The sequence below is a fragment of the Thiomicrorhabdus hydrogeniphila genome (genome assembly GCF_054656895.1).
The window spans coordinates 1268773-1384115 of the sequence record NZ_BAAHXL010000001.1 but is presented as its reverse complement, the minus strand read 5'-3'; the positions used below and the strand labels follow the sequence as shown (position 1 = coordinate 1384115).

General features: G+C 37.3%; 111 protein-coding genes, 2 tRNA genes and 1 pseudogene (2 of these 114 only partly in view). 39 read left to right on the top strand and 75 right to left on the bottom strand.

The features are described 5' to 3' along the window. Positions 1 to 265, top strand: the 3' portion of a protein-coding gene (locus ACYQ0E_RS06240; protein WP_460187381.1) for an EF-hand domain-containing protein. Its footprint begins 380 nt before the window's first position; 265 of the gene's 645 nt are visible here — the last part of the coding sequence; the start codon falls outside the window, past its left edge; it ends in the stop codon at positions 263 to 265. Positions 266 to 570: 305 nt separating this feature from the next. After that, entirely contained in the window at positions 571 to 1044 is a 474-nt protein-coding gene (locus ACYQ0E_RS06235; RefSeq protein WP_460187380.1) for a hypothetical protein, read from the top strand. 132 nt (positions 1045 to 1176) lie between these two features. On the opposite strand, the gene ACYQ0E_RS06230 is transcribed toward ACYQ0E_RS06235, so the two are convergent. Then, entirely contained in the window at positions 1177 to 2079 is a 903-nt protein-coding gene (locus ACYQ0E_RS06230) for a GGDEF domain-containing protein (RefSeq protein ID WP_460187379.1), read from the bottom strand. Positions 2080 to 2760: 681 nt separating this feature from the next. Between ACYQ0E_RS06230 and ACYQ0E_RS06225 the strand changes: the two genes are divergently transcribed. Next, positions 2761 to 3708 carry an IS110 family RNA-guided transposase gene (locus ACYQ0E_RS06225; protein ID WP_460187378.1) on the top strand — a complete coding sequence of 316 codons (948 nt, stop codon included), beginning with the start codon at positions 2761 to 2763 and terminating at the stop codon, positions 3706 to 3708. A 71-nt stretch (positions 3709 to 3779) separates the two neighbouring features. Here the strand turns inward: ACYQ0E_RS06225 and ACYQ0E_RS06220 are convergent, their stop codons facing one another. Further along, positions 3780 to 3902 carry a hypothetical protein gene (locus ACYQ0E_RS06220; RefSeq protein WP_460187377.1) on the bottom strand — a complete coding sequence of 41 codons (123 nt, stop codon included), beginning with the start codon at positions 3900 to 3902 and terminating at the stop codon, positions 3780 to 3782. Between the two features lie 258 nt (positions 3903 to 4160). Between ACYQ0E_RS06220 and doeB2 the strand changes: the two genes are divergently transcribed. From doeB2 to ACYQ0E_RS06200, 4 genes are all read left to right on the top strand, one after another. Further along, positions 4161 to 5318: a N(2)-acetyl-L-2,4-diaminobutanoate deacetylase DoeB2 gene (doeB2, locus tag ACYQ0E_RS06215; RefSeq protein ID WP_460187376.1), complete on the top strand. Its 1158-nt coding sequence runs from the start codon at positions 4161 to 4163 to the stop codon at positions 5316 to 5318. A gap of 75 nt (positions 5319 to 5393) precedes the next feature. Further along, a complete protein-coding gene (gene ectB / locus ACYQ0E_RS06210) occupies positions 5394 to 6650 on the top strand; it encodes a diaminobutyrate--2-oxoglutarate transaminase (RefSeq protein ID WP_460187375.1) in 1257 nt (418 codons plus the stop codon). Between the two features lie 11 nt (positions 6651 to 6661). Beyond that, a complete protein-coding gene (gene doeA / locus ACYQ0E_RS06205) occupies positions 6662 to 7930 on the top strand; it encodes an ectoine hydrolase (protein WP_460187374.1) in 1269 nt (422 codons plus the stop codon). Positions 7931 to 7938: 8 nt separating this feature from the next. After that, positions 7939 to 9321 carry an NAD-dependent succinate-semialdehyde dehydrogenase gene (locus ACYQ0E_RS06200; protein WP_460187373.1) on the top strand — a complete coding sequence of 461 codons (1383 nt, stop codon included), beginning with the start codon at positions 7939 to 7941 and terminating at the stop codon, positions 9319 to 9321. A 218-nt stretch (positions 9322 to 9539) separates the two neighbouring features. Here ACYQ0E_RS06200 and ACYQ0E_RS06195 read toward each other — a convergent pair whose 3' ends face one another. After that, positions 9540 to 10208, bottom strand: a complete 669-nt coding sequence (locus tag ACYQ0E_RS06195) for a rhodanese-like domain-containing protein (protein WP_460187372.1) — start codon at positions 10206 to 10208, stop codon at positions 9540 to 9542. A 305-nt stretch (positions 10209 to 10513) separates the two neighbouring features. Here ACYQ0E_RS06195 and ACYQ0E_RS06190 point away from each other — a divergent pair, with 305 nt between their 5' ends. Then, positions 10514 to 10714 carry a hypothetical protein gene (locus ACYQ0E_RS06190; RefSeq protein WP_460187371.1) on the top strand — a complete coding sequence of 67 codons (201 nt, stop codon included), beginning with the start codon at positions 10514 to 10516 and terminating at the stop codon, positions 10712 to 10714. 207 nt (positions 10715 to 10921) lie between these two features. Here ACYQ0E_RS06190 and ACYQ0E_RS06185 read toward each other — a convergent pair whose 3' ends face one another. The 8 genes from ACYQ0E_RS06185 to ACYQ0E_RS06150 form a co-directional block, all read right to left on the bottom strand. Next, positions 10922 to 11269, bottom strand: a complete 348-nt coding sequence (locus ACYQ0E_RS06185) for a hypothetical protein (protein WP_460187370.1) — start codon at positions 11267 to 11269, stop codon at positions 10922 to 10924. Between the two features lie 196 nt (positions 11270 to 11465). Next, the gene (locus tag ACYQ0E_RS06180; RefSeq protein WP_460187369.1) at positions 11466 to 12506 is read right to left on the bottom strand and encodes a DUF2955 domain-containing protein; all 1041 of its coding nucleotides are present in this window, start codon (positions 12504 to 12506) and stop codon (positions 11466 to 11468) included. 8 nt (positions 12507 to 12514) lie between these two features. Then, positions 12515 to 13573, bottom strand: a complete 1059-nt coding sequence (locus ACYQ0E_RS06175; RefSeq protein WP_460187368.1) for an HlyD family secretion protein — start codon at positions 13571 to 13573, stop codon at positions 12515 to 12517. A 17-nt stretch (positions 13574 to 13590) separates the two neighbouring features. Next, complete coding sequence (locus tag ACYQ0E_RS06170) at positions 13591 to 14076, bottom strand: MarR family transcriptional regulator (protein WP_460187367.1); 486 nt, start codon at positions 14074 to 14076, stop codon at positions 13591 to 13593. 729 nt (positions 14077 to 14805) lie between these two features. After that, a complete protein-coding gene (locus tag ACYQ0E_RS06165) occupies positions 14806 to 15486 on the bottom strand; it encodes a spermine/spermidine synthase domain-containing protein (protein WP_460187366.1) in 681 nt (226 codons plus the stop codon). 269 nt (positions 15487 to 15755) lie between these two features. Further along, positions 15756 to 15965: a DUF3820 family protein gene (locus tag ACYQ0E_RS06160; protein WP_460187365.1), complete on the bottom strand. Its 210-nt coding sequence runs from the start codon at positions 15963 to 15965 to the stop codon at positions 15756 to 15758. A gap of 285 nt (positions 15966 to 16250) precedes the next feature. Next, on the bottom strand, positions 16251 to 16523 hold the full coding sequence (locus ACYQ0E_RS06155; protein WP_460187364.1) for an addiction module antidote protein: 273 nt from the start codon (positions 16521 to 16523) through the stop codon (positions 16251 to 16253). Then, entirely contained in the window at positions 16510 to 16815 is a 306-nt protein-coding gene (locus ACYQ0E_RS06150) for a type II toxin-antitoxin system RelE/ParE family toxin (RefSeq protein WP_460187363.1), read from the bottom strand. Before ACYQ0E_RS06150 ends, ACYQ0E_RS06155 begins: the two co-directional genes overlap by 14 nt. A 267-nt stretch (positions 16816 to 17082) precedes the next feature. On the opposite strand from ACYQ0E_RS06150, the gene ACYQ0E_RS06145 reads away from it, so the two are divergent. The 4 genes from ACYQ0E_RS06145 (at position 17083) to ACYQ0E_RS06130 (ending at position 21375) form a co-directional block, all read left to right on the top strand. Further along, positions 17083 to 17409, top strand: coding sequence for a transposase (locus ACYQ0E_RS06145; RefSeq protein WP_460187362.1), 327 nt, complete (start codon positions 17083 to 17085; stop codon positions 17407 to 17409). Continuing rightward, positions 17385 to 18272 (top strand): IS3 family transposase, encoded by an 888-nt coding sequence (locus tag ACYQ0E_RS06140; RefSeq protein WP_460188703.1) that lies wholly within the window; start codon positions 17385 to 17387, stop codon positions 18270 to 18272. The genes ACYQ0E_RS06145 and ACYQ0E_RS06140 overlap by 25 nt, the downstream gene beginning before the upstream one ends. A 371-nt stretch (positions 18273 to 18643) precedes the next feature. After that, a complete protein-coding gene (locus ACYQ0E_RS06135) occupies positions 18644 to 19927 on the top strand; it encodes an IS4 family transposase (protein WP_460188702.1) in 1284 nt (427 codons plus the stop codon). Positions 19928 to 20091: 164 nt separating this feature from the next. Continuing rightward, on the top strand, positions 20092 to 21375 hold the full coding sequence (locus ACYQ0E_RS06130; protein ID WP_460188702.1) for an IS4 family transposase: 1284 nt from the start codon (positions 20092 to 20094) through the stop codon (positions 21373 to 21375). A 55-nt stretch (positions 21376 to 21430) separates the two neighbouring features. Here ACYQ0E_RS06130 and ACYQ0E_RS06125 read toward each other — a convergent pair whose 3' ends face one another. The 6 genes from ACYQ0E_RS06125 to ACYQ0E_RS06100 all read right to left on the bottom strand — a co-directional run bounded on the left by ACYQ0E_RS06125 (position 21431) and on the right by ACYQ0E_RS06100 (position 30600). Then, positions 21431 to 22129: a PP2C family protein-serine/threonine phosphatase gene (locus tag ACYQ0E_RS06125; RefSeq protein WP_460187361.1), complete on the bottom strand. Its 699-nt coding sequence runs from the start codon at positions 22127 to 22129 to the stop codon at positions 21431 to 21433. Beyond that, complete coding sequence (locus tag ACYQ0E_RS06120) at positions 22126 to 23466, bottom strand: serine/threonine-protein kinase (RefSeq protein WP_460187360.1); 1341 nt, start codon at positions 23464 to 23466, stop codon at positions 22126 to 22128. The genes ACYQ0E_RS06125 and ACYQ0E_RS06120 overlap by 4 nt, the downstream gene beginning before the upstream one ends. Before the next feature lie 204 nt (positions 23467 to 23670). Continuing rightward, the gene (gene lpdA / locus ACYQ0E_RS06115; RefSeq protein ID WP_460187359.1) at positions 23671 to 25452 is read right to left on the bottom strand and encodes a dihydrolipoyl dehydrogenase; all 1782 of its coding nucleotides are present in this window, start codon (positions 25450 to 25452) and stop codon (positions 23671 to 23673) included. A gap of 12 nt (positions 25453 to 25464) precedes the next feature. Further along, entirely contained in the window at positions 25465 to 26799 is a 1335-nt protein-coding gene (gene aceF, locus ACYQ0E_RS06110; RefSeq protein ID WP_460187358.1) for a dihydrolipoyllysine-residue acetyltransferase, read from the bottom strand. Positions 26800 to 26958: 159 nt separating this feature from the next. Next, entirely contained in the window at positions 26959 to 29619 is a 2661-nt protein-coding gene (aceE, locus tag ACYQ0E_RS06105; RefSeq protein ID WP_460187357.1) for a pyruvate dehydrogenase (acetyl-transferring), homodimeric type, read from the bottom strand. A 489-nt stretch (positions 29620 to 30108) separates the two neighbouring features. Then, positions 30109 to 30600, bottom strand: coding sequence for an RNA pyrophosphohydrolase (locus ACYQ0E_RS06100; protein WP_460187356.1), 492 nt, complete (start codon positions 30598 to 30600; stop codon positions 30109 to 30111). A 207-nt stretch (positions 30601 to 30807) separates the two neighbouring features. On the opposite strand from ACYQ0E_RS06100, the gene ACYQ0E_RS06095 reads away from it, so the two are divergent. After that, entirely contained in the window at positions 30808 to 31461 is a 654-nt protein-coding gene (locus tag ACYQ0E_RS06095; RefSeq protein WP_460187355.1) for a histidinol-phosphatase, read from the top strand. Positions 31462 to 31503: 42 nt separating this feature from the next. Here ACYQ0E_RS06095 and ACYQ0E_RS06090 read toward each other — a convergent pair whose 3' ends face one another. Continuing rightward, complete coding sequence (locus tag ACYQ0E_RS06090; protein ID WP_460186573.1) at positions 31504 to 32451, bottom strand: IS110 family RNA-guided transposase; 948 nt, start codon at positions 32449 to 32451, stop codon at positions 31504 to 31506. A 533-nt stretch (positions 32452 to 32984) separates the two neighbouring features. Between ACYQ0E_RS06090 and ACYQ0E_RS06085 the strand changes: the two genes are divergently transcribed. Continuing rightward, positions 32985 to 33506 carry a porin family protein gene (locus tag ACYQ0E_RS06085; RefSeq protein WP_460187354.1) on the top strand — a complete coding sequence of 174 codons (522 nt, stop codon included), beginning with the start codon at positions 32985 to 32987 and terminating at the stop codon, positions 33504 to 33506. Between the two features lie 285 nt (positions 33507 to 33791). Here the strand turns inward: ACYQ0E_RS06085 and ACYQ0E_RS06080 are convergent, their stop codons facing one another. The 5 genes from ACYQ0E_RS06080 to ACYQ0E_RS06060 form a co-directional block, all read right to left on the bottom strand. Next, entirely contained in the window at positions 33792 to 34763 is a 972-nt protein-coding gene (locus ACYQ0E_RS06080) for a molybdate ABC transporter substrate-binding protein (RefSeq protein WP_460187353.1), read from the bottom strand. A gap of 240 nt (positions 34764 to 35003) precedes the next feature. Next, a complete protein-coding gene (locus ACYQ0E_RS06075) occupies positions 35004 to 36920 on the bottom strand; it encodes a PhnD/SsuA/transferrin family substrate-binding protein (RefSeq protein ID WP_460187352.1) in 1917 nt (638 codons plus the stop codon). Between the two features lie 392 nt (positions 36921 to 37312). After that, positions 37313 to 39346, bottom strand: a complete 2034-nt coding sequence (locus tag ACYQ0E_RS06070) for a TonB-dependent receptor plug domain-containing protein (protein ID WP_460187351.1) — start codon at positions 39344 to 39346, stop codon at positions 37313 to 37315. A gap of 218 nt (positions 39347 to 39564) precedes the next feature. Then, on the bottom strand, positions 39565 to 39957 hold the full coding sequence (locus ACYQ0E_RS06065) for a hypothetical protein (protein WP_460187350.1): 393 nt from the start codon (positions 39955 to 39957) through the stop codon (positions 39565 to 39567). 296 nt (positions 39958 to 40253) lie between these two features. Next, positions 40254 to 40769: a flavodoxin gene (locus tag ACYQ0E_RS06060; protein WP_460187349.1), complete on the bottom strand. Its 516-nt coding sequence runs from the start codon at positions 40767 to 40769 to the stop codon at positions 40254 to 40256. An 866-nt stretch (positions 40770 to 41635) separates the two neighbouring features. Here ACYQ0E_RS06060 and ACYQ0E_RS06055 point away from each other — a divergent pair. Then, complete coding sequence (locus ACYQ0E_RS06055) at positions 41636 to 43648, top strand: cache domain-containing protein (protein WP_460187348.1); 2013 nt, start codon at positions 41636 to 41638, stop codon at positions 43646 to 43648. Between the two features lie 34 nt (positions 43649 to 43682). Here the strand turns inward: ACYQ0E_RS06055 and ampD are convergent, their stop codons facing one another. Next, positions 43683 to 44261 carry a 1,6-anhydro-N-acetylmuramyl-L-alanine amidase AmpD gene (gene ampD / locus ACYQ0E_RS06050; protein WP_460187347.1) on the bottom strand — a complete coding sequence of 193 codons (579 nt, stop codon included), beginning with the start codon at positions 44259 to 44261 and terminating at the stop codon, positions 43683 to 43685. 229 nt (positions 44262 to 44490) lie between these two features. Between ampD and nadC the strand changes: the two genes are divergently transcribed. Both nadC and ACYQ0E_RS06040 read left to right on the top strand, forming a co-directional pair. Beyond that, positions 44491 to 45339, top strand: a complete 849-nt coding sequence (nadC, locus tag ACYQ0E_RS06045) for a carboxylating nicotinate-nucleotide diphosphorylase (RefSeq protein WP_460187346.1) — start codon at positions 44491 to 44493, stop codon at positions 45337 to 45339. 95 nt (positions 45340 to 45434) lie between these two features. Further along, positions 45435 to 47426: a cation:proton antiporter gene (locus tag ACYQ0E_RS06040; RefSeq protein ID WP_460187345.1), complete on the top strand. Its 1992-nt coding sequence runs from the start codon at positions 45435 to 45437 to the stop codon at positions 47424 to 47426. A 20-nt stretch (positions 47427 to 47446) separates the two neighbouring features. Here the strand turns inward: ACYQ0E_RS06040 and pgeF are convergent, their stop codons facing one another. Together pgeF and rluD are read right to left on the bottom strand one after the other, a co-directional pair. After that, positions 47447 to 48220 carry a peptidoglycan editing factor PgeF gene (pgeF, locus tag ACYQ0E_RS06035; RefSeq protein WP_460187344.1) on the bottom strand — a complete coding sequence of 258 codons (774 nt, stop codon included), beginning with the start codon at positions 48218 to 48220 and terminating at the stop codon, positions 47447 to 47449. A gap of 85 nt (positions 48221 to 48305) precedes the next feature. Continuing rightward, positions 48306 to 49349 (bottom strand): 23S rRNA pseudouridine(1911/1915/1917) synthase RluD, encoded by a 1044-nt coding sequence (gene rluD, locus ACYQ0E_RS06030; protein ID WP_460187343.1) that lies wholly within the window; start codon positions 49347 to 49349, stop codon positions 48306 to 48308. Between the two features lie 149 nt (positions 49350 to 49498). Between rluD and ACYQ0E_RS06025 the strand changes: the two genes are divergently transcribed. Beyond that, positions 49499 to 50347: an outer membrane protein assembly factor BamD gene (locus ACYQ0E_RS06025; RefSeq protein ID WP_460187342.1), complete on the top strand. Its 849-nt coding sequence runs from the start codon at positions 49499 to 49501 to the stop codon at positions 50345 to 50347. Positions 50348 to 50574: 227 nt separating this feature from the next. Here ACYQ0E_RS06025 and ACYQ0E_RS06020 read toward each other — a convergent pair whose 3' ends face one another. The 3 genes from ACYQ0E_RS06020 to sucC all read right to left on the bottom strand — a co-directional run bounded on the left by ACYQ0E_RS06020 (position 50575) and on the right by sucC (position 54560). Further along, positions 50575 to 52203 carry an NAD+ synthase gene (locus ACYQ0E_RS06020; protein ID WP_460187341.1) on the bottom strand — a complete coding sequence of 543 codons (1629 nt, stop codon included), beginning with the start codon at positions 52201 to 52203 and terminating at the stop codon, positions 50575 to 50577. A gap of 306 nt (positions 52204 to 52509) precedes the next feature. After that, positions 52510 to 53391, bottom strand: a complete 882-nt coding sequence (sucD, locus tag ACYQ0E_RS06015) for a succinate--CoA ligase subunit alpha (protein ID WP_460187340.1) — start codon at positions 53389 to 53391, stop codon at positions 52510 to 52512. A gap of 5 nt (positions 53392 to 53396) precedes the next feature. Beyond that, positions 53397 to 54560, bottom strand: coding sequence for an ADP-forming succinate--CoA ligase subunit beta (sucC, locus tag ACYQ0E_RS06010; RefSeq protein ID WP_460187339.1), 1164 nt, complete (start codon positions 54558 to 54560; stop codon positions 53397 to 53399). 318 nt (positions 54561 to 54878) lie between these two features. Between sucC and ACYQ0E_RS06005 the strand changes: the two genes are divergently transcribed. Beyond that, on the top strand, positions 54879 to 55160 hold the full coding sequence (locus ACYQ0E_RS06005; RefSeq protein WP_460187338.1) for a PP0621 family protein: 282 nt from the start codon (positions 54879 to 54881) through the stop codon (positions 55158 to 55160). 67 nt (positions 55161 to 55227) lie between these two features. Here ACYQ0E_RS06005 and ACYQ0E_RS06000 read toward each other — a convergent pair whose 3' ends face one another. The 5 genes from ACYQ0E_RS06000 to ACYQ0E_RS05980 all read right to left on the bottom strand — a co-directional run bounded on the left by ACYQ0E_RS06000 (position 55228) and on the right by ACYQ0E_RS05980 (position 58688). Then, positions 55228 to 55683, bottom strand: a complete 456-nt coding sequence (locus tag ACYQ0E_RS06000) for an FKBP-type peptidyl-prolyl cis-trans isomerase (RefSeq protein WP_460187337.1) — start codon at positions 55681 to 55683, stop codon at positions 55228 to 55230. 56 nt (positions 55684 to 55739) lie between these two features. After that, positions 55740 to 56840: a GGDEF domain-containing protein gene (locus tag ACYQ0E_RS05995; RefSeq protein ID WP_460187336.1), complete on the bottom strand. Its 1101-nt coding sequence runs from the start codon at positions 56838 to 56840 to the stop codon at positions 55740 to 55742. A gap of 366 nt (positions 56841 to 57206) precedes the next feature. After that, positions 57207 to 57695: a hypothetical protein gene (locus ACYQ0E_RS05990; protein ID WP_460187335.1), complete on the bottom strand. Its 489-nt coding sequence runs from the start codon at positions 57693 to 57695 to the stop codon at positions 57207 to 57209. A gap of 166 nt (positions 57696 to 57861) precedes the next feature. Beyond that, positions 57862 to 58218, bottom strand: a complete 357-nt coding sequence (locus tag ACYQ0E_RS05985) for a hypothetical protein (protein ID WP_460187334.1) — start codon at positions 58216 to 58218, stop codon at positions 57862 to 57864. A 128-nt stretch (positions 58219 to 58346) separates the two neighbouring features. Continuing rightward, on the bottom strand, positions 58347 to 58688 hold the full coding sequence (locus ACYQ0E_RS05980; protein WP_460187333.1) for a hypothetical protein: 342 nt from the start codon (positions 58686 to 58688) through the stop codon (positions 58347 to 58349). A 196-nt stretch (positions 58689 to 58884) separates the two neighbouring features. Here ACYQ0E_RS05980 and ACYQ0E_RS05975 point away from each other — a divergent pair, with 196 nt between their 5' ends. The 3 genes from ACYQ0E_RS05975 (at position 58885) to ACYQ0E_RS05965 (ending at position 60998) form a co-directional block, all read left to right on the top strand. Next, entirely contained in the window at positions 58885 to 60291 is a 1407-nt protein-coding gene (locus ACYQ0E_RS05975; RefSeq protein WP_460187332.1) for a glycosyltransferase, read from the top strand. After that, complete coding sequence (locus tag ACYQ0E_RS05970; RefSeq protein WP_460187331.1) at positions 60288 to 60548, top strand: VF530 family protein; 261 nt, start codon at positions 60288 to 60290, stop codon at positions 60546 to 60548. Before ACYQ0E_RS05975 ends, ACYQ0E_RS05970 begins: the two co-directional genes overlap by 4 nt. A gap of 96 nt (positions 60549 to 60644) precedes the next feature. Next, complete coding sequence (locus tag ACYQ0E_RS05965) at positions 60645 to 60998, top strand: DUF6172 family protein (protein WP_460187330.1); 354 nt, start codon at positions 60645 to 60647, stop codon at positions 60996 to 60998. Between the two features lie 16 nt (positions 60999 to 61014). Here ACYQ0E_RS05965 and ACYQ0E_RS05960 read toward each other — a convergent pair whose 3' ends face one another. Further along, a complete protein-coding gene (locus ACYQ0E_RS05960; RefSeq protein ID WP_460187329.1) occupies positions 61015 to 61461 on the bottom strand; it encodes a hypothetical protein in 447 nt (148 codons plus the stop codon). A gap of 368 nt (positions 61462 to 61829) precedes the next feature. On the opposite strand from ACYQ0E_RS05960, the gene ACYQ0E_RS05955 reads away from it, so the two are divergent. The 3 genes from ACYQ0E_RS05955 (at position 61830) to ACYQ0E_RS05945 (ending at position 63462) form a co-directional block, all read left to right on the top strand. Continuing rightward, entirely contained in the window at positions 61830 to 62108 is a 279-nt protein-coding gene (locus tag ACYQ0E_RS05955) for a hypothetical protein (RefSeq protein ID WP_460187328.1), read from the top strand. Positions 62109 to 62146: 38 nt separating this feature from the next. After that, on the top strand, positions 62147 to 62563 hold the full coding sequence (locus tag ACYQ0E_RS05950; protein ID WP_460187327.1) for a DUF6515 family protein: 417 nt from the start codon (positions 62147 to 62149) through the stop codon (positions 62561 to 62563). Between the two features lie 593 nt (positions 62564 to 63156). Continuing rightward, positions 63157 to 63462: a peptidylprolyl isomerase gene (locus ACYQ0E_RS05945; RefSeq protein WP_460187326.1), complete on the top strand. Its 306-nt coding sequence runs from the start codon at positions 63157 to 63159 to the stop codon at positions 63460 to 63462. A 396-nt stretch (positions 63463 to 63858) separates the two neighbouring features. On the opposite strand, the gene rluF is transcribed toward ACYQ0E_RS05945, so the two are convergent. From rluF to hrpA, 3 genes are all read right to left on the bottom strand, one after another. Further along, the gene (rluF, locus tag ACYQ0E_RS05940) at positions 63859 to 64836 is read right to left on the bottom strand and encodes a 23S rRNA pseudouridine(2604) synthase RluF (RefSeq protein WP_460187325.1); all 978 of its coding nucleotides are present in this window, start codon (positions 64834 to 64836) and stop codon (positions 63859 to 63861) included. Positions 64837 to 65401: 565 nt separating this feature from the next. Continuing rightward, on the bottom strand, positions 65402 to 65992 hold the full coding sequence (locus ACYQ0E_RS05935; RefSeq protein WP_460187324.1) for a c-type cytochrome: 591 nt from the start codon (positions 65990 to 65992) through the stop codon (positions 65402 to 65404). Positions 65993 to 66185: 193 nt separating this feature from the next. After that, positions 66186 to 70229 (bottom strand): ATP-dependent RNA helicase HrpA, encoded by a 4044-nt coding sequence (gene hrpA / locus ACYQ0E_RS05930; RefSeq protein WP_460187323.1) that lies wholly within the window; start codon positions 70227 to 70229, stop codon positions 66186 to 66188. A 150-nt stretch (positions 70230 to 70379) separates the two neighbouring features. Here hrpA and ACYQ0E_RS05925 point away from each other — a divergent pair, with 150 nt between their 5' ends. After that, positions 70380 to 71072 carry an MBL fold metallo-hydrolase gene (locus ACYQ0E_RS05925; RefSeq protein ID WP_460187322.1) on the top strand — a complete coding sequence of 231 codons (693 nt, stop codon included), beginning with the start codon at positions 70380 to 70382 and terminating at the stop codon, positions 71070 to 71072. A gap of 460 nt (positions 71073 to 71532) precedes the next feature. Here ACYQ0E_RS05925 and ACYQ0E_RS05920 read toward each other — a convergent pair whose 3' ends face one another. Beyond that, positions 71533 to 71958: an FKBP-type peptidyl-prolyl cis-trans isomerase gene (locus tag ACYQ0E_RS05920; RefSeq protein WP_460187321.1), complete on the bottom strand. Its 426-nt coding sequence runs from the start codon at positions 71956 to 71958 to the stop codon at positions 71533 to 71535. Between the two features lie 87 nt (positions 71959 to 72045). Here ACYQ0E_RS05920 and dnaQ point away from each other — a divergent pair, with 87 nt between their 5' ends. Beyond that, positions 72046 to 72747 carry a DNA polymerase III subunit epsilon gene (gene dnaQ, locus ACYQ0E_RS05915; RefSeq protein WP_460187320.1) on the top strand — a complete coding sequence of 234 codons (702 nt, stop codon included), beginning with the start codon at positions 72046 to 72048 and terminating at the stop codon, positions 72745 to 72747. 78 nt (positions 72748 to 72825) lie between these two features. Here dnaQ and rnhA read toward each other — a convergent pair whose 3' ends face one another. Both rnhA and ACYQ0E_RS05905 read right to left on the bottom strand, forming a co-directional pair. After that, positions 72826 to 73290 carry a ribonuclease HI gene (gene rnhA, locus ACYQ0E_RS05910; RefSeq protein ID WP_460187319.1) on the bottom strand — a complete coding sequence of 155 codons (465 nt, stop codon included), beginning with the start codon at positions 73288 to 73290 and terminating at the stop codon, positions 72826 to 72828. A gap of 212 nt (positions 73291 to 73502) precedes the next feature. Beyond that, positions 73503 to 74300 (bottom strand): methyltransferase domain-containing protein, encoded by a 798-nt coding sequence (locus ACYQ0E_RS05905; protein ID WP_460187318.1) that lies wholly within the window; start codon positions 74298 to 74300, stop codon positions 73503 to 73505. A 75-nt stretch (positions 74301 to 74375) separates the two neighbouring features. On the opposite strand from ACYQ0E_RS05905, the gene gloB reads away from it, so the two are divergent. From gloB to ACYQ0E_RS05890, 3 genes are all read left to right on the top strand, one after another. After that, entirely contained in the window at positions 74376 to 75152 is a 777-nt protein-coding gene (gene gloB / locus ACYQ0E_RS05900; protein ID WP_460187317.1) for a hydroxyacylglutathione hydrolase, read from the top strand. 62 nt (positions 75153 to 75214) lie between these two features. Next, positions 75215 to 77140 (top strand): lytic transglycosylase, encoded by a 1926-nt coding sequence (locus tag ACYQ0E_RS05895; RefSeq protein WP_460187316.1) that lies wholly within the window; start codon positions 75215 to 75217, stop codon positions 77138 to 77140. A 255-nt stretch (positions 77141 to 77395) separates the two neighbouring features. Then, on the top strand, positions 77396 to 79483 hold the full coding sequence (locus ACYQ0E_RS05890) for a transglycosylase SLT domain-containing protein (RefSeq protein WP_460187315.1): 2088 nt from the start codon (positions 77396 to 77398) through the stop codon (positions 79481 to 79483). Positions 79484 to 79867: 384 nt separating this feature from the next. Here ACYQ0E_RS05890 and cysS read toward each other — a convergent pair whose 3' ends face one another. Continuing rightward, positions 79868 to 81247 (bottom strand): cysteine--tRNA ligase, encoded by a 1380-nt coding sequence (gene cysS / locus ACYQ0E_RS05885; RefSeq protein WP_460187314.1) that lies wholly within the window; start codon positions 81245 to 81247, stop codon positions 79868 to 79870. Between the two features lie 290 nt (positions 81248 to 81537). On the opposite strand from cysS, the gene ACYQ0E_RS05880 reads away from it, so the two are divergent. The 3 genes from ACYQ0E_RS05880 (at position 81538) to ACYQ0E_RS05870 (ending at position 83565) form a co-directional block, all read left to right on the top strand. Then, the gene (locus ACYQ0E_RS05880) at positions 81538 to 82152 is read left to right on the top strand and encodes a peptidylprolyl isomerase (RefSeq protein WP_460187313.1); all 615 of its coding nucleotides are present in this window, start codon (positions 81538 to 81540) and stop codon (positions 82150 to 82152) included. A 36-nt stretch (positions 82153 to 82188) separates the two neighbouring features. Next, a complete protein-coding gene (locus ACYQ0E_RS05875) occupies positions 82189 to 82692 on the top strand; it encodes a peptidylprolyl isomerase (protein ID WP_460187312.1) in 504 nt (167 codons plus the stop codon). Between the two features lie 111 nt (positions 82693 to 82803). Beyond that, positions 82804 to 83565, top strand: coding sequence for a UDP-2,3-diacylglucosamine diphosphatase (locus ACYQ0E_RS05870; protein WP_460187311.1), 762 nt, complete (start codon positions 82804 to 82806; stop codon positions 83563 to 83565). Positions 83566 to 83681: 116 nt separating this feature from the next. Here ACYQ0E_RS05870 and ACYQ0E_RS05865 read toward each other — a convergent pair whose 3' ends face one another. From ACYQ0E_RS05865 to ACYQ0E_RS05845, 5 genes are all read right to left on the bottom strand, one after another. Next, positions 83682 to 84026, bottom strand: coding sequence for a hypothetical protein (locus ACYQ0E_RS05865; protein ID WP_460187310.1), 345 nt, complete (start codon positions 84024 to 84026; stop codon positions 83682 to 83684). A gap of 97 nt (positions 84027 to 84123) precedes the next feature. After that, positions 84124 to 85386, bottom strand: a complete 1263-nt coding sequence (locus tag ACYQ0E_RS05860) for a dicarboxylate/amino acid:cation symporter (RefSeq protein ID WP_460187309.1) — start codon at positions 85384 to 85386, stop codon at positions 84124 to 84126. Positions 85387 to 85478: 92 nt separating this feature from the next. Beyond that, a complete protein-coding gene (locus ACYQ0E_RS05855; RefSeq protein WP_460187308.1) occupies positions 85479 to 85775 on the bottom strand; it encodes a rhodanese-like domain-containing protein in 297 nt (98 codons plus the stop codon). Positions 85776 to 85941: 166 nt separating this feature from the next. Then, positions 85942 to 86442, bottom strand: a complete 501-nt coding sequence (locus ACYQ0E_RS05850; protein ID WP_460187307.1) for a phosphatidylglycerophosphatase A family protein — start codon at positions 86440 to 86442, stop codon at positions 85942 to 85944. A 112-nt stretch (positions 86443 to 86554) separates the two neighbouring features. Further along, positions 86555 to 87766 carry an argininosuccinate synthase gene (locus ACYQ0E_RS05845; RefSeq protein WP_460187306.1) on the bottom strand — a complete coding sequence of 404 codons (1212 nt, stop codon included), beginning with the start codon at positions 87764 to 87766 and terminating at the stop codon, positions 86555 to 86557. 670 nt (positions 87767 to 88436) lie between these two features. On the opposite strand from ACYQ0E_RS05845, the gene asd reads away from it, so the two are divergent. From asd to ACYQ0E_RS05830, 3 genes are all read left to right on the top strand, one after another. Beyond that, positions 88437 to 89351: an archaetidylserine decarboxylase gene (asd, locus tag ACYQ0E_RS05840; protein WP_460187305.1), complete on the top strand. Its 915-nt coding sequence runs from the start codon at positions 88437 to 88439 to the stop codon at positions 89349 to 89351. 25 nt (positions 89352 to 89376) lie between these two features. Continuing rightward, positions 89377 to 89715, top strand: a complete 339-nt coding sequence (locus ACYQ0E_RS05835) for a P-II family nitrogen regulator (RefSeq protein WP_460187304.1) — start codon at positions 89377 to 89379, stop codon at positions 89713 to 89715. A 336-nt stretch (positions 89716 to 90051) separates the two neighbouring features. Then, entirely contained in the window at positions 90052 to 90261 is a 210-nt protein-coding gene (locus ACYQ0E_RS05830) for a cold-shock protein (RefSeq protein WP_040728401.1), read from the top strand. 200 nt (positions 90262 to 90461) lie between these two features. On the opposite strand, the gene ACYQ0E_RS05825 is transcribed toward ACYQ0E_RS05830, so the two are convergent. The 6 genes from ACYQ0E_RS05825 to ACYQ0E_RS05800 form a co-directional block, all read right to left on the bottom strand. Then, entirely contained in the window at positions 90462 to 91010 is a 549-nt protein-coding gene (locus ACYQ0E_RS05825) for a hypothetical protein (RefSeq protein ID WP_460187303.1), read from the bottom strand. A gap of 130 nt (positions 91011 to 91140) precedes the next feature. Next, a complete protein-coding gene (locus tag ACYQ0E_RS05820) occupies positions 91141 to 91911 on the bottom strand; it encodes a hypothetical protein (RefSeq protein ID WP_460187302.1) in 771 nt (256 codons plus the stop codon). 93 nt (positions 91912 to 92004) lie between these two features. Then, positions 92005 to 93462, bottom strand: a complete 1458-nt coding sequence (gene ntrC, locus ACYQ0E_RS05815) for a nitrogen regulation protein NR(I) (protein ID WP_460187301.1) — start codon at positions 93460 to 93462, stop codon at positions 92005 to 92007. Between the two features lie 2 nt (positions 93463 to 93464). Further along, positions 93465 to 94517, bottom strand: a complete 1053-nt coding sequence (gene glnL, locus ACYQ0E_RS05810) for a nitrogen regulation protein NR(II) (protein WP_460187300.1) — start codon at positions 94515 to 94517, stop codon at positions 93465 to 93467. A gap of 5 nt (positions 94518 to 94522) precedes the next feature. Beyond that, positions 94523 to 95191 carry a metal-dependent transcriptional regulator gene (locus ACYQ0E_RS05805; RefSeq protein WP_460187299.1) on the bottom strand — a complete coding sequence of 223 codons (669 nt, stop codon included), beginning with the start codon at positions 95189 to 95191 and terminating at the stop codon, positions 94523 to 94525. A 50-nt stretch (positions 95192 to 95241) separates the two neighbouring features. Beyond that, positions 95242 to 95493 (bottom strand): hypothetical protein, encoded by a 252-nt coding sequence (locus ACYQ0E_RS05800; protein ID WP_460187298.1) that lies wholly within the window; start codon positions 95491 to 95493, stop codon positions 95242 to 95244. A 143-nt stretch (positions 95494 to 95636) separates the two neighbouring features. Between ACYQ0E_RS05800 and ACYQ0E_RS05795 the strand changes: the two genes are divergently transcribed. Then, positions 95637 to 96404 carry a Rossmann-fold NAD(P)-binding domain-containing protein gene (locus tag ACYQ0E_RS05795; protein WP_460187297.1) on the top strand — a complete coding sequence of 256 codons (768 nt, stop codon included), beginning with the start codon at positions 95637 to 95639 and terminating at the stop codon, positions 96402 to 96404. Positions 96405 to 96450: 46 nt separating this feature from the next. Here ACYQ0E_RS05795 and ACYQ0E_RS05790 read toward each other — a convergent pair. From ACYQ0E_RS05790 to ACYQ0E_RS05715, 16 genes and pseudogenes are all read right to left on the bottom strand, one after another. Beyond that, positions 96451 to 97368 (bottom strand): annotated as a pseudogene (locus ACYQ0E_RS05790) (IS256 family transposase, variant Zn-binding type); the annotation flags it as partial. 253 nt (positions 97369 to 97621) lie between these two features. Beyond that, a tRNA-Lys gene (locus ACYQ0E_RS05785) sits at positions 97622 to 97697 on the bottom strand. A 67-nt stretch (positions 97698 to 97764) separates the two neighbouring features. Continuing rightward, a tRNA-Lys gene (locus tag ACYQ0E_RS05780) sits at positions 97765 to 97840 on the bottom strand. A gap of 101 nt (positions 97841 to 97941) precedes the next feature. Then, complete coding sequence (gene queC / locus ACYQ0E_RS05775; RefSeq protein ID WP_460187296.1) at positions 97942 to 98661, bottom strand: 7-cyano-7-deazaguanine synthase QueC; 720 nt, start codon at positions 98659 to 98661, stop codon at positions 97942 to 97944. A gap of 2 nt (positions 98662 to 98663) precedes the next feature. After that, positions 98664 to 99536 (bottom strand): tol-pal system protein YbgF, encoded by an 873-nt coding sequence (ybgF, locus tag ACYQ0E_RS05770; protein WP_460187295.1) that lies wholly within the window; start codon positions 99534 to 99536, stop codon positions 98664 to 98666. 9 nt (positions 99537 to 99545) lie between these two features. Continuing rightward, on the bottom strand, positions 99546 to 100118 hold the full coding sequence (pal, locus tag ACYQ0E_RS05765; protein WP_460187294.1) for a peptidoglycan-associated lipoprotein Pal: 573 nt from the start codon (positions 100116 to 100118) through the stop codon (positions 99546 to 99548). Positions 100119 to 100206: 88 nt separating this feature from the next. Beyond that, positions 100207 to 101580, bottom strand: a complete 1374-nt coding sequence (gene tolB, locus ACYQ0E_RS05760; protein ID WP_460187293.1) for a Tol-Pal system beta propeller repeat protein TolB — start codon at positions 101578 to 101580, stop codon at positions 100207 to 100209. A 192-nt stretch (positions 101581 to 101772) separates the two neighbouring features. Further along, complete coding sequence (gene tolA / locus ACYQ0E_RS05755) at positions 101773 to 102795, bottom strand: cell envelope integrity protein TolA (protein ID WP_460187292.1); 1023 nt, start codon at positions 102793 to 102795, stop codon at positions 101773 to 101775. Then, positions 102795 to 103256 carry an ExbD/TolR family protein gene (locus tag ACYQ0E_RS05750; protein ID WP_460187291.1) on the bottom strand — a complete coding sequence of 154 codons (462 nt, stop codon included), beginning with the start codon at positions 103254 to 103256 and terminating at the stop codon, positions 102795 to 102797. Before ACYQ0E_RS05750 ends, tolA begins: the two co-directional genes overlap by 1 nt. A gap of 48 nt (positions 103257 to 103304) precedes the next feature. Then, a complete protein-coding gene (tolQ, locus tag ACYQ0E_RS05745; RefSeq protein WP_460187290.1) occupies positions 103305 to 103991 on the bottom strand; it encodes a protein TolQ in 687 nt (228 codons plus the stop codon). Between the two features lie 103 nt (positions 103992 to 104094). Continuing rightward, positions 104095 to 105099, bottom strand: coding sequence for a Holliday junction branch migration DNA helicase RuvB (gene ruvB, locus ACYQ0E_RS05740; protein ID WP_460187289.1), 1005 nt, complete (start codon positions 105097 to 105099; stop codon positions 104095 to 104097). Beyond that, positions 105100 to 105732: a Holliday junction branch migration protein RuvA gene (gene ruvA, locus ACYQ0E_RS05735; RefSeq protein ID WP_460187288.1), complete on the bottom strand. Its 633-nt coding sequence runs from the start codon at positions 105730 to 105732 to the stop codon at positions 105100 to 105102. A 10-nt stretch (positions 105733 to 105742) separates the two neighbouring features. Then, the gene (gene ruvC, locus ACYQ0E_RS05730; RefSeq protein ID WP_460187287.1) at positions 105743 to 106261 is read right to left on the bottom strand and encodes a crossover junction endodeoxyribonuclease RuvC; all 519 of its coding nucleotides are present in this window, start codon (positions 106259 to 106261) and stop codon (positions 105743 to 105745) included. A gap of 114 nt (positions 106262 to 106375) precedes the next feature. Continuing rightward, positions 106376 to 107464, bottom strand: coding sequence for a quinolinate synthase NadA (gene nadA, locus ACYQ0E_RS05725; protein ID WP_460187286.1), 1089 nt, complete (start codon positions 107462 to 107464; stop codon positions 106376 to 106378). A gap of 31 nt (positions 107465 to 107495) precedes the next feature. Then, a complete protein-coding gene (gene aspS / locus ACYQ0E_RS05720) occupies positions 107496 to 109277 on the bottom strand; it encodes an aspartate--tRNA ligase (RefSeq protein ID WP_460187285.1) in 1782 nt (593 codons plus the stop codon). Between the two features lie 147 nt (positions 109278 to 109424). Continuing rightward, on the bottom strand, positions 109425 to 110120 hold the full coding sequence (locus tag ACYQ0E_RS05715) for a DUF502 domain-containing protein (RefSeq protein ID WP_460187284.1): 696 nt from the start codon (positions 110118 to 110120) through the stop codon (positions 109425 to 109427). Between the two features lie 342 nt (positions 110121 to 110462). Between ACYQ0E_RS05715 and ACYQ0E_RS05710 the strand changes: the two genes are divergently transcribed. After that, positions 110463 to 111248, top strand: coding sequence for a prepilin peptidase (locus tag ACYQ0E_RS05710; RefSeq protein ID WP_460187283.1), 786 nt, complete (start codon positions 110463 to 110465; stop codon positions 111246 to 111248). Positions 111249 to 111342: 94 nt separating this feature from the next. Here the strand turns inward: ACYQ0E_RS05710 and ACYQ0E_RS05705 are convergent, their stop codons facing one another. Further along, positions 111343 to 111633: a DUF3579 domain-containing protein gene (locus ACYQ0E_RS05705; RefSeq protein ID WP_460187282.1), complete on the bottom strand. Its 291-nt coding sequence runs from the start codon at positions 111631 to 111633 to the stop codon at positions 111343 to 111345. A 94-nt stretch (positions 111634 to 111727) separates the two neighbouring features. Then, positions 111728 to 111865, bottom strand: coding sequence for a hypothetical protein (locus ACYQ0E_RS05700; protein WP_460187281.1), 138 nt, complete (start codon positions 111863 to 111865; stop codon positions 111728 to 111730). 72 nt (positions 111866 to 111937) lie between these two features. Between ACYQ0E_RS05700 and ACYQ0E_RS05695 the strand changes: the two genes are divergently transcribed. Beyond that, positions 111938 to 113014, top strand: coding sequence for a 3-deoxy-7-phosphoheptulonate synthase (locus ACYQ0E_RS05695; RefSeq protein WP_460187280.1), 1077 nt, complete (start codon positions 111938 to 111940; stop codon positions 113012 to 113014). Positions 113015 to 113103: 89 nt separating this feature from the next. Here ACYQ0E_RS05695 and thiL read toward each other — a convergent pair whose 3' ends face one another. From thiL to ribBA, 4 genes are all read right to left on the bottom strand, one after another. After that, positions 113104 to 114141: a thiamine-phosphate kinase gene (thiL, locus tag ACYQ0E_RS05690; RefSeq protein ID WP_460187279.1), complete on the bottom strand. Its 1038-nt coding sequence runs from the start codon at positions 114139 to 114141 to the stop codon at positions 113104 to 113106. Positions 114142 to 114238: 97 nt separating this feature from the next. Continuing rightward, a complete protein-coding gene (gene nusB / locus ACYQ0E_RS05685) occupies positions 114239 to 114718 on the bottom strand; it encodes a transcription antitermination factor NusB (protein WP_460187278.1) in 480 nt (159 codons plus the stop codon). After that, a complete protein-coding gene (gene ribH / locus ACYQ0E_RS05680) occupies positions 114718 to 115179 on the bottom strand; it encodes a 6,7-dimethyl-8-ribityllumazine synthase (protein WP_460187277.1) in 462 nt (153 codons plus the stop codon). The genes nusB and ribH overlap by 1 nt, the downstream gene beginning before the upstream one ends. A gap of 104 nt (positions 115180 to 115283) precedes the next feature. After that, positions 115284 to 115343, bottom strand: partial view of a bifunctional 3,4-dihydroxy-2-butanone-4-phosphate synthase/GTP cyclohydrolase II gene (gene ribBA, locus ACYQ0E_RS05675; RefSeq protein ID WP_460187276.1) — the end only. It continues 1056 nt past the right edge of the window; 60 of the gene's 1116 nt are visible here — the last part of the coding sequence; its start codon lies off the right edge, out of view; its stop codon occupies positions 115284 to 115286.

Below are 115343 nucleotides of genomic sequence, written 5' to 3'. Positions count from 1 at the left end.
CCAAGACCGTGAAGTACGTCAGGATGAGCGTTTTAACAAAAAACCAGATCAACATCGACCAAACGATAGACCTAATCATAATCAACCAAATGATGACCAACACAGTAATAAAGATGCTGGTCCATTTAAAGATTTTGATAAAAACAACGATGGTAAGCTATCTAAAGAAGAAGTTCGTGGCCCGCTTGAAAATGACTTTGAACGTTTTGACAAAAATGGCGATGGCTATCTAACACAAGACGAAGTGCCACCACCACGCCGTTAATGTAAAACACTACGCCGTAAAATATTATAGATTTACGGCTTTTAATCCAAATGCTCTATTAACTTTTTTGCTTTTAAAAGAACAGGCAGAAAAACTCCATACTTTCTGCATATTCTTTTTTTAGAATGAAATTAAGAGACCTTTTCACGAGACAGGGGCACAAGAAAAACAAGATAGAATTCTTTAGCTTAAAGATAGAGAATTATAGCTGTTTTTATGTGTTCATGGTCTCGTGCAAAGGCCTCATTAAGGCAATAGAGATAAATACTTTTACTCTCCATGCCCACACACAAGGAGAAATACTCATGATTAGTTCAGTATCAAATACATCTATGATGGTTTCGTCTATTTCACAGAATCAAAATCAGAATTCGCAACAGATCTCATTAAATGATGAACAAAAGCAGCTGATAAGTGACACTCTAGCGGAATATGACACAGAAAACCTAAGTGAAACGGATGCACAATCTATTATTGCCGTTTTTCAAGATGCGGGAATTGAACCTGGAACAGCTTTAGAAGATGAAATGTCTATTGCAGGTTTTGATGCACAATCCATTGGTGAAATGGGCGGTCAAAGACCACCTCCACCTCCCGGTGGTGGGCCACAAAGCCAAGAAGATGGCTATAATGTAAGTGAAGATTCTTTAGAAGAACTTTATTCGCTTTTAGACAGTTACTATTCTGATACGGCAACAGATGCAGATCGTAATAGTTACATGAGTTCTATTGAAGAACTGCTTGGAACACAAAGCAGTATCTTTAGCGCTAAAGCTTAATAAATAGTATTTACCTACCAAAATCATTGAAAACTTAGGCCTTACTAAACAATCATTTTCAATGAATTAAATCACTTTACCAGGCCTGGTAAAGTGATTGTTTTGTTCAAAATTATCCAATAGCGATAATCATCATCTAATAATAATTTTATTTTTACCGTTTTTCTTAGCCTCATATAACGCACAATCTGCGCGTTTTAAGGTATCTACATGAGATTCATCTTTTGACGTAATGCAAGTTATTCCCATGCTCACGGTAATATTTACATTATCCGCGCAAAAGCGTTGCAAACCTTCTTTAAATAATTCTTTTAATCGTTCTATAAATTGAATACCGTATTCCAATTCAATACCGGGTAAAACAATAATAAATTCATCACCGCCAAAACGGCATGCTATATCGGTTTTTCTTAGCGCCGATTGACAAATATTGGCAACTTCTACAATAGCTTGGTCTCCAACATGATGACCAAATCCATCATTAATGAGTTTAAGATTATCTATATCGTACATAACAACCGTTGTTTCAGTTGAGTGTCTTGAAAAAGCTTCAAAATGTAACGACATATCCTGCTCTAATTTTCTTCGGTTAAACAGTCCTGTCAGTTGGTCGGTATCACTAAGTTTACGGAGCTTGATTTCTAAATCATGTCGTTTAGAAATATTGCTTGCTACCCATAAAACAATCTCTTCACCTTCAATAACAAAGTCTAGTGCTTGAATACGTCCCTCAAACCAAATTGGGTCTTGCGGTCCCAATTCTGTTAAACCTTTTACATCTTTATTGCTGAGTTCATATTCTTCAATCAATAATTTTTTAGATTGCAGTGCTTCAGTAATTTTTTCAAGAAACCAGGTTGCTTTTTCTTCTTCAATTAAATCCGAAATATACAACCCGACCAGATCACTTCCATCATGGTAATAACGCTCATCTTGCCCACCAAAAACCGCTATATACTTACCTGTTTTTGATAACAAAAAAGCAGGATCAGGTAACGCATTAAGCGTCATAGACATTTGTTCAAGGTTAACCATAAACGTTTTCTTTTAAATTCATATGAATTAACCTTTGTGTGAACAATGCATATTGATACGAACATCGATACGGACATCGTTATGTTTGCAATAAAGAACATTCTTAAAATAATAATAACACTATTTATTAAATAGCAATTATCAATTTATTTACACCTATCATTATCATTTTTTGTGTTTTATAAAAGCAATCAAGAAGCCTAATAAATAAACCACATTAAATAATCTATCTTAATTTAGTGCTTCACTGTTCAATATTATTCGCTTACCAATGATATAAAAGTAATCTACATTTACCTATATTTAACGACCTATATTTAACGACTTATAATTAAAAAACTAGACAATAAAAAACCCGCTTAACAACTGTGTTAAGCAAGTCTTTGCTATCTAAAAACCCAAGTTCTGAAAATTTACCAGGCCTTATATGTTGAAAGTGTTCTTCAGAAATGGAGAATTTACTAGGGACGCTTAGTAAAGGGATAGAGAGATCTTGTTACCAGGCCAAGGACACCGAAGTGATCCAGGTTATCAGATTAAGACCTTTATCCCCACACACTATAAACTGAACAGTATCTTAGGCAAACCGTCGTTTAGCCTGTATTCATAAGGTTAGTCTGCTCATAGTGTGATTTTACCAAGCAATAATTACCTTATCACAAAACATAAAGGTGGTAAATTATGACAACATATATTGGTGTTGATATAGGAAAAGAATACTTTGATGTCGCTATTGCTCAAACAAGCGATGTTAAACGCTTTTTAAATGATGAACTTGGCTATAAAGCCCTAATCCAATGGATGCCTAATCAAAATTGTGCCATTGTCATGGAAGCCACTGGCAAATACTCGCTTGGCTTAGCTTTGGTACTTTATGAACAAAAGATTTCGGTTAGTGTCGTTAACCCAACCCGAATCAAGCGATATGCACAATCGCAACTGAATCGAACCAAGACCGATAAAGAAGATGCCAAACTTATTGCTGACTTTGCCATGACACAACGCCCAAAGCCATGGCAACCACCGTCGCCAACACTGCGTAAACTGCAAGAATGGCACAGAGTACAATCTCTACTAATAAAACAAGAGATTCAACTTAAAAATCAAATGGGTAGCAGCCTAGAGTTAGAGATTCAAGAGTTTGAACAAGAACAGATTGCGCATTTGAGTCAACAACTTAAAAAAATTGAAACCAAAATAAAAAAGTGCTTACGCTCAGACGATGAATTGCTGAGCCAAGTTAAGCTACTCGAAACCATACCCGGTATTGCTGAAGCCACCGCCACTCGGTTGTTAGTTGGAATTCGTGATATAAAGTATTTTGACAAAGCCAAGCACATGGCCAGTTTTATGGGACTTGCTCCGTTAATTCGTCAGTCAGGTAGCTCATTGAATAGCTCAAAGATGTCCAAAATGGGCGATGCCGAACTCAGAAAGGCATTGTATATGCCAGCATTAAGTGCCATTCAGCATAACCCTGTCATTAAGCGTTTTTCAGAACGGTTAAAAGCCAACGGCGTAAAAGGAAAGAAAAGAGTGGTGGCAATAATGAGAAAACTTATTCATATTGTGTTTGCCGTATTAAAGCACGGCAAACCTTTTGATCCAGAATATAAGAACTGTGCTTGACATCTAATGTTGAACACAGTATCTGGTAGAACCTTTGGTCAAGCACGAAAAGCGAGAGTATTTTGGTAAAATTAGGGTTTAACGGTTGTTAACCCTAAAGCGTTCCAAGCTTGCATACCGCCTCTGTACCAATAAATTTTATCAGCAGGATAGATCACTACTGTTTTAATATTGGTTGGCGCTTTCCGCACCATGAGCCATTACAAAACACCTTAAATTTACACTCACAGTGAATAACTAAACAAATTTAAAAATCCCTCATAAATAAAAAAACGAAGCCCAGCAATCAACTTTTTAGCCTGTAATAAAAAGCATTTAAGCCACATTTTTTAATTCACTAATCTAAAGACGTGTTTTATTTTATTGACCAAAAAAAATGTAAAAGAATTTGTGCGAACCCTTTTTTAGTTGCTAGTATGAAATAAATTATTAACAAGTTTATGGAAGTAAATATGGATTGGCAAAAAGCGGTACAACAAGCAATTGAACTAAGACACTGGTTTCATAAACATCCAGAATTAACTTGGCAAGAAGAGAATACCGCAAAAAAAATTCGTGAATGTTTAGACAAATGGAATATTGCTTGGCGCCCTTGTGCAACATACGGAACAATTGCTGTTTTGGCAGCCGACAAACCTGGAGAGCATTTAGCATTTCGTGCTGATATGGATGCCCTGCCCATACAAGAGCAAACAGACTTAAGTTACTGCTCAACCGCTTCAGGCAAAATGCATGCCTGTGGCCACGATGGTCACATGGCTGCATTATTAGGCACTGCACTATGGTTAAAGCATAATGAATCCCAACTTAAAAACCCAATTACTTTGTTATTTCAGCCTGCTGAAGAAGGCGGACATGGCGCAAAAAAAATGATTGAAGATGGGGCTTTAGAAGGCATTGATATGATTTTTGGCTGGCACAACTGGCCAGCCATGGCACTAAGTACTGCAGCTTGCCCAAATGGCCCTGTTATGTCCAGCAATGGCAGTTTTAAAATAGAAGTGACAGGCATTGGTGGCCACGCTTCTCAACCTGAAGCCTGTCGCGATCCAGTCATTGCAGCGGCCGCAATTACACTTAACCTACAACAAATTGTTAGCCGTCGTCTACCGCCCCAAGCTGCGGCTGTTGTAAGTTTAACAAGCATTGTAGCTGAATCAAGTATTACCATTATTCCGCAAAAAGTTCAGATGTCTGGCGGTATTCGTCTATCCGATTCAAAATACCGCACACAAATTAATGAGCTTATTCAACAAATTGCTGAAGATACTGCAAAATCCTACGGAGTAACCGCTCAGGTTGAAGTTTTTTCACGTTATGACGCAACCGTTAACAATCCTGAAGCGGCAGAGCGTTATCGCAGTGTTTTAAAAACAACATTAGGCGATGATTTTAATCAAACCGAACTCATGATGCCTTTAATGGCTTCTGAAGACTTTAGTTATTACCTTAAAGAAGTGCCTGGTGCTTTTGCCCTTATTGGCATGAAAGAAGAAATTGATGGCCAAGATGAATTTTGCTACCCATGCCACAACCCTCATTACAAATTTAACGACCGTTTAATTGAAATGGTAATGCTAAATTTTTCAAAACTATCTGGAATTAAATAATTAGGCATAATTAATGCTTTATCTTAACTGAACGCACTATTTTAGTATTAAAATTCAGTATAAAGGGGAAGAAGCATGGATTGGTTTGCAAACTATGAATCAGATATCAGAGCCTACAGTCGTACTTATCCATCAGTATTTGTTAAGGGTGACAACGCTAAGCAAATAGATGAAAACGGCAAGGAATACATAGATTTCTATGCTGGTGCAGGAGTGCTTAATTTTGGACATAACAATCCAAAAATGACCGAAGCAATGGTTGATTACCTTCAGTCTGGTGGAGTAATACACACTTTAGACATGATGACACCACCTAAACGGGAATTTATTAAAGCTTTTGTAGAAACCATACTGAAACCTAGAAACATGGATTATAAACTACAATTCATGGGTCCAACAGGTACTAATGCCGTTGAAGCGGCACTCAAGCTGGCTCGTAAAGTCACAGGACGTGAAACCATCGTGTCTTTTACACAAGGCTTTCACGGCATGACCTTAGGTGCATTAGCTTGCACAGCCAATCAATATTTTAGAGACGCTGCTGGCGTCACTTTACAAAACGTATCACGCTGCCCATTTGAAACACATCAGGGTGGCGGTCTAGACACCTTAAACACCTTAAAAGCCATGTACCAAAACACCTCAAGCGGCGTGGAAGCTCCAGCCGCTTTTATTGTTGAAGTCATTCAAGCCGAAGGCGGTGTTAATGTCGCCTCTAAAGAATGGATGCAAGCTTTGCAAGCCTTAGCCAAAGAACTTGGTGCTTTACTCATTGTCGATGACATTCAAGCTGGTTGTGGTCGAACAGGACAATACTTTAGCTTTGATGACCTAGGCATTGAGCCTGACATTATTACTCTTGCTAAAGGCATTGGTGGCATGGGCACGCCAATGGCGATGAACCTAGTAAAACCCGAACACGATAAACACTGGAAACCAGGCGAACACACTGGAACCTTTCGCGGTCAAAACCTCTCTTTTGTCGCTGGACGAGAAGCTCTACGCTACTTTGAAGACGATACCTTTATGCAAGAAACTCAGCAAAAAGGTGAAATTATGCGCCAAGCCTTGCAAGAAATTGCTGATGACTATGCATATAAAGGGTTTAGCGTTAGAGGTAAAGGCATGATGCAAGCGCTTGATGTTGGTGATGGCAACTTATCTAAAGCCATTGCCAATGATTGCTTTGAACACGGCATGCTATTTGGCCCTTGCGGCATTGGTGGAGAAGTGATGAAACTGATTCCCCCCTTAACCATTCCTGACGAAGACTTACAAGCAGGACTAACCATCTTCAAACAAGCCATTGCACGCCAAATTAAAGCCGCATAAGGAGAATAACCATGAGAGAAAGAGATGATATGACATTCCCTTTTGTGGAATACCAACGCCGTATAAATGAATTACGTACTCGCATGACAGAACGCTTATTAGATGCGGTTATTATTTCAGATGCTGAAAATATTATGTATTTGACGGACTATCAAACAACAGGCTACTCATTTTTTCAGGCCTTAGTGGTGCCTTTAGAAGGTGAACCATTTATGGTTACCCGAAAACTAGAAGAGTCCAACGTTGTTCACCGTACCTGGGTTGAAGTCACTCGCCCCTACCCTGATACGGGTGATGCCATTCAAATGCTCGTCACTTCATTGGTCGAATTTGGTTTAGCAGGCGGCACTATTGGATATGAGCGTAACTCTTATTACTTTAATGCTTATCAGCAAGACGTGTTTAAAACATCCTTTATGCGAAGTCGTTTAATAGATTGTTTTGGAATCGTTGAACAAAGTCGTATCTGTAAATCAACCTATGAATTAGAAGCCATGCAAAAAGCAGCTTTTGCAACTAAAGCGGGTATGAAAGCAGGTATGGAAGCCGTTCAAGTTGGCGTAACTGAAAATGAAATTGGTGGTGCAATCAGTCAAGCCATGTTTGCCGCTGGTGGCGAGATACCAGCAGTTATGCCCTACGTAACCTCTGGACCTAGAACCATGATTGGACATGCCTCTTGGGAAGGTCGTGCCGTTAAAGCAAATGAACATGTTTTTATTGAAATTGCAGGCTGTTATCGTCGCTACCACACAGCGATGATGCGTACCGCTGTTTGTGGAGAATTGTCAGACAGTATGTATCAAGCACAAGAAGTGATGAAAAAAGCACTTAGCACCTTAAAAAACGAACTACGTCCTGGGGTTACCGTTTCAGATGTCGACCGTTTAGTGCGAAGTATTTTGCATGAAAATAAAGTCGGTGCCCGCTTAATCACTCGCTCTGGTTATTCAATTGGTATCGCCTTTCCGCCCTCTTGGGATGAAGGTTATATTCTGAGTTTAAATCAAGGCCAGTCCGACATACTAAAACCCGGAATGACGTTCCACATTATTCCCTGGTTATGGGGTATTGATGGTGATAAAACCTGCGGTATATCTGACACCTTCTATATTACTGAAGATGGTTGTGGTTCATTTTTTGATGATATTGAACAGGACTTTACCATTAAACCAAACGCCACCAATAGTGAACAAAGCAAAATTATTACCCCAATAAGCCACTCTAAAAGCAGCCCTAAAGACAGCCCTGATAAATCAAAAGCCAATAAAGCAAAATAGGAGTAGCGATGTTAGTAGCCACCAATCCTGCCACAGGAAAAGAAATCCATCGCTTTCCGTCATTAACTCAATCACAACTTACCTCTGTGATTGATCAATCGGTCAAAGCATTTAAAGATTGGAAAAAAACCGACTTTGCCACCCGTTCTAAACTGCTAAAACGGGTTGCCGAGCTAATGCGAGAAGACAAAGAAAACCTAGCTCAATTTATGACAATTGAGATGGGCAAACCCATTAATGAAGCCTATGCCGAAGTTGAAAAATCGGCTTGGTGTGCCGAACATTATGCTGAAAACGGTGAAGCGTATTTAGCTTCTGTTGATTTACCCTCAGATGCAAAACACAGCTATGTTCAACACTTACCATTAGGCACTATTTTAGGCATCTTACCTTGGAACGCACCTTTTTGGTTAGCATTTCGCTTTAGTGCCCCAGCAATTATGGCTGGCAACACCTGTTTAATGAAGCACGATGAACATGTACCTGCTTGCGCGACCGCTATTGCCGAACTATTTGATAAAGCGTCTACTGAACTTGGGTTACCTGCTGGTTTAATGCAAAACCTACCGATACAACGAGAACAAGTTGAATCCGTTATTAAACATGATGCCGTACAAGCGGTATCACTCACAGGTTCAAGTCGTGCAGGCTCACAAGTCGCCTCTCTCGCCGCTTCCCTAATCAAACCTGCTGTATTAGAGCTAGGCGGATCTGACCCAAGCATTGTATTTGAAGATGCAGATTTAGATAAGGCCGTTGAAGCCTTAGCGGTATCACGAATCATCAATGCTGGGCAATCATGTATTGCAGCAAAACGATTAATAGTAATGGAAGGTGTCTATGATACCTTTATTGAAAAACTTCACGCTCGTTTAGCGGTACTTAAAATGGGCGACCCTGCCAACCCCGAAACACAAATTGGCCCCATTGCACGTGACGACCTTCGCCAAGGACTTCACCGACAAGTACAAATGACGATAGAACAAGGTGGGCGCTGTTTACTAGGTGGTGTAATGCCTGAAGGTGATGGCTACTTTTACCCTGTTACGCTTTTGGTAGATGTGACCCCTGAAATGCAAGCCTCTTGTGAAGAAACTTTTGGTCCAATTGCCGTAGTTATGAAAGCAACGTCTGAGGCACATGCTTTAGAAATTGCCAATGACACCCCTTACGGTTTAGCAGCCTCCATTTGGACTGCAGATACCAACAAAGCATTAAAAATAGCTCCATTAATTGAAGCGGGGCAAGTCACAATTAATGGCATTGTCAAAACTGACCCTCGCCTACCAAGTGGCGGTATTAAACGCTCAGGATACGGACGAGAACTAGGGCCACACGGCATTATGGAGTTTGTTAACATTCAACAAATTTGGATAGGATCCAATCAATAAAAAATAATTAAATGCTTTTTCAATACGCTCTCAGTAACGCCAGTTTTTTTAACTAGAGAACGACCTCTTAAACCTAAAACAATACAAAATATCTTAATAAAATATCTTAATTTTATATAATAAAAAACCCATTTAACAAAACGTTAAATGGGTTTTTATTATGCAACTTAAACACGATTAACTTTAATAACGTTAAGTGTATAGTGAAACCTTTTTAATTATGGCTTAACCGTTGTTAACCCTAAAGCGTTCCAAGCTTGCATACCACCTCTGTACCAATAAATTTTATCAGCCGGATACCCCATGCTCACTAATGTTTTAATATTGGTTGGCGACTGCCCGCACCATGGGCCATTACAAAACATCACTAAATCTTTTGCATTAGAAAAATCCCAAATACCATCATCTACTTTTGCGCCAAAACGTTCGGTTAAAATAGTCTCTACAACCATTGGTTCAAAGTTAGATGCTTTGCGATATAGTTGCGTCCACGGAATATTAATCGCAGTTGGAATCGTACCTTTAGCCACCCAGTCTGGTGTACGTGAATCTATAATTAGTAGGTTTTTGTCACCATCTGATTTACGCTTAAGAAAATTAAGCATTTCTATTTCACCAATGGTATGTACGCCTGGTAATAGGTTTATGGGTTGTACACAAAAAGGTGGGCAATTTCTTGAGGTTAAAGCGTAGTCTGCAATAATGGTATTATCTGCATTTTGATTACGCTGAATCACAATAGGTTTGCCATTGTGCTTCACGGTGATCGAACCCATTTTATCTGTAATTTTTACCTTAAGATCCGATTTAGCCGTTTCTGCAGACCAAGCTTGCGTTGAAAAAAGCATGAAAATGGTAGTACACATTATTAATGTTTTATTAATCATTGTTCCTCCTTTATCTAGCTCAACTTTGGCTAATTTTACCCTTTAAATGTTAGCAAATAATGGCAAAGATATACATTAAGATTAAAGATTACAGTTTTCTCATAACTGCAATAATGACATTAAAAAACACGAGCGTGCTGTTTTAGGGTCTTTTATAAGGTAGAACGCTGTCTATTTATGTATTTTTTGAAATTTACCAGGCCTGGTAAAAACTCATGATAATTTATAGGAAAACGCAACTAAAACAGCTATAGTAGCAAGCATTAAAGAATACTTATCGCACATTAACTTCAAGAGCTAAAAGCATGTCACAATCCACTTATATGATTAAAAGAGCTGTTCGTAATGGAGGATTTTTTTCTTTTATTATTGCCACAATCGGTCTATATCAAGGAGAAACATTCATTAGCGCCGCAATGGTTTTGGTCTTTGCTTGGATTATTATAGGGGCGGGTCTTTGGCTCTCTTACCGTTTAACAGAATGGTTAACGAAACCCAAAAATTAACCCTATAACATTAAGCTTTAACGCTATAAGTTTGGTTTTAAAAGCCTAAGACATTAGATTAAGTAGATTAAATAGCTAAAGTAGCTAAGGTAGATAAAATAGCTAAAGTATTTACATTTAAATTACCAGGCCTGGTCAGGTTAGGATGCGCTAAAAAACTTAAATAGGTGCACCAATAATTCGATACAAACAACCAATTCTGATTGCTTAATCATCCTCATCAAGCAAACAAATGTCAGTTTGCCCATCTTTCTTTAAAATCGTAAGCCTAACTTTACACTGTTCAGGTTGTTCACAAACTGGCGTTGGGTCACCTGCACAACAATCCCCCGCTAGAATGCCGTTATAAAATACCAATACCGTTAAAATTAAAGCCTGCTGAGTTTCATCAGTATTAACGAGCATAAAGCTAATATCGCCATCGGCCACCCTATTGCTAACGGCTAAACCTTGTTGTAACGGAAATTGTGATTGATCTAATTGCTGTAATTCTTTTTGTAACACTTGCTTAAATTCAGGCGTTTGCCAATAAGCTAATACAGGTTTTAGATTCATAAGCTTTTCTCCAATTCGCCATCATTTATTCTAGCAATACTCATACTTTCAAATAACAAATACATCTATTTGCACCACCTTTTCTTATTAAAAAAACAAGTAAATACCAAAATTTACCAGGCCTGGTATGCCCAAAGAACAACATAGACTCGTACGCTTAGAGTAAACCCAATTTACAATATTTTTTATTTACGGTTTATGTTGCGGCTGCAGAATAGCTTGTTGATTTAAATTGATTAAGCACATAATGCATAACGTAAATGGCGATTAATGTGCCTATAATTGCCACGCTAATACTGCTAACACGATATAAAGAACTATAAACCAGATCATTTTGGGGTGTGAGATACATACCAAAAAGAACCGCTAAGGTAGTCATTGCACTAAAGCCAACACCTGACCCAGCGGCTTCTTTAACATGCCATTGGCCAAAAATTAAAGTGCCTAGCCATAAAAACATAACTACAAACAACAGTGTATCTGACCAATTTTGCAGTAAAAGTTGAACAATAAGTGCATAAGAAACACCAATCATTGACCCCATAGAGCGTTGTCTGGCGTAGGTTAAAGAGCCGTTCCAGTGCATCGGAAACAGCAGTAAAACGGTGGTTACTTGCGCTGAAAGCGAATCATATAAATCAAAAACTTGAAACGCTACAAAAGATAACGTTGCAACGCTGGCCCCCATAATGGATTCATGCCTCATTCGGTTTGCCTGTTTTTTAGGTGGTTTTTTTGGCGCATTTTCAGCTTTATCGGGAATCAACGTTATTAATACAAAAGCAATAAGAGTCGAAAAAATACTGGCAATAAAATTTGTAAATATCATGTCATTGATATCTGTATTTTGGTAGCTTGCAAAATGCAGCATAATACTTAAACTTACCGTGCCGGTTGCCCCAAATAAGAATAAACTGCCTTTAGACATGCTAATAAAGCGGTACAAAAATAGCACAAAAACAATAGGAATCATCATTCCTGGATGTGTGCCAAATAGCCCACCTAAAAGACTAACCTCTACCCCCGTTAAAGCGGAAGAAGAGAGTAATTGACGTGCCGCATGGCCATTCATTTTAGGAACAAGCCCCAATAATAAAATAGGAAAAATAGTAAAAAACACGCCATAATCCCAACCCAATATTTTGCATATTGCAAAACCTAAGGTTGCCCCAAATGCAACACGTATACTACGACGTAGCATATTATCGGTTAAGGGAATATTTTTAAGAATAATCACGTTAAAGCTCAATAAATATAATGCATAAGACTCATGGCTTTAATCTGTAATCTCGCCAAAAAGCCATATAAAACATTATTTGGCCTAATCTGTACCGTTGCTAAAGAACCAGTTGCTAACAAAGGCAGGGTTTTATCACTTAGCTTAAGATGCAATCTCATTCTTTGAGCATCACGAATCCAGCGATTTGACTTAATGGGTGTGGCTAAAATACCGTTTGCATTAAACTGCCCTTCGCTCACCCCTGCATCACGACTGGTAACGGTAGCGTTAAAAATTTCACCAGGATCTGAATCAAAGGTTACCCAAGCTTTTGTATGATTAGTCACTTTTTGAAGTGTTTTTTCACGAAAGTCGGCAATAACATCAACCCCATCAGAAACAAGTGCCAATGCAGGTTTATTGCGACTAACCATGCTGCCAGGCATTAACTGCAAATTGGTAACAACCCCATTTTGTTCTGCATGAACTTGAGTATAACTTAGGTTTAATTTGGCTTGCGCTATCTGGTTTTTGGCCTGGCGTAATTTAAGATTATTTTGGTCAACACGACCCCTACTGACTTTCAGTTTTAATAATTGGGCTTTAGAAGCCATAAGTTGCGCTTTAGCAGTGGTTACATCCGTATCGGCTTGTGTTCTTAATTGTAAAGAAACCCCTTTAATTTTATACAAAGCATCCAATCTTTTTGCGTCTCTTTGGGCTTGAATTAACGTGGCTTTATTTGCCTCTATTTGGGCGGTAACGGCTTTTATAGAAGCATCTAACTCGGCATTATTTTGAATGGCTTTTTGTAAAGCCAACTGTGATGTTTCTAAAGCTAATTGATAAGAAGATTGTTCAATACTAAATAAAATATCGCCCTTTTTTACGGCTTGATTATTATGAACAAACACCTTGTTTACCCGCCCACTAATTTGAGGGGCAACTTTAACCACATTACGAGTAGCCATGGCTTCAGTTGTCAGAGGTATTTTTAAATCAGAGAACACAAAATACCCTAAAATAACCAAAAACAAGAGCATAGAAAATTTTACAAGACGAGCAAATTGTTGATCTGGTGTCACTTTAAGCTTACCTCTTATTACATCTTAGATTCTGTAGATTCTGTAGATTCTAAATTCAATTTTTGCTGAACATTTTCTGCAATACGCTCAACAACCGAATCAAAAACCCCCATTTCTTCGGGCGTAATTCTCGACAAAAGCTCAGTTCTAGTCTGAATAATTCTGGCTTCCATCTGTTTTATAATGACCCTACCTTCTTGCGTTAAAACCACAATACGTACCCTTTTATCATTTGGGCTAGTATGTCGCTCAATTAAACCTTGTGCCTCTAATTTCCCTAAAGTTCTCATTAAAGAAGCAAGTTCAATTTCTAAGGCATCGGCAAGCATTTTCTGACTAACATCACCACCCATTCGCCACAGTTTCCACATTGCTGTCCAACGCGGATGCGTTAAACCTAAAGGCGACAATTCGTTATCAATAATGCTTCGCCACTGTCTATGAATGTGGCCAAGCTTTTCAACAACCGAAACATGATTAGACTGCTCTAGATACTTTTTCATAACAAGAATTCTTTTTGGTTAGCTTGCTAAGTATTTTAATTAGATTAGCAGGCTAAGTAAATACTAAAAAGTAATTAGTAATTAGTCATTAGCCATTAACAAAAATATGTAAGTAAACAAAGAATAATGACATAAAAATAAAAGACAAAATAGCAGCTTAAAAAAGCCGGGTATGTAAATTTCGTGATTGTTTTAGAGTTATAAATATAAATGATGAACTTTCGAGCAACGGCAATTTCCCCTTGGAATAAAAAGTGCAAGGTTCTTAGTGTAGTGAACGGTTAAGAAACGCTGCTGCTTCTTGTCTCTCCGCTACGCTCCAGCCAAGTTCTTCGTTTGAGCGTAGCGAGTTCAGCGTTTTCAGTTCACAAGCTTAGAACTTGCCTATTTATGGAGTGGGGTGCCTTTTTTCTGGTTACTCTTTTTGGGCAAGCAAAAAGAGTAACGGGAAGCCTATTATTGAAATGCAAGGCAAAGAAATTTTAATTAAAAGGCTTCTCAATTACTATATATCCTGATGAGTTATTAAGTTTTAGTTTTAAAGCTAACCATCACAAAATTTACATACCCAAAAAGCCAAATTAGACTCACAAAAAACCCGCTAAAAAGCGGGTTAATTGGTTTCATAGAGTTAAGGTGTACTTACAAACCTTAACTTAACAACAAGATTTACCAGGCCTGGTAAATCTTAAATTCATGGCGTTACAAGCACAGTATAACTAAGCAACGTTAAGGCTTTTTAGCAAGAAAAATGGTATGTCGGCTTCCTTTACCACCGGCTCTTGCTCTTACGGTTTTGTTAGACACTTTAAAACCTGCCTTTTTTAGTTGGGTAATAAACTGAAAATCTGGACATGCAGACCACACAGCAAGCATCCCTTTAGGGCGTAAGTTGTTATATAAGGCACTTAATCCTGCGGGAGAATAAAGCCAATTATTATCACTATTTGTAATGCCGTCTGGCCCATTATCAACATCCAATAAAATGGCGTCAAAATCTGGCTTCTCTTCTTTGATTAATTCAGCGATATCGCCTAATTGCACCTGGCTGCGTTCATCTTCTAATGGCTTACCTGCGCATTCACCTAATGGGCCACGGTTCCATTCAACCACCTCTGAAATAAGTTCTGCCACCGTTACCCTTGAACTCGCCGTCACACACGCCAACGCGGCAGCCAAGGTATAACCCATTCCCAAACCGCCTACTAAAACGTTTGCGCTCTCTTGGTTTTTAATATGCGCACAACCAAGCTTGGCCAACTCCTGTTCGGAGTTATAAACCCCGCTATTCATCAATACACCACGTGAACCAGAAAGCTTTATTGTAAATTCATTTTCACGCTGTAATAAAACCAACTCACCGCCGTTGTTGGGAATAATCGCTGTCGCGAGTTTATTTAATTGCGTCATAGTATCTCGTTGTGATTGTGTGTATTTTTACAAAAAAAAATATTAGAACAGAAAACAGGTAAAAAGTATTTACCAACATCAAATCAATACTGAAAAAACAGGAAATAAACATCATTAAAAAAGGTCTGTGTTAATACCCCTTTTCCATCAATAAAAAAACCCGTTAAATAACGGGTTCTTTGTTTCTAAAACACTAACCAGGCCTGGTAATTTTGGTTAATCAAATCAATCAAGTTTAACCGCATTAATTCCTTTATTAATTTAAACGCTTATTTTCTTAACGGATCAAGAAGGTACTTTAAACCATTGTGATCCAACTCCTGCATTAAAGCCAATAACTGCCCTAAATTACCCGGCGGAAAGCCCTTACTTGCAAACCAGTTAAGGTAATTTCCAGGTAAATCAGCAATAATTCTACCCTTGTATTTTCCAAAAGGCATTGTAACTTCAACGAGTTTTTTTAAGTTTTCTGGATTCATTATTAACTTTCGACTTGAACATTTATTAAGTATTTTAACCTTACGATTCAAAGAACATCTTACAGTAGCGCTTAAAGGCTGCAATCATAATCATTCAAATCACCCATTATTCTTAAATAAAAGGCGAGTAATCTCTATTTCTAAACCGTTTTACAATTTACGCTATTCTCACAAGGCATAGATTTTCACAGTAAATATCAGGCCTGGTAATTTTAAATAATCAAATCAATCAACTGTGCCTGTTAAGTAATTTTTTATGTGTTGTACTTTGGAATTCAATTTCCATCAAACTAACCTAAAGTTAAGGCCTAAAGCGTGAATGACTTTATAAACCGTTTCAAAACGAGGATGCTTACCTGCACCAAACGATTTATATAAACTTTGATAACCCAACCCCGCTTTTTCAGAGATTTCTTTCATACCTTTAGAACGGCTTACAACGGCCAAAGCATCTATAAAAAACTCAGGATCATTTTCATCTAATGCCGCTTGTAGATAATGCTTAACATCTTCTTCAGTTGCTAAATATTCAGACACATTCAATTCAGTTGTTTTCATTTATCCAGCCTTTTACTTTTTTAATGTCTTTTGATTGCGTTGGCTTGTTACCCGTTAGATAAAGCAAAACCAAATCATTAGCCTGCTGTTGATAATAAACACGCCAACCTTTACCTACATCAATACGCAACTCATACAAATTGCCTTCAATATTCTTAAAATCACCCCGATTACCCAACTGCAAACGGCGTAACCGAGTTAAGATTTTAACTTTTGCTTGAGCATCTTTAACTTGTTGAAAGCTATCATCAAAAGGACAAAACTCACCTAACCAAAATTTTATAATTTTCATTGTATCACTCTTTATCCAACTGGATAATTAAAAGTTACTAACGTAAAACCCTGTAATGACAAAACACCATTAAGCTAAGTATAAACACGTAAATAATAAAATTCTAACATAAAAAAACCGCTTAACAAAAATGCTAAACGGTTTATACAAATTACCAGGCCTGGTAACTTTTAATTCAGATTAAACTTCAATGAGTTATCCACAAAAAACGGCTTTGAGGTTCCCCCATAAAACTGGACACTAAATATTAACATTTAGGAGTCCAAAATGAGCAGAAAGTACACCGCCTTTACGAAAGAGTTTAAAATTGAAACCCTACGGCTGGCCAGTCTTCCTGATACGGTGATCGCACACCTTGCTAGAGATCTTGGTATTCGTCGAAACATGATCTATAAATGGAGACATCAATTGGAAACCAAAGAAGGTAAAGCATTCAAAAGAACCGCTCAAACTGAAGATACCGAACATCGGCAACTTACTGTTTCTGAACTTATTAAAGAGAATAACCGTTTACAAAAAGAACTTAAACTGTCAGAAATGGAGAATGAAATCTTAAAAAAGGCTCAGACATACTTCGAGGATCAAAGAGAGTAAAATTCAAGTTTATTGCTCAGCAACAGGTCAATTATCCTATTGCCTTTTTGTGTCAATGCATGAGTGTATCCAAAAGTGGATTTTATCATTGGAAAAATGCACCTGTTAGCCGTCGAAGTAAACGGAATAACTATCTCTTACAGAAGATTATTGAGGCCTATAAAGCTGGACGTGGTAACTATGGATCACCGAGAATATATAAAGAACTTAAAGCAAATAACATCATAATCAGCCTAAATAAAGTCGCTAGAATGATGAAAGAGAACGGCTTATTCGCTTTTACCTCTAACAAGCATAAGAGAGCCAAGATCGCTCGAAACACGAGAGGGTTTTCAGATAACATTTTAGATAGGCAATTTACTGCTCCGTTACCCAATCAAAAATGGGTAAGCGACACGACTTTCATTTACACTCGCCAAGGCTGGCTGTATCTTGCCGTCATTATTGATCTTTACTCTCGTAAAGTGAATGGTTGGGCTATGAGCAAGAATAATGATGCAAATCTGGTGGCAACAGCATTAAAGATGGCTGTTAAAATGAAGCCTCTGAAACAGAAGGTGCTTTTACATTCTGACCAAGGATCAACCTACCGAGCTGATGCTTACTTGTCATTGTTTAAAAGCAATAAGATCATACAAAGCATGAGTCGAAAAGGAGAATGCCACGACAATGCCGTGGCAGAAAGCTTCTTTAGTACCTTAAAAACAGAGTTAATCTATCAAAGGACTTACCAAACAAGAGAAGAAGCTCAAAGCAGTGTTTTTGAGTATATAGAAGTGTTTTACAACAAGGTCAGGCGACACTCATATTTAGATTATGAATCACCTGTAAATTATGAAAAGGCTTTTTATAATAGAGTCTAAACAGTCCAGTTTATTGGGGGAACTTCAGTCTGACCCCATTGATTCATGGCTCACGGACCAACTCGTAAATTAGATAAAGAACTTCGAAGGCTAATTGATAAGATAGCATTATCAGTAACGGCCATTAGAAAAGGTCGAAAATTCAATAGGACTTTGAGAAGTAAAGAGAAATTAGAACTGCCAATTGAGTATAAATCATTCCTATAAAACAACGACTTACAGCTTAACTTAATGGCATTGGGTAGCGTCCCAATGCCATTAAGTTAAGCTGTAACGCATTGATTATGTTAAGATAAAGCTTACATTTTGGTTATAGAAAAGGAATTAACAAATGTCATCTTTAAACTTCATTTAAAAACACTTATACCCTTATTAATAATATTTTATCTAGACCTTCTTTCATAAAACAACACCGTCTATCCAAAACTGCTTTCACTCGAAATCGCAGCTTAGATTTTTCCAGTTTAGTTCTTTTTCTACTCAATTTTAGAAAACAAACAGGGCAAACAGAACTCAATCAGTTCTTTGAACATGTTCAGTCTAGTTCTTCTCGCCGATTACCTTCGCAGTCTGCTTTAACTCAGGCAAGAAGTCAGTTATGCTCATTGACCTTCAAAACGTTAAACAACCACTTGGTCAATCATGTTTATGCTGAATCTAAACGTTTAAAGCATTGGAAAGGGTTTCGATTAGCAGCCATTGATGGCTCTATGATGCGACTACCCAAATCAAAAAATATAGTCGATAATTTTGGCGTACATAAAGGACAGAATTCAACCGAGGGCTGCCCTATGGCACTTTGTTCTGTATTTTATGATGTTTTAAACCGCGTAGTGATCGATTCAACCATTGAATCGATTCATACATCAGAGAGAACTTGCGCAATTGAACACCTTCATTACTCAACCAACAAAGATTTAGTGTTATATGACCGAGGCTATGGTGGCTTCCCTATTTATGCTTATCATCAACAATGCAATAGAAAGTTTTGTGCAAGAGTAAAGGTAAACCAACTCAAGATCGCTCAAGCTTTTGTAAAGAGCGGTGCTAAACAACAAGTGGTCACGCTTAAGCCCTCAAAATACTCTGCCAATCAATGTCAACAAAATGAATTGGATGCTGCCCCTATTACACTGCGTTTAATTCGGGTAGACCTAGACTCAGAGGTTGAGGTATTAATCACCAATTTAATGGATGAAAGACATTATCCAACGAGTTGCTTTAAACATCTTTATTTTTTACGTTGGGGCATTGAAGAAAACTATAAGCGATTAAAACAATGGCTAGAAATTACCAACTTTTCAGGCAAGACTGCGTTGTCAATCAGACAGGATTTTTTTGCCAAAATCTTAGCAGCTAATCTAACAGAAATACACAGCTGGGTAGCACAGAAAAAAGTGAACCGAAAAGATAAAAAACGCAAACTCAAATATCGAGTTAATTTTGCACAGACGGTTTCTAAAATGAAACACTCACTAGTCAGGTTTATTTTTTTGGCTCACGGACCAACTCGTAAATTAGATAAAGAACTTCGAAGGCTAATTAATAAGATAGCATTATCAGTAACGGCCATTAGAAAAGGTCGAAAATTCAATAGGACTTTGAGAAGTAAAGAGAAATTAGAACTGCCAATTGAGTATAAATCATGCCTATAAAACAACGACTTACAGCTTAACTTAATGGCATTGGGTAGCGTCCCAATGCCATTAAGTTAAGCTGTAACGCATTGATTATGTTAAGATAAAGCTTACATTTTGGTTATAGAAAAGGAATTAACAAATGTCATCTTTAAACTTCATTTAAAAACACTTATACCCTTATTAATAATATTTTATCTAGACCTTCTTTCATAAAACAACACCGTCTATCCAAAACTGCTTTCACTCGAAATCGCAGCTTAGATTTTTCCAGTTTAGTTCTTTTTCTACTCAATTTTAGAAAACAAACAGGGCAAACAGAACTCAATCAGTTCTTTGAACATGTTCAGTCTAGTTCTTCTCGCCGATTACCTTCGCAGTCTGCTTTAACTCAGGCAAGAAGTCAGTTATGCTCATTGACCTTCAAAACGTTAAACAACCACTTGGTCAATCATGTTTATGCTGAATCTAAACGTTTAAAGCATTGGAAAGGGTTTCGATTAGCAGCCATTGATGGCTCTATGATGCGACTACCCAAATCAAAAAATATAGTCGATAATTTTGGCGTACATAAAGGACAGAATTCAACCGAGGGCTGCCCTATGGCACTTTGTTCTGTATTTTATGATGTTTTAAACCGCGTAGTGATCGATTCAACCATTGAATCGATTCATACATCAGAGAGAACTTGCGCAATTGAACACCTTCATTACTCAACCAACAAAGATTTAGTGTTATATGACCGAGGCTATGGTGGCTTCCCTATTTATGCTTATCATCAACAATGCAATAGAAAGTTTTGTGCAAGAGTAAAGGTAAACCAACTCAAGATCGCTCAAGCTTTTGTAAAGAGCGGTGCTAAACAACAAGTGGTCACGCTTAAGCCCTCAAAATACTCTGCCAATCAATGTCAACAAAATGAATTGGATGCTGCCCCTATTACACTGCGTTTAATTCGGGTAGACCTAGACTCAGAGGTTGAGGTATTAATCACCAATTTAATGGATGAAAGACATTATCCAACGAGTTGCTTTAAACATCTTTATTTTTTACGTTGGGGCATTGAAGAAAACTATAAGCGATTAAAACAATGGCTAGAAATTACCAACTTTTCAGGCAAGACTGCGTTGTCAATCAGACAGGATTTTTTTGCCAAAATCTTAGCAGCTAATCTAACAGAAATACACAGCTGGGTAGCACAGAAAAAAGTGAACCGAAAAGATAAAAAACGCAAACTCAAATATCGAGTTAATTTTGCACAGACGGTTTCTAAAATGAAACACTCACTAGTCAGGTTTATTTTTTTGGCTCACGGACCAACTCGTAAATTAGATAAAGAACTTCGAAGGCTAATTAATAAGATAGCATTATCAGTAACGGCCATTAGAAAAGGTCGAAAATTCAATAGGACTTTGAGAAGTAAAGAGAAATTAGAACTGCCAATTGAGTATAAATCATGCCTATAAAACAACGACTTACAGCTTAACTTAATGGCATTGGGTAGCGTCCCCTTTTCCTTTTTTAAACTTCTAAAAAAATTGCAGAATAATCATCTTTAATATCGCGAGACTCAATTAAATTTAAAACATTATTTTTAAGATCTTCAATATTTAAAGAGTTTACAGATATATCTCTTATTTCAACTTTACGTATCAAGCTATAAGCGCCATCACTCATTAAGATAAGTCGATCCCCCTTTTCTACAGTAAATGAGGTTAAGAAAAGATCATAGTCAGTAAAATTAGTAATCGCTGATAATAAAATATTCTTTCTACTGTACTTTTTAGCTCTATTTTTGGATAGAATTCCTTCATCAATTAGCTTTTGTACTTCAGTTTGGTCTTTAGTGATGGTGACGATACCATTATTTCTTAAATGATAAAGCCTGCAATCACCAACATGACCAACTTTAACGTTCATATTTGTAATCAAACAAGATGTTAATGTTGATCCAATTTTTTCATACCCTTGCACTACTGCCAATTCATCAATCTGGTTTTTAATTTGTCTAAAAGCATAAGGGTAATCAAAATCTGATTTTTCAAATTCAGCTGTTAAAACATCAATAACACAACTTGCAGCAAGATCTCCAGATTCCAAACCACCCATTCCATCGGCAATCGCAACAAGATTTTCGTGTCTTTTCTTTGTAAAAAAAACACAGTCCTGATTAGCTTTTTCTCTACCTTGCTTACTAAAAGAGGTTATCTGTAACATCATTTTTTCTCATCAAGATATTCAACAATTAGAGGATTTAACCCTAAACGTGAAACACCTATAGACCTTTCTAAGTGTTTAATCATTGGACCTAAATTAATACCGTTCACATCTGCTTCAATAAGCATTCTACTAATAACATTAGAATCTGATTCAGTAGTAAGTCTATAGTATTTTCTTTCCACATACCATCGATTGTGGCTAGTTCCTAACTCTAATAATCCAAGCATTATCTTAGCTTTTAGAGAAACATCACCATATTCATAAAAAAACTCTGCCTTATTTGCTAAAACATCACAATAATCAAAATCAAAACCGTTGTGTGTTATGAAGTTTGAAAAATAATGACCTAATGCAATGAAAAGCTCAGGGGAGGAATTTTTTAAATTATTCAAATGATCAAAAGTCAAGTTTGCAAAAATATTCCGGCAATGACTGACTCTTTCTTCATCTTCCTCAAATAATAAAAAAATTTCATCCCATTCATCATCTGTTAACTGGTCTGATTTCTTAAGTATTTCTGCCAGTTTTTCTTCATTATTGGAACTAAATTCAACATCCCCCGTACTCAAAACATTGTATAAATCTTCTCTAAGCTTTGAGATTGATGAATACCTTCTGATTGGGTTAGTTTTAGTACATTTCTGAACAACATCACCTAGTGGACCAGGAACTGTCAATTCAGTAAAAGGAATTCTTCTAGCACCACTTCCAAAAATATCATGAAGAATAGCCCCAAAAGAATATATGTCTGCTACAGGCGTTGCAGCTTTAAAATTGCGCATTAACTCAGGTGCTGCATAATTTTGAGTACCACCTTGAGCATTACTGCCTGTTAACGTTGAGGAATCTGATTCATCGACAGACATTAATCCAAAATCAGAAACCGCGTAATAGTGCTGCTCCCCCTCTGAAATCTTTAAAATATTTGCAGGTTTTAAGTCCCTATGAACATACCCAAGCTCATGTAACCTTTCTATACCCGCAAGAACATCATAAAGAACTTCTTTATAGTTACCAGATAACGACGAATCAAGCTTCAATTCGTCCTGAAGTGTTCCTTCAGCCAACGGCATAATAAAAAAAGGAGGATCTTGATCTAAAAAAGATTCAATAATAGGGACAACATTTTTATGTTGAACAGCACTTTGGTATTTCACTTCTCTTTTAAAGCGTCTTTCAAGGTGCTCTTGTCCAACGTTTTCAATCAAAGCTTGATCAGGGTTTAATGTCTTTTTAGCAAATCTATTACCATTAACGTCTTCAACAACCGATACAGATCCAAACCCACCTCTTTTTGTAAAACCTCCCGCACTTTCGGGAACATCCTTAAACTTCATAGTAAAGATCCTTAAAACAAAAAAGCCCGAGAAATCAATCGGGCTATATTAATTGCAATTTGATTATATGTTGCGAGATAAAACTTGTCAGTTCAAGGCTTGAAAATGTTGAGCATACTATAAGTATGTGATCATTTTCATAACGCAGAAATGGCACGTTTTAGCCGCAACCCTAATTACTTTCGCGAGTAAAAAGAAAAAATTCTATTTTTTCTTTTTAGGTGGCATTAGATCTGTAATCGTTCCTTCCGCCATCTCAGCCGCAAAACAAAGCGTCTCTGACAACGTAGGATGCGGATGAATAGTAAGACCAATATCTTGCATATCAGCCCCCATCTCTATCGCTAGCATGGCTTCGGCAATCAGTTCACCAGCATTTGGTCCGACCATTCCACACCCTAGTAAACGGTGTGTTTTGGCACAGAACATGGCTTTGGTTAGACCTTCGTCACGCCCTAGACTTAAGCTACGACCAGACGCTGCCCAAGGGAATGCACCTTTTTCGTATTCGATGCCTTCGGCTTTGAGTTCTTCTTCGGTTTTACCTGCCCAAGCGACTTCTGGATCGGTATAGGCGACTGATGGAATTGACATTGGGGTAAACGCACTTGGCATGCCGTTAATGACTTCTGCCGCCACTTTACCTTCGTGTACTGCTTTATGGGCTAACATTGGTTGGCCAACGATATCACCGATGGCATAGATATTAGAAACATTGGTTTCTTGGCGTTCGTTAACGTCAATAAAGCCCCAATCGTCTACCGCAACACCAGCTTTTTCGGCATCAATGAGTTTACCGTTTGCGGCACGACCAACGGCGACTAATACGCGATCGAACATATCAGTTTCTGGGCAACCTTTACCTTCAAAGGTCACTAATAAACCTTCTGGTTTGGCTTCAACATTGGTGACTTTTGATTTTAAGAATACGTTTTCATACTTTTTCTTAATTTTCTTAAGCAGTGGTTTAGAGATGTCTTTGTCAGCACCTGGGATAATGGTATCACCCAGTTCTACCACGGTGATTTTTGAGCCTAAAGAATCATAAACTTGAGCCATTTCTAGCCCGATGATTCCGCCACCAATGACTAATAGACGTTTTGGAATTTCTTCTAGGGCTAATGCGCCTGTTGAATCCATAACACGAGGGTCATCATGTGGAATAAATGGTAGTTTAACTACACGTGAACCAGCGGCGATAATGGCTTTTTCAAAGGCGATGGTTTTAATTGAACCATCTTCGGCTTCTACTGAAACGGTATTAGCCGAAGTGAATTTACCGTAACCGGTCACCACTTCAACTTTACGCGCTTTTGCCAGGCCTGATAAACCGCCTGTTAGTTTATTAATAACGCCGTCTTTAAAGGCACGGATTTTATCAATATCAATTTGTGGTTCGGCAAAGGTAATACCGTGTGCGCCCATCTCTTTGGTTTCATTTAATACCACAGACATGTGTAATAAGGCTTTTGATGGAATACAACCAACGTTTAAACAAACGCCACCAATATTGCTGTATTTTTCAATCATAACGACTTTTTTACCTAAGTCAGCGGCACGGAACGCAGCGGTATAACCACCTGGCCCTGAACCTAAGACTAGGACTTCACACTGCATATCTGCAGGTGGTAAATCACTTGCAGAGACTACAGCATTAGAGTCAGCTTGCGGTGCAGATTCTTTTGGTGATTCTGGTTCATGTGTTGCAACACTTTCTTCTACGTTAGCTAAAACGGTATCTTGTGCGGCAATTTCCATAGTACCTAGAATGGACCCTTCTTTTACTTTATCGCCTACTGCGGCAGTAAAAGAAACGACTTTACCTGCAAATGGCGCAGGAATTTCCATTGTGGCTTTATCAGATTCTAAAGTGACTAATGAATCATCTTGGCAAACTTCATCGCCTGCTGAGATTAATACTTCAATAACGTCAACTTCGGCAAAATCGCCGATATCTGGAACTACGATGTCTATAATTTTACTCATCTTACGCTCCTATTAAAGAATCAACTGACGTAGGTCAGTAAGGTAGTTGCCAACCGTGGTGGTAAAGCGAACACCCTCTGCACCATCAATAGCACGGTGATCGTAAGAAACGCTAAATGGCATGATTAAGCGTGGAATGAATTCTGAACCATTCCAAACGGGCTGCATTTTGGCTTTAGATAGCCCCATAATGGCTACTTCTGGTGCGTTTACGATTGGCGTGAATTGCGTGCCACCAATACCACCTAAGCTAGAGATAGTGAAAGTACCACCTGCCATATCGGCTGGCCCCAACTTACCATCACGTGCTTTGGCAGAGATTTCCATTAGGTCACGAGAAAGTTCGTAAATACCTTTTTTATCGACATCTTTAACCACGGGTACCATTAGGCCATTTGGTGTATCTACGGCAATACCAATGTTGTAGTAAGATTTTTTGATAATGGATTGACCATCAGAAGTTAATGAAGCATTAAAACTTGGAAAGTCTTGTAGGGCTTTAACCACGGCTTTCATTACAAAAACAAGCGGTGTTAATTTAACGCCCTGTTTTTCTGCAGCGGCTTTTTGGTCTTTACGGAACTGATCCATCTCAGTGATGTCTGACTCGTCAAACTGAGTGACGTGCGGCACGTTTAACCAGCTTGCGTGTAAGAACTTACCAGAGATTTTTTTGATTCTGCCTAGCTCTTCGGTGGTGGTTTCACCAAACTTGCTGAAATCAACATCTGGAATAGGCGGAATACCTGTACCACTCATTGCGGCTTGACCAGGTGCCGCCGTTTGACCAGACATTACCGCTTTAATGGCGGCTTCAACGTCTGTTTGAATAATACGACCTTTAGGGCCTGAACCTGAAACGTGCTCTAAATCTACACCTAATTTACGTGCAAAGGCACGTACCGATGGTGAGGCATGAGATTTTGAACCCATTGTTTGTGCGTTAACCGGCTTGTTAGCGGCGGCGGCCACAATTGGAGAGGTTTCAACCGTTGCATGCGTTTCTTTTGGTGCCGTGTTTTGAGCAGCTTGAGGCGCGGGTGCTGGTTTAGGAGCTTCTGCAACAGGTTCTGGTTTTGATTTTTCTTCAGCAGGTGCAGCGGCATCGCCAGAAACTTCAATATCAAAAACGTGATCGCCTTCTGAAACACTGCCACCCACTTCTACTGTGATATTGGTGATTGTGCCAGCAAAAGGGGATGGAATTTCCATTGTTGCTTTGTCTGATTCTAAGGTCAATAGTGAGTCGTCTACGGCAACGGTATCGCCGACAGAGACTAGGACTTCAATGATTTCAACTGCGTCAAAATCACCAATGTCAGGAATCGTAATTTGTTGTATCGCCATGTCAAAGTTTCCTTTGTATGGAGGCCTTAGTTACTTTATAAATAAAGCGTGTGACTAAGGTCTCAAAAATTCGGTATTTGGGCGTTTTTTAATTGTTTGTAAAACACCCTAATGAAAAAGCCATTAATTTGGTTTAAACCAAATAAAGGCTTGCAACATTTAAGCGTGAACTGGGTAAGCTTTTTCGCTATCAATGCCATATTTAGTAATGGCTTCTGCCACCACTTCTGGCTTAATGCTTCCAGCATCAGCTAACGCTTTAAGTGCTTCTACAACCACATATTGGCTGTTAACTTCAAAGAACTTACGTAGCTGTTCACGCGTATCAGAACGACCAAAGCCGTCTGTACCTAATACATAATAGTCACCTGGAACATATTGACGAATACGTTCTGGGTAGTCACGAATATAATCCGTAGCCACAATAAATGGCCCTTTAGCACCTTGTAACTTTTCAGTAGCAAATGGTACTTTTGGTGTTTCAGTTGGATGCATTGTATTCCAACGCATTGCTTCAACTCCGTCACGACGTAGCAAGTTAAAACTTGGTACACCCCAAATATCGGCTGACACATTCCAGTCATTTTCAAGCATTTCTGCCGCTTGAATCACTTCACGGAAAATAGTACCCGACCCCATTAACTGAACACGATTTTTGTGTTTAGCGGTTGAATCTTTAAATTTATAAAGACCTTTTAAGATATCTTCTTCAGACCCTTCTGGCATTGCCGGGTGTGAATAGTTTTCGTTCATGGCAGTGATGTAATAGAAAACATCTTCTTTGCCATGGAACATACGTTTGATACCGTCACGAATAATGACGGCCATTTCAAATGCAAATGTTGGATCGTAGCTCATGCAGTTTGGAATGTGATCATACTGAATAATGTTATGACCATCTTGGTGTTGAAGACCTTCACCTTCTAACGTTGTACGACCTGCTGTACCACCAATTAAGAAACCACGAGCACGAGAGTCACCCGCTGCCCAAGCTAAATCACCAATACGTTGGAAACCAAACATTGAGTAGTAGATATAGAAAGGAATCATGCTTACGCCGTAGTTTGCATAAGCGGTAGAAGCGGCAATCCAGTTAGCCATTGCACCGGCTTCGTTAATCCCTTCTTCAAATACTTGGCCGTTTGATGATTCTTTGTACCACATCAATTGGTCGTTATCCATTGGCTCATATAACTGACCTGCTGGATCGTAAATACCGACTTGACGGAATAGACCTTCCATACCAAAAGTACGTGCTTCATCTGGAATGATTGGCACAACACGTGGCCCGATAGTCTTGTCACGTAATAGGATAGAGACAATACGCACAAACGCCATAGTGGTTGACATTTCACGGTCACCTGTACCATCTGTTAGCATTTTAAAGCTTTCTAATGCGGGTACTGGAAGTGGCTCGGCATTGTCTTGACGAGAAGGTAATGAACCACCTAAGGCTTCACGACGCTCTCTCATGTACTTCATAACGTCTGAATCTTCGTCAGGTACATAGAAAGGCACTTGTTTGGCTAGGTCTTCATCTGAAAATGGAATAGAGAAACGATCACGGAAGTATTTATAGCCTTCGTAATCTAATTTTTTCTGTTGGTGAGCCGTATTGGCTGATTCGCCATAAGGCCCCATTCCGTAACCTTTAACCGTTTTGGCTAAGATAACCGTTGGTTGACCTTTAGTCTCTTCTGCACGTTTATACGCGTTATAAATCTTACGAGGTGAATGACCACCACGAGATAGTTTAAAGATTTGGTCATCGGTCATGTCTGCAACTAAAGCCGCAGTTTCTGGGTACTTACCAAAGAAATGTTGACGAACAAAGGCACCGTCTTTAGCTTTATAGGCCTGGTATTCACCATCAACCACTTCACCCATACGCTCAATCAGTTTACCTGAAGTATCTTTTTGTAAAAGACGATCCCATCCAGAACCCCAAATAACTTTGGTCACTGCCCAGCCTGCTCCACGGAACACGCCTTCAAGTTCTTGAATAATGCTATCGTTACCACGAACAGGGCCATCTAAACGCTGTAAGTTACAGTTAATAACAAAGACTAAGTTGTCTAGTTTTTCACGTCTAGCAAGCTGTAATGCACCACGAGATTCTGGTTCATCCATCTCACCATCACCTAAGAATGCCCAAACTTTACGGCCTTCTGTTTTAGCTAATCCACGGGCTTCCATGTATTTCATAAAACGTGCTTGGTAAATAGACATTAAAGGCCCAAGCCCCATTGATACAGTTGGGAACTGCCAGTAATCACTCATTAACCACGGGTGAGGATAAGAAGAAAGACCATTACCACCCACTTCTTGACGGTAATTTCTAAGTTGTTCTTGATCCAAGCGCCCTTCCATAAATGAACGAGCGTACATACCAGGAGCGGTATGCCCCTGGAAGAAAATCATATCTGCACCTTTTTCGTGCTTAGGACCTTTGAAGAAGTGGTTCATCCCTACTTCATATAAAGTACAGCTAGAAGCATAAGAGGCAATGTGGCCACCTACGCTGGTATTTTTGTTTGCACCTGATACGATTGCCATCGCATTCCAACGTAATATGGCACGCATTTTTTGTTCAATGCCGACGTTACCTGGGTAATGCGCTTGTTCATCCTCGGCAATGGTATTGCAATAAGGGGTATTAGCTGCGTATGGAATATCAATTCCATGCACACGCGCCTTTTCAATTAAAGTCGCTATAATGTGCTGTGCTTTATCTGATCCCTCTAAAGAAACAACTGCTTCTAAGGCGTCTAGCCATTCTTGAGTTTCTTGTGGATCTTGGTCAACGAAATTTTCGCTCATATGATGATTACCTCAATGGGTTGGATAATGTTTCTTCAGGAGCTGGGTAAGCCTGAAGGAGTTCGGCACACCGTAGGTCATACAATGTACTGCCAACAATTGTTACTTTGAGTTCCAGCTACTTAGTTTTTCAAAGCATTCTCTTTCATGAGCACCCTCTTTTGTATACCACCATGAACGAGCGGTAAACAGGGTTAAAAAGAGATAAAAAATTTTGTGAATAATAACATTTTTTTAACAAAAATTACATTGTAACCCTTATAAGAACGCGTAAAACGTAATAAAGACATTATAAAATACTTATAAGCCATTGAAAGTTAATAATTTACTCTACAACGCTGCAAGTAAAAGGTTTGTATTTTGTTTTTTAGCGATAACACTTATATCAATAGGTTAGGTTTGTAAAAACAACTTAACCCTAAGTTGTAGGCATAAAAAAACCACTTAAATCTTAAATTCATTTAAGTGGTTTTTTAAATACCGTAATGATTATTTACGACTTAACCAAAACGTATCAATAGCATCTTCCAATTCAGTTAATGCTTGATGATAAACCGCTTGCTTAAAATTTACCACCTCTTGAACTGGCCGCCAATAATCAACCCAATCCCAAGCTTCAAATTCAGGCGTGTCGTGATGATTTAAATTTATTCGATCTAAATCACCTTCTAAACCCAACATAAACCAAATTTGTTTTTGCCCAATGCACACTGGTTGACTGTAATGACGAATAAGATGTTTGGGTAAATCATAACTAATCCAATCTTGTGTTCTACCCAAAACTCTTACATCAGATGGGTCTAAACCCACCTCTTCTTTTAACTCTCTAAAGACGGCCTGTTGCGGGGTTTCGTTTTCACGAATCCCTCCTTGTGGAAACTGCCACGCATCTTGTTGAATACGTTTTCCCCAAAACAACTTGCCCTCTTTATTTACAATTATGATACCGACATTTGGCCGATATCCATCTGAATCTATCATGAGAACCTTAACTTAAATTTTATATTTATTTAATAGTGCCTAAAATTTGTGGTTTTTTCAATCCAAATTCACTGCTTTATTCATATTTAATTACTATTTAGCATTTGAATTTGCAATTTACTCATGGTTTGCTTGTGTGTATAAACGCTTTAGATTACGATTAGTTGCACAAACTTTTACATTTTAAAAAACAATATTGAGAACTTTATGGCACTGGCAATTTTTGATTTAGATAACACCTTAATAAGCAACGACAGCGATTATCTTTGGGGGGAATTCTTAATCAAAAATGGTCATATTGATGCCAAAGAGTTTGCCAAAAAAAATGCTCAATTTTTTGAAGATTATAAAAATGGTACCTTAGATATTGTTGCCTACCAACGTTTTGCCTTAAAACCATTAGGTGAACAAACAGCAGAAACTTTAGCCGCATGGCATAAAGATTTTATGCAAACCTTTATAGAACCCATCGTATTACCTAAAGCACTCGACTTGGTAGAAAAACATAAAGCAAAAGGTGACCGAGTAATGATAATTACAGCCACCAATACGTTTGTTACTCGCCCAATTGGCTTGCGTTATGGTATTGACGAACTACTAGGTACAGAAGGCGAAATGGTTAACGGACGTTATACAGGCGAGATTAAAGGTGTACCTACCTTTCAAGCAGGCAAAGTGACTCGCTTAAATGAATGGCTAAAACAAGAAAACGAAACCTTAGACGGTAGCTTTTTCTATTCAGATTCACACAATGATCTACCATTATTAGAAATAGTCGATAACCCTGTGGTGGTTGATGGTGACGATAAATTACTTGCCATAGCCAAACAAAACAACTGGCCAACTATAAGTTTAAGATAAGTTAAAAACAAATTTACCAGATACTGTGTTCAACATTAGATGTCAAGCACAGTTCTTATATTCTGGATCAAAAGGTTTGCCGTGCTTTAATACGGCAAACACAATATGAATAAGTTTTCTCATTATTGCCACCACTCTTTTCTTTCCTTTTACGCCGTTGGCTTTTAACCGTTCTGAAAAACGCTTAATGACAGGGTTATGCTGAATGGCACTTAATGCTGGCATATACAATGCCTTTCTGAGTTCGGCATCGCCCATTTTGGACATCTTTGAGCTATTCAATGAGCTACCTGACTGACGAATTAACGGAGCAAGTCCCATAAAACTGGCCATGTGCTTGGCTTTGTCAAAATACTTTATATCACGAATTCCAACTAACAACCGAGTGGCGGTGGCTTCAGCAATACCGGGTATGGTTTCGAGTAGCTTAACTTGGCTCAGCAATTCATCGTCTGAGCGTAAGCACTTTTTTATTTTGGTTTCAATTTTTTTAAGTTGTTGACTCAAATGCGCAATCTGTTCTTGTTCAAACTCTTGAATCTCTAACTCTAGGCTGCTACCCATTTGATTTTTAAGTTGAATCTCTTGTTTTATTAGTAGAGATTGTACTCTGTGCCATTCTTGCAGTTTACGCAGTGTTGGCGACGGTGGTTGCCATGGCTTTGGGCGTTGTGTCATGGCAAAGTCAGCAATAAGTTTGGCATCTTCTTTATCGGTCTTGGTTCGATTCAGTTGCGATTGTGCATATCGCTTGATTCGGGTTGGGTTAACGACACTAACCGAAATCTTTTGTTCATAAAGTACCAAAGCTAAGCCAAGCGAGTATTTGCCAGTGGCTTCCATGACAATGGCACAATTTTGATTAGGCATCCATTGGATTAGGGCTTTATAGCCAAGTTCATCATTTAAAAAGCGTTTAACATCGTTTGTTTGAGCAATAGCGACATCAAAGTATTCTTTTCCTATATCAACACCAATATATGTTGTCATAATTTACCACCTTTATGTTTTGTGATAAGGTAATTATTGCTTGGTAAAATCACACTATGAGCAGACTAACCTTATGAATACAGGCTAAACGACGGTTTGCCTAAGATACTGTTCAGTTTATAGTGTGTGGGGATAAAGGTCTTAATCTGATAACCTGGATCACTTCGGTGTCCTTGGCCTGGTAACAAGATCTCTCTATCCCTTTACTAAGCGTCCCTAGTAAATTCTCCATTTCTGAAGAACACTTTCAACATATAAGGCCTGGTATATCCTGCAACCAATTATAGCTTGGTAAACCAGGCCCCTAAAATTGGCAAGCCGCCTTGTCATAATATCTCACCTTCCTAAGCTAAACATTCAAATAAAACAATAATAAGTACGTATTTCTTAATAGTTTTAACTAATCTTATTAGGTAAAATGTTCAGCTATTTTTTACAGTATAGCAATACTTAAATAATACACTCTCAAGAATATCTACTAAAATCAAAAGTAGACGATATCTTAAAACTTAAACTTGATTAAGGAATCACAGATGAAAAAACTAATTATTGCTTCTGCAGTCGCAAGCAGCCTTTCTTTAGTAGCATTTAATGCTTCTGCTACCGATGTTTACACAGCTTTAACTTATGATGCTTACTCGATAAACACAAACTCAAAAGATATAGATGTACCAACCGCAACGCTATCTATTGCAACTAAATTAAACCCTAATTTTGGCCTACGTCTTCAGCTTGGTGTAGGAGTGGGTGATGATACAAACAATGGTATAAAAACAAAAGTAGATAATCACTATGGTATTTATGCCACAGGCAACTTACCCTTAATGAACGATAGATTAGAGCTTTTTGCAATGGCAGGTGTTGCTGAAACTAGATTAAATGCAAAAAGCTCATCTAATTCAGCGACTGATTCGGATTCTTCTTTTTCATGGGGAGTCGGTAGTAAATTTTATGTTACTCAAGCCGTTTCTGTTGATTTAGGATATACATCACTGTATCAAGACACTGACATTGATATTGCTGGCTTTAACTTGGGATTAGGCTATAAATTCTAATTTAAATAAAGCTAAATTAAGGTTATAAACCACCTATTTGATTATGTAATGTTTAAAATTAAATTCATTTTACCAGGCCTGGTATATCCAGAGTCTAATCATAATATTTATACGTAAGATTGATTTAAATTTACATAAAAAAACCACTTAGATAGTGCATCTAAGTGGCTTTAATTTTATGTTGCTTAAAAACTTTATTCACCTCTTTTTTGTATTAAAAATACAGTGAGGTAATTAATGACTATCCATTAAGAATAGATAGCCACATTATTTTAGCGAATAACTTTATTTACCTGGAATTGGTTTTATTTTTAAATCTTGCGCATTAGCTTTTACAAAACCGTATTTCGCATAAATATTTTGCGCACTATCTGTTGCTAGATAAGTTAAATAACGTTTAGCATTTTCTTGGTTTTTAGCTGTTTTTAAAATACCAATAGAGTAGCCAACTTTATCTGCCATATTATAAGGTGCTGGAATTTCAACTCCTTCAAGAGCACGGCCAAGAGATTTGTTATATTTCACTTCTGTTGTCCAAACAATACCTACGTCAGCTTTGCCATTTTCAATACGGTGTGGCGTTTCACGGTGATGACGATCTGTGTAATAAGTTTCCCCTTCAACGGCCCAACAACCTTTACACTGTTTATCATGTGTTAGTTCTTGGTACATACCTAAATCTTTTAGCATTTGAGAACCATAGAACTTATAAATCCCTTCTGTTAAAGGGTTAGGAAAAGATTTCACTAAATCTTTTCTTGTTAAGTCCTCAACACCTTTTACATTTTTAGGATTGCCCTTAGCCACCATTAATTCCAATTTATTATGTGCATAGGTCATGTAATAATCCATTAACCCATTGTCTTTTAGCTTTTGTAAATGCCCTAAATTCACACTGCCATAAAGATCTGGATCTTTGGATGTTTTTTGTCCGTTAATTTTACCTTGTTGCAGAATTTGCCCTTTTAGGATTTGGCCTGGTGGAATCGTTTCTAGGTAAACTTTTTTAACCGATGGATTATGTTTTTGAAAATCTTTTATTAAATCTTCCATAACCATAAACTGGTTACCCGCCACATAAACAGTTAAATCTGAGTTATACGAATCTGAGATTTTTCCATATTCAATATGACCATCTGTATAAAATGTACGGTAATCATGCCCTTGTCCAGCATCTTCCGCCATACTTGATCCACATAAAAACATACTGGCCGCTGCAACCGATGCAAAACAGACATTCTTTAATTTTGTATTCATAACAATCACTCCAAAGATTAAGATTTAATTTCAAAACAATTCTTATTCAACACAGCTTGTTGGTCAGTTTAATTTAGGTTTATTAGGCGATCTAATTTAGGCTTTCTAATAATAAATAAACTGCCTTATTTATATATTTAACCGTGCTGAAATATTGAAAAGTTCAATCGTGATCTATTAGCGCTTAAAGCTCATTTGGACGCAATATATTGATTTACTTGGGTGTACCTAGGGAATTCCCTAGGTAGGGTTAACAATGCCCGATAGAATGGCTTGTTTGACGAGTTGAATCGTTGAGGTTGCTTGTGTTTTTCTTAATAAATTTGCTCTATGTAGCTCAACGGTTTTAGGACTGATGTCTAAAATACGTGCAATATTTTTATTTGGTTCACCATCCACAACTAATTTTAAGACTTCTTTTTCTCGTGAAGTGAGGTCTAAAAATTGTTTTTGCAAAATTTGAAGCTGATTTTGATTTGAATCTTCATTATCAATTCTTATAATTTCATTGCTTGCCCAAAAGGCTAATACATTTAAAATACGAAGATCAAATTCTGCTAATTCTTCACTTTCTAAACTGTTTATATGCTCTTGTTGTTCTGTAACAAACTCAAATAAGCACCCTGAAGTGCCTGAAACAAATACAGGCAATGCAATATACGTTTTCCATTTATCCTGCCCATTACGAACAACCACCTTATTTTCTAAGATAGCTTGGTTTCCATAATCCATTGAACAAGGTGCTACATTGACTTCTTTAGAGGAACTAAAAATACATAAATTAAATTGGTTATTTTCAAACCTTGAGAGAATGGCTGATTCCACACCCAAATATTGACGAGTTAAATCTAATATTGACTGTAATTTTTGCTTACCTTCTAGATCAAATCGTGTCGAAATATTGTAAAGTTCATGCAAAAAATCACAGCCGTTATTAATGGTTTTTTCAGACTGAATACGAGATTCGATATCTTGCTGTAACACTTTGTTTATTTCAACCAGTTCAGAGGTACGCTGCTGAATCATTAAAGCTTGCTGATCTCGCTGGGCAGCCAACTCTTGTTGTTGACTAAATAGTTTTCGATTTGCTTTTAAAATAAAAACTATAAATAACACACACATTAAAAACAAAAATGAGATCGCCACTATCCAATAAGAATATAAGTGCCAAAATTTAGTTAAATCAAATGCCTGCGGGGCAAAAGGTGGAATTTGTAATTCTTTTAAGACGGTTCGTACAATTTGGTAATCTAACGGTATTGTCCAACCCGCACTTTCTGAAGCACGGGCTGGAACCGAATCTTGACGCATCTCAAGTAAAGCAATAACCACTTGTTTAGCAAGTTGTGTATTGGTTTTAGGCACACTTGCTAATGGCCATTCTGGGTACAATTGAGAACTATGTACAAATGGAAAACGCGTTGTTTTTTTGGGTGTGATAATTTTAAAATTATCTAAAGAGATTCCATCTTTTAGTGCCATTTTTTCTAAAATACCGGTACGAACAATGCCCACGTCTGTTTTACCTGATAAAACATGTTGCACAATGTCCGACTGGGGAAACCCTAACCATTTAACGTTTAAATCTTTTCTCACATCAATACCATGATCTAAAAATACTTTTTCCGCTAACTGAAACCCACCAAAAGCACCTTCGCTCACCGCAGCCAAAGAATGACCTTTAAGTGACTTTATGGTATTTAGATGTGCATCTTTTCTTGTAAAAATCACCGCTCCGTAATGGTCTAAAGCATGATTAAGATAAGATGTTTTTAAGGTGGCAATACGCGTTATGTTATTTTTAGCTTGTAACTGAATATAGTGACCGGGATTGGTTAACACAAAATCTAACTGCTCTTTATTAATCGCTTGGTTAATCTCTTCGAGTGTTAAAGGTACGATTTGAAACTGATAAGAGGGTATTTTGTCTGAAAGATATTTTGCCGTTGGTGTCCATTGTGAAAGCGTTGCAACTTTACCTTTGTATGCCAAAACACCAATAGTAACTTGTTTAATGCCCGCTTCATTTGCCAAAACGACAGACGATAAAAGCAGTAAGCAGAATGCTGCAAAAAATTGCAAACTGCATTGAAGTCTACGATGACTTAACTGTTTAAGCTGAGTAAGAGTTTCTATTTTTAGCCTACTTTGTTTCATTTTATTTAAACGACAAAATTAACCATTCGTATAAAAGAGGTTTGTTATCTTTTTATTTTAAACTACCCACAAAATAGAATGGTAAATAAAATATGTATTGAGACCTTTACGCCAGTGATATACATGAAAAAATGTAACCCAAACTTGTCTGGTTGCGGTAAATACAGTAACTGCAAGCTAGTTAACAGCAAATTATCAACAAGTTATTCTACAAAAATAAGGTGAATTTTAGCCGTTTTTAACCAAAGTTTAATTGAATTTACCAGGCCTGGTAAAAGTAAAAAGCCTAAAAAAAGATAATAAAAAAGCCACTTAGAAACAGTATCTAAGTGGCTATTATTTAAAACAATTTATATTTTTGTTTTATCTAAGATTGCTTTATTTAAATAATTTTAAAAAAGCCATTCTACTCCTACACGTAAATTGCGACCTGATTCCCAACTCGCGAGCTCACTGCCGTTATAGTATGTACGAACGGTGGTATGTTCGGCATAACGTTCGTCGGTAATATTTTCTAATGCTAAGGTAATATGTAAATCATCTTTTGCAATTTCTGGCTGCCATAGAAGTTGAATATCTTGCACCAAATAGCCTGGTTTTTCAGGACTACCAGGTCGAACATCGGTTAATTTTTCTACCGCTGTTAAAGTATAACCAAGCGTTACATTCGGTTTTACATCCCATGTTCCATCAAACACCCAACGATCACCTGTTGAAGCTCCAACACGAGCTGAAGAACCTGTTGTGTCTCCTGGCAACCCTTCATAGTCTCGGAATCTATTATGACTATAGCTTAAGCTTAATAATAAATCATTCAGCCCCCAATGACCTCTCACTTCATATCCTTTAGATGTTACATCACCGTCAGCATTATAAAGACTATCCGTAGCTGCAGAACCTTCACCTGGCGTAACTAAGTAATCTTTAATGATGTTATCGTAAAAAGTAACATCTACACCAATATGATCTTTTTGAGTAAAGAAGTTTACATCATGCCAGCGCGCCCCCCATTCCGTTTGGTGCGAGGTTTCAGGTTTTAACTTGCCATTTTTGCCTAATGTAAAGTCTGCAGAATTTGCTGGGTATTTACGAATCCATCCTGATTGGTTAAGACGACCACCTCGAATAGATTGTCCATAACCTGCAAACAGTGTCAGCGTGGCATCACCTTTTAATACGTCCCACTCACCACTAATATTTGGTGAAACAGCAGACCCCGAATCGTCATACTGGTTATCATAACGGGCTTGATAATTATCTTGACGTAAACCTGCTGAAAGACGAACGGCCCCTAAATCGATACGGTCTTGAATATAGACACCGGTATTAGAGCCGTGTTCTTTTAACAAAGGATTACCCTCTGTGTCATCTTGACCTTCGGTGTAGAAATAATCGACACCATAGGTTAAAGCGTGTGTCATAGATTCTGTTTTAAATAATGACGTATTATGTAAATCACCACCGTAACCTAACGTTCTCCAGTCTGCATCTTTAGAATTGAATACATGTTTTAAACCTGTTTTTGAGTTATATAGACTAAACTTTAAATCAATTTTATCTTGCCCTTCTGGACGATAACCGTAATTAAGGCTTTGTGAACTATCGTAAATACTTAGATCTTCACCTGCCTTAGTGCCAGTATTGGTTTCAAAAGGAAAGTTAGCTCTCAAATTTCCGCCATCATCTACACGATTTTGAACATTAAGACGTAAGCTATGGCCATCCATATCTAGTAGGCTTGCTTTAATTTGATAGTCTTCATGCCAGCCCGCCGTAGAATCACGATCATCTCCTCCGCCTGCACGCATTGCATCATTACTGCTACGGCGTGTATGCACTAATAAACCAGCATGTTCACCCGCTTTACCATAAACGGTAGCCATACCGCCAGTTAGATTACTTGAGCTTTCATAATTAGCGCCTATACGTGCGCCAACAGTTTGGTTTGGTTTTAATAAATCTTGTGCATCTACGGTTTCAAACTTAACACTACCGCCCAAAGCACCTGGCCCGGCATCTGCCGCTGCTGGCCCTGGTTTAACCTCAACCTTTTTTAATAAAAATGGATCGACATCAACACGACCTTGGTGGTGAAAGTTATTAGACCCTTGACGAACGCCATCAACCTGTACATTTAAGTGCAAGTCTTCAACACCACGCATAAATATTTTTTGACCATTTCTTGAACCCGTACCGACCTGTACCGATGGTTCTAGTTTAAAAATATCTTGCAAGTCTTGCGCTTGAGTTCGCTCTAAATACTCTGTATTGACTTCTCTATCAAAAGTATCTTGATTGGTTTTATCTTCTATTTTAATTGTGTCTAGCATGACAACATCATGCTTTTCATGCGCGATCACTTGTGTAGAAATTATCATCGGTGTCATTCCCAAAAAGACAGCACGATATAAAATGGAGTAATTCATGTTTAATTCTCTTCAACTTTATAAATTGAGAGTTTTACACGACATAAACAAACAGGTAAAAAGGATTACAAGCGTCTGTAACTTTCCGCTTTATACTGCTTTATACCGTTTTTATTCGAGCAAAATTCTCAAATAATATTTAAGTACAGCAAAACACACTCATCTTTTGGGTATTAACCAAGGACAAGAATTTGCTGCACTACTTTACAATTTGGATTTTAAATAGAAGAGAACACTGGAGGGGCGCGCCCCCAAAAGTTGGGATAAAAAGCCGCTGAATAAACGGTAACTAAAAGAGGTGTTAAAAGAGTTACGGCTGCAAGCCATAACAATTCAACGGTAAAAGAAAAAATAACAAAAGCAGAATGCGCAACCTCATCAAAAAGATCACAAAAGAAGCCACCTAATTCAAAGGAATGCTCATGATGCAGCTCTTCCTCATCCGTAACAGAATGAGTATGTGTGTGAACTTGGCCTGGGTTATAAGCGTTTTCAAGTCGTTCTTGATTTTCATCGGCATGAAAAAAATGTACAGCATCATGTGACACGGATAAAAAATTAACAGTGACAAGGCTTAAAACTAACGAAAAAACAAATGATTTTATTTTCATAGAAGAAAGCATACCAAATATTTTTTAATATGAATAAATAAATACAATTTATAAGTTAGTAAATATCACAATACTATAAACAATTAAACAATTAAACAATGAGAGAGTACAACGGCCTAAATTTATTATGCCAATTCAAACAATGTTATTTATATAACTCTTATCATGATTTAGCGAGGTCATAACTTTGTTCTATAAAGTTTAAATCATTTACAACACACATAAAAAAAGCCACTTAGATTATTACCTCTAAGTGGCTTTGCATGACGACTAAATGTAAACGGTATGTTTAAATGCTAAATACCAAACTCTTCTTTAATTTGATCCACCCATTCATCAATGCGTACTGCAGTAAGTTCTGGTTGTTGATCTTCATCAATACCTAAGCCAACAAAAAAGTCTTCGTCTTCCGTTACCGCTTTTGATTCGTCAAATTCAAAACCGTCTGTTGATGTGTAGCCCGCTGGCGTTGCGCCGTTTTCAATGGCAATATCGTGCATTAAGCCCATAGCGTCTAAAAAGTATTCTGAGTAATCTGCTTGGTCACCTAAACCAAAACAAGCGACTGTTTTACCCGTGAAGTCAATGCCTTTAAAATCTTCCCAAAAATCATCCCAACTACTTTGTAGTTCACCGTAATACCAGGTTGGTTGTCCTAAAATGATTTTGTCATATTGGGCAAAATCAGCTGCGCTGGCAGAGGCAATATCGTGTACTTCACAAATATCTGCACCAATTTTATCTTTAATCATGTCTGCAACACGTTCTGTATTACCTGTATCCGTTCCGTAGAATAGGCCAACTTTACTCATATGATTACCCTTTTAAAGTTTTAATTTTTTAGTAGAATGTGAATACGCTGTTTAAGTACTTCGTTTATGTACATTATTAAGAAAACCCAACGTAAATCAACGTTAAATAGTAAAAAGTTGCATATTTATTGATAACAAACAACTTAGACCTACTTTTTCTTATGCTCGATAACTAGAACTTATAACCGGTTGCGAATAATAACACAGCGTTAATTATTAAAGAATTTACTTATTTTTATATACAAACATGAATAAAACTAATCAAATAGATTGCTTTAAATGCAAACATTTTTATATTACTTGGGATACCAATTCACCAAGAGGCTGTAAGGCTTTTGCTTTTAAAACTAGACGTATGCCAAGCGATGTAGTTTTAGAGACGTCTGGCGAACCGTGCTTAAAGTTTGCTCCTAAAAATGAGACTGCAAAGTCTTCACAAAACAAAAAAACCGGTTGGATTGCTTAGTCTTGCCATATTAACTACCTATATCCAGTTTAAGATTTGATTCTTTAAACTATGATATGTTGTTAACTAGCCCCTCTATTACCCCCATCACTTAACTTTTACAACTTTGGTCTGCAATTAACCTGGCTTAATACTAACCGATTCTTTGTTATGTTATTCCGTTGCTCTTGCTTTAAAAAGGGGCAATAATTGACCAAAATATTCATTTATAAATTCTAAATTACTCACGTAATAAAATACTGTCTATTATTTCTTTTTAAAAAACATATATTAAACCTCTACTGCCCTCTAAACATGGCTTCTATGGCGTAAACTGGAACACTATCTGCTTTAGCTCAATTGGATACAAAGTAATACATTTTTAACCATTTATTTACGTTATGAGACAAAGCCAGTAAACATGATTCAAAAGAACAACATCCCTGATAACAAATCTTATATTAACTATCTGCCTGAAGTAAAAGCTTATATTGGAGAACTTGAACACCAAGACCTATGGTGGAGTACGGTCGGTATGGTTGGCAAAATCAATAATGAAAATATTGATTCTCAACTACTGGTTTCCATTGTTGAGACCCAACAAGAGTTCCAAAACCTTAGAGATATTATGATTAATGAGTTAATTGGGCGTTATTTAAACCAAGCAAATAGCGAAATCATGTTAAAAGCACAAACGACTATAGATATTTTGATTCGTAATTTATTTGAACGCACGGCCGATGTGGGTTTTTTAGCTACCGATGATGATTTAGTTGAGTTTATGGCTAAAACTGAAGTTAGTGATGAAGACAAGGCATTTATAGAGGCGCGTATTAAGGAGTATGTTGCCAAATATACTGTGTATGACGATATTGTACTGGTAAGTCCAAACGGTGATATTAAGGCAAAACTTAATCCAAACAACCCCGTTACCCACTCATCAGACCCGTTAATTAAAGAAGCGTTAAACACCCAAGACGAATATATTGAAGTATTTCGTCACTCAGACTTATTTGTTCATAAAAACGCTTTGATTTATGCCAAGAAAATTAGCAAAACCAGTGAAAATGGCACAGAGCAAAACCTTGGTGTACTCTGCCTTAGTTTTAATTTTGATGAAGAATTGTCGGGCATTTTTCAATCGCTAGAAAATCAAACTGGCTACACCCTTATGCTATTAGATCAAGCGCATAAAACCATAGCTTCAAACACCCCTAAAAATAAGTTGGGCAGTAAAGTTACTTTTAACGTCTCTGACAACTCAAAACCTGAACGCAACGGTAATGCCTTAAGATTTGCCACTCAAACTAATGGTTACCAAGGTTTTTTTGGTTTGCCTTGGTTTGGCTATGCCGAAATTGAGATGAATGATGCGTTTAAAGATAAACAAAATAAAAAAGACTTAGGGATTGAAATTCCTAAGAGTTCACCACTTTATTTACAAGATTTAGAACAAACCAACCTAAAGGTAAGCACACTACTGCTAACCGTTATTTTAAACGGTAAAATCATGTCGTTAAAACGGGATGTTAAATCCTTTTTGCCCATTCTCGATCGTTTTCAAGTCATTAGTTTAGAGATTCAAGATATATTCTCTCGCTTTATTAGACACATTCATCAAGTGTTGATTGATACCATTCAATCAAAAGCTTCATTTAGTGCCGCTCTAGCGATTGATGTTATGGATAGAAACCTTTATGAACGCGCTAACGATTGTCGTTGGTGGGCATTAAACAGTCGTTTTAGACAGATTTTAACCAGTAACCATAAAACAGGTAATATGACACCTGAAAACAGCAAAACGCTTACTGACATATTGCACTATATCAACAGCCTTTATACCGTATACACCAATATTATTTTGTATGATAATTCAGGCAAAATTCTGGCGGTCTCAAATAAGGCCGAAAACCATATTGTTGGCACAATTCTACCAAGACCCGCAGAGACTAATCAGTGCTTAAAGTTACAAAACACGCAATCTTATACGGTTTCAGATTTTCATCAATCTGAACTTTATGGCAATGAATACACCTATATTTATCACGCTCCAGTAAAAAAATGGGAGGACTTAAATACTAATGTTGGCGGTATTGCATTGGTATTTGACTCAAAACCTGAGTTTGTTGCCATGCTCAAAGAAACCGAACCCAAATACCTGAATGATGAAATTAATAAAACCACATTTAGTGCTTACATTAATCGAGATGGAAAAGCCATTTCATCAACCCATCCTGATGTAAAAACAGACAGCCTACTTAACATTCCAACAGAGGTTTTAAGTGCGCCCAATGGCGAAAATGACACCATTGCTTGGCAATGGAATAACACCACTTACTTAGTGGGCTATAAGGTAAGCAACGGTTATAGAGAATATAAAAATGGTGACGGCTATAGCAACGATATTATTGCCTTGGTGTTAACTGGAATTTAATCAATCACACAATTAAGTGTTTGTTTAAATTACATTAACCTTCTAGCAGTCTATTAAGAGAAGACCACATAAAATATTCACCAGGGTCTGTTTTACGACCTGGCGCAATATCGCAATGCCCTACTAAGTTGTCTTTTTTAATAGATGGATAGGCCTGCCAAAGTGCTTTTATTAATTGTGATAAGGCTTGATATTGTGATGCTGTATAAGGTATTTGATCAGTGCCTTCGAGCTCGATTCCGATTGAAAAATCATTGCAACGCTCTCGACCCATAAATTCGGACACACCAGCATGCCAAGCCCTTTTATGAAATGGCACATATTGAATGATTTGCCCATCACGACGAATTAAGGCGTGAGCCGAAACTTTTAAATCTTTAATCGTTTCATAATATGGGTGTTCATTTGGGTCTAATGTATTGGTAAATAACTGTGTAATTCCGTTTCCGCCAAATTGATTAGGTGGCAAACTAATACCATGCACAACAACCAGGCCTGGTAATTCTGAATTTGGACGTTCATCAAAGTTTGGGCTTTGTATAAACATACCTTGTTTAATTAATCCTGTCTGTGGATTAACTTGAAGAGTTTGGTTAACTGGAGAATTTGGCATCGTTTTTGGAATCTACTTAATTTTTACACGTTTAATATTTACACTTAATGTTTACCATTGGGCGGTTGTTTATAGGATGACTTTGTTTTTACCTTTACAAACAAGTAAACAATAACTAATACGGTTAACAATACGTATTTCGGTATAATACAACTCATTATAATCAAGGCGTACATTTAATGTACTTGCCTTAACCAAAAAGTTAAAAATTAAATATAAACCATAAATTATGAACGACATTAATTATTTTGAAAATATAGAACAAACCGTAGCAATTTCATTAGATGAAGATATTAAAACGGGCGACTTAACCGCTGGCCTAATTCCTGAAAACATTAACGCTATTGCCAATATTTATTGCCGTGAAAAGGCTGTAATTTGTGGCCGACCTTGGTTTGACGAAGTTTTTAGACAAACAGATGAAGAACTTTCCGTTGAATGGTTATGTGAAGAAGGCGAAGAAGTTGAACCAGATCAACTCATTTGTATAATTAAAGGTTCGGCAAGAAATATTTTAACGGCTGAACGTACGGCTTTAAATTTTTTACAAACATTATCTGGTACAGCAACGACCACGGCGGAATATGTAAAACCATTATTACAGACCAAAACAAAATTATTAGACACGCGTAAAACCTTACCAGGCCTACGTTTAGCTCAAAAATATGCGGTTGCTTGCGGTGGTGGTCAAAACCATCGTATTGGTTTATATGACGCCATTTTATTAAAAGAAAATCACATTATCGCCGCTGGTGGCATTGCCGAAGCCGTAGGCATTGCCAAGTTTCAACACCCAGGTAAAACGGTAGAAGTAGAAACTGAAAGCCTAACAGAGGTTGAAGAGGCGTTACAAGGCGGAGCGGATATTATTATGTTGGATAATTTTACTCTTGAAATGATGCATAAAGCGGTTGCCTTAGTGAATCATCGCTGTAAACTAGAGGTTTCTGGCAATGTTGAAATTCAACATTTAGCTACCTTGGCACAAACTCAAGTTGATTTTATCTCTACCGGTGCCATTACCAAGCATTTACGTTCAATTGATTTATCTATGCGATTCTCTATGACAAAAGCTTGATTAAAAATCTAAAGATACTATTTACTATGATTAATTAAATCATAGTAAATAAACTATTATTTCAACACTCACTTAACTGAATTGGAACTTCTATTGTGCATGACGGCCATTTACTGATAAATATAGTTTTACTTTTAACCATAGCGGTAATTATTGTTTCTATTTCTAGAAGACTGCAATTTCCGCCGATATTGGGCTATATCATAGTAGGTATTATTGTTGGCCCTAATGGTTTTGGCTTTATTCATACAGAAGAGAACATTAGCCTTTTAGCTGAATTTGGTATTGTCTTTTTGCTGTTTGCTATTGGTTTAGAGTTTTCTATCTCGCAAATGATTGCCATGCGTAAACAAGTATTTGGTTTAGGCACCACTCAGGTATTCTCTACCGCCATTATTGTTTATGGTATTGGTTATTTAGCTGGTCTAGACACCAACACTAATATTGTTATAGCAGGTGCATTTGCCCTTTCCTCTACCGCTATTGTTATAAAACAACTTACCGAGCAGTCTGAAATTCAATCTCGCCATGGGCGTGCCACCGTTGGTATTTTGATTTTTCAAGACATTATGGCAATACCGCTACTTATCTTAATACCAGCACTGGCCATGAGCGGTTCAGAAGAACATGCGCTGACCTGGGCGTTAACCTTTGCCTTTTTAAAAGGGGTTTTGGTTGTTGTAATTATGCACCTTATTGGTAAATATTTACTACGCCCACTGTTTCACGAAGTGGCCACAGCTAAATCTCAAGAACTCTTTACACTTGCTGTATTAACGGTTGCATTAGGTTCTGCAGCCTTTACCGAAGAGATGGGCTTATCAATGACTTTAGGCGCATTTTTAGCAGGCATGATGTTAAGTGAAACCGAATATCGTCACCAAATAGAATCTGACATTAGACCTTTTCAAGACATTTTACTTGGCCTATTTTTTGTAACCGTTGGTATGCTGATTTCGCTTGATGTTTTAGCCAGTAACTTTTTATTAATCATTGCCTTAACATTGGGTATTTTTATAATCAAAGGCGCGGTGATCTATCTTGCCTCTCGCCTTTTTGATAAAGAAGGCGGTGTATCTTTACGCATAGCCTTATCTCTATCTCAAGTTGGTGAATTTGGCTTGGTACTGATGACCTTGGCATTTACTTATAAATTACTACCTGAAGAGATTGGTAATGTATTGCTTACCGCTGCGGTTCTCAGTATGTCAATCTCACCATTTTTAGTTAAATATAATGGCCAAATTGCAAAAAGAATTCATAGAGAATCCTATTCAACGAACCACAGTGAAATTGAAAATGCCATTTCTGAAGACAGCCAACACGTAAATGAGCACGTTATTTTATGTGGTTTTGGCCGTGTAGGACAAACCGTTGGGCGTTTTTTAAACGGAACCAACCAGCCTTTTATGGCATTGGATATGGATATTAAACGTGTTCAAGAAGCTCAAGGTGCTGGTGAAAGCGTGTACTACGGTGATGCCGCTAAAGAAACTATCTTGCATGCCGCATCTATTAGTAAAGCGAAAATCATTATGATTACCTTTAGCGATTTTCACTCCGCCTTAAAGATATTAAAGACCATTCGTAGAATCAATAGCGATATACCTGTATTGGTTAGAACATTAGACGATTCCCACGTTAATGATCTACTTGAAGCGGGTGCCAATGAGGTGATTCCTGATACCTTTGAATCGAGTATTATGCTGGCTTCTCATCTAATGTTAATGCTTGGCCAACAACCGAGTAAAGTACTTAGAGCAACTAGAAATGCTCGTAAAGGACGCTATAAACTGCTTGAGAGTGTGTACCCTGGTGAAGATGATAATCCATTAGAACAACACCAAGTTATGAGTGGCATTATTCACAGTGTATTATTAGAAGACAGCAGTTATGCGGTGGGTATTACCTTATCAGAGTTAAACCTAAGTGAGTTTAATGTAAGTGTCGATGCGATTAAACGCGGGCATGTTCGAGGCGAACACCCTGATGGTGAAACGAAACTTAGAGTAGATGACAACCTGGTATTAAGTGGTACCCCTGAAGATATTAAAAATGCAGAAAAATACATTTTACGAGGTAAATAAATCCGTTTTGTTTATTTGAATTACGCTTCTGGTTCTATCCAAATAACAGAAGCCATTCGCCCTGTTTTGCCATCTCTTCGGTAAGAGTAAAAGTGTTCTTCATCTTCGTAAGAACACAAACCACTTTGATAAACTTGATGGACACCCATTTGATTTAATTCACGATTTACCAGGCCTGGTAAATCGGCTAAATACTTACCTTTAACCTCTTTTTTAACCTCAAAATACGATTGAATATCGGCATTTTCATTGTTTTCAATGCTGTTATTTATAAACGCATCTAAAACGTCCTGCCCAACTTCAAAATATTCTTTGGAAATCGCAGGGCCAATCCAAACCATTAACTCTTGCGGCTTCACGGGCATCGCTTGAATGGTTTTAGTCACAATATTATCTGCCAAACCTTTCCACCCTGCATGAATCGCCGCGACACAGGTACCTTGAATATCTGTCACTAAAATGGGTAAACAATCCGCTGTCATAACCACTGAAACAACATTTGGTATTTGTGTCCAACTGGCGTCGGCAATAGGAGGTTCTGCAAATAAAGAATTTGAGTTAGCCCCTAATTCTAAGGCTTTATCAGTATGTAACTGATTCAGCCAAATGGGCGTTGAAGGTAGGTTTGCAAGTTCAATCAATAATGCACGATTTTGCATTACTGTGGATAAATCGTCTTCTACATGAGTGGCTAAGTTAAAAGCATCAAACGGCCGCTCACTATTGCCCCCCTTTCGAGTGGTACAAAATGCTTTAATATTTTTAGGAACAGGCCAGTTTGGACTAATAAACATCTTACAAACCTTTATGTGTTTTTAAGATTAGATACTTTTTTACGCGGGGTCTATTCATTTATTTTGCGCAATCGTATTCTTTGAATCAATCAGGTATATCTTCATCTGTCACCCATTCCACTTCAACGCCATAATCGTAATCAAAGTCATCATAGCCTAACTGTTGCGCTTCATAGGTTTCTAAATCTTCACGTAGCACGTCAAGCAGTTCAAATATATCATCAGGCATTTGGGCTTTCCACTTCATGGTCTTGCCCGTAACAGGGTGTTGTAAACTTAAAGCGCCAGCGTGTAAGGCTTGGCGATGAAAATTACGTAAAAATTGTACAAACTCTTCATCCATTTTTTTAGGAATTCTAAAGCGAGAGCCGTATACAGGATCACCTACCAACGGGTACCCTAAATGCGCCATGTGCACACGTATTTGATGGGTTCTTCCAGTTTCTAATTTAACGCGCACACGAGTATGTTCTCTAAAATGTTCTAGCACTCTATAATGCGAAACTGCTTCTTTACCACCAAAAGCACGCACGGCCATTTTTTTTCTGTCTGAAGGGCTACGACCAATGGCTTTATCAACCGTTCCGCCACGAGCTAACTTACCGACCACCACAGCATCATAAATACGTTCTACTTCATGGCGCTGCAACTGATCAACTAAACAAGTTTGTGCTTGAATTGTTTTAGCCACAACCATTAAGCCCGATGTATCTTTATCTAGGCGATGCACAATTCCTGCCCTTGGCACTTCTCTTATTGCAGGGTTATAAAACAGTAAAGCGTTCATTAATGTTCCGTCTGGATTTCCTGCTCCAGGATGAACCACTAGACCTGCAGGCTTATTAATAACCATAATCGAATCATCTTCAAACACCACCTCTATGTCTATATCTTGTGCTGTAATTTCTGTAGCATTTTCAATTTCGGCAAGTAGTTCAATTTTTTCACCGCCTAAAACAGGTAATTTAGGCTTGTTCCAAACCTCACCATCAACCTTAACTTTACCGTCTTTAATCCACTGTTGAATTCGGTTACGAGAATAATCTGAAAAAAGCGGACAAAGCGCTACATCAAGGCGTTCGCCAAGGGCATCATTCGGAATTTGGGCATGGAGTATTTGCTGTGTCAAAAGGTAACCTTTAGTAATTTAGTCTGTCATGTAAAAAATGCTTTACGGGCGATATTTTAATATAAAGGCAATCATTGATTTTACAATATTTGTGATACAATCATTGGCAATTTATTAATGCCTATTGTACCTAAGAGTACCGAATAAACATGAAAAAAACACTTCTACCCTTATTGTTAGTTTCAAGCCTAAGTTTACATGGCTGTTCAACCCTTAACGGTTTAATCGAAAAACCCGATGATCAAAAAACCGTAGAAGAATTTTATACCGATGCCACCGATGCTTTTAAAGATGATCAATGGGGTACGGCAATTGAAAACTATGAAAAATTAAAAGCCTATTTCCCTTATGGCCGCTATGCGGAACAAACCCATTTAGAATTGGCTTATGCTTATTATAAATACGATGAACCTGAATCGGCGATTGTTGAGCTTGATGAGTTTATTAGACTGTTTCCTAAACATAAACAGCTTGCTTATGCCTATTATTTAAAAGCGCTAGCCGCTGATTCAATTATTCGTAGTTGGTTAGATAACTACTTAACTGACCCTGCTACCCGCGATGTAAAATCGGCTAAACGTGCTTATGATTATTACACTGAATTACTACATCGTTATCCAGACAGTAAATATGCTATTGCCGCAAGCAAACGTTTGGTTATTTTACGTAACCAAATGGCTCGCCATGAAATTAAAGTGGCTAACTTTTACTACGATAGACAAGCTTATTTAGCGGCGGCAAACCGTGCGCAATATATTTTAGAACACTATCCACGAGCATCTACCACCCTTCAGGCTTTACAGGTGTTAGAAAAATCTTATCTTAAACTGGGTATGACAGATACTGCAGCAGATGTTGAGCGTGTTTATAACTTAAATAAAAATGCCGATACAGAAGCCGTAAACTTAAACTTTGGTTCAGTTGATGACAAGGCTCTAAAATCGACTAAAAAGAAAGAAAATGATTCTTGGTGGACTAAGTTTAAAAACATGTTTTAATTCATGTTTTAAGTGACTTAGGTTCTGCCCTATTGCTCTATTACCCTAATAGGCTAAGGGTATTTGATATCAAATACAGAATCTATATACAAAAAAACCGTTTTACCAGGCCTGGTATATCCATGGCCATCTATGCCTTTTAAGCATAGGGTAAAACGGTTTTTTATTGCTTTAATTATGGTTTAAACAAATAGCGCTAACGCAATGCCACGTTAAATAATCTTATTTTATTCTGAATAATGACTCGTAATGGGATAACGTCTATCGCGACCAAATGCACGTTGCGTAATTTTTATGCCTGGTGCTGATTGGCGACGTTTATACTCACTACGCTCTATTAAACCAATCACTTTACGTACCTCATCATCTGGATACCCCAAATCAATGATTTCATCGGGTGTTTTATCTTGTTTAACGTAAAGTTTAATAATGGCATCAAGTAAATCGTAATCGGGTAGTGAATCCTGATCTACTTGATCTGGGCGCAACTCAGCAGATGGTGGGCGTGTAATTACCCTTTCTGGAATACACTTAGAAAGCGTATTGCGGTATTCTGCTAAACGATAAACCAAAGTTTTTGGTACATCTTTTAACGGTGAAAAACCACCCACCATATCCCCATAAAGGGTTGAATAGCCTACGGCTACTTCACTTTTATTACTAGTTGCTAACACCATTTTGCCATTTTTATTGGATAAGGCCATTAACAAAGTACCGCGAATACGCGCTTGTAAGTTTTCTTCCGTTAAGTCTGCATCCTTGCCTTCAAAACTACTGGCTAATGCGGCCTCAAAAGCACTGTACATATTTTCAATTGCAATAGATTGATATGCCACACCTAAAGTAGTGGCTTGTTCTTCGGCATCTTGTTTACTGATTTCTGCTGTATAACGAAACGGCATCATCACCGCTTCTACTTTATCGGCTCCTAACGCATCAACGGCAATGGCAAGTGTTAAGGCTGAATCAATACCACCAGATAAACCTAATAACACACCCGAAAAACCATTTTTAGTGACATAATCTTTTACACCCATTTTTAGGGCTTCATAAACACGCGCTTCACCTTTAAATAGTGGCGACATTTTACCTTCTAAAATAACCACTGATTCAGCTTGTTTAACCAGTTTTACCGGCATTAAATGTGGGGTAAATTCTGGGCTTTGTACACATACATCGCCCTCTGCACATAAGGCAAATGAACCACCATCAAAAACTAAATCATCTTGCCCACCTACTTGGTTAACATAGATAATCGGTTTTTTAATCTCATTTACACGGCGTTGTAATGTGGCAATACGATCTTGATGCTTCTCTTCTGAAAACGGTGACGCGTTTAAATTTAAAATAACTTCGGCACCAGCATCTTTGGCTTGAGTTGCGGGGCTGATTTTCCAAATATCTTCACAAATCAAAATACCAAAACGAATCCCTTTATGCTCAACCACACAAGGATTATGGCCTGCGGTAAAGTATCGCTGTTCATCAAATACGCTGTAATTGGGTAAATTTTGCTTAATGTAGCTGGCTTGAATCATGCCATCTTCTATCCAAGCAGCCATATTAAAACGTTCACCTAAATCATCCATCATTGGATAACCCACCACGCAAACAATATCATTCACTTCATTACATAAGCGATTTAATGCCTGTTTAACTTGCGGATATAAACCGTTACGCAACAACAAATCTTCGGGTGGATAACCGGTAATGGTCATTTCGGGAAAAACAATAATATCGGCTTCTAATTCATTTTTAGCACGCAAAGCGGCAGCAATAATTAAATCGACATTACCAGAAATATCACCCACAATTGGGTCAATCTGTCCCATAACAACGGTTACATTTTGAGTCATTAAGAATCTCACTTCGTGAATTGAGAATAAGGATAAAACGACAGGCCTTAGCCATACCGAGCTTTAAAACATCATTGTTTTAAAGTTATTATTTTGAGTTTACTCATTTATATTGGCTAAAATAAAACATAGATTTTATATTTACCAGGCCTGGTAAATTTATAAGAGCAATTTCATTTACTCAAATAAATAGATAGGCCTTAGCATATATGGATAAACAGATAAAAATGGCAAGTAAAAATGAGCCTCTTAACATAATCAAAATTTTACTGTATTCAATGCCGTTTTAGTCTGTTTACTTCTATCTTAGTCTAACAAACCTTTCATCGCTTGCCCTAAGTCGGCAGGTGAACGTACTACGGTTACACCCGCATCTTCTAATGCTGCAAATTTAGCTTCCGCTGTACCTTTGCCACCACTAACAATTGCACCGGCATGCCCCATACGTTTACCTGCTGGTGCAGTAACTCCTGCAATGTAGGCAACCACGGGTTTAGTAACATTGGCTTTAATATATTCTGCGGCATCTTCTTCTGCTTGGCCACCAATCTCACCCACCATAATAATCCCTTCGGTTTGTGGATCATCTTGAAAAAGGCTTAAGCAATCAATAAAGTTCATACCTTGAATAGGATCGCCACCAATACCCACACAGGTTGATTGACCCAAACCATTTTGCGTTGTTTGATGCACCGCTTCATAAGTTAAAGTACCTGAACGTGACACTATTCCAATTTTACCTGGCAGGTGAATATGCCCTGGCATAATACCTATTTTGCAACCTTCAGAACCATCACCCGGAGTAATTAAACCTGGGCAGTTTGGGCCAATTAAATACGCATCGGATTTTTCTAACACCGCACGCACTTTTAGCATATCCGCAACCGGAATACCTTCGGTAATACAGGTAATTACTTTAATGCCTGCGGCAATGGCTTCAATAATAGAATCCGCTGCAAATGGTGGTGGCACATAAATCATTGAGGCCTCTGCGCCGGCTTTGGTCACAGCTTCAGCCACCGTGTTAAACACGGGTAAACCTAAATGCGTTTGCCCACCTTTACCTGGGGTAACCCCTCCTACCATTTTTGTGCCATAAGCAATGGCTTGTTCTGAGTGAAATGTACCTTGTTTACCTGTAAAACCTTGGCAGATAACTTTAGTGTTGCTATCAATTAATATACTCATCTACCTTATACTCCTGCCGCTTCTACAACTTTTTGGGCTGCGTCGGCCAAGCCGTCTGCCGTAATAATGCTTAAATCACTATTTGCCAAAATTTCTCTACCTAATTCTACGTTAGTTCCTTCTAAACGAACCACCACTGGAATATTTAAACCCACTTCATGTACCGCTTGAATAATCCCTTCGGCAATTAAGTCGCAACGAACAATACCGCCAAAAATATTCACTAAAATTGATTTCACTTCAGAGGAAGATAAAATCAACTTAAATGCTTCGGCTACACGTTCAGGTGTTGCACCGCCGCCAACATCTAAAAAGTTAGCTGGCTCGCCACCATTTAGTTTAATTAAATCCATAGTGGCCATGGCCAAACCCGCACCATTTACCATACAGCCAATATCACCATCTAAAGCAATATAATTAAGTTGGTGTTCAGACGCTTTGGCTTCACGCTCATCTTCTTGAGAAAAATCACGCAATTCTACCAGGCCTGGTTGTCTGTACAGTGCGTTAGAGTCAATATTTACTTTGGCATCTAAAGCAATTAATTCGTTATCAGCCGTTCTTACCAATGGGTTAATTTCTAGTTGAGAAACGTCTTTATCAATCGCTAACTTATAAAAACGCGTCATTAACTGACCCATCTGTTTAAAAGCACTGCCTGTTAAACCTAAAGCAAATGCAACTTCACGGCACTGATAAGGCATAACACCCACGGTTGGATCTATATGCACACTTAGAATTTTTTCTGGATTTTGTTCGGCAACCGCTTCAATATCCATACCGCCAGCGGCTGAGATAACAAAAGTATGAGTGCGCGTCACACGATCTACCACCAAACTTAAATATAGCTCTTCTTCAATATTTAAAGTTTGCTCAATCAAAAGACTGTTAATTGGCAAAGCTTTACCAGCCGTTTGAATGGTCGCTAATTCACTGCCTAATAATTCACTGGCAACTTGTTTGGCTTCTTGACGAGTGGTAACTAATTTAACGCCGCCCGCTTTACCGCGTGCACCGGCATGAATTTGAGCTTTAACGACCCATGCGTTTTCACCTACTGCATCCAATGCAGAATCTAATTGGTCTAATTCGGTAATCAATTGCCCCTGCGGCACACCAATGCCGTATTCAGAAAACAAGGCTTTTGACTGATATTCATGTAAATTCATGGAAACGTTTCTCTATCGATTTATCTCATCCCTGCTAACAAAAGCTTAAATAAGAATAAATTTAAAATAATTATAATTTTGGTTATAAAATCTGGGTTATTTAAAGCCTTTAGTACAAGTCAATGACTTGGGTAAAGAGCTCTATCTGTTTAAGAATAAAATTGCTCTTATTGTATGATTTTTAGGCGTTAATTGCATTAACTATTCACGATAATTATTGAGTTTATTCCCATAAAATATGGAATAACTTACGGCAGGAGTGTAAAACGATTTATAATATTTAATCTTAAATATTAGAATTTTGTAAAAGGGTTATTTGTGAGAGCGATTGTATTTTTATTGTTTATTATCTTGGTATATTTTATTGCCCGTTTTACATTAAATAGAATTATTGAAATTCGTGAAAAGCAGCGCCAAGAAGCTCTAAAACAAGAACAAAAAGATAACCCAGAGCAAGAAGAACAGCCACAAGAGATGGTGCGTTGTGCGCAGTGTGGTGTACACTTACCGCAAGCCGAAGCCTATTATGATGGTAAAGACACTTTTTGCAGTGAAGGTCACATGAATCAATACCACCAAGAGCATAATCAAGAAAAATAATACATAATTTTGGTTTGATGGTCTTTAGTCAATAGACCAATGACCAATGACTATTAAGCCTTAATCATTAACTCAAAATCTTTTCTATTTTTGCGGTAAAAATAACCGTTTCACCCGCAAGTGGGTGATTAAAGTCTACAACGACTTCATTTTCTGTCACATCATGAATCGTACCAGGAACCTCATCACCTGTTGGCGTGTTAAAACCAATAACATGACCAATCTCTAAAGGCATCTCCGCTGGAAAGTCAGATCTTTGCATGGTTTGATGATTTTCAGGATCTGGTAATCCAAATGCCCTTTCAGGTGACAGCGTTAATTTAGCTTGTGTGCCTAACTCTAGTCCTACCAACAACTCTTCTAAAGTAGAGATAAATGTTCCATCACCTAATGTAAATTGAAAAGGTTCATTTTCTACGGACTCTTCCACAAGCGTGCCATCTAAAAGTTCTAACTTAAATGTTATGGCTATTTCGCTGTTGTCCTTAACAACGGGAAGAGCTGAAGTGGTATTACTGGTCATGCTGCTACCTTTATTATTTGATGTGTTATAAACAGATTATATTGAAATTAATAATCTTAATTTTTATCAATTATGGGCGGTTTTTTGCCTCTTGATTTTTTAACTGGCTGATTAGCGGCTTTTGAAACCACTAATTTATTACGCCCAGATTTTTTGGCTTTGTATAAACCTTCATCTGCAAATTTAAGTACTTGTTCTGGTGTAGTATGTTGTTTATCTGGTGCAGCCAAGCCCAAACTTATGGTTACACTGACTTCTTTTACGGTTGGTTTTGCATTACGTTTTGCATTACGTTTTGCCGGTGCAGACTTATCTTTTACTTCTACACAAACCGCCTCATTGGCGATATCAACCCGCAATCGTTCTACCTCATGAATAATATAATCTGCGGATTTGTTTTTAAAAACCAAGGTGAATTCTTCACCACCAAAACGATACGCTTTACCGCCTGACACGGTATCTAAAATAGCGGCAACCATTTTTAATACTTGGTCACCTACATCATGCCCATAGGTATCGTTAAACTGTTTAAAATGATCAATATCCACCATTACCATAGCATATCGCTTACCTAACCCCATAAACGATTCATTAAGGGCTCTGCGCCCTTTTAACCCGGTTAAGTCATCGGTATACGCTATGTGATGCGCGTCAAACACTAATGACAAAATAATCATTAAGCCTGCGATAGTCGATACCCACGCTAAAACCCCATCATGCATATACTGGTTTAAGGCAAAAGCCATAAGCAAAAGAATAAACACCACAGAGTGATTAAATATTCTTAATTGATTCAGTGAATTTAATCGAATAGATAAAACAAAACCGGCAATTAAAAACATTAAGGTACTAACAAAAGTAAGATGATAAATTTTTGAATTTGCAATAACCGGTAAAGAAATATTTTCAACCAAACCTAAAGGAAGTTCGGTCATTAACCAATAAAAGAACAGCGCTTGCAATAGAAAAATACTCGCCACAAATCCATTGTATTTCTGATGCTGAATGCCTTTTTCTGGTAATAAACTCCATACAAAAATATTTAAAGGCAGTAACAGGCTTACAACAGGAAAAAGAACCGACTGGGCAATAGAAACCTGTTCAGAAGGTGCAAAATAGACAAACAGTAGATTGACCAAGAAAATAGAAAACAGCACTAGAAATGGCTGTATACGATTTAACCAAAGACTAACAAAACCACCCACAACCATAATGGCAAAAGGCGCATATTCAACTAAAGTAAGCCAAGATTTTGGCCAAGTTTGTATCTCTAACGCTTGCCAAACGGCAATAGAAGATAAAGCGATTAACCAAATGTAATGCCGAGTTAAAATACTGATAAGACACCTTCTTTACAATTAAACTGCTCTTTCATTTTGCTAAGTTATTTTAAATAAGCACAAATTGGGTACTCTAAAATAAGTAAAGCTACAAAAAAGCCACAAACTGTGTGTGGCTTTTAAATACATCCATGTTTTTGTTTAAAGCCTAACCTAAAGAGCCTTACATTCACCTAAGCCATATTAAGTTTTACCAAATAAGCTAAATGGTTCTTTTGGTACATCTTGACACTTAATTTTCCACTGTAATTTATACTCGCAAGACATATCACTTTCGCACTGATTATCTGAATAGGCAAATTCTGATGTTTTATGAGCAAAACGATTAACGTAAATATATCCGTTAGGGCAAAGTTCACGTGATTCAATGCGCAAAGACCAACTGTCTAAACTTCTTACAGGCTCATTAAATGTTTCTGTTAATGTAAAATTATCGGTAGATGTCTTAGTGACTTCAACATTACTAATGGCTTTATCTACACTTTCAGCCGCATAAACAACACCTGAACCTACGGCATTGACACCTTTACCAACGGTTGAACAACCTGTTAAATTTACAGCCACTAAACCTGCCAACAGTACACCTACTGTTTTGATTTTAGAGATTTTAATACCTGTATTTTTTGTAGATTGGCTACATTTTTGTTGGTTTGTAGCTAATTCATTCAGCATTCACTTCACCGTCACTTTAATCTGTTATTTTATTCATTACAGCCCTTTTACCAGGCCTGGTCATTCATGCCCAACATCATAGCAGAATTCTTTTAAAAATGGGCTATTCAATCTTGTATAAATATTGAACAAAACCACATATTTAATTCATCTATTCTTACTAAACCTATTCATGGTTAAAGTTTGGTTTATCTATTGCTTCTTCTTTAGTGCCAATTTCAGAAATAATGTAGCACAGGTTAGTATGCACTCTTTTACCATCAACCAACAAAGACATATCATTAGCATCTTCTGGATTTATACGCACATCACCACGATATTTTTTAATTAACTTACCCGTCATGCAGCTATAAATTTCAACATTACGCTTTAAGCCAACCCAGTCAGACTGAATATTTTTAGCGCTGTTCGCCACCTTTTCGCAGCCCGATAAACTCGATACCGTAACTAAACTGCTTAATAAAAAGGCAAAGACCCCAGCCCCTTTTAAGGCCGTAATAAATCCTGGTTTTAATCGTAACATTTTCACTCCATTTAACCGCTGTTCACAACAACGGTTTACTACATCTATATTCTTTTGCAACGTCACACTTAATTATAAAAATAGATTAATCAAGATATAAGGTCAAATTTAGTACGCTGTTATTGCGCTTATTCTGATTTTGGAATACCGTTTTCATCTACATTGGGTTTATTTGGATTTTTAGCACTTTCTTTAATGCCTTCCCACGCTTTAACATAGGTTTCTTTATCGCCTAATTTTTTTATATCTGACAAAGAACCCGAATCATCACCCGATTCTTTAGGTTTATCCGCAGAAACTTCATGCCACTTTTGCACCGCGCCTTCTTTTATGTCTTGAGAAGTTTCTTTGGTTTTTTGCCAAGCGGATGAGGCCGTTGCTTTAGTATCGTCCCACAAACTTGCATGAGCCTGTGACGTTAAAGCAAACAAGCTGGCTAAAAGTAACGTTTTTAATGCGCTGTTTTTCATATATTCTCTCAATTAAGATTCGTTCGATTTCGTTATTAATAAAACCAAATTTAGTCATTAAAATCTATTCTACCCTCAATTCACTGACTTTTTAAACAGATAACCGAGCAACCCGTTTACAATATAGGTCTCAAATCTATAAATTCAACCTTTGTCTCACCAAAATAGAGTCTAACGGAACAAGGTCAGCGTCACATTGAATAAAATAAAAATAAGTCAGTCGGACTCAAATCTGGATATTGACACGCCAACCGATACACCAATCGATACGCCAAAAATTGCTTTAATTATTGGCTATGTTTGGCCAGAACCTAACTCTTCTGCCGCTGGCACAAGAATGATGCAGCTTATTCAAGTTTTGCAAAATGATGATTGGCAAATTACCTTTGCCAGCCCTGCAAACCTGGGGGAACATAAACAAAACTTAGAATCTCTGGGTATTAAAGAACAGAACATTGAACTCAATGATTGCCGTTTTGACCGTTTTATAGAAGAACTACAACCAGGCCTGGTAATTTTTGACCGTTTTATGATGGAAGAACAATTTGGTTGGCGTGTAGAGCAATACGCTCCCAAAGCAGTACGAATACTCAATACCGAAGATTTACACTCGCTTAGAGCGTGCCGAGAAAACTTATTAAAAGCCCATTTAAAAACAAATCTAAAAAATCAATCTAAAGAGTTAGATTTAACTAATTTACAGCTTACTAACCAGGCCTATTTATTTAAAAACATGGCCACCACAGATCTGGCTAAACGAGAAATGGCCGCTATTTTTAGGTGTGACCTTACCTTAATGATTTCTGAGTTTGAAATAGAGTTATTACAACAACAGTTTAAAATACCAAAATCACAACTACACTATTTACCATTTTTGTATCAACCCGTAGAAAACACTTTGCTGCCAAGTTTTGAACAACGACAACATTTTGTAACCATAGGAAACTTTAGGCACCAACCCAATTGGGATGCCGTACTTTGGTTAAAAGAAGCCATTTGGCCTTTAATTCGCCAACAATTACCACAAGCAGAACTGCATATTTATGGTGCTTACCCACCGCCCAAAGCCACCGCTTTGCATAATCATAAACAAGGTTTTTTAGTAAAAGGTTGGGCTAAAGATGCCTATGAGGTGATTGCCAATGCCAAGGTATTATTAGCGCCTTTACGATTTGGAGCAGGCATTAAAGGTAAACTAGCAGAAGCCATGTTAAACGGTACGCCAAGCGTTACCACGTTAATAGGTTCAGAATCGATGCTCAGTCAAAATATAGAACATTGGCCAGGCGCCATTGCTAATAATGCTTCTGACTTTGCCAACGCCGCTGTGACACTTTATCAAGATGACCAGGCCTGGCAAAAACATCAAACCTATGGTTTTAAAAATGCCCTGCAACGTTATGTAAACAATAAAGATTTACATAACCATAACAATTTTGAATATACACTGATTAACCAAATCAATTATATAAAAAACAATATAAACCAACATAGAGCCCAAAACTTTATGGGTTCCATGCTCAACCATCATCACCATAAAAGTACAAAATATATGGCACAATGGATAGAAGCTAAAAATAGAAACCAAGAAGATAAATCATGACCGATACTAACCATAAAGAACGCCAACATCCAAAAGATCCATTACACGGTTTAACCCTAAAAAGCATTGTAACGGAACTTGAAGAACACTATGGTTGGGAAGGACTTGCTCAAAAAATTCCAGTTAACTGTTTTAAAAGCAATCCTTCTATAAAATCTAGTCTAACCTTTTTAAGAAAAACGCCTTGGGCAAGAGAAAAAGTAGAGCAACTTTATATAAAGTCTAAAGAAAACTGGGGAAAATATAAAAAACAATGATTTACCAGGCCTGGTAAATTGAGAATAAATAAAGCCTAAAAGTAAAATGTTCTATAATCCACACATACTTAAAACCCTATTTAAAATTGGAACACCATGAAAAAGACATTTAAACTTACTCACGATAAAATTAAGCCAGCTCGATTAGCCGATGCCATTAAAAGTGAAGTAAAAAAATACCTAAAACGCGAGCGTACAAAAGCACTACCAAAAGGTTCTGATTTTTGGGCATTTGATTGTAAATATGGTGCCGATGCCCAAAACTGTGTTGAAATACACGAGGCTGAAATTAACCAATACGTAGATAAAGCCCTAGCAGAAAACCTAGAAACGTTTTATTTAGAAGTAATTGCTAAACCTGCTGTACGCAGTAAAAAGCCTGCTGAACTTAAAGCTCAAGAACTTGAAGAAGCGTTAAGTGAAGACGACTTTGACTACGAACAAGACTAATAAAAGTTAAAGACAATCAGTTTTTAATTTTTAACTGAAAATTGGCGTGGCAAGCAACGCAAAGTTTTTGCATATTCGCCAATTTTTGCATGATTACTTTAGGTTCAGTCTCTGGACGTTTAGACACATCTGCAATTTCTGCAAACCCATAATGTAACGATTTAAGCATGGCATAAAAGGTCTTAGGCATTTTTGCCGTCATATCTTTTGGCAAATTTCTTAACATTTTAACGCCCAGGGGTTTAGCCGTTCTATGCACCAATGTTAAATCGCCTTTTAAAGAGTTATCTAACACCTCTTGACTACCACGCAAAAAATTTCGCATCTCTATCATGAGTACTGCTTTTTCCGCCTCATTTAGGTAAATAATCTGCCTACCATCAACCGCAAAGGCCTTAGTTGATAGACTTACAAAAACTAATATTAATACTGTAAAAAAAACAGAACGTTGATTCTTTGTCATATTTAAAAATTAAACTTTTTACCAAAATTTTCAAGATTATAGTATACCCAACTATTGTAAAAACTACCCCCATTCTTACCTAATACAGAAATAGTATTATTTATACAGATATCAACAAACCTTAAAATTTTGCTTAAGACTATAAATAACCTCCAAAATAAAGCAGATACCAGCTACTTTTTTATAGCCTCTTGCAAACATAAACTCAATTTACCAGGCCTGGTAAATCATCTGTTTTTATCAAAACGGCAGTCTTCACAACCATCATTAAATCCACTTAAAAATCCTTATTGCATCCTTAATTTGCCCTTAATTGCTTTTTATACTTTAAATTCAAATCAATAACTCACAATACAAAAGGCAGATCAATGAAAACTAAAGCAATCGCTTCAACATTTTTTATTTTAATGACAACACTCTCTATCACCGCCTGTGCTAGCGGCCCTAATCAACAAGGTGGTGGCAAAAAAGATGGCAAAGGAGCAAAACCTCCTGCTGAAGCATTTACCGCCTGTGAAAGTAAAAGTGCAGGACAAAGCTGTACGGTAACATCATCTCGCGGTGAAATGACAGGTACATGTAAAACACCGCCTCAAGGAGAAGGTGAATTAGCTTGCGTACCTGCAAACAATAGGCCACAAAGATAAAAGTCACAACACAAAATAGACATTGCAGGAGCACAATCGTGAAAACAAGTATTATTCTAGGCCTAATGAGCAGTTTACTTTTATCATCTTGCGCTGCACCAAGAGGAGGTATGGGTGGCGGCGGTCATGGTGGTGGTGGCAATGCGGACGGCCTAATTCTTTTAGGTGCAGGTGTTGTGATTGGCAGCATTATTGCCACGCTTCCCAAAAAACATGCGCCTGCTGGCCCAGACCAATATTATTCTGATGGTGTGTTTTACCGCAACTCACCAAACGGCTACCAAGTTATTGCCGCACCAATAGGTGTTAGAGTAAATCAAATCCCCGCAAATCATAGAGTGGTACGTTATGAACACCGTATTTATTATAATGCCAGAGGTTCATGGTATATTTATGATCATCACTTACAGCAATACCAGGTTGTTGCTCCACCAGAAAGAATGAACCCGCGTTAATAACAAATTTTCTTGGAGAAACAGGACAGTATTTTTAAAAAATACAACTTTTATTAATTTAAAATCAATAGCTTATCAAAAAAATTAAAGACTACTGTCCGGTTCTTACATTAATTAACAAGCATTTTTTACATAAATGGCAGTTAAAAACACGCCTAGTCTAATTACATCTGCCATTGTGCTATCCTAACTAATCTCTAAACCTGCTATCTACCTCAATGAACTATCTTGATTCTATTCAAACCAGCCACTAAACCAACAAGTTACTAGTAACCGATTCACTGGTAAACACTGAAAATGATACAAAACAAAATACAAAGACCAACAAACTTTGATTTAACGGTTTATTTTGGATTTTCACATGTTACGGCATAGGCTTGATGCAACCAGTTCCACATTGAAGAAAACACGAATAAAACACCTTAAGCAGAATAAAATGGAGTATTTGATAATAACGATTATCCATAATAGAGCAAAACTTCATGTTAAGTAAATAGTTTTACGTATATAGTTTAGATTTTGGATTTAATTAGAATGTATCCATACAGTGAATATCGTAAAATCAGGATACTTTTATTTAGGAATAATTTTTTATGATTCACCCAGATTCTCGTGCCAAAGCACATCATATTTTATTAGACACGGAACAAGCCTGTTTAGAGCTTATTCCGCAAATAGAGAATTTAGAGACATTTAGTGCTTTAGCTAAAGAATATTCAAAATGCCCTTCGGCAAAAATTGGTGGGGATATTGGTTTGGTGAAACCTGAAATTATTGTAACTGAAATGGCTGAGGTCATTTTTAGCAATGCCCCACTTAACTGTGTGATTGGCCCTATTAAAACCGTGCATGGCTATCATTTAGTTTGGATAACTAAACGCCAGCTTGTTGATGAATAGAACAGAAGTTTTAACCACGAAGGCACTAAGGCACGAAGAATTCTAAAATCTAACACTTGTTTATTTAAACGAATAATTAATCTAAAGAGACCTTTACACGAGACCATGAACACATAAAAACAGCTATAATCCTCTATCTTCAAGCTAAAAAATCCGCCCAATAACTCGTTATTATGCGTATTTTTTAGCCTAAATCTAAAGAATTCTATCTTGTTTTTCTTGTGCCCCTGTCTCGTGCAAAGGTCTCTAAATGTAATAGGTTATTCGTTCTAACGTATTAGATATAAAGTACTTATTACTTTAAATCGTGATGTTTAAATCTTCGTGTCTTCGTGGTTGATTTTTTTACAATATTGAATAATCAATCACAGAATATAGATACCTTTTGATATTTAACTATCTTTTATTATTTTTAGGTTTTAGTCGCAGGGTATTTGCACGCGGTACTTTTTGTACTTTTATTGATTTTTTATCTGATGAGCGTTTAGCTTTATTGGCGCCCTGCTTTTTGGTGTTTTCTGAATTTTTTGAAGATTTAGCAATGTCGGCTAACTTTTTGCCTTCTTCTCGCTCTCTTAAAATTTGACGATATTCTTGGCGAGTAAAGTTTTGTGCTTTAGGCCCTGAACGCACACCACTGGCGGTTTTTTTAGAGTCTTTTAACGCCTCATTCATTTCACTCATTTCTTGTTCGCTTAAATAACGCCACTGTCCTGGTTTTAAGTTACCTAATTCTACATTCATAATACGTGAACGCTGTAAATGCGTGACCTCGTAACCTAGGTGTTCACACATACGGCGAATTTGACGATTTAAGCCTTGGGTAAGAATCATTTTAAAAACATAACGACTCTGCATAGTGACTTTGCAAGGTTTGGTTACCGTGCCTAAAATGGGTACGCCACGAGACATGTGGTCAACAAATTGGTCGGTTATGGGTTTATCTACGGTTACGATGTATTCTTTATCGTGCGCGTTTTCTGCACGCAAAATCTTATTAACAATATCACCATCATTGGTTAAAAAAATCAGGCCTTCTGAGGGTTTGTCTAAACGCCCAATTGGGAAAATTCTTTGCGGAAACCCAATGGCATCAATAATATTGTCTTCAATATTACTGTCAGTAATACAGATAATACCAATGGGCTTGTTATAGGCAATATAAATACGGTCTGATTTATTTTCAGCACTGGCTTTAATGACTTTTTTATCTACCTTTACCACATCACCAGGCTGTACTTTACTGCCTAGCTCTGGTTGTTTGCCATTAATGGTGACTCGATTTTGCTCTATAAAACGGTCGGCTTCACGGCGAGAGCAAAAGCCTGAGTCACTAATGTATTTATTCAGTCGTTTTTCGGTTGGTGTATTCAAAATTAGATTTCTCATTGCATATATGTGAGTATTAAACCATAACAAGGTAAATTTTGGCGTGAAACACATAGAATAAAAGTTAGGTAAGTTTTGTTCGATTTTTATAAACAAAAAAACCACGAAGACACGAAAGCACAAAGAAATCTATAATTTAACAGCTATTTTATTGAAAGTAACAATCGTTCTAAATGTAATAATTTCTTAGTTTTTAAACCATATAAATAATGCAATTGAGTCCTTTGCACAAGTGAGGTGCGTGTAAAAAATACGATCTAATTTTCCTTATTTTTATTCATTTTTAACCGTGGTTTGATTCATGCAAAGACCGCACTTATAACAAATAAGTTAAAATTTATGAGCCATGTTATTAATAGTTTTCACACGTTCTTAAATCTTCGTGCCTCTGTGTCTTCGTGGTTAATTTTTAAAACCAAAAAACATAAAATTATCAATGACAAAAAATAAGTTAAAAAATACATAAAAAAAGCACCTATAAAGGTGCTTTTAACGCTAAGACCGAATAAATTTTAAGCCTAGGCTCAAACTTACTCTTTATAACTTATATTTACAGTGTAGTTACATAATCTGCAATGGCTTTCATGTCTGCTTCACTTAAACCAGAGGCCATTGGAGCCATCATTGCTGTCATTGGCCCCATTTGCTCGCCAGACTTATATTTTTCAAGCTTAGCAACAATATCTTCAGGCTTTTGATTGTTTAAGCGAGGACCAACACCCCCTTCAGCTTTAGCACCGTGACAACCTACGCAAGTTGCATACGCTTTTTCACCTGATGGTGCTGCTGTGGCAACAACGGCAGCCGCTTCTTCCTTAGCATCTTCAACTTTATCCGTTGATACTTGCTCTTTAATAGCATCTAGATTTTTTTCTACCTCAGAAACGGTTTCTTCATTACCCACAACCGTATCAGTTGTTGCTTGCAATGGTTCTTTAGGTGTTGAAGCTGGTGCGGGTTGCTTAACATCCATTGTATTTTGAGTTGCAGGAGCCTGTGCAGCAGCTGTACTAGCTGCTTCTGGTGCTTTGGCTTGTGTTGCATCGTCATTATCACCAGAACAGCCGCCTAGAAATAACGCTGAACTCAAAATTGCTGTTGATAAAAATGCGGTTGTCTTGAAGTTAAAACGTTTTTTCATTGTCGTATCCTTATTGTATACATACTTAAAACTAATTATTCTTTCTATAGTGTAAAACGCTTTAACCTCTTAAACAAGTAATTAAGTAGAATCCGCTATCACTATGAATAAATCTTAATCTAAGATGATTAGGCTTAAGATCACTTTTCTATATAGACATATTATGTTCTTTAAAAGCATAAGCATTCTTTATCTATAACGCTTTTATCTGTTTTTCAATTCGTTGAATCGATACAGGTTTAATGGTTTTTATTGGCTGTGAAAACAAGGAGATACGCAGCTCTTCAATCATCCAACGAATATTTACCAGGCCTGGTAAATCTTGATAAGCCGGTTCTTGAGCAATTTCTTGATATTTTTTAAGTATAGGCTGTATTTCACGAATCGATTTTTGATCTTTATTGGGATCTAAATCTAACTTATCTAAACGCACTTGTAAGGCTTTTAAATAACGGTCAATTTGTTTAAACCAAAAATCGGGTGTGTTGCGTACAAAATCTTTAGAAATTAACCCATCCAATTGCTGTTGTATATCGGATACCGAAGCCAACCAACGTGGGTTTACTTTACCACGCACTTGTTTAGCAATTTGTTGATGATGCGTAAAAATGGTATTGACCTGTTTGGCAATGCGTTGAGCCATATCAATCCAATTAGATTGCACAAGATTAAGTGTTTCAGTAAAGGCTTGCTGGCTACGAATTTGTTGTGGATTGGGCACTAAATCATGCAATGCTCTATCAATTACTTGTTGGGTTAAGTCTTGGCAAGTACCATAAGGTGCGTAACATAAACAGGCTTTTTGCATAGGGAGCTTTTTTTGTAAATATTTTGATTTATCTGCCAATAAACGTTCAATCAACACCAATACGGCTTGGCCATGTTGCTGTAATGCGGCTTGTTGTTCGCCCATCAAACCCAAAACAATCTCGTTATTTTGCAGTTGCAGTGCTGGGTAAGCCAGCATGTCTTTGCCTTGGTTTTTAATGGTTTGATTATCAGCCAGATCCCCAAAATTCCATTCTGTAACCACGGTATCTTGTGATTGTTGCTTGGCTTGATGCTTTTGTATTTTAGCTTCAACTAAATGTTGGTATTCATCTTTTAAGGCGTTTAGCTGACTATTTTCTGCCAGTTTACGACCTTTATCATCTTCTAAAACAAAAAAAGGCGTAAGGTAATCTGGTAAAACCACATCGGTTAAGTCATTGAGCGAAACTTTTACATTCGCGCGCCGATTTAATGCCCAAACTAATTGGTTAAGATAAGGCTCTTTTTTAGATCCGCTGAGTATTTTATTAGGCTGCATTTCTGTTAGCACTAAATCCGCATATTGCGGCGCAGGTATAAACTGTTTACGCAGTGATTTAGGCAAAGACTTTATATAAAATGCGGTTTTCTCTTTTAGCAGGCCTGGTGTTAACCATTCAAAATCTTCTGAATTTACCGTATTTAAGGTAGATAACGGTAGATGGTAAATTAGGCCATCCCGTTTTTTGCCTGGCTCAAAGTGATAATCCACCTCTAAAGACATTTGATTACTTAAATGCACTTGGTCAGGAAAGTCACTTAATAAGGAATCACTCGCCGATTGTTTCATTAAATCTTGTTCGGTTAAAAACAGCTCTTTAATTTTTTCTGGCGCTAATTTTTCTGTCTTTTTAAGCCATTTTTCAAATGCGGGTTTACTGTAAATATGTTTTGGAATACGTTCATCGTAAAACTGATACAGCACGTCTTCATCCACCAAAAAATCTGGACGACGCAATTTGTGTTCAAGCTTTTCTATTTTTTTAATTAAAGCCTGGTTATGCACAAAAAAGGCCGCTTTAGTATACAACTCGCCTTGTGCTAAACCGTGGCGTAAAAACAGTTTATGCGCATCTGTTGGATTAATTGGCCCGTAATTGCAAGGTCTACGCGTAACAATTGGCAAACCATATAAAGTAATAGATTCGTAAGCCCCAACCTGGCCGGTCTTTTTTTGCCAATGTGGGTCACTGTAACTGTGCTTAATTAAATGTTTGGCTAAATCTTCTACCCAATGCACATCAATCACCGCATTGGTTCGAGCATAAAGTTTACTGGTTTCAACCAACTCTGCCGACAACATCCATTTAGGTTTACGTTTAAATAAACTTGAACTTGGGTGTATAAATAGCTTGGTATTGCGTGCGCCTAAATACGATTTTTCATCATCTTTGGTTGCCAAGTTGCCTAACAGGCCTGCTAAAAGTGAACGATGCACGGCCATACTGTGAATATCACTTAAGCGTTCTGTAACTTCACCTTCTTGACCTTGCGGACCTTTTTTACGCACCTCTTCATATAAATGCAATTCACTTATTTTCATACCAATGCGTTTTAGGCTTTGTTCTAACTGTAAAGTCAGTTCATGCCACTCTTTCATTCGCATATAAGAGAGAAAATTGGTTTTACAGAGTTTACGTAATTTATTTTGCGTTAAATGACGGCGTTGATGCTCATAAAAACGCCAAAGATTTAAGAAAAATAAAAAATCAGAGCGTGGGTCTTCAAAACGTTTATGCGCAGTACGCGCTGCTTGCATGGTGGTTTCATTAATATCGCGTGGGTCTTGAATACTTAATACCGCAGCAATAATTAACACCTCATGTAATACGCCATTTTTATCCGCTTCCACCACCATTTTGGCCACACTTGGATCAATCGGTAAACGAGCAATTTGTCGACCTTCATCTGTTAAACGACGTTGCTCGTCTAAAGCGCCCAGCTCATGTAACTGCCTAAAACCATCGTTAATGGATTTATCACTAGGTGCTTCAATAAACGGAAAACGATTTACCGCACCCAGTTTTAACTGAGTCATGGTCAAAATAACCGACGTTAAAGAGGTTCGGTGAATTTCTGGATCGGTAAATTCTGGACGAGCGTTAAAGTCCTCTTCGTCATATAAACGAATACAAATACCATTACTTACACGACCACAACGCCCTTTTCTTTGATTGGCAGAGGCCTGTGATATTTTTTCAATAGGTAAACGTTGAATTTTGTTTCGAACACTATAACGGCTAATTCTTACCAGGCCTGGGTCAACCACATATTTAATACCGGGCACAGTAAGCGAAGTTTCGGCGACATTGGTACTTAAAATAATGCGGCGTTTTTGCGATGTTTGAAATACCTTTTGCTGTTCACTCATGGATAATCGGGCATAAAGCGGCACAATTTCAGTATTTTTTAGCTGATGTTTACGCAAAGCTTCAGCGGTTTCTTTAATATCTCTTTCACCCACTTGAAACACCAGTACATCACCAAACGGGTCTTCATGTGCCAGTTCATCAATGGCATCAATAATACCAGTTACCATATCTTGCTCAATTTCATTACCCGCATCGTCTTCATAAACAGACAAGGGGCGATAACGTAATTCAACCGGGTAAGTTCTACCAGAAACCTCAACAACAGGAGGACGTTTACCATTAATTGTAAAGTGGTCTGCAAATCGTTGGGTATCAATAGTGGCGGAAGTAATAATCACTTTTAAATCGGGGCGTTTAGACAACAGCTGTTTAAGAATACCCAGTAAAAAATCGATATTAATACTACGCTCATGCGCCTCATCAATAATAATGGCTTCGTACTGATTTAAATACCGATCATTTTGTACTTCGGCTAATAAAATCCCATCGGTCATAACCTTGATTAAACTGTTGTCATGCACTTGGTCTAAAAAACGCACTTGATAACCAACAATTTGTCCAAGTGATGAACCCAACTCCTCTGAAATACGCTCGGCCACGCTACGTGCAGCAAGCCGTCTTGGTTGCGTACAACCAATTTTACCGTGTATACCTAACCCCGCTTCTAAACATATTTTAGGAATTTGCGTGGTTTTACCTGACCCCGTTTCACCTGCAATAACCACCACTTGGTTATTTTTTATTAACTCAACCAAATCGTCTTTTTTAGCGGCCACGGGTAACGCATCGTCATACTCTATTTTAGGTAGATTTTTTTTGCGTTCAGCCACCTTAGTTAATGAGTGTGATAGCTTGCTTAATAAATTTTGCCAGGCCTGGTTAGTTTCTAGGGCCTGCTCGCTTAAATTTTCTGGGGTTAAATTTGCAAAGCCCCCTTTTGTAAAATCTCTTTGCAAATAATGGCGGTCTTTAATTAAACAACCAGAAATAGCCTGCATAATGTTTTGCGGGGTTGGAATTTGGGTAGATAGATGTGGGGTTGACGTATTTGCCATAACAATAGATAATAACCAGATAAAATTTTTATATGCAAATTGAAGCGGTATGCCTCAAGTTGATTTGAAAAACGTCATTATAGCAAATAGAATAGCTAATAATTTTTCGCTTTCTTTTAGTGCATACCCATAAATATAAGGGCCGACAACATGAAAATTAGACAATTATTTGATTATGATACTTGGACTTACACTTACTTAGTATGGGATGAAACGACCAAAGAGGCCGCTGTAATTGACTGTGTATTAGAACAAGTAGATCGCGATATTCAGCATATTGAAGAACTTGGACTGAATGTTAAATACTTATTAGAAACGCACATTCACGCCGACCATATTACGGGTGCTGGCCCTGTGCGTAAGCATACTCACGCTAAAATAGTCGTACATAAAAATTCAGGTTCAGAGTGTGCCGACATTTTGGCTGAAGAAGGTGATGTATTTAAACTAGGTGAACAAGAAATTAAAGTCATGCACACACCTGGGCATACCAATAATGACATTACCTATTTAATTGATGGCGCAGCCTTTACAGGCGATACTTTATTGGTTCGTGACTGTGGTCGTACTGACTTTCAATTAGGCAGCAATGAAAGCATGTACCACTCTTTAACCACTAAACTATTTACCCTTCCTGAAGATACTTTGGTATTCCCTGCCCATGACTATAAAGGATTTAGTCAAAGTACGATTGGTGAAGAAAAACAATATAATGTTAGAGCTGGTAACGGTAAAGCGTTTACTGACTTTACTACCATTATGGATGGTTTAAACTTACCAAATCCAAAACGTATTGATATTGCCGTTCCTGGTAACTTAAAATGCGGTAATTTAGACGATTAACTCTCTCTAAAACAAGCAACCAAAAAAGCCCGATTGAATTTATATTCAACCGGGCTTTTTAATGTCTTAACGATGGTGAACCGTTATTGCAGCGATTATTAAAACGAATTAGATTGTTCTATAACATTGCCCGTTCAAGGAAAAACAAGGGAGTGTACGATAAGTACTCGACCGTTTTTAATAAAGAAATGGCGGTGTTAGAACTTGTAATCGTAACGGTTAAAACGAGTTAGATTTTTCTATAACATTGCCAGTTCAAGGAAAAACAAGGGAGTGTACGATAAGTACTCGACCGTTTTTGATAAAGAAATGGCGGCGTTAGAACTTGTAATCGTAACGGTTAAAACGAATTAGATTGTTCTATAACATTGCCAGTTCAAGGAAAAACAAGGGAGTGTACAATAAGTACTCGACCGTTTTTGACGAAGAAATAGCGGTGTTAGAGGACAATCTAACCGTTTTAATGGACTTCTAGGACTTCTACTTTATAATCTAAAGTTTGGTCAGCTAATGGATGGTTGCCATCTAAATAGACCTTATCTTCTGTTACTTCAATAATTCTAAATACTACGGTAGTTCCGTCTGGGTCTTCTGTTTCTACGGTTGAACCTACTTCAATTTCAACATTATCATCAAAGTTTTCAGGGCCTGCAAACACAATTAAATCCTGACTTGCAACACCATAAGCTTTTTCTGGTGGAATCGTGACTTTTGCTTCAAAGCCTGGCTCTTCACCTTCTAAAAACTCTTCTAAACCTTCAATAATTTCACCTTCACCTTGAATATAAATAACCGGTTCTGAATCAAATGTTGAATCAATGATATTGCCCTTATCGTCACGTAATTCATAATGAAAGGTTACGCGGCTGCCCTTTTTAATTCTCATAATTCGTCCTTTGAAACTTTTAATTTAATATGAATGGCTTTTATGCTTTAAAATAATGGACAATATTTTACCGTAAAGAGAATATAAATGCGCCAGATTATCTTAGATACTGAAACGACTGGGTTTGACCCGCACAATGGTGATCGCATCATTGAAATTGGTGCTGTTGAAATGGTTAAACGCCGTTTAACCAACAACAATTATCATCAATATATCTTTCCTGAAAGATCTGTACCGCAAGATGCGATTGATGTTCACGGTATAACCGATGATTTTTTGAAAGATAAGCCTAAATTTGCCAAAGTGGTTGATGCTTTTATGGAGTATGTAACGGGTGCAGAATTGATTATTCACAATGCCCCGTTTGACGTGGGATTTATTAATCATGAGCTCTCGCTTTTACCCAACAATAAATGGGGAAAAATTGAAGATCATTGTGTCATAACTGACTCATTGAAAATGGCTCGTAAAACCTATCCCGGGCAAAGAAACTCTTTAGACGCCTTGTGTAAAAGGTTGTACATTGATAACTCAAACCGAACTCTTCATGGCGCTTTACTCGATTCAGAAATCTTAGCCGATGTTTATTTAGCTATGACGGGTGGACAAACCGCGTTAATACTCAATGCGGATACCCAACAAAATGCGAATAATGAAGATATTCAAGTGCGAGTAAGAACAGACAGACCTCAATTAAGAGTAATCAAAGCCACGGATTCTGAAATTCTTCTGCATCAAAAAAAGCTTGAAGAGATTTCTAAAAAAGCCGATGAAAGCATTGTTTGGTAATTGTTTAATGTTTGATGTTTAAACATGGATTGTTTTATGATGAATAACTTACATTCATCATTCATCATTCATCATTTGTCATGACTTCCCCATTCTCTGCAGTTGGTCAATCGCTAGATTAGCAAGTTCATCTACCCTTTCGTTTTCTGGATGTCCTGAATGGCCTTTTACCCAAAACCATTCTGCTTGATGATTTTGTAAGGCTTTATCAAGTCGCAACCAAAGTTCTTTATTTTTTACGGGTTGATTATTTGCGGTTTTCCAGCCTTTTTGCTTCCAACCTTTCATCCACTGAGTAACGCCGTTTTTAACATATTGAGAATCTGTCGTTATATGCACAACACTCTCTCGGTTTAATACTTCAAAGGCTTGAATTGCCGCCATAAGTTCCATTTGGTTATTAGTGGTATTATCTTGAAAACCATTAAGTTCTTTAATATGTTTTCCGTACTTAAGTAATACACCCCAACCCCCTGGGCCTGGATTTCCACGGCAACCGCCGTCGGTAAAGGCGTACACTATTTGGTTGGTCTTTTTTGACATGATTTATCTTATTTATTGAAGAATTGGGATATTTTACCAGGCCTGGTAAATCTCGTAATGATAGGTCTTTCTATTTTTTAAACTAAAGGAACAAAGAAACTTCTGCACAAGTCAAACCACAATTAAAACAGCTAAAACCCACTTTTTTGCTGTTATTTAATTTTAAGCATAGATTCAAATAAAAAAGTGCCATTAAAAATTAACTCTCTACTTTACCCTTTGTTGTTATCTTGTTTTATTTTTCTTTTATAAGATCCAGAACGCTGTGAAGCCATTGCTCCATTACGGACACGCTGCCATTTTGGTAAATGCCATTTAAGCCCAACTAGCGTGGGAGAATCGACTCTTTTTTTAGCGACTAAACAGTAAACATTGCCAAAATCAAAACCAATTTTCTTTAGAGCATTTTCTAAAGTTTCTATAATTTTTGCCCAAGCTTTATATTTTTCGTTTTGCGTAAAACACATTACAGAAGTATATTCTATGGTTTCAATTTCATAACCTAAAACTTCAAGCCATTCTTTTAAACGGGATACACGACGAAAGTGCGCCTTTTTAAAACCAGATAACTTAGAAATATGTTTTAACCTAAAAGGCATACACGCAAAAGGATTAAAGCCCGTAATCACAATATGACCTTCTGGCAATAACATACTATCTACTTGCCTTAGTAAATAATAAGGGTCATCAATGGTTTCCAAGGTATGTGGTAACAATACAACATCGGCTTTTTCCTTACCGATAGGTAAAAAATCAAGTTCCGCTTTTATCCAACAAAACTCTTGAGAATTTATCATTTTAGGCGAGATTACTTCATCGACTAACAGCTTACTTTTTATACGACTATTACCTAATAAACTGTGCTTAGACACACAACCCAATTGCACTAAAAAATAACCAAATAGGTTATGCAAAGCTTTATCAACCAAGCGTTTTTCTTGCTCATATATCACCTCACCGGGTGAATGTGTAAACCATTTTGATAAAAACTGCTGAAATCCCAGGTTCATGGCTCTTTTCCAAGTACTTTTATGTATAAATTTGGTAGAATAATGACCAATTATAACAATTGGTTTTGTATCTTTATGAATATCGTTGGCTTACCCGCACTTGTTGGCACTTATGACAATTATATTTGGATTATTCACAGCTCTCAGCATGCCTGGATTGTTGACCCAGGTGAATCTAAGCAAGTTATTGATTTTCTAGAAAAACACCAACTTATCGCCAAAGCCATTTTAGTCACTCACAACCATTTTGATCATATTGATGGTATAGCCGATATCTTAACGCATTTTCCGGAGGCGTTAGTATACGGTCCAGAAAAAGCCAAACTCCCAGCTATACAAATCAGATGTAAAGAAGGCGATTCCATAAACCTCACTAATGAATTTATATTTAAAGTTTTAGATACGCCAGGTCATACCAAGGACCACATTGCATATTACAATGATCAAGCTCTTTTTTGTGGCGACACCTTATTTACCGCCGGTTGTGGCCGAATATTAGGCGGTACTGTTGAACAGTTTACTGACTCTATTCTAAAACTTCGCGAGCTTGCCGATAACACCAGTTTTTATTGTGGACATGAATACACCCAAACGAATTTAAGCTTCTCACAACTGGTTGAACCAGACAATATGGCATTGCAAAATCGTATAAAAGAAACCCATATCGTCTACCCTGCAGAACATTTAGGGCCACAGTCTACATTAGGTGAAGAAAAGGCAACCAATCCTTTTTTAAGATTTGATACGCCTGAACTTAAAGCCAAACTCATTTCCCGTGGTGCAGATGAATCGCCAAGCAGTTTATTTGCGCATTTAAGAGCCTGGAAAGATGAATTTGATAAGCAACACTAAATCAACGAGAGAATGAAATAACCATTCTAAATTACCAAACATAAAAACAAATACTAATAAACATGAATCAAAAATCAATGAAACCAATATTTAGCTTCAAACACAAGCCATTGCAAACTGCAATAAACCAAGCGTTTATAAACTATAAAAAAGCAGTTTCTACCGCTTTTAGTATTGGTTTAGGTTCGTTAGTATTAAGTGGTTGCGTAACCAATCAAACGACACCATCTCATACTGAGCCAACGCCGTTACCGACAATAAGTAATGCTTCTGCACACAAATCGCATTCTATTTCTAAATCTGCCGATATTACACCTGATAAGCTCAATCTTAATTTAGCAACTCAGGTACATTACTACCCAAATATTTGGGATGAAATGAGCCATCATTTTGATTTAGCCGATGAGCACTATGGCAAATACGATGATTTTATAAGCTTTTATGACCAAAGAAAAACACACTTAAAGCTTGTCTCTGAACGCGCTAAACCGTATTTATATTATATTTTAAACGAAGTTAAAAAACGCAATATGCCTTATGAGATTGCATTATTGCCCGCAGTAGAAAGTGGTTTTAAAGCGGTTGCTCGATCCCATCAAAGTGCGGTAGGTCTTTGGCAGTTTATTCCAAGTACAGGTGATACCTTTAACCTGCACCGTAACTGGTGGTATGACGGTCGAAAAGATGTTGTGCAAAGTACATCTGCAGCGTTAGATTATTTACAAGAGTTGTATGCCTCAAATAATAATGATTGGTTATTGGCTTTAGCTTCATACAATGCTGGCTTAGGAACCGTATACCGTGCGCAACGCAAATATCGCAAAGCACATAAAAACGAACCTAATATTGAAGATTATCAACCTAATTTCTGGGAGATTCAGCCCTACTTACCTAAAGAAACTCAAGGTTATGTACCAAAACTTCTCGCTGTTGCTCACATAGTTGAAAACCCAGAACAATTTAAAACAACGATTGAACCTATTGATAACAAGCCATTTTTCAAAGTCTTTACACTTAAAAAACAGGTGTCTTTACATCAGATAGCCAGTATTTCAAGTACATCAAGCCAAACGTTTCAGAAACTAAACCCTTGCTATCACCAACCAGCTACACCACCAAATGGCGTACACCATATTTTATTACCCATTGCTAAATCTAAAAAAATTGCAGAACTGCTACAAAGCAACTCTCGTTTATTTAAAGTGCATTGGAAAAAACATAAAATTAAACCAGGCGATAGCTTAAGCGTCATTGCTTACAAATATAAAACATCCTCTAAAGCCATTAAAAGGCTTAACGGAATGAAAAATGCGAATATTCGTGCGGGCAAAACTTTATTGATACCTATTCCAGTAAATCAATCAAACTATGCGCTTGCTAGTAATTATGATAAAAACGCTTCCTCAAAAAGTGTTCGTTATTCTAAAACCATTAGCCAACCTGCAAGCAAGGTAGCGTCTGCTTCAAATAAAAAAATACACACTGTTAAGTCGGGTGATTCTTTATGGACCATTGCCAAAAAATACAACACCACAACTCAACAACTGGCTAAGTGGAATAGTTTATCGACCAAATCGTATTTAAAATTAGGTCAAAAATTAGCGGTTTATACCCCACAAAGCCAAGCTAAAAGTAAATTAAATGCATCCGCTAATCTTAAGGTTAAACATGTATTAAAACCTGGCGAAAGCTTGTGGTTATTAGCTAAACGTTATGATGTTAAAACAGCCCAAATCGCTAAGTGGAATCACATATCAACACATAAAGTATTGCAACCAGGCATGAAGCTTACCATTTGGACTAAAGCACCAAAAATCATTGCCACAAAATACATTGTTAAAAATGGCGATAATCTTTGGAATATTGCAAAAGCCAACCAAATCTCGACAAAACATTTAGCCAAATATAATAAACTGTCACCTACCGCTCTATTACAACCTGGTCAGGTATTACATATTCCCCTAGCTAAAGAGGTACAAGAAGGTTAATTTAAAATTATTTATGAATAAAGAGCTTTCATTTTACGCAGTAAACCGTAGAATTGAAGAATATGGAATAATTTAAAAACAAGGCCTGCAAAATAAAATAATTTGAAATTTTTATTTTATTTATACACCTTGTTTTTATATCTTACCGTTATTGATTCATAACGAAAGACTGATTACAACAATACTGAACTACCATAAATATTGGTTAAAAAACTTATTGTGTAACTTTATAAATAACCAACGATGGATATGATTTTGACAATTAGAAATATTACAATTTCTTGGCGCACTCTATATACCTCTTATGTAGGCATACACATCCCCCCTATCTCAAAATCAATTTTTCAATGCTTTATACCCCCCATTAAAACCGCATCTAATAATATTTTTTATAGCGTATTACTTGCCCTATTTCTAGTTACCTTTTTGTCTACTCAAGCACAGGCCCAAACTCAAAAAAGTCTTTTAACATCACAGCAAAAAGACTTTTTAGCCGCCTATAAAAGCTTAAAAGCAAATGATCGCCAAGCTATCGCTAAATACAAAAAAAAGCTTAAAAACTATCCATTAATTGTGTACATCAACTACCACGATTACAGAATGCACATGGGCACAACCCCCACTAAAAAAATTAAACAATTTATTGCCCAAAATCAAGATAACTATTTAGGTGATAAGCTTTACAGTAAATGGCTAACGCATTTAGCCAAACAAAAAAAATGGACAACCTTTTTAAATAACTACAAGCCGCAAAAAAGTCTTAATCTTCGTTGTTACCATATACAAGCGCTGGCAAACCGCAAGCAAACCTCTAAAGCATTAAGACTTGCTAAACCGATATGGCAAGATCAAATTAAACTTAATCATGCCTGTAAACCTTTAGACAAGCTAATTCGTAACCATAAAAAATTAACGGGTGCGATGTTATGGCATCGCATAGAACTGGCCATGAACAAACGTAAAACACATGAAGCCAAAAAATTGAGCAAAGATCTTTCTGCTAAAGACAGAGCGATGTTTAATTACTGGTTAAAGGTGTATAAAAAACCTTCATTAATTACTAGCCCGTTACCAAAGCATATATCACCAACAATCAAAAAACGAATCTTTACCTTAGGTATTCGTCTGCTCGCCTCAAGAGACCCAAGCTTAGCCAATAAGAGCTTAAATAAGTTCTACAAACAATATGGTCTTAATAAGGATCAGTACGGGGTACTTAAAAGAAAAGTCGCTTTAAGAACAGCTTATAAATATGCTCCTCAGGCTGAGAAGTATCTGGATGAAGTCAATAATACCTCTGCCAAAACAGAGGATACTTTACGCTGGCAAGCACAAGTTGCTTTAAAAAAATCCGATTGGGCGACTTTATTAGAAACAATAGAACTCATGCCTGCTAAAGAACAAAAAGATAAGCAGTGGCTATATTGGAAAGCAAGGGCGTTAGCAGCCGCTAAACAACATAAAGAAGCCAATGACATTTATAAACTATTGGCCAAGCAACGTAATTATTACGGTTTTTTGGCTGCGGATATTTTAAATAAACCTTACCAATTCAACCCAAACCCTGTAAAACAGAAAAATACAAAATACCTCATTAAAAAATACCCAGAACTTCAACGTATTCAGGAGTTAATGGCGGTTAATTGGCCTTTAAGTGCTAAACGTGAATGGTATCAGTTACTTAAAAGAGTTGATAGAAATGAATTACAAGCCATTGCTGTTTTAGCGTACCAGTGGGAACAGTATGCACAATCTATTCGTAGCTTAGCTAAAGCAAAAAAATGGCACGATTTAGATTTACGTTTTCCAACACCGCACAAAGAACCCGTTATGCAAAATGCCAATAAAAACAATATAGATCCTGCTTGGATTTATGGCATTATGCGTCGTGAAAGTGCTTTTTCAGAAGATATTCGTTCGCCAGTTGGCGCGGTGGGATTAATGCAACTTATGCCTAGAACCGCTAAATATATTGGTAAAAAAATAGGGGTTAAAAAAGTCTCTTACCGAGATCTAATAAAAGCAGACAACAACATTGAGCTCGGCAGTGCGTATTTAAGTTATTTAAGCGATAAATATGCAGGTCAAAAAGTGTTAGCTACTGCGTCTTATAATGCAGGGCCTAACCGAGTAGATTCTTGGATACCCAAGTCAGGAACCTTACCTGCTGACCAATGGGTTGATTCGATTCCTTTTTCAGAAACCCGTGCCTATGTAAAAGCGGTACTCGAATATACGACTATTTTTAAGTCATTATTAAACAAAAAATATGATCGTTTAAAAGATGTCATGCCACCTGTTGGTTACAATAATATTAAAAAAACCGATTCAAATCACCCGTAAGCACAGCAACAAAATCATAACCAAAGATTGTCATCGTAAAAGACAGCTAGAAATACTGACTATTTTTACCATGATTTTATCGGTTAATCGTCGCTATCAGAGTTTATTATGATATTGATTTAAGCTTTTTAATAGACGAAAAAAAACCCAAGTGGACTACTCGGGTTTAAATACATTATCTCAAAAGAAATAATCAGAGGAGGATACTCATGAAGAAACATGAATGGTTCAAGTATATTAGTATTTCCTTATTCTGTCAAGCATAAGAATAACTATTAAGTAATAAACAAATTTTATAAGCATATTTAAGTAGCTGTTTTATATGCACTTATTTTTTGTATGGGATTTTTAAAACCGAAAAACCATTGGGTTTACAGGCTTAGACTACCCTCTTCTCCAGGTTGTTCCTTCTGAATTATCGAGCAATTCAATGCCTTGCTCGGCTAATAAATCGCGTATTTCATCCGAACGAGCAAAGTTTTTATCTGCTCTTGCTGATTTTCTTTCTTCAATTAACTGGGCAATCATTTCATCGGTAAGTGTTGAATCTGTTGGCTGAGTTTTAAAAAAGCTTTCGGCAGAATGTTCAAGTAAACCAATTTGATTAGCCAATTTAATTAATAGATTTACCAGGCCTGGTAATTTTGTTTTATTGACTTCTTTTGCTAATTCAAAAAGTACCGCTATGGCTTTTGGTGTATTAAAGTCATCATTCATTGCAGCCATAAATTCGGATTCATAGTCAGTGCCTTCAGTCGCAGCAACACCTTTGGCAATATCACTGGTATTTTCAATAGCAGAATATAAGCGTCCTACACTCGCTTTAGCAATGTTTAAATTCTCTTCTGAATAGTTAACCGGGCTACGATAATGACTAGACAATAAGAAATAACGAATGACTTCTGGGTGATATATTTTTAGCACTTCACGAATCGTAAAGAAATTATTAAGTGATTTTGACATTTTTTCATCGTCAATTCTTACAAAACCACAATGCATCCAAGTGTTAACGTAATGTTCACCCGTTGCACATTCAGATTGCGCAATTTCATTTTCATGATGTGGGAACGATAAATCCATACCACCACCATGAATATCAAAGTGGTTTCCTAAGCATTTTGTAGACATGGCTGAACATTCAATATGCCAACCAGGACGACCATTACCCCAGTCAGAATTCCAACTAGGTTCATTTTCTTTAGAGGCTTTCCAAAGTACAAAATCTAATGGGTCTTGTTTTACTTCATTGACATCAACACGTGCACCAGACTCTAAATCATCAATATTTTTACCCGATAATTTACCGTAGGTTTCAAATGCTTTTACTTTAAAGTAAACATCGCCATTTTCAGCCGGGTATGCAAAACCTTTTTGAATAAGGGTACCAATCATTTGACGAATTTCGTCCATATGTTCAGTTGCTTTTGGCTCCATATCCGGTCTTAACACATTCATTGCGGCTTCATCGGCATGCATTTCTGTAATCATACGGGTGGTTAATTCTTGTATAGATTCACCATTTTCTAATGCTCGTTTAATAATCTTGTCGTCGATATCGGTAATATTACGAACATAATTCACCTCATAGCCTAAGGCTCTTAAGTGACGCACCACTGTATCAAAAACAACCATAACCCGTGCATGACCAATATGACATAAGTCATAAACTGTCACGCCACAAACGTACATACCCACTTTGCCGGGATGAATGGGAGTAAAAATTTCTTTTTTACGGGTTTCAGTATTATAAATTTGTAGACTCATAATATTCCTAGTCGAATGTCATAAAAGCGGCATTGTGATAACCCGCATTTTATATGGTTGATTGATAAGTTAGATTTAATTGTAGATCTTATTTTTAACAGCCGTTTCTAAACGGTTAAACCCTAGACAAAAATGACAAACACGGCCAATAGTGATTAAAATCATGACTTAACCATTAATATTTACCTACAATGAATAACTAATTGCCATTAAGGCCTTAAGTCTGCTTTGCCTAGGTGTTAGAATGCGCATATTGTATCTTATCTACATTAATAATTTTGGAGTGAATCATGACTAGAAGTTTGTTTTTAATATTAAAAGCCAGTCTATTAAGCCTGTTTATAAGCAGCACCGCTTTTGCACAAACAGCAGCCACTGACAGTAACAGCACAACTAAAAAAGCCAATCCACAAGTATTAATTGAAACCACAGATGGCACAATTGTTTTAGAGCTATATCCTAATAAAGCACCTAAAACGGTTAAAAACTTTTTAGCGTATGTAAATGAAGGCTTTTATGATGACACGATTTTTCATCGTGTAATTCCTAACTTCATGGTTCAAGGCGGTGGTTTTACAGAAGATTTTCAGAAAAAAATCACTCATGCCCCTATTCCTAACGAAGCAGACAACGGCCTACGTAACCGTATTGGTACTGTCGCCATGGCTCGTACTAATGATCCAGCATCAGCTACCGCACAGTTTTTTATTAACGTAGCACAAAACACCTTTTTAGATTTTCGTGAAAAAACACCACGTGGCTGGGGTTATGCAGTATTTGGAAGAGTCATTAGCGGCATGAAAACAGTCAATGAAATTCGTAATGTAAAAACAGGTTTTAAAAATGGTATGAAAGATGTACCTCTTAAAACAGTAAAAATCATTAAAGCACGCCAAATCAAATAAATACACCCGCTTAAACGTACAATATAAGGAACAAAGATGTCAAAAGTAATTATTGAAACCACCATGGGTAATATCACCGTAGAGCTAGACGATGAAAAAGCACCCATTGGTGCTGAAAACTTTATTCACTATGTGATGGATGGTTTTTATAACGGCACGATTTTTCACCGTATTATTCCTAATTTTATGGTGCAAGGTGGTGGAATGGTTGAAGGCATGCAAGAAAAAGCGTCTGGTGCAGCAATTGAAAACGAAGCGGATAATGGCCTAACCAATGATCGTGGTACCTTAGCTTATGCTCGCACAATGGATCCACATTCAGCGACCACTCAGTTTTTTATTAACCTAAAAGACAATAGCTTTTTAAACCATACCAGTAAAGATACACAAGGCTGGGGTTATGCGGTATTTGGTAAAGTAACCGATGGTATGGATATTGTTGATGCCATGGCTGGCGTAGAAACCACCAGCAGAATGGGCCACCAAGATGTACCTGTTGATGATATTACCATTCTCAAAACGCGTTTAATTGAAGACTAAGATTTAATCATTACTCTCAATCAGACTACGCTTTTAAAGCAGGCTTTTATACAGGCCTGCTTTTTTGTTTTGAATCTATCCCTTATCTCCCTTTATTGATAGAATCTCCCAATGAATTCAATAAATCACCCCGCATCCACTCCTTTTACTTTTGTTATTGCAGATATTCATCTACAACCTGACAGTAATCACGCTATTAATCAAACCTTTATGCACTTTTTACAACAAGAAGCGCCAAAAGCTGATGCGCTTTATATATTAGGCGATCTATTTGAAATATGGGTGGGTGATGATGTTGGATTAGAAAATTATGCCGAATATATTTCTGAGTTTAAAAAACTTACCGATTCAGGCGTTAAAATTTATTTACAGTACGGTAATCGTGATTTTTTAATGCGCCAAGGTTTTTTTAAAGCTACTGGCATTAAACTGCTTAAAGATATTTCATTAAACAACCTCTACGGTGAGCCTTATCTGTTTTTGCATGGTGATACATTATGCACAGATGATACGGGCTATCAACGTATGCGTATCATCTTACGAAACCCTTTAATTCAGTGGATCTTATTAAATTTATGTCGTAAACGTCGTATTTATATTGGCAATAAATTACGTGGCCGTTCTAGCGAATACACAAAAAAGAAAGAGAGTCAGATTATGGATGTAAATCAGACCGCTGTTAATAATTTATTTCAGCAGTTTCCACAAGTCACACATATGATTCATGGCCACACACATCGACCACAACACCATACAATTGAAGCCCAACATAAAACCTTACACCGTTGGGTTTTAGGTGATTGGCGACCAGAAACACAGATTATTAAAATAGATAAAAATGGCCCTGAATTAGTGCCGTACAGTATTCATTAAGCCGTGATTCTTGGTTGTAAGTAGCAGACATGAAAAAGCCACTTGTGTGAAGTGGCTTTTTATTTAAGGCGAGTTTATTGGCCGTTATTTAACTTGATACAAAGATACATTAAACATTAAACATCCAGCTTTAAAAACTTAAAATCTAACTCTCCATTCTCAGACAAGCTAAAACGCACCTTTTCTTTTACACGCCCTGCTTCTTGAGTACCCGAACACGTCCAACCAATGGCCCAATCATAGCTATAATCGCAACGAAAAATATTGTCTTTTATGTATTCAATATGATCAACAAGCATATTGCCTTCATAGTGCGCCGCTTGGCTTATATGGCTCATATCTTGTACAAAATCATCGCTGTAATGGGTTATATGTTGATTTAACTGTTCTTGAATCTGTAAAAGAACAGAACGATCTTGTAGATTTACCAGGCCTGCTAATTCTGTAATAATGATTTTCAAACGATTATCCTTATATTTAACCTGTTTTTTTACTTTCACCAGGCCTGGTAAAAGCACATTTTCACTATATTCAAGGCATTTATAACATTTAAAAGCATTAAAACTCTTTAGAGGTCAAAATACCTTTTTCACCTTCTGAACGAGCAATTACAACCGCACCAACAGAGTCACTGAACACATTAACTGCCGTTCGCATCATATCTAAGACTCTATCTACCACCAACAATAAACCTATCGCTTCAGCAGGCAAACCTACAGCCACTAAAATAATACTTATGGCAACCAAACTGGCAGATGGAATACCAGCTACGCCAATTGAGGTAGTTAAGGCCACAAAAACAATCAGTAGTTGCGTTGCAAAATCCAGTTGCATTCCAAATAGCTGAGCAATAAAAATGGCCGCAACACATTCATACAATGCCGTACCATCCATATTAACGGTTGCGCCTAATGGCAATACAAAACTGGTTACTCGGTTAGACACCCCTGCTCTGTGCTCTACTGCATTTAAAGAGATTGGTAAGGTAGAAGATGATGAACTGGTTGAAAATGCCGTTAATAGTGCAGGAGCCATAGCTTGGTAATGTAACCAAGGGTTTTTAATGCCACCAAAAACCCTAAGAATAATGGGCATAACAACAAAAAAGTGAATGGAAAGAGCGGCAACTACGGTCATAAAAAACAGTGCTAAATTCTCAAATTGATCAAAACCAGTTTTAGCAACCGAAGCAGCAACTAAACCAAACACACCCATAGGTGCAAACTTCATCACCAAATCAGTAATTAACATCATGACATCAAAAATACCCTGCCAGAAATTATTCATGGTGGTGGCTACATCACCTTTTAGTTTGGTCATAAAATAACCAAACAATAGGCTAAAAAAGATTAAACCTAACATTTGACCATTGGCCGCTGCATCAACCACATTTGTAGGAATCATGCGCAAAAAGACTTGTACCACATCGCCCACAGACTTACCTTCTACCGCTTGGGTGACTTGCTCATTTGCTTCAATGATTGGTGGTGGATTACCCGTAACACCTGGTTGAATAATATTAACTAACACCAGGCCTACTAAAATGGCAATAAAACTGGTTACAACATAATAACCTAACGTTTTCATGCCTAAACGGCCAAAACCACCTTGGCTACCTACCGTTGATATACCGGTAATAATGGCAGACATTACCAAAGGCACAACGATCATTTTTAGCGCATTTAAAAATAAAGTACCTAAAAATGTATAAATTGCTATCCAGTGGATTCCAAAAACTTGCCCTTCTGTTCCTGTATAAGACCCCATAGAAGCAGCTAAAATCAATGCAATTAATATTTGCCAATGCAGTGCAAGTTTCATATTAAATCCTTAAAGGTTATTTACTTAAAAAAAAAGCACTTAAAACAGCTAGGCTTTAAGTGCTTTTTTATTTTATCTTTTAAAAAGTGGCTTTATAGATCTGGGCATTGGTGCCAAGACATAAACGAGCCTAGATTATAGACTTCTGAAAAACTTTGCGACTGCAAAATTTGCATAGCCATTTGTGAACGCTGTCCTGAACGACAAAAAACGATAACGGGTAGATCAGCATTTAACATGCTTTCACCCACTCTATCAATATCTTGTAGTGGAATATTAACCGCTCCTGGTAGCTTACTCATTGCAAACTCTTCAGGCGTTCTTACATCAACTAACTGTGCCTTTTTATCTTTGATTAAACGCTTTGCTTCATCGCATGGAATAAACATTTTTATTCTAACTCCCACTTATACTGTAATTTTGGTGCGTAATATACCCGAAAAACCATTTTTTTTATACAGGCAACGCTTCTAAAGTTATTAATGATAGACAAAGTAAAATTTATATACAACTATAAAACGTATTTTTTGTTACTTTTATTATCCACAAATTGACTTACACAGCCATAAAAAAATAAACGCCCCAAATCACTATGGCTGAATAAATTGCGGCTAAAACATCATCAAGCATAATGCCAAAACCACCAGAGACATTTTCATCCACTGTCTTAATAGGCCAAGGTTTCAAGATATCAAATACTCTAAATACTACAAATGCAAATAACCAGTATTGCCAACTTTGAATTGGAAGTGTTAATAAAACCAACCAGATACCAACAAATTCATCCCAAACAATACCACCATGGTCATGCACTTGCATATATTCTGACGATTTACCGCAAATATAACTACCGCTAAAAAGCCCTATAATTAATACAGCCCAAGCCGCAGCTTCTGACCACCATAAAAGAGGAACAAACAAAAGTAGGCCTAATAGAGTACCAGCTGTTCCAGGCCCTTTGGGTGATAACCCTGATCCAAACCCAAAACCCAGCATTAAAAATGGGTGCTGTCTTAATTCAGCAAAACTCGGAATACGTGGTTTATTATTTGACATATATTTAGCACTTATTAAAGTATCGAAAATTTAGCAAATACCTACATACAAAAACAGCGTTAAAAATAACGCTGTTTTTGTAGGATAAGCTCTTAATTAATTTAAAACTTAATTATTTAAGACGTTTTTTAGCTGCCGTTTTAAGGCGTAAAGCATTTAGTTTAATAAATCCTTCAGCGTCTTTATGGTTGTAAGCACCGCCATCTTCTTCAAAAGTAGCAATTGCTTCATCAAATAAGCTATATTCTGAAGTACGCCCCACAATAATGACATTACCTTTGTACAATTTAAGGCGTACATTACCTGTAACGTAAGTTTGTGATTGATCAATTAATGCTTGTAACATTTCACGTTCTGGTGCAAACCAAAATCCGTTATAAATCATTTCAGCATACTTAGGCATTAACTCATCTTTAAGGTGAGCGGCATTACGGTCTAATGTTAAAGATTCCATTGCACGGTGAGCTTTAAGCATAATCGTTCCCGCTGGTGTTTCATAACAACCACGAGCTTTCATACCTACAAAACGGTTTTCTACAATGTCATCACGACCAATACCGTTTTCGCCACCCACTTTATTTAAGTATTCCATTACCGTTGCTGGCGACATTTTGTCACCGTTAATGCCAACAATATCCCCTTTTTCAAATTCAATATCTAAATAGGTTGCTACATCTGGCGCATTTTCTGGTGAAACCGTCCATAACCACATATCTTCTTCTGGTTCATTTTCTGGATGTTCAATAATGCCACCTTCATAAGAGATATGAAGCAAGTTAGCATCCATTGAATACGGTGATTTTTTGCCCTTTTTCTTTTCAACAGCAATATTGTGTTCATCGGCATAAGCCATTAATTTTTCTCGGGACATTAAATCCCATTCACGCCATGGTGCAATCACCTTAACATTTGGCATTAAAGCGTAAGCATTCAGTTCAAAACGTACTTGGTCATTACCCTTACCCGTTGCGCCATGAGCAATGGCGTCTGCACCCACTTCTTTAGCAATTTCAACTAAACGTTTAGAAATTAAAGGTCGAGCAATTGAGGTACCTAAACGATATTCACCTTCGTAAATGGCGTTAGCACGCATCATTGGAAAAACAAAATCACGTGCAAATTCTTCTCGAAGGTCTTCAATATAGATTTCTTTAATCCCCATTGCTTGGGCTTTAGCTCGTGCAGGCTCTATCTCTTCACCTTGACCAATATCCGCCGTAAAAGTAACGACTTCGCAGTTATATTCATCTTGTAACCACTGAGCAATAATTGAAGTATCTAAACCGCCAGAATAGGCTAAAACGACCTTTTTTATATCAGACATGATTGTTTTCCTTACTATGAAACATTTAATTGCGCGAATTATACATTAAATAGCCCAAAACATCATGGATTTACAAGCAATTTTGTGAAGTAAATTAATGAGAAAAGCAGAAAGAGATCACTGCAAAAAAATAACAATAATCAAAAATACAAATAGAAAAGCAAGTTAGCAAAACAATACAAATAACTTTTACTTGTATTGTTTTAGATATTCAAAAATTAACGTATCTAAACTTTACTTAGAAATAAGATTGAATACCAACAGAGATAACCGTAGCATTACCACTCCACTTTTCACCTGTTGAAGAATATTTCTTTTCAAAAGAGCTAGTAGAAACTTCAACACCTAAATAAAACAAATTAAAAAATTACCCTATCCTAAATTCAACCCTACACAAGCATTTGTTCCATCATTATCAAAATCTAACTTTGTTTATGAATCTTTAACATCTGCTTCTAAGTTAGTTTATTGATGACCCCAGTAAACACCCTCAAATGTCATACTACCAACCAAGAATGGTACGTAATTCAACAAAGTAAATAATATTTTTTACTCAATACCAAGCAAGTATGAGTAAAAAACTAAATACATTATCAAGTAGCCACCTTGAATTTTTTACTTTAGAATCCCATTAAGTTAATCAGTCTTAATTTTTAAGGAAAGCTTGGTAATGGCAAAATTTATGGATCTTGTAAAGGTCACTCCTCAGTATTTTATTCCAAAACATTTGCTTTCTAGTGGCATGCACTGGTTTATGCAGGTTGAAACACCTTGGGTAAAAAATAACATTATCAAACTACTCACTAAGGTTTACGACATTAATGTCAGTGAAGCCGCTGATCAAAACATGGATAATTATCCACATTTTAATGCCTTTTTTACCCGCGCCTTAAAACCTGATGCGCGACCAATTGATGACACTCCAGATAGTTGGGTAAGCCCTGCAGATGGATTAATCAGTCAATCAACACACATTAATGGCAATAAAATTATTCAAGCTAAATGCCATACTTATTCCGTTGAAGCCTTAGTAGGTGGAGACATTGAATATGCCAAAAATTTTAGAAATGGTGATGCAGCGGTTATCTACCTCTCACCAAAAGACTATCACCGTGTTCATATTCCCGTTGACGCAAAATTACTTTCTATGACCTATGTGCCTGGTGACTTATTTGCAGTTAACCCTGCCACAGTACGTCAAGTAGACGGCCTTTTTGCACGTAATGAGCGCCTAGTGATTCGTTTTGAAAGTGATAAAGGGCCATTTTGTTTAATTATGGTTGGCGCTATTTTTGTTGGCAGTATGGAAACGGTGTTTCAAGGTAAAATAACACCTGAATATCAACCAACCATTCAGCATTGGGATTATACTGAAGAAAACATTTCATTTACTAAAGGCGATGAAATTGGTCGTTTTAACATGGGATCAACCGTGGTTTTACTTACCCCAGAAGGCCAATTACCAGAATTAGGAAAGATTCATTCAGATACCCCTATCCAAATGGGTCAACATTTGGCAAAATATCCAGACAATAATAAAACCGCTTCAATGAGTCACAATATAGAAGACGAAGCAACACGCTAAGTACTTAACTTTTTAAGGAAAAAATATGAAACTGATTACAGCAGTAATTAAACCATTTAAACTTGATGATGTTCGTGATGCCCTGCATGAAATTGATATTCACGGCATGACCGTAACAGAAGTAAAAGGATATGGTCGTCAAAAAGGTCACACAGAAATGTACCGTGGTGCCGAATACGTGGTGGACTTTTTGCCAAAACTTAAGCTTGAAATAGCCATAAAAGCTGACATGGTAGACTCTGCTATTGAAGCCATTATTGAAGCGGCACAAACAGGTAAAATTGGTGACGGCAAAATTTTTGTTACAAACATTGAACAAACCATCCGTATTCGTACTGGTGAAACGGGTGAAGAAGCACTTTAAGCTCGCTGTATTTAACCTTCAAGCACCAAAAACGCCACAATGTGGCGTTTTTTATTTCCATTAAAATCTCGCTTTTTATGGGGCTATCTCACTAGATTTTCATTATTTTGCTTATTTCGGTTAAATAAATAAACTATTACTAGACATTACTTAGTAATCTCTGTATGATTATACCCAGCAAGAAAGAAAGCCTAAAATTTATATCCTACATTTCGTTGTTGTATTCGTAACACCCGTTCTGAAGTTTTAAAATAAAGTCAAGATTTCCACTGCTACACAAGTCATCACTTAATTTTGATGACACAACTCTATTTATTAAAATTCAGGTACATTATTATGTCTAATACAGTTAAAGGAACCGTTAAATGGTTCAACGAATCTAAAGGTTTTGGTTTTCTAGAGCAAGAGTCTGGTCCAGATGTTTTTGCTCATTTCAGCGCAATCTCTGGTGACGGTTTCAAAACTCTTGCTGAAGGTCAGCAAGTTGAGTTCACAGTAACTCAAGGTCCTAAAGGTCCACAGGCTGAGAATATCGTAGCTATCTAATTGATAGCTTGATTATTCAAGCCAAATAAAAAAGGGAAGCATTAGCTTCCCTTTTTTGTATCTAATATTTATATTTAAAATAAACATCAAGATTCTTCTATTCACAACCTTTACGTCTTAGACTTCATTTACAACAAATAGAATTTAATTGCCTTAACCAATTTACCAGGCCTGGTAAAAATATAAAATAGTTTAATTATTTACTGAAGTTTAGCTTCATCCATCGGCTTCATTATCAATTTAAGTAAACGCACCTCGTTCCCTGTCTCTTTATTTTTATAAATATCATGCATAGGCTCTTCTCCCACCAAGTCATAATACTCATGCATATAATTTGAACGCTCTTCAAAATAACGTTTTAACAATGAAATATCCAAACGCCAACCTTTTGGCATAGCCACACCTTTCACTGGCTCTGCAGTGTTAAGCGTTGCCAAACAAATTAGGGTATTATTTTCTAACTTAGTAAATTGAACTTTAAGCCAGTTGGTAGGCGTTTCAGTTTCGCCAAACTGAGAAAGCATAACCATCTCTTTACCTTGTTCTAAACCAGCACCTTCTAAAGCCGCTAAGAACTCTTTAGCTTGACCTAAATCAACAAAGCCAATTCTGAGTATATCTTGATCTGAACAAATAGCCATAGGGTGCAAAGTCCCCTCTACAGCGCCTAAAGCATCTAATGCTTTTTTATTTTGCATTGCTTCTTTTTTATTCAGAACAATCGAATATCCTTCAATTAATACAGCCATCTTTTTTACCTTATAAACGTTTAGACTTTTATTTTATCAAGCCTAACACCGCTTATACATTAACAACTTTAATGATTTGTATAACGAAGTCTTTATTTAATATAAATAAATCTATGAATGATTTTTAGCATTATAAAAAAGAGACACCAACAAGGTTCTTTTGCCATTTTTTTGATTTATTTTCACCTAATGGAATTACCTCCCAATACCAAGAAGATTCGATCTTAGGCGACTCAATATCCCACCAAGGATCAAACCGGTCAATTTCTTGACCCTGAGCATTAAATTCAACACCTAAACGGTCTGCAATTAAACACACCTCTCCAGAGAATTGTCTTAAATAATGCATATGAGCAAATATGATTTGTTTACTCACTATATCTGCATCTTGTTCAGAAAAGCCAAAATCGGTTAATAACCATCTAGCAGGAATAAGAGGTAATTGAGTAATTAAATTTAAGGAGATAACTAAATCAATAGAAAAATCATCCAACCAAGCTGTAGGCGTTTGAACAATCGCCTCTCCTTGTGAAATCCACTCTAATGATTCGGTCACATCGTGCTCTATCAATAAAACATTAGAAAACGATTTAGAATAAGTTTGTGCAGATTTTAAAAAAACCAAATCTACAAGTAAAACGGTTTCAAATTTTTCTGATAATTCAGCTAAAGGTAAGTCTTTTAATGAACCTGCACCAAAAATAAGTACCGTTCTATGCTGAACAGCTCTATCTATTGCTTTTAATATTGTATTTTGACAATGTTGATAATGGTCATTCCACGCTTGCTGACACCTAGTAGCTCTAGCTTCCATTGCAATGGATTCTTTAACATATCCCATTGTTTTAGCCTGCTCAATCTTGGGTGAGGTGGTGAGATATTTCCATAACTCTACAATCATATTTTCTCTAACTAAATGATACTTTTGACATACAAATCACTATATAAAGACCTTGATAAGATATCGGCCTAACACAATGATTAATAGATAGAACTACTCATCCAAACCTAAAGATTGCGTTTTTCTTGTTAAGGTATTTCTACCCCAACCAAGTAATACTGCGGCTTTTTGGCGATGATTAGCTGAGGCTTTTAAAGCGACCTCTATGAGAACTTTTTCAAAAATTTGTTCTGCTGATGTATGCAAGCCTTCTCGACCACTTTTAATAAACGCTTCTGACCATTGTCTTAAAGGTTTTTCCCAGTTGGTTCCTTCTACATCTTCTTCAGCGGCTTCTTGGTTAGGATTTTGTAACTCTAAAGGTAAGTCTTCCATATAAACGGTTTTATCTGGTGCCATAATGGTTAACCAAGTACATAAACTTCTTAACTGCCTAACGTTACCTGGCCATGATAGAGTTGATAAAAATTTGGCGACTTCTTTACTTAAACTTTTTTCTTCTAAACCAAGCCCACGAGCTTCTTTGTCGAGATAGAAGCGTAATAATAGAGGAATATCTTCTGCTCTTTCACGCAAGGCTGGCACTTTAATACGAATGATATTTAAACGATAAAGTAAATCTTCACGGAACTTACCTTCTCTAACCAGTTGCTCCATATTTTGGTGGGTTGCAGCCACAATACGTACATTGGTTTTAATGGCACTTTTACCCCCTACTCGATAAAAACTGCCATCATTTAATACACGCAATAAACGTGTTTGTAAATCAACAGGCATATCACCAATTTCATCTAAAAACAGTGTTCCACCATCGGCCTGCTCAAAACGACCAACCCGCTGTGAATGCGCACCTGTAAACGACCCTTTTTCATGACCAAATAGTTCAGATTCTAATAATTCTCTAGGAATTGCCGCTGTATTTAAGGCCACAAATGGACCATCAGCTCTAGGGCTAAGTTCATGCAATGCTTGAGCAACAAGCTCTTTACCCGTACCCGTTTCACCATTAATTAACACTGTCACATCCAGTTGTGAAACTCGGCCTAAAACTCTAAAAACCTCCTGCATTGCAGGGGCGGCACCAATAATGTTAAGGGGTTGTTTTTCCGCTTTAGCGCTTCGTTTTACTCGTTTAACACCTCCTGATTGAAAACGTTTTACAGCACGATCAACTAAAACGGTTACTTCATCAATATCAAAAGGTTTTGGTAAATATTCAAACGCACGACTTTGAAATGATTTAACTGCCGTATCTAAATCAGCGTGTGCAGTCATAATAATCACTGGAATTTGCTTATCTAACTCGTGCAAAGCCTCCATAAAGGTCAAACCATCCATATCTGGCATTCTCACATCACTAATCACAGCTGATGGAGGAAAGGCCTCATAAGACTTTAATGCGGTTAGAGGTGAATCAAAAATTTTAACTAAATAGGGACGGTCTTCTAAAGCCGCTTCTAGCACCCAACGAATAGAAGCATCATCATCTACAACCCAAACAATAGGTTCAACCGTATCATGGTTGGCTTTGCTGTTACTTTCAATTGTCATGCTTAATTTTCCTTTTGATTCAGAGGTAGATATACAGTAAACACTGTATTACCAGGTACGCTTTCAGCTACAATTAGTCCGTCATGCTGACGTAAAACATTTTGAGCAACCGGCAAGCCGAGCCCAGTACCCTCTTTTTTGCTTGTTACCATGGGATAAAAGATTGAGTCAAATACACTTTCAGGTATCCCCTCTCCTTCATCTTTAATACTTATCATTGCAACTAATGGGTAAGTTTTAGAACCCAGTGTAAATTTATGTTCGATTCGAGTTTTAATGGTTAAAAACCCACCCGTATCTTTCATTGCTTGGATACCATTTTGTATCAAATTTAATAGCGCTTGAACCATCGCTTCAAAATCCATATAGATATCTGGAATACTGGGATCATAATCCAATTTAATATAGACATTTTCTGGTTTTTCGCCTTCTACAATCTGTAAAACGTAGCGAATAAGTTCATGTACATTATGAGGTGATTTATCTGCTGTTTTTTCAGGCCCTAACATGCGATTAACCAAGTTTTTTAAACGCAATACTTCTTTGGAAATAATTTCTAAAAAGGCCGATTCTTTCTCTTCGGGTGAAAAACGTTTTTGCAATAATTGCGTGGCTCCAAAAATGCCTGCTAAAGGGTTTTTAACTTCATGAGCGAGCGTTTTTACCAATAAATTACCCGCTTCATACTGGTGCCAACGCTCATCTTCTTCCACTATTCTATGGTGACGTTCCGTATTATAAATTTCAAAGAGCCACCCCATTTGTCCGTTAAGTTCATAAGGTGAAATAGTCGTACTCACTCTTACTTTCTCAAACCCTTGAATAGAAACCGAATATTCGTGAATAGTGACTTTTTTATCTATGGAATAACTGAGGTTGTCTACCAGGCCTGGTAAAAGTATCTTCCAACTTTCCCCTCTCATTCTGTTAGGACTCACTTGAAAAATCTCACCCGCTGCGACATTCATAAATTGAATACACTCTTGGCTATCGAGCCAAATAACAGCCGTCGTTAACCCGTCAAGTACCTCACTAAAAAATTCTTTTGTTTGCATTTTCATCACTTTTCAATTGAAACTTGGAGTGCCATGGCGAGTCTATAATCAATAGCATGTAAATCACCATGGTTAATTTCTACCAATAATGGCCCATTAAGCGGAGCCATATTTTTAATTTCTAAAACAACCCCAGTCGTTAAGCCTATATTAGCTAAATACCTAAGCTCTTCGGGGCTACGATTTTTAATTCTTTTAACAATGACTGGCTGGTGCATTGGGATATGTATAAGTGACTGCCAGTTATGTTTAACCAACTTGCCTTCTATATTAGGAATGGGTGCGCCATGAGGATCATGGGTGGGTTGCCCTAAATCATCCCACATTCTATTGGTTAGGGTATCTGATACGGCGTGTTCTAAAACCTCAGCCTCTTCATCTACCTCGTCCCATGAATAACCTAATCTTTCAACCAAATACTGCTCTAAAATACGGTGCTTACGTACCATATTTAGGGCGATTTTACGTCCTGATTCCGTCAAGCTCACACCATAATACGGTGCATATGAGACATATTTTTGTTCTGCTAATTTTTTAATCATATTAGAAACTGAAGCTTGAGAAATAGATAAACGTTCAGCAATAATAGACGTTTGAACCCCTTTATCTGAAGGCGTACTATCTTCGAGTTTATAGATGATTTTTAAATAATCTTCTAGAGCGGTTGAAGGCATTGTTATGAGTTCCAAATATACATAATCATAAATTTACAATCAGTCATCAATTACTGATTATTCATCATCTCTCTAACAACATCAGCATCTGGAAACGCAAATACATATAAAATCATAAATAACACATAAAATACAAATCGCCCGCCACCTTTAAGTTGTATTCTAGGATGACTAATAACAGCAATTGCCAGGCCAGAAACAACGCCTCCCATAGTTCCTAGTGTCACAGCTAACATCGCTAATAAGGCACCAAACGCCATAACGTAGTAATGCCATGTAAACTTTGCTTTTTGCTCATTCATTGTTAAGATTCCTAATCATCAATTAATGCATATATTCTACACCCAAACTCTAATGGAATTAATAGAACTTACTCCATTTTGGTGCAATACTGCACAAATAAAATAGACATAAAACTTTACAGATTTAAATAGAGGTCATTTACATGAAAGATCCCATTATTATTATCGGGCTAGGTGAACTTGGAAGCGTATTTGCGCGCGGTTTTTTACGATTAGGCTTTCCAGTACAAGGCATTACCCGTGATATGGATAGCGCAGTCATTGCTCAAGAAATCCCTAATCCAACGGCGGTACTTGTTGCGGTGGGTGAAGCAGACATCCACCAAACTCTTAAAAACTTGCCTGCACAATGGAAAGACCGCGTTATTTTATTACAAAATGAGCTGTTACCTAGAGATTGGCAAACCGCTGAAATTATAGAACCAACCGTAATATCCGTCTGGTTTGAAAAGAAAAAAGGCATGGACAGCAAAGTCGTCTTGCCATCTCCTATTTTTGGTAAAAATTCTAAATTAGTATTTAATGCTTTATCTCAAGTTGATTTACCTAGCTTTATTCTAGATTCTGAAGAAGAATTAACTTATGAATTAGTGCGCAAAAACCTCTATATTTTAACCACCAATATTGCGGGTTTAGAAGTTGGTGGCAATGTAGAACAGTTAAAAAACAGCCACGCCGATGTTATGCGTGCTGTTGCTCAAGATGTGCTTGATATTCAAGACTGGCTAACACAGACAGCAAACAATCGTGAGCGTTTAATGAATGGGCTTACAGAAGCTATTGAAGGCGACTTACAACATGGTTGCATGGGACGTTCAGCACCTTCTCGACTAAAGCGTGCATTAACTTTTGCAGACCAAGCTAACCTTGACGTTGCAAAACTTCGAGAGATTGCGACAAGTAATTTATAAATATATTTAATTTAGAGTTAATGAAAAAAACGGGGGTCTGATACCATTATTTTTGTAAGGTATTTAGAAAGTCATCTATCAGCTTTTTTCTTAACTCAAAATTCATTCCTTTATGCGCACTAAGTAAGTTTTTTACTGGTGAAAATACCCCGCCATCAAGTCCATTTGTGGTGGTTGGGATTTGAAGCCGTTTGCGTTTTTGATAAGTAAATATAAATGCTATATTTGTTTTCAAACTTCGATAAGCGGACCTTACTCTGCGATGTTTATAACTCCATCGATTTGAATGCTCATGAAATGTTTTTTCTTTTAAAAATGCTTCGTGTTTTGAAAACCATTCTTCCAACATTTCTTTAAATAAATCTTCGTCAACATATTGAATATATCCAGCGATTTCTTTTAAATCTTTTGCAGGCATTAGCTTGGGATTTTTTGTTAAATAACGTGTAATAGTCGCTTGTATGTGGAATAAACATAATTGAACAGGAATTCCTTCAAACGCTTGAATTAAGCCTCTTCGTCCATCCAGTACGACACCTTTTATATTGAATCCTTGATCCTCTAATTCTTGCTTTAAAACGATGTAATCTTGAATTGTTTCTGTTTGAATATAACGCCAGCAGAGTACCTTAGATGTGATGGCATCTTTAAACACAAGTACGCCAAACTTATCGATGCGTTTACCAAAAAAAGTAGCATCTGCAATGAGGATAATATCTCTTGGAATTGGGGTAGTTTTTGTTGGGGTATATTGTGAAATCCATGACCGAATAGTGGGGATGCTTACTTTGTATTTATCGGCCAAACATTGAAGTGTCTGTCTTTGATAGAAGTATTCCTTAAAGACTTTATCGATGTGTTTTTTAGGCTTTCGTTTGAGCTGGAATTTTGATTGGCAGACGTGACAAAAGTAACGCTGGATACCGTTACGCTTGCCTGCCTTTTTGGTTCTATTTGAGGTGCATTTAGGGCATTTTTTCGCAAACTTTTAAAACTCATTTTAAAACTTTACCTAAAAACCCTTTATTTTAAACAGGTTACATCTAAAAACAGACCCCTATTTTTTTCATTAACTCTTAATTTACATTAAAGACAAACAACTAAACAATTTATACGGCCTGGTATTTTTAATTTACCAGGCCTGGTAATCTTGATTTCTTAAAATTCAGACAATAAAAAACCCCGTATTTCTCACTTGAAATACGGGGTTTAAAATATGGTGGGTCGTGTGCGATTCGAACGCACGACCAATTGGTTAAAAGCCAACTGCTCTACCAGCTGAGCTAACGACCCAGATCGTTATTTAAAATTTTATCCATTTTAAATATGCTCAATATTTTCCAAACAAACCCAAAGTAAATGGTGGGTCGTGTGCGATTCGAACGCACGACCAATTGGTTAAAAGCCAACTGCTCTACCAGCTGAGCTAACGACCCGCTTGGAATGGGGCGTATTATACAAGCCTACGGGAAGTGTGCAAGCACTTTTAACGATTATTTATGATTTTTTTAACCGTTATGTTTATTTTTAAAAAATGTTACGATTGATATACCGTTGGATCTTCAATACCAGCGTCGCTAAACCCTTGTTTTCTCAAACGACATGAGTCACATTGACCACAAGCTCGACCAAAATCATCCGCTTGATAACACGAAACCGTTAAGCTGTAATCCACGCCATTTTTAATACCTTGCTGAATGATTTGGGCTTTAGTTAGATCAATCAACGGTGTTTGAATGTGCATTTTATGACCTTCAACTCCAGCCTTAGTTGCCAAGTTAGCCATTTTTTCAAATGCTTCAATATATTCAGGTCGACAATCAGGGTATCCAGAATAGTCGACCGCATTCACACCAATAAACACGTTATCTGCTTTAAGCACTTCAGCCAATCCTAAAGCATAAGACAAAAACACTGTATTACGTGCCGGCACATAAGTAATCGGAATTTCGCCCTCTTCTACGCCTGAAACAGGTACATCAATATTATTATCTGTTAATGCCGACCCACCAATTGCACGCATATCCATATTCATAACTCGGTGCGTTTTAGCGCCTAAATTTTTAGCTAGGTTTTGAGCCGCATACAGTTCAGCTTTGTGGCGTTGGCCATAATCAAAACTCATCGTATGGCATTCATATCCCTGTGCTTTAGCAAGCGCTAATACAGTGGCAGAATCTAACCCACCTGAAAGTAAAATAACGGCTTTTGGTTCGCGATTTGATATTGATGGATCTACTGACATTACTTCTGACATTTTTAAGATTTCTCTAAACGTTTCTGGGCATTTTTAGCCGCACGACTTGTTGGACGGTCATTGATGATTTGCTTATAAAGCATTTCTGCTTTTTTGGTATTGCCTAAATTTCGATAGCTGTCGCCTGCACGTAAGGTAGCATCTGGTATTTTAGAAGAATCAGGATAACGCTGAATCACCATTAAAAAGGAATCTAATGCCTTTTGATTATCGCCTTTTATTAAATACCCTTCACCACTCCAGTATGCCGCATTACTCGCCAATTCACTTTGTGGATATTGTTTAATGAAATCACCAAAACTTTGAATCGACTCATCGTATTTTGAGGCTCTCATTAAAGCAAAAGCTTGTTTGTATTTTTCTTTTTCTATATCTGTAGCCGGTCGAGTTTTAATCACCGTTGGCTCTGCACTCTCAGTTGTCACTGCTGCATTCGCTTCGACAGGCGTCGGATTTTGATTTACCACCGTTTTGGGTTTATCTACAGGTAAACTGGTATTTACCGCGGGTGTTGGCGCAGCCACATCTTCTTGCACAAGATCAGGCTCTACATCTGGAACCACCATACCGCTCGTTTTAGGCTCGCTGCCTTCAAGATGACTTAAACGTTCGTCACTCTCTTTATAGCGTTTATCCATAATGCTATGAATATTTCTAAGTTCTCTTTTTAAACGGTCATTTTCATCTTGAAGAGATTGAATATCACGTTGTTGCTCACCGAGTCGTCTGCTTAATTGTAACAAAACAGGGTTATCCATCATGCGCTCTAAGCGGTTCACTCTTTGTTCTAGGTTACCCGTAGTTGCTGCAGATACGGGCAAAGCGAGAGTTAAAGATAAACCTGAAATTGCTGTTAATAATAATGTTTTACGCATTACTTTTCCTTATTTAATAACAATGTCAACACGACGGTTTTTTTGCCAAGCCATCTCATTACTACCTGATACCGCTGGCTGTTCTTCACCAAAACTAATCACTTCAATTCGACTTTTATCTACACCAAACAACATCATAGCTTGCTCTACCGCTTTAGCACGTTTTTCCCCTAATGCAAGGTTGTATTCAGGCGTTCCACGCTCATCGGTATTGCCTTTTAAAATCAATTTTTCTTTTGGATTTTGTAGCAAAATATTTGCGTGATAACGCACAATATCGGTTGCTTTATCATCTAAATCATATTGATCGTAATCAAAATAAATAACAGGTTCATAAATGCTATCAACATCCGTCATTTTCATGTCATCTAAAGATTGACCATCGTTTAAATCACCGCCATTGGCTTGTGCACCGTTGGCTGGAATCACTTCTACACCATTACCAGTATCTTCCACACCAGGTGCGGTATCTGTTGTTACGTCTGGATCATTTGTTCCGTTACTCCCTTTTTGTGGAGCCGAACTACAAGCGGCTAATAGCGTAATGGCCGCAATCGTAAATACTTTTTGTAATGTATGCATTTTTAATTCCTTTAAACCTTATAAATTCATGAATTAAGATTGAGTAAATGCTCTTTCTCTCTTCAAATACTGTGAGCCAACTAAAATTTTAATTTAAATACGGACCCCACGCTGGTTCGCGTACTTCACCATCTTTTACTTTTAATGTTTGAGATGTTTTACCATCAATGGCAACAACAGCCAATTCACCATGATCATTTTTGTTCATAGCGTATAAAATCATTTCTCCATTAGGTGAAAAGCTAGGCGATTCATCTAAAAAGGTATTGGTTAATACCGTAAATTCATTGGTATATAAATCTTGCAAGGCTATATGAAAACCACCATCACCATGAACAACCGCTAAATAACGACCATCTGGAGATATTTCTGGATTTCCATTGTACTTGCCTTCAAAAGTTACACGGTGAATCTCACCCGTGTCCAAAAAGACCTGAAATACTTGAGGTTGTCCGCGTCGGTCAGAGTTAAAAAAGACTGATTTGCCATTTGGCGCCCAAGCGGCTTCTGTTTCAATGGAATAGTTACGGGTTAAACGTCGTAAATGATTCGTCGCTAAATTCATAACATACACGTCTGCACTACCATCTTTTGATAAAGTTAAGGCAAGCTGCTTACCATCTGGCGACCAAGCTGGTGCACTATTTAAACCTTTATAGTTAGCAATGACTTTACGATATTTACCATCTAAGCTTTGTATAACCACATTTGAACGGCCACTTTCAAAAGTAACATAAGCTAACTTAGTACCATCAGGAGACCAACTTGGTGACATGATAGGCATTCTTGATTTTAAAATAGGCTGTGGGTTATAGCCATCAGAGTCGGCTATTTCTAGAGTATAAAGGCGTTTACCACCTACATTACGCAGAGTAACATACGCAATTTGCGTATTAAAAGCACCGCGTACACCCGTTAACTCTTCATAAATTAGATCACTAATTTGATGAGCAATAAGTCTTAACTTAGAAGCAGGAATATGAACCCAACGTTTACCCATCACTTGGTTTTTACGCAATACATCCATAAAGCGCATGTCAATTTGATAAAGCCCATTGCCTTCAGACACAACATTACCAATTAACATATTATCAACATCCAGTGCTTTCCAGTCATCAAACTGAATTTGATCAATTTCAGAAGGCGTAGTTGGCAATACATTTCTTGCAAGCGGACTAAACTTACCGCTTCTTCTTAAATCCGCCGCAACAACTTGAGCAATATCAACAGGAACCGATTGTTTAGTTGTTAAAGGTAATGTTTTAGAGGGCGCTGAAGTTACAGCTGTTTTCTCTGAATAGCTAAACGGTATAATCGCTATAGGCAAAGCATTTTCATAACCTTCATTAATTTCAATGGTTAATCCTGACCAAGCTGGCAAAGAAAACACCATCAAGAGTCCTAAAAAACTAAGCTGTAATTTAGCGAGTATATTTTTGTGTAAATTCAGTTGTAAATTCAATGTAATCACCGCTATTTATTTAAATTTTGAATAAAATTGTGAACTAAAGTTTGCTTTTTACCAGGCCTGGTAAATATTATTAACCCAAGTAAAAAGCTTTACCCATATTAATAAAGTAAGCAAATACTGACTTTATTATCCAGATTAATTATTGTTCTTAAACACTGTGCACACTTTAAAAGCGTATGGACTTTAAGGTTTAAATTGGAATGTAATCTCGCGTTCAAATAACTCTTTAACAGGAGGTGCAGGTAAAGGTTCGGCTCTATATACCGCTTTTTCTGCTGCCTCTTGAAATTGTTTATTAGCAAACTTATTACAATTTAACACCTTAACACTGGTGATATTACCCGTTGGCGACTGGGTAATTTTTAAATCACACTGAGCCTCAGAAGAAATACGAGCAGGAGTACGCCAGCTATCTTTAACTTTTGCTGTAATCGATGAAATATACGTTTCACGCAATGAGAGCATTTGCTTACGTTTTTGTGCTTCTCGTTGTTGTTGCGCTTCTTCATCTAATTGGCGTTGTAACTCGGCGGCCGCTTGTTGTTTCTCTTTTTCTTTTTGTGCCGCTAATGCGGCTTTTTCTAGTGCTTTCTTCTCTTCAGCTTTACGAGCGACTTCTTTTTGAAGCGCTTGCTTTTTCTTCTCTTCAGCTTGACGTTGCTTCTCAGCTTGAAGCGCTTTTTCTTTTGCTTCTTTGGTTTTTTTCTCAGCGGCTAACGTAGCTTTTTTAGCTTGTTCGGCTTTTTTGCGTTCGGCTTCCGCTTTTTTCTTTTCTATTTGTGCAAGGCGTTTGGCTTCTTCGGTTTTTTTGCGTTCCTGTTCGGCTTTTCGTTTTTGCTCGTCAGCTTGTTTTTTAGCTAAATTTGCTTTTTGTTTTTCCGATTCTTGTTTCTTTTTAAGCTCTTTTAAACGTTCACGCTCTTGCTGTGTCTTTGCCTGCAAGTTTTTTTGTTCTTGGCGTCTGGCTTCTTGTTCTGCTTTAATTTTATTAATTTTAGCTTGCACTTGGGCAGAATCAACTGTAAACGTTTTCATAGGTTCCAGCTGGGCAATCTGCTTTATTTCTTGATTTGAAGTACCCTCAGATGAAATCTTAACCACTTCAGGTTTGTCTAACCATTTAATACTAAATAGTGTAATTAAACCTAAGTGCAAAACTATGGCTAGCAGTACGGAATAAGGATGTTTAGCGATAAATTTTAACATTACGGTTTTACCAATTCAGGTTCAGTCATTAATGAAACATTGTCAACACCATTTGCTTTTAACAGCACAAATATATGCACAACTTTGCCATACGGTGCTTGGCGATCACCTTGTATATAAATAGGTTGTTTTTTATTTAATTGCGAACGCGCCATGACTTCGGCCACAAGATCTTCTAGATCCTTATTACCCAAAACAATTTCAGGCTGCTCAGAGGTTTTATACATACCGTCTTTGGTCACAGTAATAACAAAAGGTTGATCTTCTTCACTGATCTGTGCCGTTGCCTTTTTAGTAATTTCTGGTGTTTGTGGCAAGCTAACCGTTACCGCTTGTTGAACAATGGGCGCGGTGACCATAAAAATAATCAGCAATACTAAGGTGACATCAATGTATGGCACTACATTGATTTCTGCCATTAAGCGTTTTTTTTGTCTGCTACTTCGAAAACCGTTTTGCATATTTTTTCCTAAACTCTTTTATTGCGCCATTTACTTATATATTTAAGATTAGATTTTATTTTTAACCGTATGAGCTTGGCGTTGCAATAAGGTTAAAAAACCATCTGCAAAGTTTTCGTATTCACTTAGTAAGCGGTCAACACGATTTGTTAAACGGTTATAAGCAATTACGGCGGGAATAGCGGCAAATAAACCGATAGCCGTGGCAATTAACGCTTCTGAAATACCTGGTGCAACGGCCGCTAAAGTAGCGTGTTGAACGTCACCTAATGATTGAAAGGCATGCATGACCCCCCAAACCGTACCAAATAAACCAATATAAGGTGCTGAAGAACCTACGGTGGCTAATAGAGATAAATGATTTTCTAGTTTATCGGCCTGTTTTGAAAAAGCGATTTTCATACTTCTTTGTGCGCCCGCAATCAAATCATTTGCTTCATGTACATCTTGCTGTTTTAGGCGGGCAAATTCTTTAAAACCATCTGCAAAAATCAAGGCAACCCCTGTAGAAGATTGACGGTCAGATTCAATCGTTTGATACAGACCAGATAACTCTTGCGTTTGCCAAAATGTATTATCAAATGCTTTGGTTTCTCGCATGGCTTTTCTAACTTGATAAGATTTAGCAATTGCCACCGACCAGGCCGCTAATGACATTATGGCCAACAAAATCATTACAGCTTGTACAACTGGGCTAGCACTTAATACGATATCAATTAAATCACTGTCGTTCATGGTCTACTCTTTCCATTCTCTTTAGAGGTTAACAAGTTTTATTACCTAAACAATATCTATAGGATACGGTTTAAAAAAATAAAATGTAATTATATTACTTTTATTAAACTATTTGTTCAAAATTCAAATGTTTATAGGCGTGTGATGTGGCCATTCGCCCTCTTGGTGTTCTAACTAAAAAGCCTTGTTGAACCAAAAATGGCTCAATCACATCTTCAATTGTGCCACGTTCTTCGCCTAATGCGGTTGCCATGCTGTCAATGCCAACAGGGCCGCCTTCAAATTTTTCAATTAAGGTTTCTAAAAAACGTCTGTCCATTTTATCTAAACCTAAGGTATCCACTTCTAATAGGTTAAGAGCTGAATCAGCAATAGACTGAGTGATAATGCCATCACCTTTAACTTGAGCATAATCTCTAACACGTCTTAATAATCTATTGGCTATACGAGGAGTACCCCGAGAACGTCGCGCGATTTCTTGCGCGCCTTCTAGCTCTGATTGCATACCTAATATAAGTGAAGAACGCGTAACAATTTGGGTTAATTCTTCATGTGTATAAAATTCTAAACGTTGAACTAAGCCAAAACGATCTCGTAGTGGTGAGGTTAATAAACCCGCTCTTGTCGTTGCTCCGACTAGAGTGAACGGCGGTAAATCAATTTTGACACTTTGAGCGGCTGGTCCGTCACCGATTACAATGTCAATCTGAAAATCTTCCATCGCTGGGTACAACACTTCTTCAACAATGGGACTTAAACGATGAATCTCGTCAACAAAAAGAACATCATGTGGTTCTAAACGCGTTAATATCGCAGCTAAATCCCCCGGTTTTTCAATAACTGGCCCAGAGGTTTGACGTAATGTCACACCCATTTCTTGGGCAACAATATTTGATAATGTGGTTTTTCCCAGGCCTGGTGGCCCATAAAGCAAAACATGGTCAAGTGCTTCACCACGCATTTTGGCGGCATCCATAGAGAGTTGCAGCTGCTCCCTAACCGCCTTTTGACCAATGTATTCATTAATCTGCTGTGGTCTTACTGAGGGAGCGGTGTAGATGTCATCGGCAACCTCTTGGCTACCAACTATACGATCTGTTTCAATCATCTACAATTTAACTCCCTGTAGTGCACGTTTAATAAGAGCTTCTAATGTTAACCCTTCTTCAAAAGCACCTGCAACCATTTTTTCTGCCTGGGTATTTTTATATCCTAACGCAATCAAAGCTTCACAAGCTGACTGCTGTATTGAATTTGCAAAACCACTAGTTGGAATAGCCGTTTGGCTTCCAGAATCACTGATTATAGGTTCATAATTTAACAGCCCTGATTCAACAATAGGCTTAAGTCTATCACGCATTTCTATTTGTAAACGTTCTGCTGTTTTTTTACCCACACCAGGTATGCGTGTTAATGCAGAAATATCCGCATTATCTACATAACTACAAAATTCATTGACCGACATGGCTGATAAAATACCCAATGCCATTTTGGCACCCACACCATTCACTTTTATAAGTGTTTTAAAAAGTACACGTTCAGATTCTGTGGCAAATCCAAATAACAACATAGCATCTTCACGCACGTGCATGTGGGTAAGAATGGTGACATCACCTTCGGCTTTTTCAAACTGGTAAAAGGTCGACATAGGGGCTTCAATTTCATACCCCACACCATGTACATCTAATACCAGCATTGGCGGTTGTTTTTGAACCAACTGACCTCTTAAAAATCCAATCACAATGTTTTCCTTAAAATTTAGAACCTTTAGAAATTAATTCTGGATCAATTCCTAAAGACATATAACGGTCATGGCATAAGGCACAAGCTAAAGCATCAGCGGCATCTTCTTGCGGGGTATCGGTCAACTTAAGTATGTTTTGTACCATATATTGCACCTGATCTTTGCCTGCATGCCCTTTGCCAACAATGGTGCTTTTAATTTGCGTAGGTGTGTATTCCATTATATCCACCCCTTTAATGGCAGCCGCACACAATATTACGCCACGAGCTTGCCCTAAAACAATGGCTGACTTTGGATTTTTATATACAAACACTTTTTCTACAGCCATAACATCGGGCTGATATTGATCAATAATTTGGCAAATGGATTCAAAAATATTTTTTAAACGCATTGCGCCCGAAAATTTTTCAACGCGAATGACACCACTCACTAAATAACTGGGGTTATAACGACCCGATTCTACAACACCAAAACCTGTTTTGCGTGAACCTGGGTCAACACCTAATATGCGTTTAAGTTTAGTCAAATTTTACCTTTTACCAGGCCTGGTAATTTTGTATATAGTCTTCATTAAATAACCTTTACAAAATATTAAGCCACAAAAAAGCGGGCTAAAACACCCGCTTGTATAATCTCAAATCTAATTATTAGACTTTACCAGACCTGCTTGTCTAGAAAAATCTAACATTCTTTGTAATGAAATCAATGCTTTTTGGCGCACTTCTTCATCCACCAAGACTTCACCCGTATGATTTTTTAAACAATCACGTAAGTTTTGCAAACCGTTCATCGCCATCCATGGACAGTGTGCACAGCTAGTACAAGCGTCCTTTTTACTGCCCGTTGGAGCAATGTAGAGCTTTTTATTAGGTGCCAACTTTTGCATTTTATAAAAAATACCGTAGTCGGTTGCCACAATAAATTCTTGGTCAGGCAAATCAACCACCGCATTTAATAATACTTTGGTTGAGCCGACAATATCAGCTAAATTAACCACTTCGGCAGGCGATTCTGGATGAACCAAAACTTTAGCATTAGGATGTTGTTGTTTTAAAGATTCTAATTCAAAAGTTTTGAACTCATCATGCACAATACAATGCCCTTGCCAACGAAGCATTTCAACACCCGTTTCTTGCTCTATCCAATTACCTAAATGACGATCTGGCGCCCAAATAATTTTGTGACCTTGCTCTTTTAAATGGGTCACAATTTGCAAGGCATTACCGGATGTAACAACCCAATCCGCTATCGCTTTAACTTCAGCGCTAGTATTGGCATAAACCACCACCGTGTAATCTGGATGTTGCGCGCAAAACTCAGCAAACTCTTCTGCCGGGCAACCAATATCTAAAGAACAGGTTGCTTCTAGGTCGGGCATTAATACGGTTTTATCTGGGCTTAACATTTTAGCGGTTTCACCCATAAAACGTACGCCACAAACGACTAACATATCCGCATCAGATTCCGCGCCAAAACTAGCCATTTCTAACGAATCCGCAACCTTACCACCGGTTTCTTCTGCCAATGCTTGAAGTTCATCGTCAACATAAAAATGTGCAACTATCTGAGCATTATTGGCTTTTAATAACTGCTTAATTTCGGCTTTTAGGGCTTCTTTTTGTGCGTTATTTAACCAAGGTTGAGTAGGTACAGACGATGCCAATTGCTGAATTCGCGATTCTAACTGCACCGGTATATCGGTTGACTTAGTTGACATCACATTTGACATAAAAGTACTCTCTTGTTCGGTATTCTTAAAATTACGCTTCGCCACGCACAGGTTTTCTGAAACGTAATGCTAAATCTGCAAGCTGGGCATTGTCTACCATGCCAGGTGCTTCAGTTAACAAACACGCTGCTGACTGCGTTTTAGGGAAGGCAATAACATCACGAATTGAATCAATATTACCTAAAATCATCACTAAACGGTCTAAACCAAATGCCATACCTGCATGTGGAGGACAACCATATTTAAGTGCCGTTAGTAAGAAACCAAATTTATCTTGCGCTTCTTCTTCACCAATACCTAATAATTTAAGTACCGCTGCTTGCATATTCGTATCGTGAATACGCACAGAACCCCCACCCACTTCTAAACCATTGATAACTAAATCATAGGCTTTAGAAAGCATTTGTTCTGGTTCATCGTGATTTAAAATTTCTTCTGTGGTCGCTTTTGGTTGAGTAAATGGATGATGAATGGCGGTCATACGAGCGTTTTCTTCATCTTCTTCAAACATTGGGAAGTCAACAACCCACACAGGTTTAAACTGACCATTTAGCATATTTAAATCTTCACCAATTTTGACACGTAACGCACCTAAAGCATCGTTTACAATTTTGGCTTTATCTGCACCAAAGAAGACAATATCGCCATCTTTAGCTTCTACGCGTTGCATAATTTCCATCACTTGGTCAGGGAAGAACTTAACAATAGGCGACTGAAGACCATCAATACCCGCAGATAAATCATTTACTTTAATGTAAGCCAAACCTTTAGCACCATAAATACTTACAAATTTGGTGTAAGCATCAATGTCTTTACGGCTCATTGAACCCGCGCCAGGTACTTTAAGTGCAACAACTCGCCCTTTTGGATCTTTAGCTGGCCCTGCAAATACTTTAAATTCAATATCTTGTAATAAGTCTGCTATATCAACCAACTGCATATCAATACGTAAATCTGGACGATCAATACCATATTTTTGAATAGCGTCTGCGTAAGTCATGCGTGGAAAATCATAACCAAACTCGTGACCAATTGCTTCTTTAAAGATGGTTTTAGTTAAACCTTCCATCACATCCATTACCGCGTCTTCTTCCATAAAAGACGTTTCAATATCTAGCTGGGTAAATTCAGGCTGACGATCAGCACGTAAATCTTCATCACGGAAACAACGTGTAATTTGGTAATAACGGTCAAAGCCAGACATCATTAACAACTGCTTAAACAGCTGCGGCGATTGTGGCAATGCAAAAAATTTGTTTTGGTGAGTACGACTTGGTACCAAATAATCACGCGCACCTTCTGGTGTAGATTTGGTCAGTATTGGTGTTTCAATATCCATAAAACCACTGTCGTCTAAATAGCGACGCATTGAACGCGTTACTTTATAACGCAACATCATGGTTTGCTGCATATCTTCACGTCGTAAATCTATATAGCGATATTTTAAGCGAGTTTCTTCACCAACATTTTTGTCATCCAGCTGAAACGGAATTGGCTCTGCCATGCTTAATACGTTTAAGTCAGTGGCTACAATTTCAATTTTACCCGTTTTCATATTTGGGTTAATTGTACCCTCTGTTCTAGAGATAACCTGGCCTGTAATTTGTAACACACACTCAGAGCGTAAACGTTCTGCTTTAGCAAAAATATCCGCTGTATCTGGGTTTACAACCACTTGTACCAAACCTTCACGGTCACGTAAATCGATAAAGATAACCCCACCGTGGTCACGGCGACGATGAACCCAACCTGCTACGGTTACGGTTTGGTCAATAAATGTTTCTGTAACTTGCCCACAATACTGCGTACGCATACTCTTTAATACCTTTAATAAATTTAACGTTTTAATTCTTTAAAAACTGCGTTTAAAACAGTTTTAACAAGTTAAACGTTAGTCGTCACTTTGGTTGCTAACAGCACAACCTCTAAAATAAATTTTGTACTTCTAAATACTCTTAAACTATTTATCACTTTTTGGCGGAGAAATAGGTTCTATGCCCTGTGTACCTTGTAAACTTTCTGGTTGAACAGCCACTTTTCCGTTCTTGTCTTTTTTCATACCAGGCACAACCACGCCACCTGAAATAACCATTTTTAAAGCATCATCAACGTTCATTTCAAGCTCTACAATTTCATCACGGCTTGCCATAATAAAAAAACCTGACGTTGGGTTTGGCGTCGTTGGCACAAACAAATTCACAACTTCATCCATTTTGGTTTTTACCTGTGCTTCGGCTTGATGTGTACTGGTTTGAAAAGCGAGTGTCCATAACCCTTTTCTTGGGTATTCAATCAAATAGGCTTTTTGAAAAGTTTGATCTCCAGAACCAAACACAGCTTCTGCAATTTGTTTTACCGCATTGTAAATAGAGCGAACCAGTGGAATTCTAGATAAAAAGGATTCCCACAAACCGACAATTTTACTGCCTAACAAGTTGGCAACAAACACACCTGTGATTAAAATCAACAACAGTGACAATACAACACCCAAGCCAGGAATATTAAAACCTAGCAAGGTTTCTGGACGATAGTCATGTGGAATAAGCTGTAAAGTTTGGTCAAAAAAATCAACCAAAAATTTGACAACCGCAAAGGTAACGCCTAACGGCAACCAGACCAACAACCCAGCAATCAAATAACGCTTGAAAAAAGACACTTAATACAACCTAATTAATCAATAATAAGAGAACACGATATTATAAAGGAATTCACAACACTTTTAACAACAGATTTACATAAGAAAGATGCCTTCTGACATTTTTACTGAATTTTTAGTAACGCCAAAAAACGCATCATGCAACAGATAGACAAAAAACTCACTCAAAATCCCTTTAAGTCACCGCTTAAAACACTTTTTTTTCATAAAAACTTATCGTTTATTCAGATAGGCATACCGATAAATCTTTGATAAAGTGACCATCAGAAATCGTTAAAGTTACTCTTTTTATGATTTTAAATTAAAACACAACCACCCTCAAACAGCTAAAGAGTTTATAACATGACCGCACTTTCAACTTCTCAACTTCTTATTTTTAGTGGTATTTTAGGACTCATTATTGGTAGTTTCTTATCCATGCTAACTTGGCGACTGCCTCGCATTATGATGCTAGAAGAAGAGGCACAATTTAAAGAAATAAGCTTGGGGGGTTCAAAATGCCCCCAGTGCGATGCCAATCTGCCATGGTACAGACTTATCCCTCTTTTTAGCTGGCTTTATTCAAAAGGTAAATGCCACAATTGTCAAAATAAAATATCGCCACGCTATCCTATCATTGAAAGCTGTACCGCTCTTTTTACCATCGCATGTATGTGGCAATTTGGATTAACAACAGAAGGCATTGCAGCCACGTTATTTAGCTGGATATTAATTGCTATTTTTGTTGTCGACTTTGAACACCAATTAATTTTAGATAACTTAAGCCTTCCGTTACTTTGGTTAGGCTTAATATTTAACTCTCAAACTCTATTTGCCACCCCTGTTGATGCTATTTGGGGAGCGGTAATTGGCTATATGTTACTTTGGATCGTTTTTCATGCCTTTAAAATACTAACTGGTAAAGAAGGTATGGGGTATGGTGATTTTAAATTACTGGCTGCTTTAGGTGCTTGGTTTGGCTTTATTGCTTTACCGCAAATTATTTTAATTGCCGCAGTTACCAGTATCTTAGTCAGCGTAATAGGCATTATGCTAAAAACCCGTGGTAAAGACACACCATTAGCATTTGGCCCTTTTTTAGCCATTGGTGGCTGGGTAAGTTTATTTTTAGGCTCTAACCTCATTTAAAGAAAACGTTTTAAAAGCAAAAAGCCCCTATAAACCATGGTTTATAGGGGCTTTTTATCAGAGCTTTTATAGACACTTCATGTAAAGTAGCCGTTTATGCACCTAACTTAGATTCATCCAAATCACAAACTTTGGTCATTTTTAAACCATTGCTTTTAACAAAATTCATTACGTATTCAAACATACCTGGGTTTTCTTGCTCCAAAAGCATATCAATCATCAAGCACTTTTGGCCTTCATACAATTCTGGATGCAGCATATCTGAATACACTAACCTTTGCATATTATAAGAAGCACCCATTGATGAAATACGATCAATCCAATCGCTTGGTCTGAATTTTCGGCCATCTTCAGTGACGCCTTCAATAATATATTTACAATTCACTTTTATAGCCCATACTTTTCTGAATTTCAAAACGCCATAATTTTAGCATAGAACTCTTTATAGTTCTTAGCATCTATAAGGATTTTTTACCTTTTTAACATAAAATATTTCTATCATTTTGATAGTAAAATAAACTTACCAGGCCTGGTAAATTTAAAAAGAATGTAAAAACTTCACTAATCGCAATCAATTTACGTGAATTCATAAAGCAAATAGCATTATAAAATGGCATAATATCGCGTTTATACCCTCGTATTTTTCTAAAATATACATTTGAAAACAAATTGATGATTAAGGTTTCACAATGACGCAGTATCAAACAGATAATTTACGCATCAAAAATATAACAGAAGTACGCTCACCGCGTGATTTGCATGAACAATTCCCTATCACTGAACTAGCAGCGCAAACTGTTTATGATACTCGTCAAAAAATCCATAACATTCTTGTGGGCAGAGATGACCGTTTGTTAGTTGTTATAGGTCCATGTTCTATTCATGATACGGGCGCTGCTCGCGAATACGCAAAAAAATTAAAAGAACAAATTGAGCAATACAAAGACAACTTACTGATTGTTATGCGAGTTTACTTTGAAAAACCAAGAACCACCGTTGGTTGGAAAGGCTTAATTAACGACCCAAGCTTAAATGAATCATTTGAAATCAATAAAGGTTTAGGGCTTGCGCGTGAACTATTACGTGATGTAAACAATATGGGCGTGCCTGCCGCTACTGAATTTTTAGACTTGATTTCTCCGCAATATGTGGCCGATTTAATTTCTTGGGGAGCCATTGGTGCTCGTACGACTGAAAGTCAAGGCCATAGAGAACTTGCTTCTGGCTTATCTTGCCCTGTTGGCTTTAAAAATGGAACAGACGGTGGTTTTAAAGTAGCGGTTGATGCGATTCGTGCAGCCAATAACCCGCATATTTTTATGTCTTTAACCAAAGATGGTCAATCGGCTATTTTTGAAACAAAGGGTAATCATGATTGTCACGTTATTTTACGTGGTGGGAATGATGGCCCTAACTATGAGGCTGAATTTGTTGCCAATGCAGTACAACAACTGCAAGCTGCAAAAGTTGAAGACAAACTGATGATTGACTGCAGTCATGCCAATAGTAGCAAACAACACCAAAGACAATTAATCGTTGCTGACTCAATTGCTGAACAACTAGCGGCAGGTACACCTAATATTATGGGTGCTATGGTCGAAAGCCATTTAGTTGGCGGTCGTCAAGACGTGGAACCTGGCCAACCTCTTAACTATGGTCAAAGCATTACTGATGCTTGTATTGACTGGGACGACAGCTTAACAGTACTTGAAAGCCTATCAAAAGGTGTTGAAGCACGTAGAGCCTTTAATAAAAACAAAAACTAGTTACGATTTAAGGCCTATGTAAACTAATATTTAAATAGGCCTTAAATGACAATATCGCATTTAATTAACAAGCTGATTAGCTCATTTTTTTAAAAATGCAAATACCCTTTCGAATCCGCTAAATCAAATCTATTACCATTCAACAACAATTCAATATTTTCCAAAGATGGCGTTTTCTCTTTTGGTTCTTTAGACAAAACAACCTCACCAATTATTGAGATATTTACACCTAAACTCTCTGCCACTACTTTTACCTTTTTTAACTGCTCTGAAGCAAGTGTAAAACAGAGTTGATAGTCATCACCACCAGCTACAATTGTTTTCCAATCATTTGTTTTATCAATATATAATTGGGCTGCAGAAGATAAAGGAATTGACGCTAACTCTATCTTAGCTGATAGTTTTTGGTGATTATCATAAACCCGCTTATTTGATTCTTCTAAAATATGCCCTAAATCAGCCAATACCCCATCGGATATATCAATCGCACTATGAGTAAAACCAGGCAGCTCTTTCCCTAAAGCGAGCTGAGGTTCTGGACGATTTAAAGCACTCAGTAGGTGTAACTTTTGTTTTTGTGTTATTTCTTGTTTTACCAGGCCTGGTAAATTGTTTAAAGCTACCAATAAACCCAAAGCACCATCGCCAATTGTATTAGTAACACAAATAACATCCCCTGCTTTAGCGCCAGAACGTTTAATTGCTTTTCCATGTTCTACAAACCCTTGTGCGGTAACGGTTATCGTTAAAGGCCCTTTAGTGGTATCTCCGCCAATTAACGGAATATTGTAGACAGAGCAAATATCGCTTAATCCTTTGGCAAAACCCGTTAACCAGACCTGATCGTTCTTAGGTATTGTTAAAGCCAATGAATAAAAACCTGGTTTCGCTCCCATAGCCGCAAGGTCACTCAAGTTAACCGCTACCGATTTCCAAGCAATATCATAGGCCGTTGTATTTTCGGGAAAATGCACCCCTGAAACTAAAGTATCAGTAACAACGACTAGCTGATGATTGTTGGGCACATTTAACACCGCTCCATCATCACCAATACCTATTTCATCGGCCGATAAACCTACCGATAATGGTTGAAACAATGCATTTATTAATTCAAATTCACTTGCCATAGATTTTCTTTTTTATGTAATTTTTAGAGATTTTAGATATAAAAAAACCCCGTATAAACGAGGTTTTTAGACACTCATAACAAGCATTTAAACAAAACTATGCCATTTCAGTAGCACGTAATTGTTTTGCAACATTATCTAAAATGCCATTGATGTATTTATGACTTTCTTCAGCACCAAAACGTTTAGCTAATTCAACACTTTCGTTAATAATAACTTTGTACGGAATTTCAATTTTAGACTGTAGCTCATAAGCACCCATGCGCATTATAGCTCGCTCAACAGGATCAATACGTGCAACAGAACGGTCTAAATAATCTGCATACAAAACATCTAAACTGTCTGATGAACTTGAAACAGCGGTTAATAATTCATTAAAAAGTTCAAACTCTAACCCTTCTAATAAACCATCTTCATTAAACTGTTTGATAATAACAGGTACTTCTTCATTAGTCATTTGCCACTGATAAATAGCTTGCATAGCCACTCGGCGCGATTGAGTACGCGGTGTAACTTGCCCTTCTTTTTCAATGACTTCTTCACCTTGACCAGGCTGGATATCTTTAAGAGTTTTCATTAAATCTGCTTCAGAACATTAACCATTTCAATTGCCGAAACTGTCGCTTCTTCACCCTTGTTACCCATTTTAGTTCCTGAACGCTCAATAGCTTGTTCAATTGAATTGACCGTTAAGATACCAAATGCAACCGGAATTCCGTATTTCAACATAACATGGCTAATACCTTTAGTTGCTTCACCCGCTACGTAATCAAAGTGTGGCGTACCACCTTGAATAACAGCGCCAAGTGCAACAATGGCATCATACTTACCAGATGCGGCCATTTTTTCTACCGCTAGAGGCACTTCAAATGCACCAGGAACAATAACTTGTGTAATATTATCAGCAGAACCACCATGTTTTTCTACGGCTTCTATTGACCCTTTTACAAGGTGATCAACCACAAAACTATTCCATCTTGTGACTACAAAACCAAGCTTTATTCCTTCAGCATTTAAATTGCCTTGTACCATTTTCATAATTTATTCTCTTACATTCTATTTAGTTGCATTTTAACTGGCTATTTTGCCATAAAATGACTTGTTTAAAAACTTATTCTAGCCACTAAAGTGGCATTTCTACATTAGTCTTTTTTAGCAATCACTTCAGCGATCTCTAAACCAAACCCGCTCAACCCTTTCAT

Coding starts and splice junctions, on each gene's coding strand:
- ribH (WP_460187277.1), bottom strand. CDS start 115,179: ATGAAAATGGTACAAGGCAATTTAAATGCTGAAGGAATAAAGCTTGGT.
- sucD (WP_460187340.1), bottom strand. CDS start 53,391: ATGAGTATATTAATTGATAGCAACACTAAAGTTATCTGCCAAGGTTTT.
- sucC (WP_460187339.1), bottom strand. CDS start 54,560: ATGAATTTACATGAATATCAGTCAAAAGCCTTGTTTTCTGAATACGGC.
- ACYQ0E_RS05875 (WP_460187312.1), top strand. CDS start 82,189: ATGTCAAAAGTAATTATTGAAACCACCATGGGTAATATCACCGTAGAG.
- ACYQ0E_RS05985 (WP_460187334.1), bottom strand. CDS start 58,218: ATGTTACGATTAAAACCAGGATTTATTACGGCCTTAAAAGGGGCTGGG.
- ampD (WP_460187347.1), bottom strand. CDS start 44,261: ATGCCAAATTCTCCAGTTAACCAAACTCTTCAAGTTAATCCACAGACA.
- aceF (WP_460187358.1), bottom strand. CDS start 26,799: ATGGCGATACAACAAATTACGATTCCTGACATTGGTGATTTTGACGCA.
- lpdA (WP_460187359.1), bottom strand. CDS start 25,452: ATGAGTAAAATTATAGACATCGTAGTTCCAGATATCGGCGATTTTGCC.
- ACYQ0E_RS05905 (WP_460187318.1), bottom strand. CDS start 74,300: ATGAACCTGGGATTTCAGCAGTTTTTATCAAAATGGTTTACACATTCA.
- ruvB (WP_460187289.1), bottom strand. CDS start 105,099: ATGATTGAAACAGATCGTATAGTTGGTAGCCAAGAGGTTGCCGATGAC.
- pgeF (WP_460187344.1), bottom strand. CDS start 48,220: ATGTTTATTAGTCCAAACTGGCCTGTTCCTAAAAATATTAAAGCATTT.
- rnhA (WP_460187319.1), bottom strand. CDS start 73,290: ATGTCAAAAAAGACCAACCAAATAGTGTACGCCTTTACCGACGGCGGT.
- ACYQ0E_RS05795 (WP_460187297.1), top strand. CDS start 95,637: ATGAAAGATCCCATTATTATTATCGGGCTAGGTGAACTTGGAAGCGTA.
- queC (WP_460187296.1), bottom strand. CDS start 98,661: ATGTCAGAAGTAATGTCAGTAGATCCATCAATATCAAATCGCGAACCA.
- ACYQ0E_RS06095 (WP_460187355.1), top strand. CDS start 30,808: ATGGCACTGGCAATTTTTGATTTAGATAACACCTTAATAAGCAACGAC.
- ACYQ0E_RS05750 (WP_460187291.1), bottom strand. CDS start 103,256: ATGCAAAACGGTTTTCGAAGTAGCAGACAAAAAAAACGCTTAATGGCA.
- ybgF (WP_460187295.1), bottom strand. CDS start 99,536: ATGCGTAAAACATTATTATTAACAGCAATTTCAGGTTTATCTTTAACT.
- ACYQ0E_RS06085 (WP_460187354.1), top strand. CDS start 32,985: ATGAAAAAACTAATTATTGCTTCTGCAGTCGCAAGCAGCCTTTCTTTA.
- ACYQ0E_RS06145 (WP_460187362.1), top strand. CDS start 17,083: ATGAGCAGAAAGTACACCGCCTTTACGAAAGAGTTTAAAATTGAAACC.
- ectB (WP_460187375.1), top strand. CDS start 5,394: ATGGATTGGTTTGCAAACTATGAATCAGATATCAGAGCCTACAGTCGT.
- ACYQ0E_RS05855 (WP_460187308.1), bottom strand. CDS start 85,775: ATGTTTATTCCATGCGATGAAGCAAAGCGTTTAATCAAAGATAAAAAG.
- tolQ (WP_460187290.1), bottom strand. CDS start 103,991: ATGAACGACAGTGATTTAATTGATATCGTATTAAGTGCTAGCCCAGTT.
- ACYQ0E_RS05920 (WP_460187321.1), bottom strand. CDS start 71,958: ATGAGAATTAAAAAGGGCAGCCGCGTAACCTTTCATTATGAATTACGT.
- ACYQ0E_RS06225 (WP_460187378.1), top strand. CDS start 2,761: ATGACAACATATATTGGTGTTGATATAGGAAAAGAATACTTTGATGTC.
- nusB (WP_460187278.1), bottom strand. CDS start 114,718: ATGAAAACTCTTAAAGATATCCAGCCTGGTCAAGGTGAAGAAGTCATT.
- ACYQ0E_RS05820 (WP_460187302.1), bottom strand. CDS start 91,911: ATGATTGTAGAGTTATGGAAATATCTCACCACCTCACCCAAGATTGAG.
- ACYQ0E_RS05710 (WP_460187283.1), top strand. CDS start 110,463: ATGACCGCACTTTCAACTTCTCAACTTCTTATTTTTAGTGGTATTTTA.
- glnL (WP_460187300.1), bottom strand. CDS start 94,517: ATGCAAACAAAAGAATTTTTTAGTGAGGTACTTGACGGGTTAACGACG.
- aspS (WP_460187285.1), bottom strand. CDS start 109,277: ATGCGTACGCAGTATTGTGGGCAAGTTACAGAAACATTTATTGACCAA.
- ACYQ0E_RS06190 (WP_460187371.1), top strand. CDS start 10,514: ATGTCACAATCCACTTATATGATTAAAAGAGCTGTTCGTAATGGAGGA.
- ACYQ0E_RS05860 (WP_460187309.1), bottom strand. CDS start 85,386: ATGAAACTTGCACTGCATTGGCAAATATTAATTGCATTGATTTTAGCT.
- ACYQ0E_RS06220 (WP_460187377.1), bottom strand. CDS start 3,902: ATGGTGCGGAAAGCGCCAACCAATATTAAAACAGTAGTGATCTATCCT.
- ACYQ0E_RS05835 (WP_460187304.1), top strand. CDS start 89,377: ATGAAACTGATTACAGCAGTAATTAAACCATTTAAACTTGATGATGTT.
- hrpA (WP_460187323.1), bottom strand. CDS start 70,229: ATGGCAAATACGTCAACCCCACATCTATCTACCCAAATTCCAACCCCG.
- ACYQ0E_RS06125 (WP_460187361.1), bottom strand. CDS start 22,129: ATGATGTTACAGATAACCTCTTTTAGTAAGCAAGGTAGAGAAAAAGCT.
- ACYQ0E_RS06065 (WP_460187350.1), bottom strand. CDS start 39,957: ATGAAAATAAAATCATTTGTTTTTTCGTTAGTTTTAAGCCTTGTCACT.
- dnaQ (WP_460187320.1), top strand. CDS start 72,046: ATGCGCCAGATTATCTTAGATACTGAAACGACTGGGTTTGACCCGCAC.
- ACYQ0E_RS05965 (WP_460187330.1), top strand. CDS start 60,645: ATGAAAAAGACATTTAAACTTACTCACGATAAAATTAAGCCAGCTCGA.
- ACYQ0E_RS05805 (WP_460187299.1), bottom strand. CDS start 95,191: ATGCCTTCAACCGCTCTAGAAGATTATTTAAAAATCATCTATAAACTC.
- ACYQ0E_RS06165 (WP_460187366.1), bottom strand. CDS start 15,486: ATGACGCAATTAAATAAACTCGCGACAGCGATTATTCCCAACAACGGC.
- ACYQ0E_RS05880 (WP_460187313.1), top strand. CDS start 81,538: ATGACTAGAAGTTTGTTTTTAATATTAAAAGCCAGTCTATTAAGCCTG.
- ACYQ0E_RS05700 (WP_460187281.1), bottom strand. CDS start 111,865: ATGCCATTTTATAATGCTATTTGCTTTATGAATTCACGTAAATTGATT.
- ACYQ0E_RS05870 (WP_460187311.1), top strand. CDS start 82,804: ATGAATTCAATAAATCACCCCGCATCCACTCCTTTTACTTTTGTTATT.
- ACYQ0E_RS06100 (WP_460187356.1), bottom strand. CDS start 30,600: ATGATAGATTCAGATGGATATCGGCCAAATGTCGGTATCATAATTGTA.
- ACYQ0E_RS05850 (WP_460187307.1), bottom strand. CDS start 86,442: ATGTCAAATAATAAACCACGTATTCCGAGTTTTGCTGAATTAAGACAG.
- ntrC (WP_460187301.1), bottom strand. CDS start 93,462: ATGACAATTGAAAGTAACAGCAAAGCCAACCATGATACGGTTGAACCT.
- ACYQ0E_RS05895 (WP_460187316.1), top strand. CDS start 75,215: ATGAATCAAAAATCAATGAAACCAATATTTAGCTTCAAACACAAGCCA.
- ACYQ0E_RS06185 (WP_460187370.1), bottom strand. CDS start 11,269: ATGAATCTAAAACCTGTATTAGCTTATTGGCAAACGCCTGAATTTAAG.
- ACYQ0E_RS05800 (WP_460187298.1), bottom strand. CDS start 95,493: ATGAATGAGCAAAAAGCAAAGTTTACATGGCATTACTACGTTATGGCG.
- ACYQ0E_RS06060 (WP_460187349.1), bottom strand. CDS start 40,769: ATGAGTAAAGTTGGCCTATTCTACGGAACGGATACAGGTAATACAGAA.
- ACYQ0E_RS05990 (WP_460187335.1), bottom strand. CDS start 57,695: ATGCTGAATGAATTAGCTACAAACCAACAAAAATGTAGCCAATCTACA.
- ACYQ0E_RS06155 (WP_460187364.1), bottom strand. CDS start 16,523: ATGAAAACAACTGAATTGAATGTGTCTGAATATTTAGCAACTGAAGAA.
- ACYQ0E_RS06090 (WP_460186573.1), bottom strand. CDS start 32,451: ATGACAACATATATTGGTGTTGATATAGGAAAAGAATACTTTGATGTC.
- aceE (WP_460187357.1), bottom strand. CDS start 29,619: ATGAGCGAAAATTTCGTTGACCAAGATCCACAAGAAACTCAAGAATGG.
- ACYQ0E_RS06020 (WP_460187341.1), bottom strand. CDS start 52,203: ATGACTCAAAATGTAACCGTTGTTATGGGACAGATTGACCCAATTGTG.
- ACYQ0E_RS06120 (WP_460187360.1), bottom strand. CDS start 23,466: ATGAAGTTTAAGGATGTTCCCGAAAGTGCGGGAGGTTTTACAAAAAGA.
- ACYQ0E_RS05970 (WP_460187331.1), top strand. CDS start 60,288: ATGACCGATACTAACCATAAAGAACGCCAACATCCAAAAGATCCATTA.
- asd (WP_460187305.1), top strand. CDS start 88,437: ATGGCAAAATTTATGGATCTTGTAAAGGTCACTCCTCAGTATTTTATT.
- tolA (WP_460187292.1), bottom strand. CDS start 102,795: ATGTTAAAATTTATCGCTAAACATCCTTATTCCGTACTGCTAGCCATA.
- ACYQ0E_RS05695 (WP_460187280.1), top strand. CDS start 111,938: ATGACGCAGTATCAAACAGATAATTTACGCATCAAAAATATAACAGAA.
- ACYQ0E_RS06075 (WP_460187352.1), bottom strand. CDS start 36,920: ATGAAACAAAGTAGGCTAAAAATAGAAACTCTTACTCAGCTTAAACAG.
- ACYQ0E_RS05980 (WP_460187333.1), bottom strand. CDS start 58,688: ATGAAAAACAGCGCATTAAAAACGTTACTTTTAGCCAGCTTGTTTGCT.
- ACYQ0E_RS05960 (WP_460187329.1), bottom strand. CDS start 61,461: ATGACAAAGAATCAACGTTCTGTTTTTTTTACAGTATTAATATTAGTT.
- ACYQ0E_RS06235 (WP_460187380.1), top strand. CDS start 571: ATGATTAGTTCAGTATCAAATACATCTATGATGGTTTCGTCTATTTCA.
- ACYQ0E_RS05955 (WP_460187328.1), top strand. CDS start 61,830: ATGAAAACTAAAGCAATCGCTTCAACATTTTTTATTTTAATGACAACA.
- cysS (WP_460187314.1), bottom strand. CDS start 81,247: ATGAGTCTACAAATTTATAATACTGAAACCCGTAAAAAAGAAATTTTT.
- ACYQ0E_RS06200 (WP_460187373.1), top strand. CDS start 7,939: ATGTTAGTAGCCACCAATCCTGCCACAGGAAAAGAAATCCATCGCTTT.
- thiL (WP_460187279.1), bottom strand. CDS start 114,141: ATGGCAAGTGAATTTGAATTAATAAATGCATTGTTTCAACCATTATCG.
- ACYQ0E_RS06230 (WP_460187379.1), bottom strand. CDS start 2,079: ATGGTTAACCTTGAACAAATGTCTATGACGCTTAATGCGTTACCTGAT.
- ACYQ0E_RS05825 (WP_460187303.1), bottom strand. CDS start 91,010: ATGGCTGTATTAATTGAAGGATATTCGATTGTTCTGAATAAAAAAGAA.
- ACYQ0E_RS05845 (WP_460187306.1), bottom strand. CDS start 87,766: ATGTCTGATATAAAAAAGGTCGTTTTAGCCTATTCTGGCGGTTTAGAT.
- ACYQ0E_RS06160 (WP_460187365.1), bottom strand. CDS start 15,965: ATGAATCCAGAAAACTTAAAAAAACTCGTTGAAGTTACAATGCCTTTT.
- ACYQ0E_RS05925 (WP_460187322.1), top strand. CDS start 70,380: ATGAAAATTAGACAATTATTTGATTATGATACTTGGACTTACACTTAC.
- ACYQ0E_RS06055 (WP_460187348.1), top strand. CDS start 41,636: ATGATTCAAAAGAACAACATCCCTGATAACAAATCTTATATTAACTAT.
- ACYQ0E_RS06000 (WP_460187337.1), bottom strand. CDS start 55,683: ATGACCAGTAATACCACTTCAGCTCTTCCCGTTGTTAAGGACAACAGC.
- ACYQ0E_RS06080 (WP_460187353.1), bottom strand. CDS start 34,763: ATGAATACAAAATTAAAGAATGTCTGTTTTGCATCGGTTGCAGCGGCC.
- pal (WP_460187294.1), bottom strand. CDS start 100,118: ATGCATACATTACAAAAAGTATTTACGATTGCGGCCATTACGCTATTA.
- ACYQ0E_RS05830 (WP_040728401.1), top strand. CDS start 90,052: ATGTCTAATACAGTTAAAGGAACCGTTAAATGGTTCAACGAATCTAAA.
- ACYQ0E_RS06195 (WP_460187372.1), bottom strand. CDS start 10,208: ATGATTAATAAAACATTAATAATGTGTACTACCATTTTCATGCTTTTT.
- ACYQ0E_RS06025 (WP_460187342.1), top strand. CDS start 49,499: ATGAAAAAAACACTTCTACCCTTATTGTTAGTTTCAAGCCTAAGTTTA.
- gloB (WP_460187317.1), top strand. CDS start 74,376: ATGAATATCGTTGGCTTACCCGCACTTGTTGGCACTTATGACAATTAT.
- ACYQ0E_RS05935 (WP_460187324.1), bottom strand. CDS start 65,992: ATGAAAAAACGTTTTAACTTCAAGACAACCGCATTTTTATCAACAGCA.
- ACYQ0E_RS05945 (WP_460187326.1), top strand. CDS start 63,157: ATGATTCACCCAGATTCTCGTGCCAAAGCACATCATATTTTATTAGAC.
- ACYQ0E_RS06070 (WP_460187351.1), bottom strand. CDS start 39,346: ATGAATTACTCCATTTTATATCGTGCTGTCTTTTTGGGAATGACACCG.
- nadC (WP_460187346.1), top strand. CDS start 44,491: ATGAACGACATTAATTATTTTGAAAATATAGAACAAACCGTAGCAATT.
- ACYQ0E_RS06150 (WP_460187363.1), bottom strand. CDS start 16,815: ATGAAAATTATAAAATTTTGGTTAGGTGAGTTTTGTCCTTTTGATGAT.
- nadA (WP_460187286.1), bottom strand. CDS start 107,464: ATGTCAAATGTGATGTCAACTAAGTCAACCGATATACCGGTGCAGTTA.
- ACYQ0E_RS06170 (WP_460187367.1), bottom strand. CDS start 14,076: ATGAAAAAGTATCTAGAGCAGTCTAATCATGTTTCGGTTGTTGAAAAG.
- doeA (WP_460187374.1), top strand. CDS start 6,662: ATGAGAGAAAGAGATGATATGACATTCCCTTTTGTGGAATACCAACGC.
- doeB2 (WP_460187376.1), top strand. CDS start 4,161: ATGGATTGGCAAAAAGCGGTACAACAAGCAATTGAACTAAGACACTGG.